This is a genomic window from Comamonas testosteroni (genome assembly GCF_000761245.1).
Lineage (GTDB): Bacteria > Pseudomonadota > Gammaproteobacteria > Burkholderiales > Burkholderiaceae_C > Comamonas > Comamonas testosteroni_C.
The window spans coordinates 172,226-286,128 of record NZ_AWOR01000001.1 but is presented as its reverse complement, the minus strand read 5'-3'; the positions used below and the strand labels follow the sequence as shown (position 1 = coordinate 286,128).

The following is a 113,903-nucleotide window of genomic DNA, read 5'->3' as shown; positions in this document are numbered from 1 at the left end:
GCGCTCTACCAGGTGCACGCCGCCCGGGGCGCTGTCGCGCAGACGCTACGCGTGGGCGAGCGCAATGACTGGCTCGGGCAGCAACTGGGACGGCAGCCCATCCAGGCCGCCTGCTATCTCACGGCCTGCAATCCCTGGGGACAGATCCTGGAGCAGGCCGACAACGCCCGCCGCATGAGCGCCCTGCGCCATGCGCTGGACAGCGCGGGCTGGCAGTATCTGGACGGCTGCGGCCAGGACCCCCAAGGCCAGTGGCCCGCCGAAGACAGCGTGCTGATCTGGGGCATGGATGCCGACACGGCCCTGCAATGGGGCCGGCGCTGGCAGCAGAACGCCGTTCTGTGGAGCGATGCCGACGCCCAGCCCAGGCTGCTGTGGCTGCGCTGACTTTTTTGATAGCGCCTTGCGCTTTGCAGCAATCAAAAACCTAATAAAAACCATCTGAATTACAGTCAAGGCAAGCGCTTGCAGCTATCAAAAACAAAAGGCATTCCGAGGAATGCCTTTTGTGTGATGAGCCGCCGTGAATGATCAGCGAGGCAGTTCGCTGGCGCCCATCAGGAACTCGTCCACGGAACGCGCCGCCTGGCGGCCTTCGCGGATCGCCCACACGACCAGCGACTGGCCGCGGCGGATGTCGCCGGCGGCGAACACCTTGGGCACGCTGGTGGCATAGCCGCCGATGAAGTCGGTGCTGGCCTTGGCGTTGCCGCGTGCATCCTTGTCGACGCCAAAGGCTTCGAGCACAGTGGCCACCGGGTTCACAAAGCCCATGGCCAGCAGCACCAGATCGGCGGGCCAGACCTTTTCCGTGCCGGGCACTTCGCTCAGCTTGCCGTCCTTGAACTCGACCTGCACGGTGGTCAGGCTCTTGACCTTGCCTTTTTCGCCGCCGAACTCCTTGGTGGAGATGGCGAACTCGCGCACCACGCCTTCGTCGTGGCTGGACGAGGTACGCAGCTTGATCGGCCAGTAAGGCCAGACCAGGGGCTTGTTCTCCTGCTCGGGCGGCATGGGCATGACCTCGAACTGGGTCACGCTCTTGGCGCCATGGCGGTTGGAGGTGCCCACGCAGTCGGAGCCGGTGTCGCCACCGCCGATGACGATGACATGCTTGCCGTCGGCACGGATCTGGCCCTTGAGCTTGTCGCCCGCGTTGACCTTGTTCTGCTGGGGCAGGAACTCCATCGCGAAGTGCACGCCTTCCAGATCGCGGCCGGGCACGGGCAGATCACGCGACTGCTCGGAGCCGCCGGTCAGCAGCACGGCGTCGAACTCGGCATTGAGCTGCTCGGGGCTGATGGTTTCCTTGGCCCAGTTGGTGACCTTGGAATCCTTGCCCAGACCGTCCTTGCCGGCAATCAGCACGCCGGTGCGGATCTTCAGGCCTTCGGCCACCATCTGCTCGACACGGCGGTCGATCAGGCCCTTGTCCAGCTTGAAGTCGGGAATGCCGTAGCGCAGCAGGCCGCCCACGCGGTCGTTCTTCTCGAACAGGGTCACGTCATGGCCGGCGCGCACCAGTTGCTGGGCCGCGGCCATGCCTGCAGGGCCGGCACCGACCACCGCCACCTTCTTGCCGGTCTTGTGCTTGGGCAGCAGGGGCTTGACCCAGCCTTCGCTCCAGGCACGGTCGATGATGGAGTGCTCGATGGACTTGATGCCGATGGCATCGCCGTTGATATTGGCCACACAGGCAGCTTCGCAGGGTGCGGGGCAGATGCGGCCCGTGAACTCGGGGAAGTTGTTGGTGCTGTGCAGCGTGGTGATGGCGTTCTTCCAGTCACCCTGGTACACGAGGTCGTTGAAGTCCGGAATGATGTTGTTGACCGGGCAGCCGTTGTTGCAAAACGGCGTGCCGCAGTCCATGCAGCGTGCAGCCTGCACCTTGGCCTGATCGGTGGTCAGGCCGATGACGAATTCCTTGTAGTGCTTGAGACGTTCCGCAACGGGGGCATAGCCCTCTTCGATGCGCTCGTATTCCATGAAGCCGGTGGTCTTTCCCATGATCTTTAATCCTTGAAATCTGTGTTCGCTTGCAGTGCGGTGGCCGCCTGGCCGCCACCGCTTGGAGCCGTGTTTACTTGGCGGCTACTGCTTCTTTCTGAGGAGCTGCTGGCGCTTTCGCAGCTTGCTTTTCCTTCTGTTTGCGTTCAAAGATCTCGCCAAGTGCACGCTGGTACTCGGTCGGGAACACCTTGACAAACTTGGCACGCGCTGCGGCCCAGTTGTCCAGCAGATCACGGGCACGCTTGGAGCCCGTCCAGCGGCTGTGAGCCTCCACCATATTGCGCAGCTGCTGATCGTCGCTCTGGCCGCGGTGCCAGATGCCGGGATCGACACGCGAGACAAACTCGTCGTGCGGCAGCACCTTCTCCAGCTTCACCGAAGCGGTGTTGCAGCGCTCGGCAAACTTGCCGTCCTCGTCATAGACATAGGCCACGCCGCCGCTCATGCCGGCCGCGAAGTTGCGGCCGGTCTTGCCCAGCACGACCACAGTACCGCCGGTCATGTATTCGCAGCCGTGGTCACCCACGCCTTCGACCACAGCCGTGGCGCCGGACAGACGCACGGCAAAGCGCTCGCCGGCCACGCCGCTGAAGAAGGCTTCACCGCTGGTGGCGCCGAACATCACGGTGTTGCCCACGATGGTGTTGGTGGTGGTCGAGCCACGGAACTCATGGCTGGGATGCACCACCACGCGGCCGCCGGACAGACCCTTGCCGGTGTAGTCGTTGGCTTCGCCGCTGAGGTTCAGCGTGATGCCGTTGCACAGGAAAGCACCGAAGGACTGTCCGCCCGTACCTTCGAAGTGGATACGGATGGTGTCGTCTGGCAGGCCTTCGGCGTGATGCTTGGTCACCGCGCCAGAGAGCATGGCACCGACGGAGCGGTTGACGTTGCGCGCCACTTCCATGATGCGCACCTTCTCGCCGTTTTCGATGGCGGGCTTGCAGCGCTCAATGAGCTTGACGTCCAGCGCCTTGTCCAGCAGGTGATCCTGGCTTTCCACGTGATAGCGGGCCACGTCGGCAGGCACTTCGGGCTGGGCGAACAGACGGCTGAAGTCCAGGCCCTGAGCCTTCCAGTGCTCGATGCCCTTGCGGGTGTCGAGCAGGTCGCAGCGGCCGATCAGGTCGTCGAACTTGGCAATGCCCAGCTGGGCCATGATCTGGCGCACTTCTTCAGCGATGAAGAAGAAATAGTTCACCACATGCTCGGGCTTGCCGGTGAACTTGGCACGCAGCACGGGGTCTTGCGTGGCCACGCCCACGGGGCAGGTGTTGAGGTGGCACTTGCGCATCATGATGCAGCCTTCCACCACCAGCGGAGCCGTGGCGAAGCCGAACTCGTCGGCACCCAGCAAAGCGCCGATGACCACGTCGCGGCCGGTCTTCATCTGGCCGTCGGCCTGCACACGCACACGGCCGCGCAGACGGTTCAGCACCAGGGTCTGCTGGGTCTCGGCCAGGCCGATTTCCCAGGGGCCGCCCGCATGCTTGATGGAGGACCAGGGCGAGGCACCGGTGCCGCCGTCGTGCCCTGCGATCACCAGGTGGTCGCTCTTGCACTTGGTCACGCCTGCGGCGATCGTTCCCACGCCGACCTCGGACACCAGCTTGGTGCTGATGCTGGCGTGCGGGGCCACGTTCTTCAGATCGTGGATCAGCTGTGCCAGGTCTTCGATCGAGTAGATGTCATGGTGGGGAGGAGGCGAGATCAGGCCCACACCCGGCACCGAGTGACGCAGTGCGCCGATGTACTCGGAGACCTTGCCGCCGGGCAGCTGACCGCCTTCACCGGGCTTGGCGCCCTGAGCCATCTTGATCTGGATCTGGTCCGAAGAGGCCAGGTATTCGGCAGTCACGCCGAAACGACCGGACGCGACCTGCTTGATCTTGGAGCGCAGCGAGTCGCCGGCCTGCAGTTCGATATCGGACTCGACCTTGTCCTTGCCGATGATGGAAGCCAGGGTTTCGCCCTTGCTGATGGGGATGCCCTTCAACTCGTTGCGATAGCGCTTGGGATCTTCGCCGCCTTCGCCGGTGTTGCTCTTGCCGCCGATGCGGTTCATGGCCACGGCCAGCGTGGCATGGGCTTCGGTGGAGATGGAGCCCAGCGACATGGCACCCGTGGCAAAGCGCTTGACGATTTCCTTGGCCGACTCGACCTGGTCCACGGGAATGGCCTTGGCGGGATCGAACTTGAACTCGAACAGGCCGCGCAGCGTCATGTGGCGCTTGGTCTGGTCGTTGATCAGCTGGGCGTATTCCTTGTAGGTGCTGAAGTTGTTGGCACGCGTGGAGTGCTGCAGCTTGGCGATCACGTCAGGCGTCCACATATGCTCTTCGCCACGGGCACGCCAGGCGTACTCGCCGCCAGCATCCAGCATGGTTTCCAGCACGGGGTCGTCGCTGAAGGCGGCCTCGTGGTTGCGGATGGTTTCCTCGGCGATCTCGAAGACGCCGATACCTTCCACGCGGCTGGCCGTGCCCGTGAAGTACTTGTCCACGGTCTCACTGTTCAGGCCCACGGCTTCGAACAGCTGGGCACCGCAGTAGGACATATAGGTGGACACGCCCATCTTGGACATGATCTTGGACAGGCCCTTGCCGATGGCCTTCACATAGTGATAGATGGCCTTGTCGGCAGTGATGGGCGCACCTTCGCGGCTGAAGATGTCGACCAGGGTCTCCATCGCCAGATAGGGGTGCACGGCTTCGGCGCCGTAGCCGGCCAGCACGGCGAAGTGGTGCACTTCGCGGGCCGTGCCGGTTTCCACCACCAGACCGGCGGTGGTGCGCAGGCCTTCACGCACCAGATGCTGGTGGATGGCGGACAGAGCCAGCAGCGCAGGAATGGCCACCTGCGTGGCGCTCATGTTGCGGTCGCTGATGATCAGGATGTTGGCACCGCCCTTGATCTCGTCCACGGCGTGGGCGCACAGCGAAGCCAGCTTGGCTTCCACACCCTGCTTGCCCCAGGACAGCGGGTAGGTGATGTCGATGGTCGAGCTCTTGAACTTGCCGTTGGTGCGCTTTTCGATATCACGCAGCCTGGCCATGCCTTCGAAGTCGAGCACGGGCTGCTGCAGCTCCAGGCGCATGGGCGGGTTGACCTGGTTGATGTCCAGCAGATTGGGCTTGGGACCCACGAACGACACCAGCGACATCACGATCGCTTCGCGGATCGGGTCGATGGGGGGGTTCGTCACCTGGGCGAACATCTGACGGAAGTAGTTGTACAGCGGCTTGTTCTTGTCGGAGAGCACGGCCAGCGGGCTGTCGTTGCCCATGGAGCCAATGCCTTCCTCGCCCTTTTCAGCCATGGGGGTCAGCAGGAACTTGATGTCTTCCTGCGTGAAGCCGAAGGCTTGCTGGCGGTCCAGCAGGGACAGCTCGGTCTTGGCAGCGGGAGCCTTGAAGTCGGCGGGGATTTCCACCTCGTCGAGCTTGATGCGCAGGTTCTCGATCCACTGCTTGTAGGGCTTGGTGTTGACGACGTTGGCCTTGAGCTCTTCGTCCTCGATCATGCGACCTTGCTCCAGGTCGATCAGCAGCATCTTGCCGGGCTGCAGGCGCCACTTGCGCACGATCTTGCTATCGGGCACGGGCAGCACGCCGGCTTCGGAAGCCAGGATCACCATATCGTCATCGGTGATGCAGTAGCGCGAGGGACGCAGACCGTTGCGGTCCAGCGTGGCGCCGATCTGGCGGCCATCGGTGAACACGATGGAGGCGGGGCCGTCCCAGGGCTCGATCATCGCAGCGTGGTATTCATAGAAGGCGCGGCGGCGCTCGTCCATGGCTTCGTGCTGCTCCCAGGGCTCGGGAATCATCATCATCACGGCCTGGCTGATGGGGTAGCCGGCCATGGTCAGCAGTTCCAGGCAGTTGTCGAAGGTGGCAGTGTCGGACTGGCCGGCAAAGCTGATGGGATAGAGCTTTTGCAGGTCTTCGCCCAGCACGGGAGAGGCCATCACGCCTTCGCGCGCCAGCATCCAGTTGTAGTTGCCGCGCACGGTGTTGATTTCACCGTTGTGGGCCACGTAGCGGTAGGGGTGAGCCAGAGGCCACTCGGGGAAGGTGTTGGTGGAGAAACGCTGGTGCACCAGGCCGATGGCCGAGACGCAGCGCTCGTCGGCCAGGTCACGGTAGTACACGCCCACCTGATCGGCCAGCAGCAGGCCCTTGTAGACCACGGTGCGGCTGCTCATGCTGGGGACGTAGTATTCCTTGCTGTGCTTGAGGCCCAGGTTCTGGATGGCGGCCGAGGCCGTCTTGCGGATCACGTACAGCTTGCGCTCCAGCGCGTCCTGCACGATGACATCGGCGCCACGGCCGATGAAGACCTGGCGCAGGATGGGCTCCTTTTCCTGCACGGTGGGCGACATGGGCATGTCGCGGTTCACCGGCACATCGCGCCAGCCCAGCAGCACCTGGCCTTCGGCCTTGATCGCGCGCTCCATCTCCTGCTGGCAGGCCAGGCGCGAAGCATGTTCCTTGGGCAGGAAGATCATGCCCACGCCATATTCGCCGGCAGGAGGCAGAGCCACGCCCTGCTTGGCCATTTCTTCGCGGTAGAGCTGATCGGGGATCTGGATCAGGATACCGGCGCCGTCGCCCATCAGGGGGTCCGCGCCCACTGCGCCGCGATGGTCGATGTTTTCGAGGATCTTCAGTGCCCCCAGCACGATGTCATGGCGCTTCTGGCCCTTGATATGGGCCACAAAGCCCAGACCGCAGGCATCGTGTTCGTTGCTCTTGGAGTACAGACCGTGGTCCTGGAGATACTTGATCTCGGCAGCAGTCGTCATGGGGAATCCTCTTATATCAATCGCGGGGAACGCAAGATTACGACAGGACATGAAGTTATGCAATAAGTTTTAATTGGGGTCAGATTCCAATTAATTCCCAACTTTTTTTATTTGCATTTAATTAGGGACACATAAAAACAGCGCAAAGCAATCCAATAAAAACAAGGGGTTGAAAGAACCGCCTAGTCCTCGTGCACCGAAGCTGTGCGTGCTGCAGGCCTGCCGGCCTTCTGCCGCTTCACGCGCCGCTCGGTTTTCTGTTGCAAATTTTCAATGAAATCGGGCTCGCCCAAAGCCCAGCCACGCAGTGCGGCATGGCTGATCTGCGCCTGGGTATCGGCATCCAGACCAGCCTCCACGGCCCTTACATATGCCGCATCTCGGGCAAACGGCGTGTTGCCCAGAGCCCAGAAAAGCGCGTGCGGGCTGATGAGTGCATCGCTTTGCAGGCCTGCGTTGTGCGCATAGCTGGACCAGGGCCAGTCCACCGCGCGCTGCACCAGCCCGTCGCGCACGGGGTTGAGATCCATGGAGACCATGGTGGCCATCAGCCACTGCTCGGCCTGCAGCACGGTGCAGCGGTAGCGCCCCTCCCACAGGGTACCGGTACGTCCGTGCCGGTTGTTGAAGTAGCGCACATAGCTGCGTCCCACGGCCTGCATGAACTGGGGCACGCCCTGCTCGGTCCTGGGCGTCAGCAGCAGATGGAAGTGGTTGGGCATGAGCACATAGGCATGCACATCGACCTCGAAGCGCCGCGCCATCTCGCGCAGCAGATCCAGCATGACCAGGCGGTCCTGCGCGTCCACAAAGATCTCGCCGCTGTTGTTGCCACGCTGGATGATGTGGTGCGGCATGTTTGCCAGCGTGAGACGGGGAAGACGGGCCATGGAGCGGACTTGGACAGGGGCGACAGGGAAGGCGTTCGGTCATTATGAAGCGTCGCGCCAGGGCCGACGCGCCCTCAGGCGCCAGACATCACAGATGCATGCGGCCCGAAGCACTCAGCAACTGGCTGATGTGGCGCGTAGCGGCCAGCAGTTGCGGCAGCAACCCCTCGCGCATCATCTGCTCGCTGGTGCGGTTGGCCTGACCGCTGATGTTGAGCGCCGCTACCGTCTGGCCGCGCGCATTGCGTATGGGGGCGGCGATCGAGATCAGGCCCTCCTCCAGCTCCTGGTTGAGCAGGGCCCAGCCCTGCTCGCGCACGCGGGCAATCTCGGCATACAGCTCGTCGTCGCCGGTCAGCGTGTGGCGCGTGAAGGCGCGCTGCTCGCGCCGGGCCATCAGCGCCCGCAGCTCATCGGGGGGCAGCGCCGCCAGCAGCACCCGGCCCATGGATGTCCAGAAAGCGGGCAATCGCGAACCCACGCCCAGATTGGTGCTCATGATCTTGTGCGTATGCACGCGCAGCACATAGACCACATCCAGGCCTTCGAGCACGGCGGCCGAGCATGACTCCTTGACCTCGTCCACCAGCGCCTCCATCGCCGGCTCGGCCAGATTCCACAGCGGCGTGGAGCTCAGATAGGCAAAGCCCAGATCCAGGATGCGCGGCGTGAGTGCGTAGTACTTGCCGTCGCTGCGCACATAGCCCAGCGTCTGCAGCGTCAGAAGGATGCGCCTTGCACCGGCACGCGTCAGGCCCGTGGCGGCAGCCACCTCGCTGAGCGTCTGCTCCGGCGCCCTGGCACTGAACGAACGTATGACTTCCAGCCCCCGGGCAAAGGACTGCACATAGCTGTCACCGGGCTTGAGCGGAGTCGCTTCGGCCCCTCCGGGGGTTTTCCCTGATGTGGTTTTTACAGTCTCCATTTTCTTCATCCTTTCCTACAATTCTTTTAGCGAACAAATGTTCTATATGCGAACATTTTAGCGCCAACGGCGCAAGTCTTTGTATAGAAAATTGGAGACACCCATGATCAACAAGATCGCCGACTCGGTCGCTCAGGCCCTGTCCGGCATTCAAGACGGCTCCACCGTGCTCATCGGCGGCTTCGGCACCTCGGGCATTCCCGGCGAGCTGATCGACGGCCTGATCGCCCAGGGTGCACGCGAGCTCACCGTGGTCAACAACAACGCCGGCAACGGCGACACCGGCCTGGCCGCCCTGCTCAAGACCGGCCAAGTGCGCAAGATCATCTGCAGCTTCCCGCGCCAGGTGGACAGCTGGGTCTTCGACGAGCTGTACCGCAGCGGCAAGATCGAGCTAGAGCTGGTGGCCCAGGGCAACCTGGCCGAGCGCATGCGCGCCGCCGCTGCTGGCATAGGCGCTTTCTTCTGCCCCACGGCCTACGGCACCGAACTCGCAAAAGGCAAGGAAACGCGCGAGATCAACGGCAAGCACTATGTGCTGGAGTACCCCATCCATGGCGATGTGGCCCTGATCAAGGCGGAAAAAGGCGACCGCTGGGGCAATCTGACCTACCGCATGTCGGCGCGCAACTTCGGCCCCGTGATGGCCTCGGCCGCCAAGTTCACCGTGGCCACCGTGCATGACATCGTGGAACTCGGCCAGCTTGACCCCGAATCCGTGGTCACCCCGGGCATCTATGTGAGCCAGGTGGTGAAGATCGAGCGCGTGGCCACCCAGGCCGGCGGCTTCAAGAAGGCGGCCTGAGCCAGCCAAGGTCCAGCAAGGAGATACAAGCGTGAGCTATCAAAAACGAAGCAAGGACGAACTGGCGCTGCGCGTGGCCCAGGACATTCATGACGGTGCCTATGTGAATCTGGGCATAGGCCAGCCCACCCTGGTGGCCAACCACATCCCCGCAGGACGCGAAATCGTGCTGCAAAGCGAGAACGGAATTCTGGGCATGGGCCCGGCACCGGCGGCCGGCTCCGAAGACTACGACCTGACCAATGCCGGCAAGCAGCCCGTGACCCTGCTGCCCGGTGGCAGCTATTTCCATCACGCCGACAGCTTCGCCATGATGCGCGGCGGCCATCTGGACATCTGCGTGCTCGGAGCCTTCCAGGTTTCGGCCACGGGCGACCTGGCCAACTGGAGCACGGGCGAGCCCGGCGCCATCCCCGCCGTGGGCGGAGCCATGGACCTGGCCATTGGCGCCAAGCAGACCTGGGTGATGATGGATTTGCTCACCAAAAAGGGCGAGAGCAAGGTCGTGGCCCAGTGCAGCTACCCGCTGACCGGCCTGGGCTGCGTCAAACGCATCTACACCGATCTGTGCACCCTGGCCTGCACTGCCGAGGGGCTGCGCCTGATCGACAAGGTCGAAGGCCTGGATCACGCCGAGCTCGAAAGCATCGTGGGCCTGCCCATTGCGGCCTGAGCGGCCTGAGCGGCCTGAGCGGCACGCTGACGGCCTTCAGGCCGATCCGGTCTGCACCAGAAGTTCAATTTTCATAACGGAGACATGCCATGAGCAACCAGAACCAAGCCTTTATCTGCGACGCCATCCGCACCCCCTTCGGTCGCTACGGCGGCGCGCTGTCCAGCGTGCGCACCGATGATCTGGGCGCCCTGCCCATCAAGGCGCTGATGCAGCGCAACCCCAATGTGGACTGGACCGCCGTGGCCGATGTGCTCTATGGCTGTGCCAACCAGGCCGGCGAGGACAACCGCAACGTGGCCCGCATGTCGGCGCTGCTGGCTGGCCTGCCCGTCGATGTGCCCGGCGCCACCATCAACCGCCTGTGCGGCTCGGGCCTGGACGCTGTCGGCACGGCCGCGCGTGCCATCAAGTCCGGTGAAGCACGCCTGATGATCGCAGGCGGCGTGGAGAGCATGAGCCGCGCGCCCTTCGTCATGCCCAAGGCCGAGTCCGCCTTCAGCCGAAGCAACGCTGTCTACGACACCACCATCGGCTGGCGCTTTGTCAACAAGCTGATGAAAGCCCAGTATGGCGTGGACTCCATGCCCGAGACCGCCGAAAACGTGGCCGACGACTTCAGGATCGAGCGCGAAGCCCAGGACCGCATGGCCCTGGCCAGCCAGGAAAAGGCAGCGGCCGCGATTGCTGCCGGCCATCTGGCGCGCGAGATCGTGCCCGTGTCCATCGCCCAGAAGAAGGGTGACCCCATCGTCGTGAGCCAGGACGAGCACCCCCGCGCCACCACCATCGAGGCACTGGCCAAGCTCAAGGGCGTGGTACGCCCTGATGGCACGGTCACGGCCGGCAACGCCAGCGGCGTCAACGACGGCGCCTGCGCCCTGCTGCTGGCCAACGAGGAGGCCGCCAGCCAGTACGGCCTGGTGCCGCGCGCCCGTGTGGTCGGCATGGCCGTGGCCGGCGTCGCGCCGCGCATCATGGGCTTCGGCCCCGCTCCCGCCGTGCGCAAGGTGCTGGCCCAGACCGGCCTGACTCTTGAGCAGATGGATGTCATCGAGCTCAACGAAGCCTTTGCCGCACAAGGCCTGGCCGTGCTGCGCGACCTGGGCATTGCCGACGACGACCGCCGCGTCAACCAGTGGGGCGGCGCCATCGCCCTGGGCCACCCCCTGGGCGCATCGGGCGCCCGCCTGGCCACCACGGCCGTGAACCAGCTGCATGCCTTCGGTGGCCGCTACGCGCTGTGCACCATGTGCATCGGCGTGGGCCAGGGCATTGCCGTGGTGCTCGAACGCGTCTGATCCCGACTGCGGCAGGAACCGGCCAAGCCCGGCCTGCTGCCGCACCCCTGCCTCTCACACCAAAACAACGACCGCTGGAGTGCAGCTCTTTTCGGAGCTGCGCCACCGCGGCAGCCCGCGCCCCGGCCACTGGCCGGCGGTGTCTTGCCTTTTCCCGGAGACCTAGATGACCCATTCCCTTTCCCTGTCTCGCCGCCGCAGCCTGCAGACCCTGGCAGCAACCGCCCTGTTCGCTCTGGGCGCTGCTCCCGCCATGGCCCAGACGCCCTATCCCAGCAAGCCCATCACCATGATCGTGCCCTTCTCGGCCGGCGGCACGACCGACATCCTGGCGCGCGTGGTGGGCCAGGCCCTGAGCACCGAACTGGGCCAGAGCATCATCATCGACAACCGCCCCGGCGCGGGCGGCAATATCGGCGGCCAGGCCGCAGCCCGTGCAGCTGGCGACGGCTACACCCTGTTCATGGGCACGGTGGGCACGCACGCCATCAACGAAGCCCTGTACAAGAAGATGCCCTTCGACCCGGTCAAGGACTTCGCTCCGCTGACTCGCGTCGCCAATGTGCCCAATCTGCTGGTCGCCCACCCCAGCCAGCCCTTCAAGACGGTCAAGGAAATGATGGCCTACGCCAAGGCCAATCCCGGCAAGCTGAATTTCGGCTCCTCGGGCTCGGGCAGCTCCATCCATCTGTCGGGCGAGCTGTTCAAGTCCATGACCCGCCTAGACATGGTGCATGTGCCCTACAAGGGCAGCGCGCCGGCCATCACCGACCTGCTGGGCAACCAGATCGCCATCATGTTCGACAACATGCCCTCGGCCATCCAGCATGTGCGCTCGGGCAAGCTGCGCCCCATCGCCGTGACCACAGCCAAGCGCTCGCCCGAGCTGCCCGATGTGCCCACCGTGGCCGAAGCCGGCGTGCCCGGCTACGAGGCAACCTCCTGGTTCGGTCTGTTCGTGCCCGTCAAGACACCTGCCGACATCCAGCAAAAGCTGCATGCCGCCATTGCCAAGGTGCTCAAGGATCCCGCTGTGATCAAGAAGATCAACGACCAGGGCGGTGAAGTCGTGATCGACACCCAGGAAGGCTTTGCCAAGTTCATCGACGCCGAAGCCAAGAAGTGGGGCAAGGTGGTCAAGGACTCCGGCGCCAGCGTCTGAGATCCAACACACCCCCTGAGCCGCTGCGCGGCTTCCCCCTCTCCTTCGAGAGGGGGACGACAGCCTCGCTGCGGGACGGCCCTTGCTCGCTGTCCCTGGCTTGATCCACGCCAGTTTCATGCGCTGCTGCGCGCTCTACTTCACTCATCGCCTGCGAGTCTGTATGACCACCTCCCTGCTCTCCACCGCCACCGGCGATTTCCGCATTGATCTGCAAGGCCCTGACGACGCCCCCGTGCTCGTGCTCTCCAACTCCCTGGGCACAACGCTTCAGATGTGGGATGCACAGGCAGCTGCCCTGCGCAGCGAATTTCGCGTGCTGCGCTACGACACCCGCGGCCATGGCGCCAGCGTATGCAACGACGGCCCCTACAGCTTCGAGCAGCTGGGCCGCGATGTGCTGGCCATCCTCGACGCATTGGAGGTGCAACAGGCGCATTTCTGCGGCATCTCCATGGGCGGCCTGACCGGGCTGTGGCTGGGCGTCAATGCCGGCCAGCGCCTGCGCAGCCTCACCGTGGCCAACAGCGCCGCCAGGATCGGCGTGGAGTCGGCCTGGCTGGAGCGTGCCGCCCAGGTGCGCGCCAGCGGCGCAGCCGGCATGCAGGCCCTGGCCGAATCATCGCCCAGCCGCTGGTTCACGCCAGGCTTTGCGGCTGCCCAGCCCGCCGTGGTGCAGCGCGCCCAGAGCTGGATCGCAGGTATCGCGCCCGAGGGCTATGCCAGCTGCTGCGAAGCCCTGGCCCACGAAGACCTGCGCACTGCGATTGCCGCCATCGCCACCCCCACTCTACTGGTGGCCGGCGCACAGGACCCCGTGACCACGGTGGCCGATGCCCAGGCCATGCAGGCCGCCATCGCCGGCTCGCAGCTGGTCGAGCTGCAGACCTCGCATCTGTCCAACCTGGAGGCACCCCAGGCCTTCGAACAGGCCCTGGCGGGCTTTGCACGCCAGCACTGACCGACGCCGCGACGACCGGCTGCCCGCATCCGGCAGCGGCCGCCACGGCCTGTGATACGGAGATTGCCATGTCCTCTAACTCCCGCCGCTGGAAGCAGCGCCCCGAAGGCTCGACCTGGGGCGATTTCGGTGAAGACGACCAGCTCGGCCGCCTGAATCTGCTGACCCCCGAAAAAGTCCGCCAAGGTGCGGCTGAAGTGCAGACCGGCCATCGCTTTGCACTGAGCCTGCCGCTGGACTACCCGGGCGGCAGCGCCCTCAACCCCAACCGCAAGCCGCCCGTGCTGCGCCCGCTGCAGCGCAAGGGCCGCGTCAACTTCAACTGCCTGCTGCAGGAGCTGGAGCCAGGCCGCACCGACGTGCTCTCGGACGATATGGTCATCCTGTCGCTGCAGTACTCCACGCAGTGGGACGGCCTAGCCCACGTGGGCGCCCTGTTCGATGCCAATGGCGACGGCCTGCCCGAGCCGCTGTACTACAACGGCTTTGCCGCCGGCGTCGACATCGTGGGCCCCGCCGAGCTGAGCGGCACCGGCATCCCCGCGCGCCTGGACGACAGCGCCAGCACCAGCTGCGCCAAGGCCCTGGGCATTGAAGGCATGGCCCGCAACGGCGTGCAGGGCCGCGGTGTGATGGTGGACCTGCGCGCCCACTTCGGCGACGCGCGTACCGTGGTCGGCTACGAGCAGTTGATGCAGGTCATCGCCACCGACGGCGTGCAGATCGAGCCCGGCGACATGCTGTGCCTGCACACGGGTTTTGCCCAGCGCGTGCTGGAGATGCACAAAAACCCCGACCCCGAGGTGCTGGAGCAGGCCTGCGCCGTGCTCGACGGGCGCGATGCACGCCTGCTGCAGTGGATCACCGACAGCCAGATCGCCGTCATCGCCACCGACAACTACGCGGTCGAGGCCTTCCCCGCGCGCCCAGGTGCTGCCTGCTGCGCGGCCCTGCCGCTGCACGAGCACTGCCTGTTCAAGCTGGGCGTGCACCTGGGTGAGCTGTGGCACCTGACGCCGCTGGCGCACTGGCTGCGCGAGCACGGTCGCCACCGTTTCCTGCTCACGGCGCCGCCACTGAACCTGCCGGGTGCCATCGCCTCGCCGGTCACGCCGGTCGCCACGGTCTGAGCCCAACACCGGAGCCTTCATGCCCTTCATCATCGAAACCTTCGACAAGCCCGGCCACCAGGCCGTGCGCCAGGCCCATCGCCCCGCGCACCTGGGCTTTCTGGACACCCACAAGCACCTGCTGCTGGCCTGCGGCGCCAAGCTGGCCGACGACGGCAGCGACCTCGGCGGCGGCCTGTACGTGGTGGAGCTGGACACGCGCGAAGCGGCCCAGTCCTTCATAGAGTCCGATCCTTTCTTCCAGGCCGGCCTGTTCGAGCGGGTGTCCATCACCCGCTGGCGCAAAGCCTATGTCGCCGGCACCAGCCACCTGCCTGCGGCGGCCTAGCTCCAGTCCAGCCCCCCCCTTTCCCAGCATTCCGTCCGAAAGTATTGCCATGTCTTCCCAGAACGCTTCCCTTCCCGTCCCTCCCCGCGTGCTGATCACCGGTGGCGGTGCCGGCATCGGTGCGGCCGCTGCCGAGCGCTGCCGTGCCGACGGCTACGAGCCCATCATCATCGACCGTGTGGTCGATCACGTTCCGGGCGGCATCCAGGCCGACCTCAGCAATGCCGAGGACACGGCCCGCGCGCTGCGCCTGGCCCTGGAAGGCGGCCCCATCACGCGCCTGATCAACAACGTGGGCGTGGTCGTGCCCAATGACGCCGCGTCCCAGACCCTGGCCGAGTTCGACCTGGCCGTCTCGCTGAACCTGCGCTGCGCCTTCCAGTGCATGCAGGCCCTGCTGCCCGGCATGAAGGAGGCGGGCTTCGGGCGCATCGTCAACATGTCCTCGCGCGCCGCTCTGGGCAAGGACCTGCGCACCGCCTACGCGGCCACCAAGGCCGGCCTGATCGGCATGACGCGCGTCTGGGCTCTGGAGCTGGGACAGTGGGGCATCACGGCCAACGCCATAGGCCCCGGCCCCATCCGCACCGAGCTGTTTGACAAGGCCAACCCGCCCGATGCACCGCGCACGCAAAAGATCATCCAGTCCGTGCCCGTCAAGCGCGTGGGCACGCCCGAAGACGTGGCCCATGCCGTGTCCTACATGCTCGACGAGCGCAGCGGCTTTGTGACCGGACAGGTGCTCTATGTCTGCGGCGGCATGACCGTCGGCGTGGCGTCCGTATGAACACCCCCTGAGCCGCGCTGCGACTTGCCCATATGCACGGCGCCCTTTCTCGCTACGCGGTAGTGGGACGACGCCCACGCGGCGGGACGGCCCGGGCTCGGCGTCTCTGACGCAAGCCCTGCCAGCCACTTCCGCAGAGCCACGTTCCAGCCCTGCGCCCCCCGCGGCGCAGGCGCCTTCCTCTCCCCACAAATCATTCCAACCCCGGAGACCGGCACCCATGTCGAAAATCACCGCCTTCTTTACCGAGCTGATGCGCAAGTATCTGCCCGACCCCTTTGTCTTCGCCATCCTGCTGACCCTGTTGACCATGGTCCTGGCCTTTGCCGTGGAAAGCCGGCCCGTCGACCTGGTCGTCGAGGACTGGGGCAAGGGCTTCTGGAGCCTGCTGGCCTTCACCACCCAGATGGCCGTGATCCTGGTCATGGGCTATGTGCTGGCGGCCGCGCCCCTGGTCAACCGCTTCCTGGATCGCATCGCCAGCCACGTGCACACGCCGCGCCAGGCCATCATCGTGGCCACCATCGTGGGCTGCGTGGGCAGCTACCTGAACTGGGGCTTCGGCCTGGTGATCGGCGGCATCATGGCGCGCAAGCTGGCGCTCAAGGTCAAGGGCGTTCACTATCCGCTGATCATCGCCTCGGCCTATACCGGCTTCACCATGTACAGCCTGGGCTTCTCGGCCACGATTCCGGTGTTGATCTCGACCAAGGGCCACACCTTCGAGAGCAGCATGGGCCTGATCCCGCTGACGCAGACCATCTTCTCGGCCCCCATGCTGCTGACCAGTCTGGCCGTGCTCATCGCCCTGCCGCTTCTGAACGCCGCCATGCACCCCAAGGCCGGCGAGAAGATCGTGGAGCTGGACCCCGCCGTGGCAGCCGACGAAGGCAAGGGCGGCGCGGGCCACGACCTGCTGGGCGACCAGAAGACCCTGGCCTACCGCCTGAACAACAGCCGCGCGCTCAATCTGCTGATCGGCCTGTGCGGCATGGCCTATGTCGTGCTGCACTTCGTCAAGGGCGGCAACCTCGACCTGAACATGATCAACTTCTTCATCCTGTTCCTGGGTGTGCTGCTGCTCAAGACGCCCATGCTCTATGTGGAAAAGGTCAATGAGGGCGTCAAGACCATCGGCGGCATCATCCTGCAGTTCCCCTTCTACGCAGGCATCATGGCCATCATGCATGGCTCGGGGCTGGTGGAGTCCATCGCCCACATCTTCGTGAGCATCGCCAGCGAGCACACGCTGCCGCTGTGGGGGCTGGTCAGCTCCTTCGTGATCAACTTCTTCGCACCCTCGGGCGGCGGCCACTGGGTGCTGCAGGGGCCGTTCATGATCGACGCGGCCAAGACCCTGGGCGCCTCTCAGGCCCAGACCGCCATGTCGGTGATGCTGGGCAATGGCTGGAACGACCTGGTCCAGCCTTTCTGGATCCTGCCGGCCCTGGCACTGTCCAAGCTCAAGCTCAAGGACATCATGGGCTATACCGTGGTCTCCATGATGCTGGTCGGCGTCATCTACGCGACCACCATGCTGATCTGGCCTCATCTGTAACAGAGCGCCAGCGTACTTTTTCCGTTCACATCCTCACCTAGGAGAACCCATGCTTTTCATGGTCGAAATGATTGTCCAGATCCCCCACTCGCTGGACCCCGCCCTGGTCGCGCAGATCAAGCAGGACGAGAAGGAATACTCGCAAAAGCTGCAGCGCGAAGGCAAGTGGCGCCATATCTGGCGCGTGGTGGGCGAATACGCCAACGTCAGCATCTTTGATGTAGGCAGCAATGACGAGCTGCACGGCCTTCTCAGCGGCCTGCCGCTGTTCCCCTATATGCAGATCAAGGTCAAGCCCCTGGCCAACCACCCCTCCTCCATCGTGCAGGAGTAAGCACGACAGCGACGGGCAAGCGCCCGCCCGCAACAAAGCCCATGCAGGTTTTGCCCGCATGGGCTTTGTTTTTGATAGCTATCACCGGCTATTCACAAATGATTTCAATATGTTTTGTATCTGAAATCTTTATCAATCAAGCGATAGAAGCTCCTATAAAAAGAGCTTTCGCGTTGTCGCTGCTGCCTGCCCCAGGCCGCGTCTTTGCCGGCCTTCAGGTATAGCGCTTGGCGCGCAGATTGTTCTTCATCTGCTCCAGCGCCGGCTGCAGTGCCGGCCCGATGCGCAGGGCCACGCAGGTCGCCAGCACATCGATGATGAGCAGGTGCAGCAACCGCGAGACCATGGGACTGTAGCGGTCGTAGCCTTCGGGGTGATCGGCAGCCAGATGCACCTGGCAAGCGGAGGCAAGAGGCGAGCCGCTGGCCGTGATGGCGATGGTGGTGGCCCCATTCTTGCGGGCGATATCTGCGGCGTCCATCAGATCCCGCGTGCGCCCGGAGTTCGAAATAATGACCACGCAGTCGCCCGGCCCCAGCAAGGTCGCGCTCATGACCTGCATATGGCCATCGCTGGTGGCCAGACTGGTCACACCAAGGCGGAAAAACTTGTGCTGGGCATCCAGCGCCACGATGCCCGAGTTCCCGGCGCCGTAAAACTCGATGCGCTTGCCCGTCTGCCAGGTCGCTGCAATCGCCTGCGCAGCCTGCTCTATGGCCGCCGTGCTCGCCGCATTGCGGTACTGCAGAAAAGCGGCAACCGCGTTGTCCACCACCTTGACCATGACATCGCTGGTCTTGTCATCGCTGTCCACGCTGCGATGGATGAAGGGCACGCCTTCGCTGACGCTGCCTGCGAGCTTGAGCTTGAAGTCCGCCAGGCCGTCATAACCCATGCTGCGGCAAAAGCGCACCACCGTGGGTTTGCTGACATGCGCCCGCACCGCCAGCTCTCGCACCGGCAGATGCGCGAAGGCCCGCGGATCGGCCAGTACCAAGCGTGCAACACGCTGCTCTGCAGGCGCCAGGGACGGAAGGGAGGCAGTAATCCGATCAAGCATATTGGCGCAGATGAGGTGGAGGCAATGAATGCGTGCAGAAAAAGGCGAGCATAAGACCGAAGCGCCTCACGCCTCGCAAAATGGCCGCAAAACTTGAATATTTCCGCAAATAAATAGGCGAGCGGGCATATTCAGCAGGGTTTGCCTTGATACATCATCAAACGGAGTGTCTGCAGGCTCATTCTCAATAAGGGATTCCCGCTCTACACTTGCTGGTTAGTTTGAAACACAGCAAAGGATGGACATGAATCAGTTGGAGGCGCTCAAGCAATTCACGACCGTGGTCGCGGACACCGGTGATTTTCATCAACTGGCGCAGTTTCAACCGCAAGATGCCACCACCAATCCATCCCTGATTCTCAAAGCGGTTCAAAAGACCGAATATGCGCCGCTGATGCGCGCCACCGTGGCGCAATTCAAAGACAGAGGACTGGACGAAATCATGGACCGGACGCTGGTGCGCTTCGGCTGTGAGATTCTGAGCACCATACCCGGTCGTGTCTCTACCGAGGTCGATGCCCGCCTGTCTTTCGACACCTTGGCCACGGTCACGCGCGCCGAGCGACTGATCGAGCTGTATCAGGCCGCAGGCATCCACACCGAGCGCGTGCTCATCAAGATCGCCGCCACCTGGGAAGGGATTGAGGCGGCCCGCATTCTTGAGCAGCGCGGCATTCACACCAATCTGACGCTGCTGTTCTCCTTCTGTCAGGCCGTTGCCTGCGGCCAGGCCAAGGTTCAGCTGATCTCGCCCTTTGTGGGCCGCATCTATGACTGGTACAAAAAGCAGGCCGGCGCGCAATGGGATGAGGCCGCCATGGCTGGCGCCAATGACCCCGGAGTGCGCTCGGTACAGAAAATTTACGACTACTACAAGCACTTCGATGTTTCCACCGAGGTCATGGGTGCAAGCTTTCGTAATATCGGCCAGATTCTGGCTCTGGCGGGCTGCGATCTGCTTACCATTGCACCTGAGCTGCTGGCTCAACTCCGCGCACAGCAGGACGAGACCACGCCTGTCACCCGCGCCCTGGACCCGGACAAGGCCAGAGCCCAGCCGCAGGAGCGCGTTCTGTATGACCAGGCCTCGTTTCGCTTTGCGCTGAACGAAGATGCCATGGCCACCGAAAAGCTGGCCGAGGGCATTCGCGCTTTCACCGCAGACACACTGAAGCTGGAAGCATTGATGCAGCAAGCGGCTGCATGATTGACTGGAATTTCCTTTGACGCCTCTTTGTCACGAGCTGCCTGCCTGGCAGGCTTTGCAAACCCATTACCGGTCGCAGATCCAGCATCTGGATTTGCGCCAGGCTTTTGCACAAGACCCGCAACGTCTTGACGCCCTGAGCATGCAGGCGCCACATGTCTTCGCCGATCTGTCGAAAAACCTCTGGACTAGCGAAACCGAGGCCCTTCTGAGGCAGCTTGCAGCCGAGAGCCAGCTCGCGAGCAAGCGCGACTCCATGCTGGCCGGCGCCGCCATCAATACCAGCGAGCAGCGCAGCGCGATGCACTGGCTGCTGCGCACTCCTGCAGACGGCGGGCAGCTCGCCCAGTCCCCTGTGCTACGGTCCTGGCCCCAGGACATGCACTCGGCGCTGCGTGAAGTTCACGACACGCTGGATCGAATGCTCGCCCTGGCCGATCAGATCAGGGGCAGCGGGCAGATCACCGATATCGTCAATATCGGCATCGGCGGCTCGCACCTGGGTCCGGAAGTCGTGGTCAATGCCCTTGAGGACTGGATAGACCAGGACAAGAACTTTCACTTTGTATCCAACGTGGATGGCCACGAGCTGGGACATGTGCTGCGCCGGGTCAAACCGGAAAGCACGCTGTTTCTGATTGCCTCCAAATCCTTCACTACGGCCGAGACCATGCTGAATGCTCGCTCGGCCAGGCAGTGGTTTCTGGACCATGGGGGCAGCACAGATCCGCAAGTGCCATGCTCGATTGACCAGCACTTCGTGGCCCTCACCACCAATACACAGGCTGCGGCGGAATTCGGCATACAGCGCACACTGGGTTTCTGGGACTGGGTGGGCGGACGCTTTTCGCTGTGGTCCGCCATCGGCTTGCCTATCGCCATCGCAATAGGTTCGGAGCAGTTCAGGGCTCTGCTGAACGGCGCTCATGCGATGGACGCCCACTTTTTCACTGCGCCCATGCAAAGCAATCTCCCGGTGCGCCTGGGACTGCTGGACGTCTGGTATCGCAATTTCTGCCAGTTTTCCAGCCGCTGCATTGCCCCATACAGCCACGGCCTGCGCCGCCTGACGGCCTATCTGCAGCAGCTGGAGATGGAGAGCAATGGCAAAAGCATCAACAAGAATGGAATACAGCTCTCCGCCCCCACTGCACCGGTGATCTGGGGCGAGCCCGGCACCAATGGGCAGCATGCTTTTTTCCAGATGCTGCACCAGGGGCGCGATGTCATACCGGTCGAATTCATTGCCCTGCGCGACGGGGGCAAATACCTGGGCGAGCACCATCAAAGCCTGGTGGTCAACGCCATTGCCCAGGCCCAGGCGCTGATGGTGGGTCGCTGCGGAGAGGGGCTGGAAAAAGATTGTCCCGGCAATCGCCCCAGCAGCTTCCTGATGCTTGAAAGACTGGACCCCGCCTCTCTGGGCGCCTTGATCGCGCTGTATGAACATCGCATCTTTGTCTCTGGCGCCATCTGGGATATCAACAGCTTCGACCAGTGGGGTGTGGAGCTGGGCAAGAAGCTGGCAAAGCAGCTGCATGCCCGCCAGAGCCACAATGACTGGGCTGGAGTGGACGCATCGACGCAGGAGTTGATGAAGCGCCTGATGCAAAGTCGCTGAGCCCCAAAAGCACAGGCCCGGCAGGGCCATGCTTTAAGCCTGCTCAGACCGCGCTGGCTTGCGGCAAATGGGGATAGCGCACGCCGGCCAGACTTTCCAGCCCAAACTCGGCGAGCAGCTGATGCAGGCGTTGCACCGCACTGCGCTTTTTCTGCCCCGTGTAACGGGCCACGATCAATTCGTTTTTCATGCTGTGCTCCCAGCCCACCAGCTCGGTGACCGTGACCTGGTAGCCGCAAGCCTCCAGATACAGACAGCGCAGCACATTGGTGATCTGACTGCCCATCTCGCGAGTGTGGATCGGGTGACGCCACAACTCGGCCAGCGGAGTGCGCGCCAGACTCATGGCCTTGGTCTGACGCAGGCATGCAGCCACCTCTGCCTGACAGCAAGGCACCAGCACCATGGCCTTGGCCTGCTTTTCCAGCCCGAAGGCTATCGCATCATCAGTCGCCGTATCGCAGGCATGCAGGGCCGTGACCACATCGAACTGCGAAGGCATGAAGTCTGCTCGCGTGGACTCGGCCACCGACATATTGAGAAACTCCATGCGATCGAAGCCAAGTTCAGTCGCCAACTTCTGAGACGCCTCGACCAGCGGCGCACGCGTCTCGATACCGAAAATCCGGCCCTGAGCCAAGGCCTTGAAATACAGGTCGTAAAGAATGAACCCCAGATAGGACTTGCCCGCACCATGGTCAGCCAGTGTCACGGCATGCCCATCCCTGGACAGCTCTGTCAGCAAAGGCTCGATGAACTGATAGAGGTGATAGACCTGCTTGAGCTTGCGGCGCGAATCCTGATTGAGCTTGCCCTCGCGCGTCAGAATATGCAGAGCCTTGAGCAGCTCAAGGCTCTGGCCGGGCTTGAGCCCCAGTTGCTCGGCGATATCAAGTGCCCCTGCTTTGGCGGGCTTTTGCAGGCTCTGCTTTTTATCGTTCTTACCCATCACTTCTCTGCCTTCGTCTGAGCATTGCCCGTCACGGGGCAGCGAGCCCCGACATCCAGGTCCAGCCAGCCCTCGATGCCGATCTTTTCCAGCGTTTCCATGTTGCGCTCGTATATCGTTTCGGCTTCCGGAAACACCTCCACAGCCTTGTCGATGCTGTCTTCGCGCAGCAAGTGCAATATGGGATAGGGAGCACGATTGGTGCAGTTGGTAACGTCGTCCACATCCGTGCCCTCAAACTGAAATTGAGGATGAAACGAGGCGACCTGCAAAATACCCCCCAGATCCAGCTCCTCGATCATGGCATCCGCCACTTCAAGAAAGTCATTGAAGTCCAGAAAATCCTGCAGGGCATGGGGCAGTATCAGCAGTGTGGTGTCGCGTTTTTCTGCGTTGGCTTCGGCCAGGGCCTCAAGCTCGCGATGCAGAGCCTCGGCAACAGCCTCCGCATCGGTCGCATCGCTGACGGCATAGTGGATCTGAGCCTTGACATGCACGCCTTTGGCGAAAGGGCATAGGTTGAGACCTATCACGGCCTTTTCCAGCCAGCGCACGGTATCCGCAATCACAAGCTCTGGCGGGAAAGCCTGATCGGCGATGGTTGAAGTTTCGGTCATGTCAGGGCCCTCCAAAATGCAAACGGGGGCCATCGCCCCCAAAGAATGCGCACTGGGCGGGAAATATTCCGGCTCTAGATACACAGGACCACTATTTTAGCGATCCGGCCTGTGCCATGCTCGCCAATGGCAGCAAGACCGTTGGAGAGCTTCCCTCAGGCCTCGCCCAGCAGCCTAAGCCCGGTAATGCGCTCATGCTCACGCGCTGCATAACGATCCGTCATACCCGCAATAAAGTCTGCCACCACTCGCGCACGTTCATGCAGGGTAGTGACGATATGGGTACGCTGAACAAAGCGCGGCTTCATGCGTTCAGGCTCCACCATATAAGCGGCAAACAGCTCTTTCACAACTTGCTGGGCGCTGTTCATGGTCTGCATGACTTGAGGGTGCCGATAGAGCTGCCTGAATAAGAACTGCTTGAGCACCAGGGACTGCGCTTTCATCTCTTCGCTGAAACCGATCAGCGTCCGGCCATGCTGACGAACCTCCTGCACCGAGCGTACAGCCGCCTGCTCAATACCGGCCTGTGAGTGATGGATGACGTCATAGACCTGGTCACTGAGCATGCGGCGAATGCTCTCATAGAGCAGCTTTCGCTGAGCTCCCGGCAGAGCCAGATCGGGCCAATCCGCCAATGTCGAGGCGTAATAGCGGGCAAACAAAGGCACGGCTTCACGCAACTGGGTCATGGTGATCAAACCTGATCGAACGCCGTCGTCCACATCATGGGCGTTATAGGCAATCGCATCCGCCAGATTGCATAGCTGAGCTTCCAGAGAAGGCTGAGTGCCATCCAGAAAACGCTCAGCCACGCCGCCGGGCTCCCGTGCATGCAGCAATTGCGCATTGCTGAGCGAGCAATGCTTGAGAATTCCCTCGCGCGTTTCAAAAGTCAGGTTCAGACCGTCAAAGGCAGGATAACGCTCCTCCAACCTATCCACTACACGCAGACTTTGCAGATTGTGCTCAAAGCCGCCATGGGGCTTCATGCACTCATTGAGCGCGTCTTGCCCTGCATGTCCAAAAGGTGTGTGACCCAGATCATGCGCCAGACAGATGGCTTCAACCAGGTCTTCATCCAGGCGCAAAGAACGCGCGATGGAGCGCCCCAGTTGCGCCACTTCCAGAGAATGCGTGAGCCGGGTTCGGAACAGATCGCCCTCATGGTTCACAAAAACCTGGGTCTTGTAAACCAACCTCCTGAAAGCCGAGGAGTGAACAATGCGATCCCGATCGCGCTGAAAGTCGCTGCGCGTGGGAGCCGGGGGCTCAGCAAAGCGACGCCCGCGGCTTTGCTGGGGATGGCAGGCGTAGGAAGCCAGAGCGGTCATGCAAATCGCCTCAACAACTCAATGCAATGACTCTAACAGCTATGGGCTTGCGTCCCCCCAGGGTCTGCTCACATAGCTCCATTCATCAAGCGCAGCAACTCTCGATCACTTCACGCACCAGCGCGTCGGGCGCCGACCTCATCACCGCCTTGCCGGGACCATCGATCAGCACAAAGCGGATTTCACCGGCTTCGGATTTCTTGTCGACCCGCATCAGCTCCAGATAGCGACCAGCATTGTCCTGGACATCAATGACCGCTGCGCGCACCGGCAAGCCCGCTCGCTCAATCAGCTTGCGCAGACGCGAGACAAAGCTCGCCTCCACCAGGCCAAGACGCTGGGACAGCTCCGCTGCCATCACCATGCCTGCCGCCACACCCTCACCGTGCAGCCAGTTGCCGTAGCCCATGCCGGCCTCGATCGCATGACCGAAGGTATGGCCAAAATTGAGAATCGCGCGAAGACCCGCTTCCTTCTCGTCTTGCCCCACGACCCAGGCCTTGATCTCCACACTTCGCTTGACGGCATGGGCGAGCAAGTCGCGATCGCGGTGCAGCAGGCCATCCATGTTCCGCTCAAGCCAGTCGAAGAACTGCATATCGGCAATAGGGCCGTATTTGATGATTTCCCCCAGACCTGCGCTCAACTCGCGCTCGGGAAGGGTATCGAGCGTAGCCAGATCGCAGAGCACCAGTTGCGGCTGGTAGAAGGCCCCAATCATGTTCTTGCCCAGCGGGTGGTTGATGGCAGTCTTGCCTCCCACCGAGGAATCGACCTGGGACAGCAGCGTGGTCGGCACCTGTACAAAAGGCACACCACGCATATAGCTGGCAGCAGCAAAGCCCGTCATATCCCCCACCACACCGCCGCCCAGTGCAAACAGCACCGTCTTGCGGTCGCAACCATGCTGCAACAGGGCATCAAAAATCAGGTTCAGAGTCTGCCAGTCCTTATGGGCTTCACCATCGGGCAACACCACCTCGTGAACCTGGGCGTATTGGCCGCTCAAGGCCTGCTTGAGCGCAGACAGATAAAGCGGGGCCACCACATCATTGGTCACGACCAGAGCTGCCGCCGCCTTGGGCAATGCCTGCCAAGTGGAGCTCTGGGCCAGCAAGCCTTCTGCAATCACGATGGGATAGCTGCGCTCTCCCAGATCAATATGCACCGTTTCCACGTTCAACCTCTCTCAAAATACATAGCAGGAACCACACGCAGTGTATTGACCAACAAGCTTTTCAGCGCAATCAGGAATGCTGACCGAGCTCAATCTGCATGGCCACTCGCTGAGCCACCTGCGTGGCGGACAGGCCGCTGCCCGCCACCACAAAATCCGCCACTTCCTTGTAGAGCGGATCTCTGATGGCATGCAAATCCAGCAAGCGCTGCAAAGGATTGTCCACTTGCAGCAAGGGACGCTGCGTATCCCGCTGCAGGCGCTTGGCAATTTCATGCGGTGATGCACTCAGATAGACCACCTGTGCATGCTCGGCCAGCTCTTGCCGGTTTTCAGTCTTCAGCACGGCACCGCCACCTGTGGCAACCACCGTTTTCTCAGGTCGCGCCAGCAGCGCTGCCAGCACCTCCTGCTCTACATCCCTGAATCTGGACTCGCCTTCCTTGGCAAAAAAATCGCGAATCGTGCAGCCGATATGCTCCTCGATGGCCACATCCACATCCACGAAAGGCATGGACCAACGCTTGGCCAAATAGCGTCCGATGGTGGATTTGCCGGAGCCTGGCAAGCCCACAAGGGCAATATGAAATTTTTTTAGAACAGTCATCGCGTTACCGTCATCCGCCAATCTGGCCAGCCCATGATTCTCGCAGCCCGCAGATATTACAAATGAAAAGGCCCGCATCAACTCGTGCGGGCCCTATGTAAAAACTGATAACCGTTATTTGCTGGTGCTGCGCGTCTGGCTCAGCATCTTGGGAGTGATGAAAACCAGCATTTCACGCTTGCTCGAAGCCTTGGTATTACTACGGAACAAATGCCCCAACACAGGCAGATCTCCGAACAGCGGCACCTTGTTGAGCTGGTTGGTCTCCTCCAGTTCAAAGATGCCGCCGATCACCACGGTGCCACCATTTTCGACCAGCACCTGGGTCTTGACATGCTTGGTATCAATGGCGACGCCCTGAGTCGTGGTCTCGCCGCGGCTGTCCTTGTTCACATCCAGATCCAGAATGATGTCGCCTTCAGGGGTGATCTGCGGAGTCACCTCCAGCTTCAGCACCGCCTTCTTGAACGCAATCGTCGTGGCGCCGTTCGGCGCAGTCACGGAATACGGATACTCCGTGCCTTGCTCGATCAAGGCCTTGTTCTGGTCTGCTGTCACCAGACGGGGGTTGGAGATGATCTTGCCGTCACCTTCAGCTTCCAGAGCGGACAGTTCCAGGGACAGGAAACGCGACATCGAGCTATTGAAGACCGAAAATGCGACCTGCCCCACAGTGTTGATTCCCGAAATACTGGCTGGCAAATTGACGAAATTGCCACTGGGGAACTTGGTGCCCGTTCCTGAGCTGCTATCAGGCAGGAACTGGGACGATGTCATGGCGGCGTTGCTGCCGACAGCACCTCCGCCAAACTTCACACCCAGCGAACGGCCAAAGGTATCGCGTGCCTCCACAATGCGGGCTTCGATCATGACCTGGCGTACTGGCACATCCAGCGTTGCCAGCAAAGCCTTCATTTCTTCCAGCTTGGTCGGCGTATCCGTCACAAACAACTGATTGGTGCGTGGCTCGGAAATGGCGGAGCCGCGCGACGACAGAAAGCGCGTGCTGGACCCTGTACCGCCTGCACCACCGCCGCCTGTCGAAGTCGTGATCTGCTGCAGAATGTCCGCCGCCTTCGCATAGTTGAGCTGGAAGCCTTGCGTGCGCAGAGGCTCCAGCTTCTGGATCTCCATGGCCGCTTCGTAGTCACGCTTGGTACGTGCATCAATCTCGTCCTTGGGAGCGATCCAGAGCACGGAGCCGGACTTGCGCATACCCAGCCCCTTGGCATCCATGATGATCTGAAGAGCCTGGTCCCAAGGGACATCCTTCAGACGCAGAGTCAAGGCACCTGTCACCGTATCCGAAGTGACGATATTGAAGTTGGTGAAGTCCGCGATGACCTGCAGCAAAGAACGCACTTCAATGTTCTGGAAATTGAGCGACAGCTTTTCGCCGCTGTAGCCCGGGCCTTGCGTCAACTTGCTGGTGTCGACCTTTTTCTGGCGCACTTCCACCACGAACTGATTGTCGCTCTGGTATGCGCTGTGCTCCCAGTCCCCCACGGGGTCAATGCGCATCCGAACACGATCACCTTGCTGAGTGGTCGAGATCGTTTGCACGGGCGTGCCGAAATCTCCCACATCGAGCTTCTTGCGCAAATTTTCAGGCAGGGCTGTACGCAGGAAGTCCACCGTCAGGCCCTTGCCCTCCTGCCGCAGATCCACCCCAACCTGGCTGCTGCCAAGGCTCACTACAACCCGGCCGGAGCCATCGCTACCACGGCGAAAGTCGATACCGCGAATCGGAGCTGCATCAGAGGCGGCCGTCTTGTTCTCGAACACCGGAGCCATGACAGGAGCCGCAGCTGCTGCGGTTGTCGCCGCACCTGCGGGATCAAGCAAGATCAGCAAAGATTTGCCCTGGCGCTGCAAGCGATAGGTCGTAGCCGTCCTCAGGTTCAATACCAGACGTGAGCGACCCGATGCTTCCACCAGATTGGCCGAGCGCAGATTGCCCTGATTGAATTCAAGCAACGACTTGCCTGAGCCATTGCTCACACCCGGAAAATCCAGAGCGATACGCGCAGGAGACTGAACCACGAATCCGGTCGGGTCTGCAGCCAGCGGTTCGGACAACTCAACACGGACGACCTCGGAGCCTGACTGCAAAGCGCCTGTAACAGCCTCGATGCGGGCTTGCGCCCAAGCTGCCGAAGAAAGCAAAAGGCCGCTCAGGGTCAGACCCCAACGGGCCTTCGCCATAGTGCTGCGATTAATACCCATCATTTGCCAACCTCCTGCAACTCCAAAGTGCTTGTTCTTTCAATCCAGTCACCACCGCCATCCTGGATAATTTCTCTTAGCTGGATGGAGTTTTCCGTAATCTTGGTGATCTTTCCGTAGTTCTGCCCCAGATAGTTGCCGACACGTACCTGATAGAGCAGTCCGCCGACTTTGACCAAGGCCGTGGGCACGTTCTTTTTGTCGAGACTGCCCACCATGGTCATGGTGTCCAGCGGCTCGGCCTCCAGCGGCTCCTTGCGGCGACTCAGCTCTGGCGTGAGCAACGCCGTGCTGATGTTGGATTGCGCAGACTCCTTGCGCAGCACCTGGATCAGCTTGAGCGGATTGAAGGGCTCCATGCCATCAGCCCCTGTATAGGCCTGGGGTTTGAAAGGCTTGGGCTCCTCCAGAGGAGTCACGTGAGGCCTGGCATTGGCACGCTCCTGGGCCATCCACTCACGCAGTTGCTCCTCCTCGGAGGAGGTACAGCCCGCCAGCAAAGCACTGCTCATCAGAACCAGCCAGACAGGGCTCAAGAATGCTCTGCTCATTTCTTCCCCTTGGCTGCGTCGCGCTGCGCCTTGACTTCGTCCGCATCCAGATATCGGAATGTCCGTGCCGTGGCATCCATGGACAGCACATCCGTGTCCTTGCCACCCGGGGTGATGGACAGATTGTTCAAGGTCACGATACGGGACAGGAAAGCGATATCTGAGGCAAAAGCACCGATGTCGTGATAGCGCCCAGTCACCTTCAGGGTGATTGGCAGCTCGGCGTAGTACTCCTTGGTCACCATGGCGCCAGGGCGGAATACTTCAAACTGCAGACTACGTCCCAAGCCCGCCTGGTTGATATCGGAAAGCAGAGCAGCCATCTCCGCCTTGCTGGGTAGTTGCTTTTCCAGCTGCGTCACATACTGCTGCACCTGCTCGCGCTGCTTCTTCAAGCCCTCCAGACTCACCGCCTTGATCATTTTCCTGGAGTAGTCTTCGCGAAGAGTCACCTCGGTCGCACGCTCGGCGTCCAGCTCTGCCTCGTAATCTTTCAGGATGACGAACCACAGCAAGGCAGCGACAGCGACTGCAACAGCAACATACAGCAGTGCCTTGGGCAAGGCAGGCCAGGCCGAAGGATCATTGGGATCCAGATTCCGGAATTGACGCTGAACTCTGTCTTGCAGTGCAGCGAAGTCGATGTCCAGAGATTTCTTCTTTTTTGCCATTACTGCGCCTTCACAGGGGAGGTTGCAGCAAGCAGATTTTTCTCCGCATCGCTGGCCCTGGTCAGATTGAAGCGCAATGTGAATGCAGCTGCACGGCGCTTATCCTTGGCAGTCACATCAACCGTCTTGGCCACAATTTCCATCAGCTCCGGCTTGGAGAACCAGGGCGAGCCATCGGTCAGATTGCGCAGCATCTCGGAAATACGCTCATTCGACTGCGCAGTTCCCTGCATGGTCACAGACAGGCCTTCTTGCTTGATGCTGCTGATGTAGACACCGTCCGGCAGTTGCTTGACCAGCTCATTGAGCATGTACACCGGCAGATTGCGGTCGGACTGCAAATCCTCCACCGCCTTCTGCCGTGCACGCAGGGCGGCAATTTCGGACTCCAGCCCTTCGATTTCCTTGATCTGTGTTTCCAGGACCTTGATTTCGGAGCGCAGCAAATTGTTCTTGTTCTGCTGGCCCTCGATCATCATCTGGAAGTACCAGTAAATCAGTGCTGCGATCAGCAGTCCACCCAGTGCGCCCAGCACCATATTGACCTGAAACGCTTCTTTACGGCGCTTCTTGGCTGCTTCGCGGTGCGGTAAAAGGTTGATCAGTATCACTCTTGAAACCTCCGCATGGCCAAACCGCAAGAGGTCAGATAGGACGGCGCTTCACGCGCCATCCTCTTCAGACGCACGCCGCTGCCAATTTCCATGCCTTCGAAAGGATTGGCAAGACTGCAGGCACATCCAGTCTGCTGGCTGACGGCATCCACCAGCCCCGGCAAGGACGACGACCCACCTGCCAGCAAAACATGATCGACGCGGTTATAGGGAGTACTCGTGAAGAAGAACTGCAACGCTCGCGCCACTTCCTGGGTCAGGCTTTGCACGAAGGGCTTGAGCACACCAGCCGCATAGTCGTCTGGCAATTCGCCGCTGCGCTTCTTGGCTTCTGCCTCTTCCGGAGAAAAACCGTACTGGCGCGCAATCAGCTGGGTAAGCTGTGCACCGCCAAAGGCCTGATCACGCTCATACAGCACCTCGTCATTGCGAAGCACCTGCATGCTGGTAGTCATTGCACCTACCTCGAATAGCGCCACGACAGCGTCACGCCCGGCATTGGGCAAACGCGACACCAGGCGCGTTGCCGCCATTCGGGCGGCGTAGGGCTCGATATCGATCACTATGGGCTTGAGACCGGCTGCCTCGGCCAGGCCCTGGCGGTCCTGCACTTTTTCCTTGCGCGATGCCGCGATCAGCACATCCACATCGCCAGGCGCCACCAGCGACGGGCCTATGACGCAGAAATCCAGGCTCACCTCATCGAGTGAGAACGGAATGTATTGATTGGCTTCGGACTCGACCTGAACTTCCATTTCCAGCTCGGTCAAGCCGGCTGGCAAGGTGATCTTCTTGGTAATCACAGCAGCGGCCGGCAGCGCCATGGCCACTTGCTTTGTACGCGTTCCGCTTTTCTTGACCAGGCGGCGCACAGCCTCCGCCACCTCATCAAATTTCTCAATATTGCCGTCGGTGATCCAGCCTTTTTCAAGAGGCTCAATCGCACAACGCTCCAGTTGCCACTCGCCGGATTTGCTTTTGGCCAGCTCGACCAGCTTCACGCTGGAGGAGCTGACATCAATGCCAAGCAAAGGCGCAGGCTGACGGCTGAATAAAGAACTCAGAGCAATCAACATGCCCCCCCAGATTTGTAAGAATGGAAACAAAAGCCAGCAATACCCCGGGATCCTAGCAGCAAGCTATAGCAGCACATGCTTTGCTGCAGAGCTTTGCACCGTATTTCGTGGTCAAAAAAAGACAAACTTGTGTAACGTCAAACTGCAAGAACCTCAGCCCCTGCGCATACTGGTGCTTACCCTGTGATTTAGGATTCAATCAAAGCGCGGCCCCTACCCTGCCGCCACGATGCTTTTCCGGGCGGCATTTCTATAATGCCCTACCCCTTGCCAATACTGCGAAATGCCGCCATCAGAACATTCTGCTCACCAGGCACCTGCGCCTGGGTCTCAAACTCTCAAAAAACGCATGCACTGGCTGCCGCGTTCCATTTTCTGGCTGATCGGACTTGCCGCCGCCGCTGCCCTGGCCGTTTTGCTGGCCGTGGCCGTGGCGCTGGCCATGGCCTACCCCAATCTTCCAGACGTCTCCGAACTTGCAGACTACCGCCCCAAGCTACCGCTGCGGGTCTACTCCAGCGAAGGCGCTCTGCTGGGCGAATTTGGGGAGGAACGTCGTACCCTGACGCCCATCAACGAGATACCCAAGGTCATGACGGATGCGGTGCTGGCCATCGAAGACACCCGCTTCTTCGAGCATGGCGGCGTGGACTACAAGGGCATGCTGCGTGCTGCGCTGGCCAACCTGGGCAAGGTCAAGAGCCAGGGTGCCTCCACCATCACCATGCAGGTCGCGCGCAATGTCTACCTCTCTTCCGAGAAGACCTATACCCGCAAGATCTACGAAATACTGCTGACCTTCAAGCTTGAGCACTTGCTCACCAAGGAGCAGATCCTCGAGATCTACATGAACCAGATTTTCCTTGGCAACCGTGCCTATGGCTTTGCAGCAGCCTGTGAAGCCTATTTCGGCCATCCGCTCAAGGACATCACGGTGGCCGAAGCCGCCATGCTGGCCGGCCTGCCCAAGGCTCCATCGGCCTACAACCCGATCAGCAACCCCAAGCGCGCTCGCATCCGTCAGCTCTACATCATCGAGCGCATGGAGGAAAACGGTTTCATCACCGCAGAGCAGGCCAAGCAGGCCCGCGAAGAGCCGCTCAAGCTGCGTACGGCTGCCAATTCGACCCGCGTACATGCAGAGTACGTGGCTGAAATGGCCCGTCAACTGATCTTTGCCCAATACGGCAGCGACGCCTATACCCGCGGCCTGAACGTCTACACCACCCTCAATGCCGGTGAACAAGAGGCTGCCTACAAGGCTTTGCGCGAAGGCATCATGAACTACGAACGCCGCCAGAAGTACCGCGGCCCCGAGAAGTTCATCACTTTGCCCAGCAACGCTCAGGAGCTGGAAGACGCCATCGACGATGCGCTGGCCAACCATCCCGACAACGGCGATGTGGTTGCGGCCGTGGTGCTGGAAGCATCGCCGCGCAAGATCGTCGCGGCCCGTGCGGACGGTACCCATTTCGAGATCACGGGTGACAACCTCAAGCCCGCCGAATCCGGCCTCAGCCCCAAGGCACCGCCCAATATCAAGATCCGCCCCGGTGCCGTGATCCGCGCCATCAAGAACGCCAAGGGAGCCTGGGAAATCACCCAGCTGCCCGAAGTGGAAGGCGCTTTTGTGGCCATGTCCACGCAAACCGGCGCCATCCGCGCGCTGATCGGTGGTTTCGACTTCGAAAAGAACAAGTTCAACCACGTGACCCAGGCCTGGCGCCAGCCGGGCTCCAGCTTCAAGCCCTTCATCTACTCGGCGGCGCTGGAGCACGGCTTCTCGCCCTCCACCATGATCAACGACGCACCGATCTTCTTCAGTGCAGCGACCACCGGTGGTCAGCCCTGGGAGCCCAAGAACTACGACGGCCGCTACGACGGCCCCATGACCATGCGCACGGGCTTGAACAAGTCCAAGAACATGATCTCCATCCGATTGCTTCAGGCCATCGGCCCGAAGACCGGACAGGAATGGGCGACGCGCTTTGGCTTTGACGCCGCCAAACAGCCCGCCTACCTGACAATGGCCCTGGGCGCCGGCTCCGTCACGCCGCTGCAGATGGCGGGCGCCTATTCGGTGTTTGCCAACGGCGGCCACCGCATCAATCCCTGGCTGATTGCCCGCGTGACAGACCACAAGGGTCGCATCCTCTCCGAGTTCACCCCACCCGCGGTGAAGGAGCTGCCCCAGGCCATCCCCGAGCGCAATGCCTTCCTCACCGGCACCCTGCTCAATGATGTGGCACGCGTGGGTACGGCTGCACGTGCCCAGGCCACACTCAAGCGCCCCGACCTGTATGGCAAGACCGGCACCACCAATGACTCGGTGGACGCCTGGTTTGCCGGCTACCAGCCCAGCATTTCCGCTGTCTCCTGGATTGGCTACGACACCCCGCGCAATCTGGGCTCGCGTGAGACCGGTGGCGGCCTGAGCCTGCCCATCTGGATCAATTTCATGCAGCACGCACTCAAGGGCGTGCCGGTGGCCGAAGTCCAGACCCCGCCTGGCGTGGTCAATATGGGCGGCGACTGGTATTACGAAGAAAACGCACGCAACGGCGGCGTCTCCAGCCTCGGCATGGAAGGCGTCTCCGATCCTGGCAACGCAGGCCCAGGGGCCACCCAACCGCCGGCCGCAGAGGAGCGCAGCCGCATTCTGGACCTGTTCAGAAACTAAGCCCTCCAACAACAAAAAGCCTGCCTCTCATCGAGGCAGGCTTTTTTATTCCAGCACCCTGAATGTTCAGGCCAGGGCCTTGAACTCCAGAGCCATGCCCGACTGCTCGCTCGCATATTGCGTCAGATTGGCAAAGAACTCGCCAGCACCCTTGGTGTCCAGCCAGACTTTCTTGTCTTCGTCAAAACGATAGTGAAAGCCGCCAGCCTTGGCCGCCAGCCAGATTTCATGTAGGGGCTTTTGCTGGTTGATGACAATCTGGCTGCGATTGGCAAACACCAAAGTCACCATGCCGCCCACGCGCTGGGCATCAAGGTCGGCATCGGTTTCGTCATTGATGCGATCACAGCATTGCTCCACAGCCAGCAGAAGTTGGTCGGCGCGATCCAGATATTCAAGGTCAGTCATTACAATTTGCCCATGTTGAAAGCCAACCAAATTTTAGTCAGGAGCATTGCCCTTGCGGCTTGTGCGGCGTCCCTGGCTGCACTTTCCGCCTGCGGGCAAAAAGGCCCGCTCTATCTGCCTACAGATCCTGCGGCGCAGGGTCGCGCCACGCTGCCCGAAACACTGGGCATTTCCACCAAGCCTTCCAGCGCAGCAACACCCTCAACAAAAGCCACGCCGATAGAGGCTGACGAGATGCCCCGCACCGATGCCAAGCCCTGAGGCTTGATGCACATCAACATGGCGCCCGGACTTACTCTCTAGAGTGATGGCATCTTGTCCTTTGACAAACTGCCATGTCCATTGAGCTCTATCGCGACAAAAACCACGTCTGTCTGATGTTCACCGACCTCATCGAGGAGGACGGTCAGGCCATTCAGGCCAACCAGTTCCTGATTGTGGACAACGGCACGGGCGCCATCATCGATCCCGGTGGCAACCTGGCTTTCAACGAGCTGTTCATGGGCATGTCGCGGCATTTCCCGCCGCAAAAGCTCGCCTATCTGATTGCCTCGCATGCCGACCCGGACATCATTGCCTCGCTGGATCGCTGGATGAGCAGCACCCGCGCACAACTGGTCATCTCGCGCATCTGGGAGCGCTTTGCACCGCACTTCACCAAAGTGGGCAAGACGGAAAACCGCGTCATTGGCGTACCTGACTCAGGCGCGCGCCTGCCTCTGGGCCACAGCGAGCTGGTGCTGCTGCCGGCGCATTTTCTCCATGCCGAGGGGAACTTTCACTTCTACGACCCGATCAGCAAGATTCTGTTCACGGGCGACCTGGGCGTGTCTCTGACCACCGGCGCAGAAGCGCAGAAGCCCGTCACCGACCTCGCGCCCCATATCTCGCGCATGGAAGGCTTTCACCGCCGCTACATGGTCTCCAACAAGATTCTGAGGCTATGGGTGCAGATGGCACGACAGTTGCCCATAGACATGATCGTGCCCCAGCATGGCGCGCCCATCATGGGCAAACAGGCGATTGGCGAGCTGTTCAACTGGCTCGAAGGCCTGCAATGCGGAATCGACCTGTTCGACCAGCGCGCTTACCAGCTGCCTTCAGCAGAGATCGACCCGGTCTCGCGTCAGGTACGTCCGCCCCTGCGCGCTGTCGCCGGTTGATTGCCTCTGAGTGCACGCAGCACTCGCCAGCCAAGCAAGCTACCGAGAATGGCTGCATAAACAGCCACCTCGGCAAAATTGTTCTTGCCGGCACGCATCCAGAAAAAATGCAGCAAGGCCAGTGGCACCGCCACATAGACGGCGCGGTGCAGCCATTGCCAGCGCTTGCCGCCCAGAGCCCTGAGCATGAACTTTGGCGAGGTGGCAGCCAGCACCAGCAGCAGCAGCCAGGTGCTGAAACCAACCAAGATAAAGGGACGCTTGGGGATATCGGCCACGATATCGCCCCAGTCCAGTCCCATGTCGAACCAGGCATAGCAAAGCAGGTGCAGACAGGCGTAGAAGAACACGTACAGGCCCAGCATGCGCCGGTAACGCACCAGCAGATTCCAGCCGCCGACCTGGCGCAGCGGCGTCACCGCCAGCACGATACAGAGAAAGCGCAGGGTCCAGTCGCCCGTGCTGCGCAGCAGGGCTTCGGCCGGATTGGCCCCCAGCCCATCGGTAAACGCCGCATAGAACAGCCATGCGCAAGGCAGCAGGCACAGCGTGAAGACCAGCGGCTTGGCCCAGGGCTTGAGCAACCAGGCCTGCATCAGTAGAACTTCTTCAGGTCCATGCCCGCATACAGCGACGCCACCTGATCGCCATAGCCGTTGAACAGCAAGGTCTTGCGGCGCTTGGCGAACAGCCCGCCTTCGCCGATGCGCCGCTCGGTGGCCTGGCTCCAGCGCGGATGATCGACCTCGGGATTCACATTGGAATAAAAGCCGTATTCGTTGCGTGCCGCCTTGTTCCAGGCGGTGCCGGGCTCCTTGTCGGTCAGGCGGATCGCCACCAGCGACTTGGCACTCTTGAAACCATACTTCCAGGGAACGACCAGGCGCAGCGGCGCACCATTCTGGTTGGGCAGAACCTCGCCATACATGCCGAAGGCCAGCAGCGTCAGCGGGTGCATGGCCTCATCCAGCCGCAAGCCTTCGGTATAGGGCCAGTCCAGCACGCCACTTCTGAGTCCGGGCATCTGGGCCTTGTCGGCCAGGGTGACGAATTCCAAATACTTGGCGCCGGAGAGCGGCTGCACTTTCCTGAGCAGCTCGGACAGCGAATAGCCGACCCAGGGGATGACCATGGACCAGCCCTCCACGCAGCGCAGGCGATAGATGCGTTCTTCCATGGTCGCGAGTTTGAGCAGGCTGTCGATGTCCAGCGTCTGCGGCTTTTGCACCAGGCCTTCTATGCGCACCGTCCAGGGCCGGGTCTTGAGCGTGTGCGCATTGCGCGCGGGCTCGTCCTTGTCCAGACCGAACTCGTAGTAGTTGTTGTAGCTGGTCACGTCCTGGTAGCTGGTGGCAGCCTCCACGGTCATGGCGCCGGCCACCTTGCTGGCCGCTCCCTTCAGGGCAGGCAGATGCGCACGATCGGCCGCAGCCAGCGCGTCACGGCCGGCCCAACCTGCCAGGGTCGCACCCGCAGCGCCCATTGCCAGGGTCTGCAGAAAATCCCGACGCTGCAGGTATTGGGTCCGAGGCGTGATCTCGCTGCTCAGCGGATGTTCAAAGCCTTGGTTGCGGTGACGTATCAGCATAGGAATGCTCCCAAACGACGATCAAGAGTAGTGCGATTTGGAAGCCCCCTGCGTCAGCAAAGTTCCTCCGAACTTCTCAATAAAAAAGGAGCTGCTTGCGCTTGATGATCAATGATTTCAGACTGTTTTTAACCTGAAATCCTTATTCAATCAGCGCAAGCAGCTCCTGTTTTTTGGAGTGCCTGGTGCGAGGCCTACAGCTCGCCGTAGCTATGCAAGCCCGACAGAAACATGTTCACGCCCAGGAAGGCAAAGGTCGTGACGGCCAGACCCGCCAGCGCCCACCAGGCGGACACCGTGCCGCGCAGGCCCTTCATCAGGCGCATATGCAGCCAGGCCGCATAGTTGAGCCAGACGATCAGCGCCCAGGTCTCCTTGGGGTCCCAGCTCCAGTAACCGCCCCAGGCCTCGGCCGCCCACAGAGCGCCGAGCACGGTGGCGATGGTGAAGAAGGCAAAGCCCACGGCGATGGCCTTGTACATCACGTCGTCCAGAATCTCGAACGAGGGCAGGCGTGCGGCGATGCGCTTGCGCGAGAGCAGGATGCCGGCCACGATCAGGGCCGAGATGCCGAAGTACACCATCCAGTAGCTGCCGCCGTTCTCGGTCGCGCCCTTGCGAAAGACGATGGGCTCGAAGCACAGCACCACGCCCAGCAGCCACAGCGGCGCAAGCTTATACCACTTGGTCTCGGTGGCCTGCTGCTTGATCAGATAGGCAAACGCCACCATGGCCGACAGTGCAAACGTGCCGTAGCCGATGAAGTTGGCGGGCACATGCAGCTTCATCCACCAGCTCTTGAGGGCAGGCACCAGAGGTTGAATCTCATGGGCCTGGCGCACCAGCGTGTACCAGAGCAGAAAGCCCACCGCCGCGCTGACCACCAGCATCACAAAGCCGCCCAGGGCACGCGTGTCGTAATGCTGCTCGTAGTACAGATAGAAGGTGGCCGTCATCCAGCAGAACATGACGAACACTTCGTAGAGATTGCTGACAGGGATATGGCCGATGTCAGGGCCCAGCAGATAGCTCTCGTACCAGCGCACCATGGTGCCGATCAGCGCCATGGTGACGGCCAGCCACGCCAGACGCGAGCCCAGCAGCGACATGACCGAGCGCTCGCCCTTGGCAAACACTCCGATCCAGTAGAAGGCCGTGCTGATGAAGAACACCATGCTCATCCACAGGATGGCGGACTGGCTGGAGAGGAAGTACTTCAGGCCGAAGACGGTCTCCGATCGTGCCAGTTCGCCACCATCCCCTCCCTGGTACAGGCCGATGGCCATCAGCGAGAAGCCGGCCACGGTCAGCATCAGCACCGCCAGCGGGCGCCAGAACCAGCCCAGCCAGATCATGGCCGGGATAGTCGCCAGCAAAATGCCCTTCTCATACACATCCATATAGGCGGCGTAGCGCTGCAGCGCATAGCCCAGGCCCACGGCCACCACGACCGCGAACAACCAGTCAAACCAGTTGCGGCGGGCGAAATAGCCTTCGTTCAGAGTCAATGTCGTGGTTGCGGTGTTCATACAGAACCTCCGGGAGTCTTCTTTTGTAAGGGCTTGGCCCCGATCAGCTTGTCGGCCAGCATGACGAACTCGCGGTCGCCATCCATGGTCTTGCGGTTGGTGGACAAGGCCATGTTCGCATGGCTGGCGCCATTCGCAGGGGTCAGCCAGATCCAGATGCGGCGGTCACGCACGTACAGCATGGCAAAAACGCCGATGATCAGGAAGAGGCAACCCAGGTAAACAATGTTCTTACCGGGAGCTCGCGCCACCTGGAACACGCTGGCCTGCACCTGCTTGAAGTCCTGCAGCATGAAGACCACGGGCGCCGGGTAGAACTGCGCGTCGCTGAGCGAGAACACCGATTGCGTCATGAAGGCCTGGGTCTTCTCGTCGTTCTCGAAAGGCTTGAGTCCCGCCTGCTGGCGCACCTGTTGGGCCAGCTCGAACAGAACGCCGTTGAGAATCCGCACCAGCACCTCGCCGGCGCGCTCGCGCTCGGCCTCAGGCACATTGCTGTCCATGAAGTCCGATATCGCTTGCAGGCCACCGAGCTGGCGGCCGTCAGGGCCCTTGAGCTTGCTGTCCTGGCCGGCAAACAGCTCCAGCGCCTTGAGAGCGGACTGCGTCAACGGCTCGGCCAGCTCGGGCCTGGAGGCATCGACTGCCCGCTGCACATAGGCACGCGCCGCCTTTTCGGCCAGGGCCTTGCTCTGCATGGCCTGGCGCAGCTGCATGAAGGTGTTCATCGTGCCCTCGGGGTCGGCAGGCACGCGCAGATAACGCATCTGGTCGGCCTGGTTCTCACGCACGCCGAGCAGGAATACGGGCTGGCCCTCGCCCGTGTCCACAGGCAGCATGTAGTTCTGGAACTCGCGCGCCTGACCCGAGGCATCGCGCAACTTGTAGCCCACACTGGGTCCGATATTGCGCAAATCCTTTTTGTCCGTGGTCTTGTGGGCTGCACCAAGGCGCTCGTCGATGGCCTGCTTCAGGTTGACCTTGCGCACATCAGTGCCGACGCCGCCCTTGTCCTGGCCACCAAAGTTCTCCACGTTGATGGTGCGCAGTGCCGTGTACTCCAGCGTCACCTTGTCCTGTTGGCCATCGGCCAGCTTGCGCACGAACTCAGTGGAGTTGCCGATCACGCCCTCCACATCGAAGGGCTGGGAGACGCCATCCATGGGCACGGCATGCAGCTTGACGCTGGAGCCGCCGTCATCGAAGCTGCTCTGATAGATCTCGATGCCCTTGTAGCTGGCCGGATGGTTCACTTCCACGCGCTTTTCCAGCTTCTCGCCCGTGGCGCGGTCGTGGATGACGATATCGCTGGCAAACAGCTTGGGCATGCCGGTGGAGTAGTACTCCACGATAAATTTTTTGAGTTCCACCGAAAATGGCAGATCTTGCAGCAAGATGCCATCCGATTGATTCAGGATGGCTGTGCCGGACTGCGTACCCTCGGACACCATGAGGTTGCCTCGGAAGGTCGGATTCTTGATGGACAGACGGTGCTCGGGCGCCACATCCGAGATCATGCCGCCGCCGGTATAAGGCGTTTTGCCGCCCAGCAGCATCTGGGCCCGCACGATGAGATCGCCGTCAAACAGCCCGCCAATGCAGATCAGCACGATCGCACAGTGCGCGGCGATATAGCCCAGCTTGTTGGCCGCACCGGCCTTGGCTGCCAGCATCCAGCCGGTGCCGGGTCCGGCCGCCGTGTCGCGCTGCTGCAGCTTGACCTTCCAGCCGCCAGATGTCAGTTGCTGGCCGATGCGCTGGGCCGCCTCTTCGGTGCTGCCCGCCACATCGGCCTCGGCGCGATGGTGGAAAGCCTTGAGGCTTTGTTCGCGCAGGTTTTCCTTGTAGTTGCGGATATCGGCCAGATATTTGGGGGCATGGCGGCTCACGCACAGCGAGGTGCTGATGACCAGGAACGCCAGAATCAGCAAAAACCACCAAGCGCTGTAGACCGCATTGAGCTTGAGTGCCAGAAACAGCTGCGCCCAAAAGGGACCGAACTGGTTGACATAGTTGACCAGCGGTTCATGTTGCTTGAGCACCGTGCCGATGACCGATGCGATGCAGATAACCGTGAGCAGTGAAATCGCAAAGCGCATGGAGGCCAGCAACTCCAGAGTCGCGCGCACTGCCTGTGAGCGAGAGGAGTCACGATCGCGAAGTGGAAGGTCTGACATGAGGATGAGATAGAGCCGAACGCAAAAAGGCGGGCCATCTGCTGAAATAGCCGATGGGCCCGCCTGACTTGGGGGGTGCCAGATGCCTGAAAGTTCCCGAAGTCACCCGCGCATCTGGTGAAAAGGATTTTTAACGCAAGCCAGCTATATAGTCTGCCACGGCCTTGATTTCGCGATCATTAAGCTTGGCAGCAACCTGGGCCATAGGAATGCTATTGCTGCGCTTGCCGTCGCGGAAGTCCGTCAACGACTTCACGGTGTAATCCGCATGCTGACCCGACAGACGCGGGTACTGGGCCGGAATGCCGGAGCCGTTGGGGCTGTGGCAGCCCGCGCAGGCGGCAATCTGGCGCTCCTGAATGCCGCCGCGGTAAATGCGCTCACCCAGGGCGATGGAGTCCTTGTCCTTGGAGAAACCGTTCTTGGGCGCCTGGGTATGCAGCCAGACCGCGATATTTTGCATGTCGCCATCGCTGAGCGTGGAGGCAAAACCCTTCATCACCGGGTCGTTGCGCTTGCCGTCCTTGAACTCGCGCAGCTGCTTGACCAGATACTCGGGGTGCTGGCCTGCCAGCTTGGGCTGCAGGGGAATGGTGGAATTGCCGTCTGCGGCATGACAGGCGGCGCAGACCGCCCCATAACTGGCTTGCCCTTTGGCAGCATCCGCCTTCACAGGTGTTTCTCCCGCCGAAAATGCGGGGAAGGCAGGTGCTGCGAAAATGGCAGCAGTCAGCAAAGAGGCAAGCAACTTCATATCAAGGGGCTGGGTCTATTGTTGAGAGCTCGAATCCGTCAAATTCTACAATGGGCCTCCCTGAAATAGTTACCGTCATGACCCATGCTTCCCCGGATACCACTGCCGGAAAAACACTTTCTTTGATCGACAGCAAGCTTGCGATGGGCTGGATGCACACCGCACGCTTTTTCACGACCGCGGCCCAGCTCAACCAGCTGCCCAAGGTCGACGTTCCCGAGATTGCCTTCGTCGGCCGCTCCAACGCCGGCAAGTCCACCGCCATCAATACGCTGACCCAGCAAAAGCAGCTGGCTTTCGCTTCCAAGAAGCCCGGCCGCACCCAGCACATCAATCTGTTTGCACTGGGCAAGCAGGGCGTGACCGATGCGGTGCTGGCCGACTTGCCCGGCTATGGCTACGCTGCCGTCTCCCGCACCGACAAGGAGCGCTGGCAGCGCGTCATGCTCAACTATCTGATGAGCCGCGAAAGCCTGTCCGCCGTGGTGCTGCTGTGCGACCCGCGTCTGGGCCTGACCGAGCTCGACGAAGCCCTGCTGGATGCCATCCGCCCACGCGTGGAGCAAGGCCTGAAGTTTCTCATCGTGCTGACCAAGGCCGACAAGCTGACCCGCGCCGAGCAAGCCAAGATTCTGTCCATCACCAAGCTCAATGCTGGCGGTGGTGAGGTGCGTCTGTTCTCGGCCCTCAAAAAGCAGGGCGTGGACGATGTGGCCCAGCTGCTGTGGCACTGGTGCCACCCCGAGGGATTGCCCCAAGCTGCTCCCGTCACCCAAGCGACGCCCGCGGACGAGACTCCTGAGCAAAATCAGCCATAGGCGCTTATCTTGCAAGCGCCAGAAGCTACTAAAAGGAGAGCTTCATGGTCGCGACTTGCATGCATACCCTGTCCACAGGGGTTGAACTGGAATGCCGCACCAGCGGCGAGCCGGGTCAGCCCTTGCTGCTATTTCTTCACGGCTTTCCCGAAGGGGCCTTCATCTGGGATGGGCTGCTTGCGCAGTTTGGCAGCCGCTACCGCTGCGTGGCGCCCAATCTGCGCGGCTATGGCCGCTCCAGCCAGCCCACGGCCATCAGCGACTACCGAGCCAAGTACCTGGTAGAGGATCTTGCCGCCCTGATTGCGCTGGAGAGCCGTGACCAGCGCGCTGCCTGCGTGATTGCCCATGACTGGGGTGGCGCCGTGGCCTGGGGCCTGGCCAACCGCTATCCCCAGCACCTTGAGCGGCTGCTCATACTCAACTCCCCGCATCCCGGCAGCTTCTTGCGCGAACTTCAGTCCAACCCTGTTCAGCAGTCCGCCAGCCAGTACATGCATTTTCTGCGCCGGCCCGATGCACCCGAGCTGCTGGCCGAAAACGGCTGGCAGCGCATGCTCAGGTTTTTTCAGAACCCCGACGGCAGCATGCCCGCATGGCTGACTCCCGAGCGCCAGCAGCAATACCGCGAGCATTGGGACCTGGGCGTGCACGGCGCCTGCATGTTCTATGCAGCCAGCCCGCTGGTGCCGCCCCGTCCGGGCGGCAGCGCCGATGAGCTGCAGGACATTCGCGAGCTCAGCCTGCCCGATGAAATGCTCCATATCCCTGTGCCGGTGCGCATTCTCTGGGGGGACAGCGACCTGGCACTACAGCCCGCTTTGCTGCATGGACTGGAGCAATGGGTGCCGCAGCTGGAGATAGAACATCTCCAGGGCTGCAGCCACTGGGTGGTCCATGAGAGGCCCGAGGCCGTGCAGCGCGCTCTGGCCGAGTTTCTTCTGGTGCCAGGTCACTCCTGAAAAAGGAAGCAGCCGGCTTCTTTCCACCTGGGCCTTCAAGCCGCTTTGATGCTTACTCTTTGGAATACAGCGATGGCTCGCCATCCGGGCGGGTCTTGAAGCGCTTGTGCACCCAGTAATACTGCGGAACCATGGTCATGATGGCGGCCTGCAGCTCGCGGTTCATGCGGGCGGTGTCGGCCACATGGTCGTCCGTCGGGAAGCTCTCCCAGGCCGGCGTCAGCTCGGCCACATAGCCTTCAGGCGTCATGCGGTTGTAGAGCGCCACCACCTTGGCCTTGCCCAGGCGCGCAAAGCGCGAAAGCGAGGGAATCGTGGCCGTGTTTTCCACCGCAAAAAAGGGCACGAACACCGAATCGTTCTTGCCATAGTCCATATCGGGCAGCAGATACAGCAGCCCGCCCTTGCGCAGGCACTGGATGATGGGTTTGACGCCATCGGCGCGGTTGAGCATCTTCACATTGCCGAAGCGCTGACGGCCATTCATGAACCAGGCATCCAGGTCCGGATCGGGATTTGTGGCAAAGATGGAGGTGAACTCGCGCTCGGTATTGAGCGGCAGGGCCAGGCCACCGGCATCCATGCTGTAGAAATGCGGCGCGAAGACGATGGTGGGCGTATCGCCCTCCAGCTCATGCGTGGCCCCGACCAATTTGACACGGCTGCGCACCAGCTCCTCGGAGCCGAACCACAGCCAGCTTCTGTCGAGAAAAGTCTGGCAAAAGACTTCAAAGGACTCTTTCGCCCAAGCTTTGCGCTGCACCTCAGGCACATCTGGAAAGCACAGCTCGAAGTTGCGCAGCGCGATGCGCCGGCGCTGGCCCGCCACCACAAACAGCACACGCCCCACAAACTTGCCCAGGCCACGCAGCACGGGCAGCGGCAGCTTGGCCAGCACATGCATGCCGGCAATGGCGATCTTGCTGGCGCTCATGCCTTCTCCCCCGAGAGTTGCTTGTCTTCACGTGGCTGCTTGTAGCGGCCATAGCCCCACAGATATTGCTGCGGAGACTGGCGAATGGTGGTTTCCATGGCGCGATTGATAAGCGCCACGGTGGCTTCCAGCGATTGAGATTCGGGCACAGGCAATTCCTCTAGATACAGCGTGTAGCCCCGCCCCCAGGACTTGCGCTCGCACCGGGCCACGATCACCGTGGCCCCGGTTTGCAACACCAGGCGTGCTGCCAATGTCATCGTATACGCATCGCGACCGAAAAAAGGCGACCAGATGCCCAGACCATTGGGCGGCACCTGATCAGGCAGCAGACCCACGGCCGCGCCCTGACGCAGCGCCTTGATCATCTGACGCACGCCCGCCAGGGTGGTGGGAACGGCCTGAACGCCAGGACGATTGCGCGCGGTTTCCAGAATTTCGGCCAGCCAACCCTGGCGTGCGGGGCGGTAGAGCACGGTGATTGCGCCATGCCGATCCGACCAGCGCCGCGCTGCGGCCTGCACGGACATCTCGAAGCAGCCCAGATGTGGCGTAAGAAACACAATGCCCTTGCCACGTGCATAGGCCTGCTCGGCCACGGCTCCATTGACGATGTCGCAGTCCGGCAACTGGCCCAGCCAGATGCGCGGCATCTCGAACACCATGCGCCCCGCATGCCCCACCGCAGCCCTGACCTGGGCAAAGCCATATCCGGCCTGCGCGGCATTGGCTGCAAATCGGCGCCGATAGGTGGGAGATAGCGCCCAGGTCATCCAACCCATGGCAGCGCCAAGGCCATGCAATAGCCATAAAGGCAGTGCAGCAAACAGTCGAAACAGGGAAGGCATTAGAATAGCGGGGTCGCTGAGTTAAAGAGCAACTTGCAGGGCGACGTAAAAACAAAACTGCTAAAGCGTTCGCCAGACTTCGAAGCTCAGGCAACGCAATTGCCCAAGCTACAAGGAGTTATATCAATGGCGAACAGCGATTTTCTGTTTACCTCGGAATCGGTTTCTGAAGGCCACCCCGACAAGGTTGCCGACCAGATCTCTGACGCGATTCTGGACGCTATTTTCACCCAAGACCCGCACAGCCGCGTGGCTGCCGAGACACTGACCAACACCGGTCTGGTGGTATTGGCCGGTGAAATCACCACCGGTGCGAATGTGGACTACATCCAGGTCGCACGCGACACCATCAAGCGCATCGGCTACGACAACACCGAATACGGCATCGACTACAAGGGTTGCTCGGTACTCGTCGCCTACGACAAGCAAAGCCAGGACATCGCCCAGGGCGTGGACAAGGCCAGCGATGACGAACTGAACACCGGCGCTGGCGACCAGGGCCTGATGTTCGGCTACGCCTGCGACGAAACGCCCGAGCTGATGCCCGCGCCCATCTACTACGCACACCGTCTGATGGAACGTCAGGCCCAGTTGCGCAAGGATGGCCGTCTGCCTTTCCTGCGCCCAGACGCCAAGAGCCAGGTGACCCTGCGCTATGTGGACGGCAAGCCCCACAGCATCGACACCGTGGTGCTGTCCACCCAGCACAGCCCCGATCAGTCGGAAACGGCAACCAAGATGAAGGCTTCGTTCACCGAAGCCATCATCGAAGAGATCATCAAGCCCGTGCTGCCCTCCGAGTGGCTGCAGGACACCAAGTACCTGATCAACCCCACGGGCCGCTTCGTCGTGGGTGGTCCTCAGGGCGACTGCGGCCTGACCGGCCGCAAGATCATTGTGGACACCTACGGCGGTGCCTGCCCCCATGGTGGCGGTGCGTTCTCCGGCAAGGATCCAACCAAGGTGGACCGCTCGGCCGCCTACGCCGCGCGCTATGTGGCCAAGAACGTGGTGGCCGCCGGTCTGGCGCGCCAGTGCCAGGTGCAGGTTGCTTACGCCATCGGCGTCGCCCGCCCCATGAACATCACCGTGTACACCGAAGGCACGGGCGTGATTCCCGATGCGGAAATCGCCAAGCTGGTGGCCGCGCATTTCGACCTGCGCCCCAAGGGCATCATCCAGATGCTGGATCTGCTGCGCCCCATCTACAGCAAGACTGCGGCTTACGGTCACTTCGGCCGCGAAGAGCCCGAGTTCACCTGGGAACGCACCGACAAGGCGGCTTTACTGCGCGCCGCTGCCGGTCTGAAGTGATTCGGACACCCTCAAAACGGGCCTGAGGATCTGAGGGCTTGAGCCCTCAAGCCTCGCCAAGAAGCCATCGCAACACATTGCGGTGGCTTTTTTGTTGTCGGATCAAGCCGACAAGGATTTCCCCCAAATGAGCACCGCAAGCCTGCGCCCGGCGGCTTAGGCTTGAAACATCGCTTCAGACAAAGGAGTTCCGATGCTCAAGTGGGCCATTATTTTTGCCATCATTTCCCTGGTTGCCGGTGTTTTCGGCTTCACCGGCGTAGCTGCAGGCGCAGCCGGCATAGCCAAGATCCTGTTCTTTATCTTCATTGCCGTTGCCGTGATCTTTGTGGTTCTGGCGCTGCTGGGCATAGGGGCTGTCAGCTAGCCGCCCTCCGCTGCACACCCGCCCAAATGCCTGCCTTGTGCAGGCATTTTTCATGCAGGCCGGCCTCAAAGCCCCCGGGCAGTCAGCGCCAGCGTCTGGCTGAAGCCGGGCTTGGCGCGGTAAAGCTGGGCGGGCCGATGCGCCCCGCCACCCAGCATGGCCCCAGGCACGGCCTCCAGCCAGTCCATCTCGTCCATCTTGCGCCTGAAGCTGACCTTGTTCAGCGGCTCACCCAGAATGTTTTCATAGACCTGCTGCAACTGCGGCAGCGTAAAGGTTTCGCCACACAGGTGCACGGGCAAGGAGGAATACAGGCTTTTGCTGCGCACGCGCTCCAAGGCGGCGTCCAGGATGGCACGGTGATCGAACGGCAGCTGCGGCAGGGCCGAGAGCGGCACCACGCTAATGTCGGAGCGATTCGGCGGCAGGTTCTGCACGGGCAGCAAAGCGCAATAGGCGATCGCCACCGACCAGCCGCGCGGATCGCGTGCCGGGCCGCTGAAAGTGGCCAGCTGCTCAAGATACGCACCTTCTATACCCACCTTGGTTCTGAGCACGCGCGCCGCACTGGCCTTTGCGTCCGCATCCTCCTCGGTATGAATAAAGCCGCCGGGCAAAGCCCATACCCCGGCAAAAGGCGCAGCCTGACGACGCAGCAGCACGGCATGCAACTGCTGCTCCACCAGGGTCAACAGCACCACATCCACACTCACCTGCACCGTTTCTCTGCGCTCATTACTTTGATTCATTTTTTTACCAACTTCGTTTTTCTTTCCTAATTATTTCACATCAATTCAAAATACTTAGTTGCAAAAATATTTTAAGTAACTTAGACTGCAAACATTGCATCTCGCATGAAAGCTGAACACCATGAGTCATACACAAACCCAGCTGCTCATCATTGACCCGCAAAACGACTTCTGCGACCTGCCCGCCGACTGGTGCCCCCACTCGCCTGGTACTCATCAGGCGATAGCACCCAGCCTTCCGGTAACGGGCGCTCATGCCGATATGCAGCGCCTGAGCAGCTGGATGGCAGCCCAGGGAGACAAGCTGGACCAGGTCACCATCACTCTGGACTCGCACCAGGCTTATGACATTGCTCATCCCGCCTTCTGGCAGCAGCGCGATGGCCGTGACGTCCTGCCATTCACCCCGATCACGGCAGCGCAGGTCCGTGCCGGCGACTATGCGCCGCGCAACGCAGCCGAGCGCGAGCGCACTGTGCAATACCTGGATCAGCTGGAGGCTCAGGGCAGCTACACCCTCATGGTCTGGCCGCTGCACTGCGAGATCGGCAGCTGGGGCCATGGCATCCATGCCGGCGTGCTCGCGGCCTGCCGCCAGTGGCAGGAGTTGCAGCACCGTGCCACCCGCCATGTCTTCAAGGGCATGAACCCCTGGACCGAGCATTACAGCGCCATTCGCGCCGAAGTACCCGACCCGCAGGACCCCGAAACCGGCCTGAACACCGCCCTGCTGGCCCAGTTACGCCAGAGCAGCTGCCTGGTGATTGCGGGCGAGGCCAGCAGCCACTGCGTGCGCGCCACCACCGAGCACATCGTGGAGCACTGGGAAAGCGATGATTTCTCGCGCATCGTGCTGCTGACTGACTGCATGAGTCCGGTCGCCGGATTCGAGACCGCGCACCACGACTTCCTGCAACGCATGCGGTCAACCGGTGTACGCTGCGAAACCAGCGCCAGCTTCGGCTTATGAGACAAATCAGCCTCTAGCACTTCTGGACCAAGCGCTAGCAGCTCATATTTTTGAAAAGAAGAACGGCATGAAGCCCATCATCACCAGCCTGCTGGACACCGACCTCTACAAGTTCACCATGTGGCAGGCCATGCTGCACCGCCACCCCCAGACCGAGGCCGAGTACGAATTTGTCTGCCGCACGCCCACGGCCTTCCCGCTGGCCGAGCTGCTGCCCGAGGTGGAGCGCGAGCTGGACGCCCTGTGCAGTCTGCGTTTCGACAAGGGCGAGCTGGACTATCTGGCCGGTCTGCGCTTCATGAAGAGCGACTTCATCGACTTTCTGCGCATCTTCCAGTTCCAGCGCGCCTTCATCCGCGCCTGGGCCGAAGGCGACCGGCTCCATATCGTGGCCAAGGGCCCGCAAGTCCATGTGATGGGCTTCGAGATCTATGTGCTGGCCATCGTCAACGAGCTGTATTTCCGCCGCTTCGATGCCGAGGCCGCCCTTGTCGAAGGCCGCAAACGCCTGCAGGTCAAGCTGGCCCAGCTCAAGCACCTGGCAGTCGAGGCCAGGCTGCGCAACCCCTTCGAGCTGTTTGACTTCGGCGTGCGCCGCCGCTTCTCGGGAGCCTGGCAACACGAGGTGGTGCAGGCTTTTGCCCAGGAAACCGCGCAGTGGTTCAAGGGCACGTCCAATGTGCTGCTGGCACGCGATCTGAATCTGGTTCCCATAGGCACCATGGCCCATGAGTATCTGCAGACCTATCAAGCCCTGGGCGTGCGTCTGCGCGACTTCCAGGTAGCCGCCCTCGAGGACTGGGTGCAGGAATACCGCGGCGACCTGGGTATCGCCCTGACCGATACCGTGGGCATGGACGCCTTTCTGGCCGACTTCGACATGTACTTTGCCAAGCTGTTCGACGGCCTGCGTCATGACTCCGGCGATCCCTTCGAGTGGGGCGAGAAGGCCATTGCCCACTATGACAAGCTGCGCATTGCCCCGCAGAGCAAGCGTCTGGTGTTCTCGGACGGACTGGATCTGGACACGGCACTGTCCCTCTACCACCGCTTTGCCGATCGCATCCAGTGCGGCTTCGGCATAGGCACGCGATTGACCAATGACATGGGATTGACCACGATCAATATCGTGATGAAGCTGACCCATGCCAACGGCCAGCCCGTGGCCAAGATTTCGGACTCGCCCGGCAAGACGCTGTGCAACGACGAGACCTATCTGGCCTATCTGCGCCAGGTCTTCAACATCCCTGAGCCTGCTGCCAAGGCAGCCTGATTTTCCGGAGGAAACCATGCTGAAAGTCACCCTCGCCCAGCTCAACTACATGGTGGGCGACATCAGCGGCAATATCCGCCGCATGCGAGAAGCCGCAACCAGGGCCGCGGCCGAACAGGCCGATCTGGTGGTGTTTTCCGAACTGTCGCTGTGCGGCTACTACCCCGGCGACCTGCTGGACGAGCCCAGCTTTCTGCAAAGACTGGATGCAGGTCTGCAGGAGCTGCTGCAGGCCACGCGCCAGCTCCCCGATCTGCATTGGGTCGTGGGCGCGCCCACCCGGCACAATGGCCCCGGCAAACCGCTGCACAACAGCCTGCTGGTGCTCAAGAACGGACAGATCCGCCTGCAGTACGACAAGCAATTGCTGCCCACCTACAACATCTTTGACGAGCGCCGCCACTTCGAGCCCGGGGCCGACACGGCCAAGGTGCTGCGCGTGGGCAACTGCCAGGTGGGCTTTCTGGTCTGCGAGGACGGCTGGAACGACCAGGGCGCCGACTACGCCACCAACCCCTTTGTACGCATGGGCGATGCGGCGCCAGACCTAGTCATCAGCATCAACGCCAGCCCCAGCCATCTGGGCAAGCGCGAGCAGCGCCACGAGGTCTTCACCCAGGCTGCGGCGCGCCACAAGCTGGCCATCCTCTACATCAACCAGATCGGCGGCCAGGACCAGATAGTGTTTGACGGCGCATCGTTTGCCGTCGAGCCCGAGGCGGGACTGGTTTTTGAAGCCAGGCGCTTCGAAGAAGATGTCTGCACACTGGAGCTGAATGCACAAGGCCGGTTTCAGGCTTTGGGCAGCCAGGCCCTGAGCAGCGTGCCGGCCCAGGGCCTGCCCACCATGGAGTTCTACCGCCAGCAGATCGTGCTGGGCCTGCGCGACTATGCGCGCCGCTGCGGCTTCAAGCAGGTGGTGGTGGGCAGCTCCGGCGGCATCGATTCGGCACTGACGCTGGCCCTGGCCGTCGATGCCCTGGGAGCGGAGAATGTGGTCGGCATCACCATGCCGTCCAGCTATTCCTCGGCAGGCTCGGTCGACGACTCCGTGTTGCTGTGCCGCAATCTGGGCGTCAAGCTGTACGAGCATCCGATCAAGGAGCTGGTCACCACCTATGCACGCCAGTTCGAGGCCAGCTTTGGCGAGCCGCTCAAGGGCCTGGCGCTGGAAAACCTGCAGGCCCGCGCACGCGGCACCACGCTGATGGAGTTCTCCAATGCCTTCGGCCATCTTCTGCTAACCACGGGCAACAAGTCCGAAGTCTCGGTGGGCTACTGCACCCTGTATGGCGACACCAACGGCGGTCTGGGCCTGCTCGGCGATCTGTACAAGACCGAAGTCTTCGAGCTCTCGCGCCATATCAACCGCCATGCGGGGCGCGAGCTGATTCCGCAGGCCATCATCGACAAGCCGCCCTCGGCCGAACTGGCTCCCGGCCAGAAGGACGAGGACAGCCTGCCGCCCTATGCCGTGCTCGACGAGATTCTCAAATGGCATATCGAGGGCCAGCATCTGTCCAACAAGGAATATGCGCAGGCCGCCGCCTTTGTGGCCAGGCTGCGCACCGAAGCAGGCGGGCCCGAGACCATTGCCCGCGTGCAGAAGCTGGTGTTCCGCAGCGAATACAAGCGCCGCCAGGCTCCGCCCATGCTCAGAGTACGCCCACGGGCCTTTGGCACGGGCCGGCAGATGCCGATTGCGGCACACTACGAGTAGCAATGCCCAACACCCGCTTGAGACATAGTGGCAAAGCCTGGCCGCCGCGCTGGTGCAGCCAGGGCCTTCGCCGCACCGACTTCACTGTGCCAGGACGGGTTATCCATTCAAAAAAGTGAGCTTCATGCACTTACCTGGTAAGCGCTCAGCCCAGTTTTCACCAATATTTGCCCTTGCGGGCGCCGATTTCTGTACGGGTTTCGCTCTCATGCCTCAAGCCAGTCCCAACACCTCCAGCAAGCGTGTCATCGCCGCCTCACCCGAGACTCTGCCCACCTCCGTGCCCCTGCATACCGCCGTGCTGATTGGCCGCTTTCAGCCACTGCACAACGGCCACATGGCCTTGCTGCATGCCGCACTGGAGCGGGCTCGCCAGGTCGTGGTGGTACTGGGCAGCGCCTGGCAGGCTCCCAATCCCAAAAACCCGTTCAGCTGGCACGAGCGCGCACAGATGCTGCGCGATGCGCTATCGAAAGAGGATGCCGGGCGCGTGCGCTGTGTGCCCGTGCGCGACTATTACAACGAGCCGCTGTGGGTGCATGCCGTGCGCGAAGCCGTGCATGCCCATGTGCCCGAAGGCGCGAGCGTGGCCCTGGTCGGGCATTTCAAGGACTCCAGCAGCAGCTATCTGGCCCGCTTTCCGGGCTGGGAACTGATCAGCCTGCCGCGCCTGGGTCAGTTCGACGCCACTCCGCTGCGCGAAATCTTCTTTGGCGAAGGCGGCGCCTCGTCCGAAGCCATGGATGCCGCCCTGGCCAGGCTTTCCTCCCAGATGCCCGAGAGCACGCTGGAGTTTTTGCGCCGCTGGGCGCAGACCCCGCTGTATCTGCGCCTGCAAAAAGAGTGGCATATGCTGCAGGACTACAAGCGGGCCTGGGCCAAGGCGCCTTATGCACCGGTGTTCGTCACCGTGGATGCGCTGCTGCGCTGCCGCGCCAAGGGCCAGGACCAGGTGCTGCTGATTCAGCGCGGCCATGCGCCGGGCCAGGGCCTGTGGGCGCTGCCCGGCGGCTTTCTCGAGCAGCGTGACAGCCTCTGGCAATCCTGCATGCGCGAGTTGCGTGAAGAGACCTGCTCCTCCATCAGCGAGGCCGATCTGCTGGCGGCCCTGCAAGCCGTGCAGGTCTTCGATCACCCGGACCGCAGCCTGCGCGGGCGTACCATCACCCATGTGCACTATCTGGATCTGGGCGTGCAGCCCAGCCTGCCTCCGGTGCAAGGTGCGGACGACGCCGCCCTGGCCCGCTGGGTGCCGATTGCCGATCTGCCCCGCATGGAGGCCGAGTTCTTCGAGGACCATTTCCAGATCCTGTGCCAGTTCCTGCCCGTGACTCTGGCTCAGAGCGAGCCCGAACTCCAGGTCGCCTGATACATCAAAACCATAGCTGCAAGCGCTTGACCATCAAGCGCTGGAGCTACTTTTTCCTGCAATTCCATGAGCCAGCTCCATATCCGCCCTGCCACCGAGCAAGACATCGACCTGATCCTGCACTTTGTGCGTGAACTCGCCATCTATGAAAAGGCCGAGCATGAGGTCAAGGCCACGCCCGACCATGTGCGTCGCACGCTGTTCTGCGCCAACCCTGCTGTCTTCGGCCTGATCTGCGAGATCGAGGGCAAGGCCGTGGGCTTTGCCGTGTATTTCTTCAACTATTCCACCTGGCAGGGCCAGCACGGCCTGTACCTGGAAGACCTGTACATCACTCCCGACGCACGCGGCCACGGCGCCGGCAAGGCCCTGCTCCAGCATCTGGCCCGGATTGCAATGGAGAAGGACTGCGGCCGCTTTGAATGGAGCTGCCTGGACTGGAACACCCCCTCCATCAAGTTCTATGACAGCCTGGGCGCCCTGCCGCAGACCGAGTGGATCCGCTATCGCATGACGGGTTCGGCCCTGCAGGCCATGGCCACAGGTGAAAAACAGGCTTGAGCCGCAAAACGGATCATCCAGAGTGATGTTTGCAGCCCTTCGAAGTGATGTGCGCCCCTTTACAGATTGAGTGTACGCAACATCAACAATGCGGCGCGTTCGCGCTTGCGCCAAAATGAATGGTTTTGCAAAACAATAACAAAGGCGGCAATCAGTGCTGACCTTTCACACTATCTCTGGAATCCAGAATGCCAAGCTATCAAGAACTCATCGCTCAGAAAAATGCGCTGGACAAGCGCATCGAAGAAGCGCGCAGCACCGAAGCCAAGGACGCCCTGGCCACCGTCAAGCAACTGATCGCCACTTTCGGCTTCACCTCTCAGCAAGTCTTTCCCTGGAGGCCTGAGGAGAAGAAGAAGGTCGAGGCCAGGTACTACGACCCCGAAAGCGGTGCGACCTGGACCGGCCGCGGCAAGCCCCCGAAGTGGATAGAAGGCAAGGACCGCAGCCAGTACGAGATAAAGACCACGCCCAGCGTGGACTTCAGCGCGCCGCGCGACGAGAAAAACCCGTTCCCGGTTCAGTAAGCGGCCGGGCCGCTCAGCCGCCAGCGCCCTGCTCCGCCGGCAGTGGCGCCTTGAGCATGCGCACCAGGGCCGCCACGTTCAGGCACTGGATCAGCAGATCTCCTTCATTGGCCCGGATCAAGCGGTCCACCAGCTGATCCGCCGCACCCGCCATTGCAGGAGCCAGTCGCAACTGCCCGCTCTCGAAGCGCACCACCCCTTCGAGATCGCTGACCAGCACGCCCAGCTTGAGCCCCAGGTGCTCCAGCACGATCACCTGGCTTTGCGCCGTCCTGGTCACGGGCTTGCCAAAGAGCAGCGCCCCCAGATCGAAGACCCATACATAGCCGGCCACAGCCCCCTGGCTGCGCCGCGCCAGCGTACCCACACAGTGCGGCAAGCGTCCGGCCGAAACGGGAGCGATAGCCGAGGCACTCTGGGCCTCGAGCACACAGGCCGCGTCCACGGCGAGCACGCTGCGCCCCACAAAAAAGGTCGCCATCTCCATACCGGCGGCACTGCCCTGGCTGGCCGCCGCCAGGCTTTGCACCCTGGTGTTGCGGCGTGAGACTGCAGCCAGCGCATCGTCCTGCACGGCGCCAAACGCCTGCACGGACAAAGCCAGCACCTCTTCACGATAGCCATCGCTGCGCTTGAACTCCCGGTAGCCGCTGCCCGCCGTGATCGCCACCACGCAATACTGGCCCTGATACACCATGGCACGGGCCATGCTCTGTCCGGGTGCCAGGGCCAGCATGACGGGCGGCAGTTCCAGCTGCACTCCCGGCTGCAGCTGTACATCCGAAGAAGACATGACCATGCCCGAGCGGCTCAGGTAGGCCACCCGCCTGCTGCCTGCGCCTCCTGCCTGAACGCCGGTCACGCCCTCCAGCATGGCTTTGAATTCACGCTGCGCATGAAACACCAGGCCGATTCCGCCCAGCACCATGCCATCGGAGTTGCGTATGGCCGCGTGATAGACATAGGTCGGTCCTTCATCCTCGTGCTGCACACAGGGGCGCCATGGGGACACGTGATAGGCCTGGGTGCCTGCCAGCGCCAGAACCTGGTGCAGGCTGTCCGCCTCTATATAAGTGCCCAGCAGCTCGCTGCCCCCCGCATCCAGGCGGCCTCGCTGACTGATGGCCACGACCTTGCCGCGAATGTCATAGACCATGATTTGCTGGTAGACCGTATACAGGTCGTGAATGGCGGTGAGCAGCTCGCACGCCTCGCTCACCTGATCCCCAGCCCTCTCCCCCAAGGCCAGAACCTCCAGCAATTCGGACAGCTGCGGCGTCAGCGCCCACCAGCGGCAGTCGTTGGCACGCTCATAGAGATTGCGATCAAGCAGATCCACCAGCAGACTGGTCAACAGGCTGTTGTCCCGCAGTGCAGTATTGAGTACCGTGCCATAGAGCGCATCAATGGATTGAGAGAAAACCTCGTTGGTCCGCGCCCCCGTCTCGCCAATCTGCTCCAGCACGGCCTGCAGCCGCGTGTTGTCCATCTGCTTGCCTGCCGTCATCACCCGCCCGTTCCAGACCACACGGCGTATGGTGTCCGCTGCGCTGTGGATGGCGTGCAGGGGCGGGCAGAAACGGTGTGCATGTGTCAGCAGGCCCTGGGCCACCGCGGCATCCAGCCCTTCCAGACCCGCTTGCGATTGAAGACCGAAGGCCAGCTCCAGCGGCGTCATGATCTGCGCCCGCCAGCCCTGAGGACCCATATAGCCTTGATAGCCTGCCGATGCCGCAGACTGCACCAAATAGGTGCGTCCCCCATGCACATGCAGCACGCTCGCACCATCACGGTGAGGCCGCACATTCGCGCCCACACCAATCCAGTGCAGATCGCTGCTGGCCAGCACCTGGCCCTGCTCATCCAGCAGCAGGGCGATGCTGGTCTGAGCTTCGGGCGCGCCGCTACCGTCTGTACGGTCTCGCCCGCTCCAGATGCCTTGCATCTCACCGTCGAAGTCGAAGCACAGGCACAGCACGCCCACGGCTTGCTGGTTGATCGGGTGAAGCATGCGATGCGCATAGATCAGGCCGCTGTCATGGCCCGGCAGCAGGTCAGTGATACCGAAGCCCTGCACAAAGCCCTGGCTTTGCAGGGCACGGGCAATCAACGCATCCCGGCATGGCTGACCTGTGGCCTGACTCCTCTCGCTTGCACTCGCTCGCACCTGGCCTTCGGCATCCAGCAGCAAAATGTCCGCGTAGACCGTGTACTTGCTGCGGTAGGCACGCAGACGCTGGGTGATGGCAGCCTCGTCGCCATCAGCTCCGGCCATGAACTGGCACAGCATGGCGTCGGTCGCCAAAAACCCCACGTCGGCCGTGCGCTCGTAGAGATTGCGCACCAGGGTATCGATCAGATGCTGTGCCTGACTGGCCAGCCCCGCCGTCACCCCCGTCACAGCCTGCATCACCATGGACTGCACCAGGTCCTGCTCCAGCCGCTCGAAGCCGCCACGCGTGGCGGCCATCATGGGCAGCAAGGCCTGTGCTTCCTGCGGGCAATTCATCTTGGCGGAGGACTCTATGAGCCGCCACATCAGATTCAGCTCCCTGAGCGAGCTCTCGCAGCGCCCGACCTGGCGCATATGGGGAATGAAGACGTCTGTCTGCAGCAGATCCTGGGCGCGCTGCGCCGGGGCAGTCATGGTTTCTAGAGGCATGTTCTGCCAGAGCAAAAGCCAGGCCTATTTGTAAAAACACGTTACACATGACTAAGAACAAACCCTGTTTCCTGACAGATTTGCCCTCTGATCGGCTGGGGGGAGGTCTTGAAAGCTCAGGAAATTGCCTTATTATTAGCACTCAATGGGGTTGAGTGCTAACAGCTTGACCCTAGATATTCCGAATGTCGGCCAGGATGGCTGGCAAGTCTTGTTTCAACTTTGTTGATGTATTTAGGAGTTGGTATGAACCTGCGTCCCCTGCACGATCGCGTGATCGTCAAGCGCCTCGAAAACGAAACCAAGACAGCCTCGGGCATCGTGCTCCCTGATGCTGCCACCGAGAAGCCTGACCAAGGCGAAGTGCTGGCTGTGGGTCCCGGCAAGCGCAATGACAAGGGCGAACTGATCGCTCTGAACGTGAAGGTCGGCGACCGCGTTCTGTTCGGCAAGTACTCTGGCCAGACCGTGAAGATCCACGGCGACGAGCTGCTGGTCATGAAGGAAGACGACCTGTTTGCAGTCGTCGAGAAGTAATCCTTCCCGAACACATCCCCCTCTTCATGGCTGTCGGCGATTGATTGACAAGCGCAGGCAGCCCAATTGAACCCCATTCTTTAGGAGCCAAAAATGGCAGCAAAAGACGTAGTTTTCGGCGGTGAAGCACGTGCACGCATGGTTGAAGGCGTGAACATCCTGGCTAACGCAGTCAAGGTTACCCTGGGCCCCAAGGGTCGCAACGTGGTTCTGGAGCGCTCCTTCGGCGCCCCCACCGTGACCAAGGACGGCGTGTCCGTGGCCAAGGAAATCGAGCTCAAGGACAAGCTGCAGAACATGGGCGCACAGCTCGTGAAGGAAGTGGCCTCCAAGACCAACGACATCGCTGGTGACGGCACCACCACCGCTACCGTGCTGGCTCAAGCCATCGTGCGCGAAGGCTCCAAGTACGTTGCCGCTGGCCTGAACCCCATGGATCTGAAGCGCGGCATCGACAAGGCTGTCGCCGCCCTGGTGGATGAGCTGAAGAAGCAATCCAAGGCCACCACCACTTCCAAGGAAATCGCTCAAGTTGGCTCCATCTCCGCCAACTCCGACGAATCCATCGGCCAGATCATCGCTGATGCGATGGACAAGGTCGGCAAGGAAGGCGTGATCACCGTGGAAGAAGGCAAGTCGCTGGACAACGAACTCGACGTCGTTGAAGGCATGCAGTTCGACCGTGGCTACCTGTCACCCTACTTCATCAACAATCCTGAAAAGCAATCCGCTGTTCTGGACAACCCCTTCGTGCTGCTGTTCGACAAGAAGATCAGCAACATCCGTGACCTGCTGCCTACCCTGGAAGCTGTGGCCAAGGCCGGCCGTCCTCTGCTGATCATTGCCGAAGACGTCGAAGGCGAAGCCCTGGCAACCCTGGTGGTCAACACCATCCGCGGCATCCTGAAGGTGGTGGCTGTGAAGGCTCCTGGCTTCGGCGACCGTCGCAAGGCCATGCTGGAAGACATCGCCATCCTGACTGGCGGCAAGGTCATCGCTGAAGAAGTTGGCCTGTCGCTGGACAAGGTGACTCTGGAAGACCTGGGCCAGGCTCAGCGCGTCGAAATCGGCAAGGAAAACACCACCATCATCGACGGTGCTGGCCAAGCTGCTGAAATCGAAGCCCGCGTGAAGCAAATCCGCGCTCAGATCGAAGAAGCCACTTCCGACTACGACCGTGAAAAGCTGCAAGAGCGCGTGGCCAAGCTGGCCGGCGGTGTTGCCGTGATCAAGGTGGGTGCTGCCACCGAAGTCGAAATGAAGGAAAAGAAGGCCCGCGTGGAAGACGCCCTGCACGCTACCCGCGCTGCTGTGGAAGAAGGCATCGTGGCCGGCGGTGGCGTGGCCCTGCTGCGCGCCAAGCAAGCCGTTGGCGCCCTGGCTACCGGCAATGCCGAACAAGACGCCGGCATCAAGCTGGTTCTGAAGGCTATCGAAGCCCCTCTGCGCGAAATCGTGGCCAACGCCGGTGGCGAGCCTTCGGTGGTCGTGAACGCCGTGCTGAACGGCTCCGGCAACTACGGCTTCAATGCTGCCAACGACACCTACGGCGACATGCTGGAAATGGGCATTCTGGACCCCACCAAGGTGACTCGCACTGCTCTGCAAAACGCCGCTTCCGTGGCTTCCCTGCTGCTGACCACCGAGTGCATGATCGCCGAAGCCCCCAAGGCTGACGCAGCTCCTGCCATGCCCGACATGGGTGGCATGGGTGGCATGGGCGGCATGGGCATGTAATTGCTCTGCTGCTACCGGGTGGTCTGCACCATCCGGTTCTGCACAAAAGAAAAGGCCGCATCTGCGGCCTTTTCTTTTTGCGTCGCGCTTCAGGAGCGGCTCGACTCCGAGAACAAAAAAGCCAGCCGATATCGGCTGGCTTTTTTACCCAAGGATTTGCCTCAGAAGCGATGTCGCAGACCGATGGTGATACCGGTACGCTTTTTCGCGCCATTGGCGTCAAGCATCACGCCCGCACCGCCCTTGGTCTTGGTGTGGTCCACCGCGAAATAGGCATCCGTGCGCTTGGAGAAGGCATAGTCGGCCACGGCAACGATAAAGTCAGCCTTGCCGTTGAAGGCACCAGTCGCCGATCCCGATTGCTTGGCATGGTAGTAGTGCATGCCGGCATTGAGCTGCGGCGTGACCTGGTAGCCAAAGCCCACCTTGAACATCTCACGCTTGTTGGCAAAATTGCCAGGGGCATTGCCCGCGATAAAGCCACCATTGGACGAACCTGTCCAATATGCGTTGAGCAAGCCAGCATCAAAAGCAGCACCTGCGCCCGCAGCCGCCAGACTATCCTTGACCTTGTTCTGGCCATAACCAGCCATCAAATAAAGAGGCCCGGTGCGATAGGAGCCGCCCAATGTCCAGGCATCCACATCGGTGCCGGCCGGCAAGGTCGAGCGCTGGAAAGCGCCACCCACAGAAATGCCGTTGGCAGAATAGCGCAGATACCCGCCCGCGGTCTTCAATGCCAGACCGCCGGGAGTCATATCCACTCCAGCCCCTTTCTTCGCAAAGGTATTGCTCTCGTCAAACGAGTACTGCAAGCCCGCACGAACAGGGCCGAACTCGGCCACGTACTTGAGCATATTGTTTGCACGCGCGCCCAGAGACATGCCGATTTCAGGCTTGTAGGCATCCATATAAGGGGAATATGGGAACGATGCGTAGGTAGAAGTCACCAGATCAAACAGCACGTTGTATTGGCGCCCCATGGTCACCTGACCAAAGCTGGTGCTGCGCAAGCCCACCCAGGACTGGGCGAAATAAGGCTGTGCGGTGCTTGGAGTGCCGGAATCCGTCCAGAAACGATTTTCCAGATTGGCAATCGCCGACAGGCCGCCCCCCAGATCTTCCTTGATATTGATACCCCAGCGGCTCTCGGACATGCCGCCGCCAATCATTTTGGTCAGACCGCTTTTATTCGCTCCCTCATTATTCGTATGGCGAATTGCCGCATCCACAATGCCATATAGCTGAACGCTGCTTTGTGCATATGCCAGAGTTCCCATGGTTCCCAGCACAGCCAAGGCCAATGTTTTTTTCACAAATGAAGCTGCCATTGTGTTGCCTCTCTTAATTCAATTCGCAAACAGTTGGTGGAAAATTCATTCTAGAAATGCTTTCCTCAACCGCGCGCGCATTGGCACAAGCGCAACACAGGCCTTTCCCTCTGGGGGCAAACCTCTCAGCAATCACCCTTTAAGGTTTAACCCCAGAAATAAAAAAGGCCTGTCTTTCGACAGGCCTTTTAGCTTTTAAGCAATTACTGGCTTATGCCAGCAATTGATTAGAAAGCGTGGCGGATACCAACTTGCACGCCAGCTTGGTTGCGGCCGGAACCGTCAGCCTTCAGGCCCACGGTGTCGCTCACACCCTTAGCAGCCAGAGCGATAGCGGAACCGTCTTGGTTCTTCAGGTAAGCAACAGTGCCGTACAGAGCAGTGCGCTTGGACAGGTTGTGCACATAGCCCAGCGACAGTTGGTGAGCCTTAGCAGGACCTTGTTGGTCGTAGTAAGCGTACTGAGCCTTCACTTCGCCCACGCCACCCACGGGAGCGGACACGCCCAGCAGGTAGTTACGGAACTTGGCGCTGGAACCAGCATCGGGCTTGTACTTGATTTGCTGAACGTTACCCACAACCTTGGCCACGCCGAAGTTGTAGGAAGCGCCGATGGACATTTCGTCACGGTCGCCAGTGCCGCCGTTCAGAGTGCCGTAAGCAGCAGTCACGCTCAGGGGGCCGTTGTCGTAGCCAACGTTACCACCAGCATAACGGCCGGTCTTGCCCACGCCTTGCTTCTCGTCGAAAGCGTAGCTCACGTTAGCGGTGAAGCCGCTGAAGTTAGGCGAAGAGTACGACACCATGTTGTTAGCACGGATGGTGTTGGCGTCAGCACCGAAAGCACCGCCAGCAGTCGACCAGGCCTTGAAGCCCAGGTTTTGGCCGATACCGGTAGCGCCGAACAGGTCATACTTCAGACCAGCACGGAAAGTGGGGGTGGTTTCACGACCCAGGCGAACTTCACCGAAGTTGCCAGACAGACGCACTGTGGATTCGCGCTTGAAGTTGAAGCCCGAAGCATTGCCGTCGTCACCAAAGATTTCGCCTTCCAGCCAGAAGCCAGCCTTCAGACCGCCACCCAGGTCTTCAGTACCGCGCAGGCCCAGACGGCTGGTCGCGTTACCGCTGGTGTGCACGCCGTACTTGGCGTCGTTACCGGAAGCGTTGTCCACGTAGGAAACGCCAGTGTCAACGATACCGAACAGAGTCACGGAAGATTGAGCCATTGCGGCGCCGGAAGCGGCCAGCACTGCCAGGGCGATCAGAGATTTTTTCATTACGAGTTACTCCAAGGTTTAGAAGGGCGCCGGTTCTATGGGAGAGAGACTTGAGCCTCGAGCTCCACCGGTTTCCCGCGCCAACCTCCTGGTGGGGAAGTTGGGTCTATTGCACCAGACCCCCGAGCCCAGCGCAAAGGAATTCACCCAAAACTGCTCGATTCGGCGCGTTTTCGTTGCACCACCGCAACAAACACCAAGCCGCACTAACGGGCACACCCTTAAGGGTTTCGACCTAGCATTGCCCCAGCGCAAGTTGCGGATGAACCACTCTGGTGTACCTTATGTGCATTGACGCCAGACAGGCGCCGCACTGAGTTCTTTTTAGCCATGGACAAGTTTCTGACCGCTGCCGATGCAGCTCTTCGCACTCTGTTTGCCGACCCGGTGGCTGCAGAGCGCTCGCCTGCAGCAGGGATCGCCGAAGCCGATCTGAGCGATGAACAGCGCAAGCTCTCCGCAGCCTTGATGCGCGTCAATCATGTCGGTGAGGTCTGCGCTCAGGCGCTGTACAACGCCCAGGCCATGGTGACCAAGGACATGGAGTTGCGCGAGCATCTGCTGCATGCCGCTCGCGAGGAAATGGACCACCTGGCCTGGACCCGCGAGCGCCTGCATGCTCTGGGTGACAGACCTTCGTTGCTGAACCCGCTGTGGTTTGCCGGCGCTTTTGCGATTGGCACGATTGCCGCCAAATTCAGCGATGCCGCCAGCCTGGGCTTTGTGGTTGAGACAGAAAACCAGGTCTCCGCTCACCTGGCAAGCCATCTGGGCCGCCTGCCCGAGGAGGACGAGGCTTCGCGTGCCGTGGTCGAGCGCATGAAGGACGACGAAGAACGTCATGCCGCAGCAGCGATCGACGAAGGTGCGATGCAACTGCCCCCGATTGCCCAGGGGCTGATGCGTGTGGCGGCCAAAGTCATGACGATTACAGCGCATCGCATCTGATTGGCGCCTGTTCAACAAAAACGGGCCGTTGAGGCCCGTTTTTCGATCGCACGTCCAGCTCAGGCTTCGACGATGTCGAAACCCGTAGTGATTTCGGCCGTTTTGCCCAGCATGATGGTGGCCGAGCAGTATTTGTCGTGGCTCATGGCGATGGCCCGCTCGACGGCACCGGCGGGCAGATTCTTGCCACTGACCGTGAACTGCATGTGGATCTTGGTGAACACCTTGGGGTCGGCATCGGCGCGCTCGGAGCTCAGCTGCACGCTGCAACCCTTCACATCGTGGCGACCACGCTTGAGGATGAGCACCACGTCATAGGCCGTGCAGCCGCCGGCACCAGCCAGCAGCATCTCCATGGGGCGCGGTGCCTGGTTGCGACCGCCGTTGGCCGGGTTCTTCTCGTCCGGCGCGCCATCCATATTGACCACATGGCCGCTGCCGGTCTCTGCCACAAAACCCATGCCCGAGCGCGTTCCGGTGGCCGCGCCTGTCCAACTAACCGTGCATTCCATTGTTTTTCCTCTCGAAACTGTTGCAATTTTGCATCAAATACATAAAAACCCGAATCTTTTGATGCACAGAAACACAAGCCTCATACAATACAACTCAAGCGTTACCTGTGAGGTCAAACCCGCAGGCAGACTGCAGATTACTGGTTAACACCGATCTGTATCGCACCATTTGTCTCCTCCACCTCCTCTAATGGTGGATTCAGCCCCTAGCTCTTGAGCTAGGGGCTTTTTTTCGTGCCTGCTCATCGTGCTTCTCAGAGCAGCAGCATGCACCTCTTGAGCGAGTACTGCAGCGCAGCAAGCAAGCGCCTATCATGATCGGCTTCCATGCACCCGGCAGGCTGATTGCCCTGGCTCTGGTGCTCTGCTTTCGATTTGCACCATGACTCAAGCCCTGACCCCTGCCGATTATCTGACTCGCATCCTCAATGCACGCGTCTATGACGTGGCCGTAGAGTCGGATCTGGACATTGCCAAGAACCTCAGCCGTCGCCTGCACAACAAAGTGCTTCTGAAGCGCGAGGACCAGCAGCCCGTGTTCAGCTTCAAGTTGCGCGGCGCCTATAACAAGATGGCCAATCTGACGGCCGAGCAGCTTCAAAAGGGCGTGATCTGCGCCAGCGCGGGCAACCACGCCCAGGGCACGGCCATGAGTGCCAAGAAGCTGGGCTGCCGCGCCGTGATCGTGATGCCCACGACCACGCCCCAGGTGAAGATCGATGCCGTGATCGCCCTGGGCGGCGAGGCGGTGCTGGCCGGAGAGAGTTACTCGGACGCCTACAAGCACGCCGTCAAGCTGCAAAAGTCCGAGGGCCTGACCTTTGTCCACCCCTTTGACGACCCCGATGTGATTGCCGGCCAGGGCACCATCGCCATGGAGCTGCTGCGCCAGCTGCAAAAACTGGGCAGCCAGCGTCTGGATGCCATCTTCGTGCCCATCGGCGGCGGCGGCCTGATTGCCGGCATTGCCAACTACATCAAGGCCGTGCGCCCCGAGGTGAAGGTGATCGGCGTGCACACCAAGGACTCCAACGCCATGATGCAGTCCGTGCAGGCGGGCGAGCGCGTGGAGCTGGCCGATGTGGGCCTGTTCGCCGACGGCACGGCCGTGAAGCTGGTGGGGGCGGAAACCTTCCGCATCACTCAGGGCCTGGTGGATGACTATGTGACCGTGGACACCGATGCCGTCTGCGCCGCCATCAAGGACATCTTCACCGACACCCGCTCCATCGTCGAGCCCTCGGGCGCCCTGGGCGTGGCCGCCATCAAGCAGTACGTGGCCAGGCACAAGACCAAGGGCGAGACCTACGCCGCCATACTGAGCGGCGCCAATATGAACTTCGACCGCCTGCGCTTTGTGGCCGAGCGCGCCGAAGTCGGCGAGGAGCGCGAAGCCCTGTTCGCCGTCACCATCCCCGAGGAACGCGGCAGCTTCAAGCATTTTTGCGAGGTGGTGGGCAAGCTGCCCGGCGGCCCGCGCAGCGTGACCGAGTTCAACTACCGCATCAGCCACGACAGCAAGGCCCATGTGTTCGTGGGCCTGACCACGCCGACCAAGGGCGAGTCCGAGAAGATCTGCAAGAACTTCCAGAAAAACGGCTTTGAGGCACTGGACCTGACCTTTGACGAGATGGCCAAGGAGCATCTGCGTCATATGGTGGGCGGCCACTCGCCGCTGGCCCAGGACGAGCGCCTGCTGCGCTTTGTCTTCCCCGAGCGTCCCGGTGCGCTGTTCAAGTTCCTGAGCCTGATGGCGCCGACCTGGAATATCTCGCTGTTCCACTACCGCAACCAGGGCGCCGACTACGGCCGCATCCTGGTCGGCATGCAGGTGCCTGCCAAGGACCACAAGAAGTTCGACAGTTTCCTCAAGAACCTCGGCTATCCCTGGGTGGAGGAAACCAGCAATCCGGCCTATCAACTGTTCTTGAAGTAGAAAAAAACAGGAGCTTCCACCGCCCTTCCTGTATTGATTTCAGATAGAAAAGCCCCTGAAATCCAGGAGCATCAAGCGAAATAAGCTCCTTTTTTTATTCGCAATACCATGCAAGCCCTGCGCCACTATCTGTTGGCCGTCCAGTTCTTCAGCCGCATCCCCGTGGCCGGGCGACTGGCGGCCTGGGTAGGCTGGAGTCCCGAGATGCAGCGTGCCAGCGCCGCGCACCTGCCGGGCGTGGGCTGGCTGGTGGGCCTGTGGGCCGCGCTGCTGCTGGCAGCCCTGCTCTGGCTGCTGCCGGCAAACCCCTGGTCGCCGCTGGCAGCCGCGCTCATCAGCACCGCCGGTACCTTGTGGCTGACCGGCGGTTTTCATGAGGACGGCCTGGCCGATGTCGCCGACGGGCTGGGCGGCCTGGTTCCGCCCGAGCGTGCGCTGGAGATCATGAAGGATTCGCGCATCGGCGCCTATGGCGTGATGGCGCTGCTCATGGCCCTGCTCACCAAGGTCGTGCTGATCGCCCTGCTGCTGTCTGTGATGCAGCCGCTCTGGGGGCCGGCTCCGGCGCTCATCCTCGTGTGCTGCATTCATGTGCTGTCGCGCTTTGCGCCGCTGGTGCTGATGCGCAGCCTGCCTCATGTCGGCCTGGCCGCGAGCAGCAAGACCCTGCATATCGCGGGCCGGCAACTGGGCTGGCAAGGCCTGCTGACCGGCGGCCTCTGGTGCCTGCCGGCACTGGGCCTGCTGGGCTGGCTTGGCGTCTGGAGCTTTGTGCCCAGCCTGCTGGCGGCCATGCTGGTCACCACCTGGCTGCTGCGGCGCTGGCTGCGTAAGCGTCTGGGCGGCATGACGGGCGACTGCCTGGGCGCCTGCCAGCAACTCAATGAACTGGCGCTGCTGCTGGCCAGCTGCATCTATCTGCGCCAGTTGCTCTAAACGGCCATGAAGACCTTATGGCTGGTGCGCCACGCACGTCCCTTGATCGATACAGAGCGCTGTTACGGCCGCCTCGATATCGCCGCCGATGCAGAGGCCACCCGGCAAGCCGCTCAGGCCTTGCAGCAATCTTTGCAGCCCCTGCATGGCAAGCTGCAGATCCGGCATTCGCCGCTGCAACGCTGCAGGCAGCTGGCGTCGGATCTGCAGGCACTGGAGCCCGATTTCGTCTCCATCCCCGACGGCAGATTGCTGGAGATGGATTTCGGCCACTGGGAAGGCCTGCGCTGGAACGACATCGGCGAAGCTGCCATCGGCGCCTGGGCGCACGATCTGGCGCTGCACGCGCCCGGCGACGGCGAATCCCTGGCACAGATGCTGCAGCGCGTCCATGAGGCGCTGCAGGACGCGCTCAGCAGCAACAGCGAGCATATGGTGTGGATCTGCCACGCAGGCGTGGCGCGCTGCGCGCAGTGGCTGCTGCAGCATGGCCACCGGTTGCCGCAAAGCCATGAGTGGACCTTGCCGGCGCCCGCCTATGGACAGTGGCTGCAGCTCCAACTCAGTTGAAGCTGGCCATGGGCGGCCTGGGCAATTGCAGCACCGTGCTGGTCGGCCCGTTGGCAGGGCCCAGTCGCGCTTCGCGCGCCGCCAGCGATTGCAAAATCACGCCCTCCTCCACGGCCTCGCCCACACGCACGGCCTTGCTGCCCTTGCCTTCCACGGCAATCACGGCAGCACCGCCACCTGTTTCGTGCCCTGCCAGCACCCCCAGCAACGCATAGCGGCTGGCCACTGGCGCGGCCACGGCGGCGACAGGCGCTGCGACCGCCCCCAAAGCCTTGGCCATGGCCTGGGCATTGGCCTGTACCGGCTGAGCAGGTACGACCGAAGGTAACTGCTCACTGGCACTGCCGACGAACCGGAGTATCCAGAACACCACCACCGCAGCGGCAATCGCCCACAGCAGCAGGGTCGTGAGTTTGACCGGCATGGAAAGGCCCTGACCGGTATTGAAAGATTGCAGTCGCATTCGACGATTATGATGGTGCAATACTGCATTTTTCCTACAGTTTCCAATGAGCACCAACTGCCGTCATCCGATGTCTGCTATTCGCCACGCCGCATCACGCGGCTTTACCCTGATCGAATTGATGGTGGTGCTGGTCATCATTGGCGTGCTGGCAGCGCTTATCGTGCCCAATGTGCTGGACCGCGCCGACGATGCGCGCGTGACCGCAGCCAAGACCGATATCGCCAATATCAACCAGGCGCTCAAGCTCTACCGCCTCGACAACCAGCGCTATCCAACGGCCGAACAGGGCCTGCAGGCGCTGGTAGCCAAACCGACCACCGGCCCCGCTCCGCAGAACTGGAAGCCCTACCTGGAAAAGCTGCCCAATGACCCCTGGGGCAATCCTTATCAATACCTGAACCCAGGCGTGAAGGGCCCCATCGACATCATGTCCTTGGGCGCTGACGGCAAGGCCGGCGGCGAAGGCAAGGATGCGGATATTGGCTCCTGGCAATAGCAATGAGCCCCCACGAGAGCATCGACCCCACGCTCCCTCACTGCGTGTGGTCGCTGCCCCCAAGGGGCCCTGACCGGCTAAAGCCGAGTTTCGCCTTGGGGCTGCCCAGCGGCGAAACGTCCTCCGTCTAACCCGCTTCACATCAGCAATTCGGCCGCTCACTCCTTCATGGCTCAACTCAAACACGCCGGATTTACCTTGCTGGAGTTACTGGTGGTGATTTCCATCATGGCGCTGGCAACGGCCGGCGTGAGCCTGGCCATCCGCGACAGCGGAGAGCAGCAGCTCGAGCGCGAAGCCCAGCGTCTGGCCACTTTGCTCGAATCGGCCCGCGCACAGGCCCGCACCAATGGCGCCCTGGTTATCTGGCGTCCCTTGCCGCAAGGCTTTCGCTTCGAAGGCCTGCCTGCCAACGTCAAGATGCCCACGCAATGGCTGCAGACTCCAGTGCTGGTGCAGCCCAGTACGCCTGTGGTGCTGGGGCCGGAGCCGCTGATTCCAAGGCAGAGCATCACGCTGTCGCTGCCCGGCAGCAACTCGGCACCGCTGCAACTGGTCACCGACGGGCTGCGTCCGTTCCGCATTCAAAACCTGCAGGTGACGCCATGAAGCCCGCCCTGCTGCAGCGCGGCTTCACGCTGATCGAGGTACTGGTCGCGGTAGGTATCGTCGGCGTCACCCTGCTGGCTGGACTTCAGGCCAGCAGCGCCCTGACGCGCAACGCCCAGCGCCAGTCCGACGTCATCCTGGCCCAGCTCTGCGCGCAGAACGAACTGGTGCGACTGCGCCTGTTCAATCAGATGCCTGCCGTCGGCGACACCACCATCCAGTGCCAGCAGGCCGGCAGGCAGATGCAGGTACAGCTCAGCGTGCGCCCTACGCCCAACCCCAGCTTCAGACGCGTGGATGCCCAGGTGTTTTCCGAAGCGGCTGCGGTGCTGCGCGTCTCCACCATCGTCGGCCGCTACTGAGTCATGAGTAGCATGCGCAACAAAAACAATGGCTTCACGCTGATCGAGCTGCTGGTGGCCCTGGCCGCAATGGCATTGCTGTCCATCATGAGCTGGCGCGGCATCGACGGCATGCTGCGCGCGCAGGAGGTGACACGCGAGCAGGGCGAGCAGCACGCCGTCATGCAGACCGTGCTGGCTCAGTGGAATGCCGACCTCAACGCGCTGATGCCGCTGCAGGGCCGCCAGGTGCTGGACTGGGACGGTCAGGTGCTGCGCCTGACGCGCAAGACCAGTGCCGCCGTCGACAACGGGGCGCTCATCGTGGCCTGGAGCCGTCGCAATGTGGATGGCAGGCTGCAATGGGTGCGCTGGCAATCACTGCCCGCACGCACGGTCAGCGAATGGAACGATGCCTGGAACCAGGCGGCCCAATGGGGCCGCAATCCCTCCAGCGACCAGATGCGCCGTGAAACCGTGCTGATACCTCTGGACCTATGGCGTGTCTACTACTACCGCAGCAACGCCTGGACCAACCCGCAGTCCAGCGATCAGGGCAACGATGACGGCAGCAGCGTCGGCAGCGATGGCAATCCCGTGCTGCCCAACGTGCCCGACGGCATACGCATCGAACTGACACTGCCCCCCGGCCGTGCGCTCAACGGCGTGATGACGGTGGACTGGGTCAACCCGCTGCGCTCGAACTCCAGATCATGAAATCCCCCTTGAGTCGCTTCGCGCCTTCCCCCCTGGGGGACAACCCCATCGCTGCGGGGCGGCCCTTGCTCGGGGCTTCCGGCTTTGGGCGCGCCGGTTTCAGACGCACGCGCCAGCACGGTGCAGCGCTGCTGGCGGCCATGCTGACGGTGGTGCTGGTTGCCACCCTGGCCTCGGCCGCGCTCTGGCAGCAATGGCGCGATGTGGAGATCGAGACCGCCGAACGCAATCGCGTGCAGGCCAACTGGTTGCTGCTGGGCGCGCTGGACTGGTCGCGCGTGGTGCTGCAAGAGGACTCGCGCGCCAACCGCAGCAACCCCGTCGACCATCTGGGCGAGCCCTGGGCGGTGCCGCTGCAGGAGGCTCGCCTGTCCACATTCCTGGCCGCCAAGAACAATGTCAGCCAGGTCGATGACGGCCTTGCCGACATGCAGGACGCTTTTCTCTCGGGCGAGATCGTGGATCTGCAGTCACGCCTGAATCTGCGCAATCTTCTCAACGGGGTCGATTCGAGCGTGAAGGAGGAAGACCTTAGGCCTTTTCAGCGTCTGTTCGAGCGCCTGGGCCTGCCCGGCAGCTCCGTCATGCAGATCGCCACGGCCTTGCAGCAAGCCATGCGCGGCAAGAGCCAGACTGCGGCGCTGATGCCTCGCACCGTCGGGCAACTGGGCTGGCTGGGCGTCGATCCTCGCCTCATCGCGCGCATCGAACCCTATGTCTCGCTGCTGCCCGAGCGCACCACGGTCAATCTCAACACGGCCAGCGCCGAGGTCATCTGGGCCAGCACCGATGATCTGGACTGGGCTCGCGCCAACCAGCTGGTGCAACTGCGTGATGCCTCGCCTTTCAAGTCCCTTAATGCAGCGGCTGCGGCCATAGGTCTGAGCGGCGTCTTCAACAGTGCCACGCACTCCGTGACCACCAGCTATTTCGAAGCCCGCGGTCGCCTGCGCCTCGGGGACAACGTCTTGAGCCAGCGCTCATTGATTCAGCGCAAGAACATGAGCGTGACCACCCTGTGGCAGGAGCATGCCGACTGGGGTATGCCCGCAGTTGCCAGACCCTGACACCCTGATGTCACATTGCCCCCATAGAATGCTGCATCTTCCCTCATGAGCACATTGCTAATACAGCTGTCGGCGAAGCCCGCCAACTCCGCCACGGAATACTTCTACGTCCTCAGCGACGATGGCCAAAGCATTCAGCGCAGCGGCCAGGCTGCGGCGTCCCTGCTGCCGGCCACGGGCCGCACGACCCAGGTCACAGCCGTCATCCCTGCAGCTCAGCTGTCCTGGCATGCCGTCACCCTGCCTTTGGGACTGAATGTGCAAAGCCGGCGCCAGCAGCGCCTGCGCGCCGTGCTCGATGGTTTGCTGGAAGAAAAGCTGCTCGATGAGCCAGCCAGCATGCATCTGGCGCTGGACGCAGGCTCGGCAGCAGGCCAGACCTGCTGGGTAGCGGCCTGTGACAAGAGCTGGCTGCAATCCCATCTGCAGGCACTGGAGCAGCATGGTCATGCCGCCAGCCGCCTGCTGCCCGAGCAATGGCCCAGCAGCAAGGCCCAGCTGCTTCTGTCAGGCGACAGCACCCAACCCCAGCTGAGCGCCACCGGACTGGATGCACAGGCCTGCCTCGTCGTCCTGCCCCAAAATGCGGATGCCAGCCTGCTGCAGCCACTGCTGGCGCGCCTGCCCGAGGATCTGCCGGTGCTGGCCGAACCCCATCTGGCAGGCAGCGCGGAAGCGCTGCAGCGCCCGGTCACCATCTTCACGGCTGCCCAGCGGCTGCTGCAAAGCCATGGCTACGCAGGCGACCTGGCCCAGTTCGATCTGGACCTGGGCGGCAGCACCCGCGCCAGGCGCCGCCTGCTCGATGCCTGGCATGGTTTTGCCAAGGCCCCGCAATGGCGTGCTGCGCGCTGGGCGGCAGGCATTGCCGTCGTTGCCCAGCTGGCCGGACTCAACGCCTGGGCCTTCAGGGAAAACCGTGCCATCGAACTGCGCCAGCAGCAGGCCAAGCAGGTACTTCAGACCACCTTCCCACACGTGCCCGTCATCATCGATGCTCCGGTACAGATGCAACGCGAACTGGACCTGCTGCGCAGCAACTCCGGCGCCCTGTCCGCCAGCGACCTCGAGGCCCTGCTGGCCGCCAGTGCCGGCATTCAGGGCGTGCAAAATGCCAAGAGCCTGCAATACCAGGACAAGCAACTGCGCATCTCGGGCCTGGACCTGAGCCCCGAAGCACTGGGCGACGCACAGCAAAGTCTGCAGGCCAACGGCTATCTGCTGCAGCGCGATGGAACAGAATTGGTGCTGAGTGCAAAGGCTAGGCCATGAAGCAGAAAAACGCCTTGAAAACCGCACTGGCTCCGCTGGGCCAGCGCTGGAGCGCCCTGGCCCAGCGCGAACAGAATCTGTTGCTGCTCGCCGCCAGCGTCGTGCTGCTGGCCCTGCTCTGGTGGCTGGCGCTGGCGCCGGCCGTGCACAGCCTGCGCACGGCCCCCGCGCGCCATGCGGCTGCGGAGCTCGAGCTGCAGAACATGCTGCAGATGCAGGCCCAGGCCGAGTTGCTGCGGCAGAAGCCGCAGGGCAATAGCGCCGATGCACGCATGCAGCTGGAGCAGTCGCTCAAGACCGAACTCGGCAGCAGCGCCCAGCTGCAGTGGCTGGGCAACCGCGCCCAGATCAGCCTGACCCAGACCGCCGCGCCGGCACTGGCCCGCTGGCTGGCTCAGGTGCGCGACAACAGCCACGCCTCGGTGGCCGAGATGAAGCTCAACCGCATCCTCGGCGAAGCCGCCGATGGCGCCGCCATCACCCGCTGGAGCGGCAATCTGCTGCTCGAGCTGCCCGGCAACGCGGGCGCACCGAACTGAGCCCAGGCCATGAACCTGTCCCGGTCACGCCCCGCCAGCCCAGCCTTGCGCAGACCGCGCGAGGCGGGCGATCCTCGTTCGCCTCGCCGCTGGGCTGTGGGCGGCGCCTTGCTGGGCGCTGTGCTGACGGTGATGGTCCAGGCTCCTGCGGCCTGGCTGGCGGCCGGCGTGCAATCGGTCAGCGCCAACCAGGTACTGCTGCAGGAGCCGCGCGGCACACTCTGGCGTGGCTCGGCTAGGCTGGTGCTCACGGGCGGCAAGGACAGCCAGGACCAGAGCAGCTTGCCCACGCGTCTGAACTGGACACTGCGCCCCAGCCTGAGCGGCGCCAGCATCAGCCTGCAAAGCGATTGCTGCACCAGCACCCCGATGCTGGCGCAGTTGCAGCCGGGCTGGAACGCCATGACGGTACGCTTCAAGGACAGCGTGCTGCAACTGCCCGCCGACATGCTGGCCGGCCTTGGCACGCCCTGGAACACCGTGGCCCTGCAGGGCCAGTTGCGCCTGTCCACGGTCGGGCTGACACTGCAGTATCGCGCCGGCCGGGCCACCAGCCAGGGCCTGACGCGGCTGGAAGCATTGGCCGTATCGTCAAGGCTGTCGTCGCTCAAGCCCCTGGGCAGCTACCGCCTCGATATACAGGGCGGAGACAATGCCCAACTGAATCTGACCACGCTGGGCGGCGACCTGCAGCTCAGCGGCCAGGGCCAATGGGTGGGCTCGCGCCTGCACTTCAGGGGCGAAGCCTCTGCCAGCCCCGAGCGCGAAGCCGCTCTGTCGAATTTGCTCAATATCTTGGGGCGCCGCCAGGGTGCGCGCTCCATCATCACCTTTGGTTGACCCATGACTCAGCATTCACGCACCGCCTGGCAAAACACACTGCATTCGATAGCTGTTGCCTCGCTTGCCGTCTGCATTTCAGCACCCATTCATGCTCAAACCCAGAGCGGACAAGCGAATGCCACTCCTAGTTTGCGACCCGGCGAGCCGGTCACGCTGAACTTCACCAATGCCGATATCGAGGCTGTGTCGCGCGCCATGGCCGCCATCACCAATCGCAACGTGGTGGTGGATCCGCGCGTCAAGGGCCAGATCACGCTGCTGACCGACAAGGCCGTCTCACCGGCCACGGCCTACCAGCAATATCTGGCGGCGCTGCGCATGCAGGGCTTCACGGTGACGGAGTCGGCAGGCCTGTTCAAGGTGATTCCAGAAGCCGATGCCAAGCTGCAGTCCAGCGAGGTCTCCGTGGGACAGGGCGGACGCGCCAGCCAGGGCGGCGGACAGATCGTCACGCAGATCTTCAAGCTCAACTACGAGAACGCCAATAATCTGGTGCCCGTGCTGCGGCCGCTGATCAGCCCCAACAACACCATCAACGTCAACCCCGGCAACAACTCGCTGATCATCACCGACTACGCCGACAATCTGCAGCGCATCTCGCGCATCATCGCCAGCACCGATGTCTCCAACGCCACCGATGTGGAAGTCATCTCGCTGCGCCATGCCGTGGCCGCCGATATGGTGGCCCTGGTCAATCGCCTGATGGAAGGTGGCTCGGCCACCGCCGGCGGCGTGATCCAGGCAGGAGCGGGTGCCGCCACAGGCCAGGCGGATACCAGTTTCCGCACCTCCATACTGGCCGAGCCGCGCAGCAACTCGGTGCTGATCCGCGCCGCCAACCCCGCCAAGCTGTCGCTGATCCGCTCGCTGATCGCGCGTCTGGACCAGCCGGCCATGACGGGCAATGGTGACGACGGCAACATCCATGTGGTGTATCTCAAGAACGCCGATGCGGTGTCCCTGGCCGCCACGCTGCGTGCCGCCATCAACGCCCAGACCAGCGCCAGCACCGCCCTGGGCGGCCAGCCGGGCATGACGGCAGCGGCCGGCTCGAGCACCAATGCAGCAAGCTCCCAGCCCATGATCTCGCGCGGCACGGACGGCAGCGCCACCGTGGGCCTGGGCGGCGGCAACAGCGGCCCCAGCTCCCGCTTCGGCACCGCCCAGCAGCCCTCCACGGGCGGCATGATCCAGGCCGATCCCACGACCAACTCGCTGATCATCACGGCCCCCGGCCCGCTGTACCGTCAGTTGCGCACCGTCATCGACAAGCTCGACGGCCGCCGCGCCCAGGTGCTGATCGAAGCCCTGATCGTCGAAGTCTCCGCCGACAAGGCTGCCCAGCTGGGCGTGCAGTGGAGCTCGGTGATCCGCAACAACGGCCGCGTGCTGGGCGTGCTCGGCAACGGCACCTCCATCAGCGGCATCTCCAACATCTTCGGCCTGTCGGGTGCCGTGGGCAATCTGGTCAACGGCACGCCCCTGACCGACAGCCAGGCCTCGGCCATCGGCAGCATGAAGGGCATGAACCTGGGCTTCACCCAGAGCGTCAACGGCAACACCAGCCTGGGTGCCCTCGTCAACCTGATGCAGGGCGACGGCGACACGAACATTCTGTCCACTCCCAATCTGATGACGCTGGACAACGAGGAAGCCAGCATCATGGTGGGCGAGAACGTGCCCTTCCCCACGGGCTCCTACACCAACACCGCAGGCACCTCGGGCTCGGTCAATCCCTTCACCACCTACGAGCGCAAGGACGTGGGCACGCTGCTCAAGATCCGTCCGCAGATCAACGAGAACGGCACCATCAAGATGGCCGTCTACCAGGAAAACTCGGCAGTCAAGCAGGGAACGGCGAATGCACAGTCCGGCGCCACCACCACCAAGCGCTCCATCGAGTCGAATGTGCTGGTCGAGGACGGCGCCATCGTGGTGCTGGGTGGCCTGATTGCCGACGAATACAGCCAGAGCCAGGAGCGCGTGCCTCTGCTGGGCGACATTCCCCTGCTGGGCAATCTGTTCCGCAACACCAGCCGTGCGCGCAAGAAGACCAATCTCATGGTGTTTCTGCGTCCCACCGTGCTGCGCGATGCCAACTCCACCAGCCAGCTCTCGCAGGACCGCTATGAGTCCATTCGCGGCATGCAGCAGACCGTGCAGCCCGACCCCAATTTGCTGATGCGCAACGTCAATGCCGCGCCCCTGCTGCCCGCCTCCAGCGGCGCAGCGCCGGCACGCGCGGCCAATGTGGTCATCGTGCCTGGCGCCAAGCCCGAGATCGTGGATTTCACGCGCCCCGGCCAGCCCACGGTGGACGGCCAGCCCGTGACCGTGACGCCTGCGACGCCCGCCACCCTGCCTGCGGGCACCCTGTAAGCGAAGGCCACGCATGCGCTATCCACTGCCCTATGGCTTTGCCCGCAGCAGCCAGCTGCTGATCGAGGATGACGGCCAGGAGCCCGTGCTCTGGCACGGTCCGCAGCCCGACTGGGCGGCCATCTCCGAAGTGCAGCGCAAGCACGCGGTGCAGCGCTGGCAGTTGCTGGACAGCGGCGCGCTGGCCCACCGCATCAGCGCGGCCTACGCGCAAAGCGATTCCAGCGCGGCCATGGTGGTCAGCGAGGTCGAGTCCGATGCCGATCTGACGCGCATGATGCAGGAGCTGCCAGCCGTGGAGGACTTGCTGGAGACTGCCGACGACGCCCCCATCATCCGCATGCTCAACGCCCTGCTCACGCAGGCAGCACGCGACGGCGCATCGGACATCCACATCGAGCCCTACGAGCGCCATTCCAGCGTGCGCTTTCGCGTGGACGGCGACCTGCGCGAAGTGGTGCAGCCCAACCGCGCCCTGCACGCCGCCCTGATCAGCCGCCTGAAGATCATGGCCGACCTGGACATTGCCGAGAAACGTCTGCCCCAGGACGGGCGCATCAGCCTGCGCCTGGGCACGCGAGCGATTGACGTGCGCGTCTCCACCCTGCCCAGTGCCCACGGCGAGCGCGCCGTGCTGCGTCTGCTGGACAAGAGCGAGAGCAAGCTCAGCCTGGAAGCCGTGGGCATGGGCGGCGAGACGCTCAGACGCTTCACCCATCTGACGGCGCAGCCGCATGGCATCGTGCTGGTCACCGGCCCCACGGGCTCGGGCAAGACCACCACGCTCTATGCCGCGCTGCAGCGCATGGATGCCAGCCACAGCAACATCATGACGGTGGAAGACCCCATCGAATATGAGCTGGCCGGCGTGGGCCAGACCCAGGTCAACGCCAAGATCGAGCTGACCTTTGCCAAGGCCTTGCGCGCCTTGTTGCGCCAGGATCCGGACGTGATCATGATCGGCGAAATCCGCGACTTCGAAACCGCTCAGATCGCCATCCAGGCTTCGCTCACAGGCCACCTGGTGCTGGCCACGCTGCACACCAACGACGCACCCAGCGCCGTCACGCGTCTGATCGATATGGGGGTCGAGCCCTTTTTGCTGTCCTCCTCGCTGCTGGGAGTGCTGGCACAGCGCCTGGTACGCAAGGTCGACCAAAGCGAGCCCAGCGGCTACCGGGGCCGTACCGGCATCTTCGAGCTGCTGGCGGTGGACGATGCCATTCGCGCCCAGATCCATCGCGGCGCCAGCGAGGCAGAGATTCGCGAGACCGCCATGGCGGCAGGCATGCAGCTCATGCGCGAGGATGGCGAGCGTCTGGTGCGAGAAGGCATCACCACGCAAGCGGAGGTGGTGCGCGTCACACGCGACTGAGAGGCCAGGGACTCATTCGCGCCAGCGCTGCATGGCAGGGCCTGTGAGCAGCACGCGCACGAAATCGGCATGCCGCCCCACACCGACCTTGACCGCCGCCGACTTGAATTGCGAACGCGCGGTATGGATGCACAGACCTTGTCTTTCGGCGAACTCCTGCAGCGAGGGAATGCTCAGCACCGGATCGCTGAAGTGGTGGCGAGCAGCGCGCACGCCTTTATGAATGCGAGGGCGATATGAGCACCTTGCCCAGCAACCGGCCCCTGTTCATCAACGGTGTGTCCACCTGCAAGACGATCCTGCTCAGCAACTACAGCATCGTCACGCAGGCAGGTGCCAAGGTGCAGCGCTTCACGCAGGAGCCCACCCAGCTCAATGTCAGCAACTTCCTGAACTACCGCCTGCTCGGGCATCACCTATGCAGGCTATCGGGACAAGCAGATGGTCAGCAATCAGCAGCGGCTCAATGGCACGGCCGCCGATGCGCTGCTTGCCGCTCTCGGCCTGAACTGACTGCCCGCCTTGCAGCCAAGCCCACCTCACGGTGGGCTTTTTCATGCATGGCCTCAGTCAGCAGCGGTCATTGAGCCTTTGCCAGAATCGTTGCCATGCTTGAAAACCTTCGCACTTCCGTCCAGCCCTATGGCGGCGATCTGTTTCTGCTGCTGATCGCCCTGGCTGTCATCAGCCTTGCCGTGCTGTTCAACCTCAAAGGCCGTCTCCCGGTGGATCAGCTGCGCCGCATGATCCGCATGGCGGCGCTGGTGGCCTTGCTGGGCTCGGTATTCGCCATGCAGGCCGGCAGCACCTACTACGCCATGGCCGCCGTGCTGCTGGTCTGGGGCGTGCTGGTCGGCATTGTTTTTGGTCGTGAAATAGGCCGCAAGCGCTGATTCAAAAAAGCGCTGAAAGCCATCAAAACCATATGGATCAATCGCCATGAAATCCCTGAACAACGTCAAGCTGTCCATGCTGGACCTGGTCGCCGTGCGCGAAGGCGCAACGGTGGCCGACGCTCTGCAGATTGCCGTGCGCACCGCGCAGCAGGCCGAGAAGCTGGGCTTCACCCGCTACTGGCTGGCCGAGCACCACAATATGCCGGGCATTGCGAGTTCGGCCACGGCCGTGCTGATCGGCCACATCGCAGGCGCCACGCAGAAGATTCGGGTGGGCTCGGGCGGCATCATGCTGCCCAACCATGCACCGCTGGTGGTGGCCGAGGCCTTCGGCACGCTGGCCGAGCTCTACCCGGGCCGCATCGACCTGGGCTTGGGCCGCGCACCGGGCACCGATGGAGCGACCATGCGCGCCCTGCGCCGCGACCGCGTGGAGACCGAGGAGGACTTCCCGCGCGACGTGCAAGAGCTGCAGCGTCTGCTGGGCGATCACCAGGATGGAGCCCGCATCATCGCCATGCCGGGCGCGGGCACGCATGTCCCGATCTGGCTGCTGGGCTCCAGTCTGTTCTCGGCCCAGCTGGCTGCACACATGGGCCTGCCCTATGCCTTTGCCTCGCACTTTGCCCCGCGCATGCTGCACCAGGCCCTGGCCCTGTACCGCCAGATGTTCAAGCCCAGTGCCACACTGGCCAAGCCTTACGCGATTGTCGGCGTGCCCGTGATTGCAGCCCCCAGCGATGAAGAGGCCCGGTTTCTGGCCAGCAGCACCTATCAGCGCGTGCTCGGCATCCTGACCGGCAACCGCACCCGGCTCATGCCCCCGATACCGGACTTCTGGGAGCAGCTGGATGGGCGCGCCCAGGCGGCGATTGCCGATTTTCTGGCCGTGGGCGTCATCGGCGGCCCCGATACCGTGCGCCAGGGCCTGCAAAAGCTCGCCGATGAGACCCAGGCCGATGAATTCATGATCGTCAGCGATGTCTATGACGCCGAGCTGCGCCTGCGCAGCCTGGAGATCACGGCTGACGCAATGAACTGCGCCTGAGCGGTCCTGGCAGCTTCCTCCTCTCCTGCTGTGCGGCAGGAGGAAGCTCAGGGATAACGACAGGCCGGCGTCCCGGCATGAGAGCATGCCAAACTCCTGCGTCGTTCACCTCTCAGATTTCGCCCATGAGCCGTTCCGCCCGTCTGCTGCAATTGCTGGATACGCTGCGCCGCGCCCGTCTGCCGCAGACCGGGCCGGAGCTGGCCCAGGCGCTGGGCGTCAGCCTGCGCACGCTGTACCGCGACATTGCCACCTTGCGCACTCAGGGCGCCGACATTCTGGGCGACCCCGGCATCGGCTTCGAGATGCGGCCCGGCTTTTTGCTGCCGCCCCTGATGTTCAACGCCGACGAGCTGGAGGCGCTGCTGCTGGGCGCGCGCTGGGCCAGCCTGCAGGCCGATCCGCAATTGGCCCAGGCCGCCACCGCCGCCATGGACCGCATACGCTCGGCACTGCCGCTGGAGTTGCGCATCGCGGTCGACACCAGCGGCCTGCTGGTTCCCAACATGCAGACAGCCCCTCCGGCCGAGCCCTGGCAGGCCGCGCTGCGCCGCGCCATCCGTGCCGAACACAAGGTCGTGCTGCACTACCGGGACCAGCATGGCGTGCCGAGCCAGCGCCGGGTCTGGCCGTTTGCCATGGCCTACTTCGAGCGCAGCCGCGTGGTATCGGCCTGGTGCGAGTTGCGCCAGGCCTTTCGTCACTTTCGCGCCGACCGCGTGGATGCGCTGGAGGATCTGGGCGAACGCTATCCACAAAGGCGCCAGGCGCTGATACAGCGCTGGCTGGACGAGACCGGCTACACGCTGGATTGAACGGTGCTGCTGACAGAAACTGTCAGCCCCCGCTCCTACATTGGCTGCATGGCGTTTTTGCCATGTCACAACAGCCCGCCAAGGAGAACCGCAATGTCCACACCTCACCAGCCCAAGCTGCGCTTTTTCAGCAACCCCAGATCACGCGCCCGCATGGTGCGCTGGATGCTGGAGGAATGCGGTGCCGACTATGAAACCATTGAGCTGGAATTCGGACCCGAGATGAAGTCGCCCGAGTACCTGTCCATCAACCCCATGGGCAAGGTCCCGGCGCTGCAGCATGGCGATGCCGTGGTCACCGAAACCGGAGCCATCCTCGCCTATCTGGCCGAGCTTTTCCCCGAGAAACGACTGGCCCCAGCGATGGGCAGCCCGGAGCGCGCCGGCTACCTTCGCTGGCTGTTCTTTGTCGCCGGGCCGGTGGAGGCCGTCACAACCGCCCGCAACGAAGGCTGGCTGCAATCGCAAACTCATCAGCAGGCCATGAGCGCGGGCTTTGGCCGCTTTGACGATGTGCTGAACACGTTGCTGCATGCGGTGGCCGGCAAACGCTATGTCTGCGGCGATCACTTCACGGCCGCCGATCTGTATCTGGCCAGCTATATCGGCTGGAGCATGATGGACGGCAGCTTGCCCAGGCGGCCCGAATTCGAGGCCTATGCCACGCCGCTGCTGCAGCGTGCAGCCTCGGTGCGCGCAGACGAGATCGACGGCGATATGCAAGCCGCCGCCATGGCGCCAGTCGTTTAAGGTTTTGGCCCGCAGCGCCTGCCAGTCAAGCGCAGGGCCATCAAAACCTATAGCAAACCTACAGCAAACCGCTGCAAACCACTCAGCGCGCCAAGTAACCGCCGTCGACCGGGTAATAAGCGCCCGTCACAAACGACGCGCGGTCACTGGCCAGCCAGGCCACCAGCTCGGCAATCTCCTCGGGCTGGCCCAGGCGTCCCATGGGGTGGGCCGCCACCAGCGCCGCATGCGTGCTCGGGTCCTGCTCCAGACCACTGATCATGGGAGTGTGGATAAAGCCCGGCCCCACGGCATTGACGCGCACGCCCCTGGCCGAATATTCGAGCGCCGCCGCCTTGGTCAGGCCCAGCACGCCATGCTTGGCGGCCGTATAGGCCGCAGAGTTGGCAAAGCCCACGGCACCGAGAATGGACGCCATATTGATGATGGAGCCGCCGCCGCCCTGCAGCATGGCGGCGATCTGGTATTTGCAGGCATAGAACACGCCAGAGAGATTGACGCGCAGCACCTGCTCCCAGGCATCCAGTGGATAGTCGGCCGTGGGCGCACTGACACCGCCGATGCCGGCGTTGTTGCAGGCCGCATCCAGACGGCCGAAGTGGCGCATGGTCAAGGCCACCAGCGCTTCATGATCCGCCGCGCTGCCGGCGTCGGCGCGCAGATACAGTGCCTCGGCACCGAGCTCGCGCACCAGGGCTGCGCTCTCCTGGCCCTGCTCCTCGTTGAGGTCGGCCAGCACCACCCGCGCGCCTTCCCTGGCCCATGTCAGCGCCACACAGCGGCCTATGCCGGACGCTGCCCCCGTCACCAATGCAACCTTGTCCTTGAGCATCGAAACCTCGCATTCTTGAATCGACAGACCATTGTGCCGACCTCGCCCGCGGCCGTCATGACCTGCCTCAAGTCTGCTGCATGCTCTCCAATGCCGATGTGCTGACATCATTAGTCGCTACCATCCCAAGAACGTAAACACGTTCTAACCCGTCACCCGTCAGATCGATTCGCGCATGCCCGCCTTTATCTTTGAAGCCCTGGATGCCCAGGGCCAGACCCGCAAGGGCACCCTGGAAGCCGACAACGCCCGTGCCGCGCGCAGCCAGCTGCGCAGCCAGGCCCTGGTGCCGCTGCAGGTCGAACCCGTTGCCGCAGGCCAGGGCCGGGGCCGGACAGGTGCATCCGGATGGCTCACGCGCCCGGCCTTCAACTCCACGAGTCTGGCAGTCTGGACCCGCCAGCTCTCGGGGCTGGTCAGCTCCGGCCTGCCCATAGAGCGCGCACTGGCCGCGCTGGCCGAGGAAGCCGAGGACGAACGCCAGCATCAGCTGGTCGCCGCGCTGAGGGCCGAGGTCAATGCCGGCTCCAGCTTTGCCAGGGCGCTGGAGCAGCATCCACGCGAGTTTTCCGACATCTTCTGCGCCGTGATCGGCGCCGGCGAATCCAGCGGCAGCCTGGGCCCGGTGCTGGAGAACCTGGCCGACGACCTGGAGGCGCGTCAGGCACTGCAGTCCAAGCTCATCGGCGCCTCGCTGTATCCGGCCATCGTGACGCTGGTGGCCATCGTCATCGTGATCTTTCTGGTCAGCTATGTGGTGCCGCAGGTGGCCGGCGTGTTTGCCGGCACTAAGCGTGCGCTGCCGTTTCTCACCGTGGTCATGCTCGGCATCAGCAGCTTTGTGCGCAGCTATGGCTGGTTCATGCTGGCCGTGCTGCTGCTGGTTGCTACGGGTTTTCGGCTGGCGCTCAGGAACGAGGCGTTTCGCGAGCGCTTCGATGCCCAGTGGCTGCATCTGCCACTCATAGGCCGGCTCTCGCGCAGCTATAACGCGGCGCGCTTTGCCGGCACCCTGGCCATGCTGGCCGCAGCGGGCGTGCCCATTCTCAAGGCCTTGCAGGCCGCCGCGCAGACGCTGAACAACCGTGCCCTGCGCGCCGATGCCATGGATGCGCTGGTGCTGGTGCGCGAAGGCGCGCCACTGGCCTCGGCCCTGGCACAGAAGAAACGCTTTCCGGGCCTGGTCGCCATGTTCGCCCGACTGGGCGAGCAGACGGGCCAGCTGCCGCTGATGCTGCAGCGTGCCGCAACCCAGCTGTCCACCGAAGTCCAGCGCCGTGCCATGCACCTGGCCACGATTTTGGAGCCCCTGCTCATCGTCGTCATGGGGCTGGTGGTCATGCTCATCGTGCTGGCCGTGCTCATGCCCATCATCCAGCTCAACCAGTTCGTCAAATAGGCCAGCCGCGCCTCTAACGGTGCGGAAGCGCCCACTCCAGCTTGGCGCAATTCTTGCTTTCTTTTAGTGCATTGCGGGTTTTTCCCGCAATTTCGCACCAATAAATAGCAAATTTCAGCTGGAGCGTTTTCATGCAAGCACTAAAACAGGGCGCGGATGCCCTGTTCATTTTGATGGGCGCCGTCATGGTCCTGGCCATGCACGCCGGTTTCGCCTTTCTGGAGCTGGGCACCGTGCGCCGCAAGAACCAGGTCAATGCCCTGGTCAAGATCCTGGTCGACTTCTCGGTCTCCACCGTGGTTTATTTCGCGCTCGGCTATGGCGTGGCCTACGGCACGCACTTTTTCGTGGGCGCCGAGCAGCTGGCGGCACTCAACGGCTATGGCCTGGTCAAGTTCTTCTTTCTGCTGACCTTCGCCGCCGCCATTCCCGCCATCATCTCGGGCGGCATTGCCGAACGCGCCAAGTTCTGGCCTCAGTTGATCGCCACGGCCGTGATCGTGGGCCTGATCTACCCCTTCTTCGAGGGCATTGCCTGGAACCAGCATTTCGGCGTGCAGGCCTGGATCAAGGCACTGACCGGCGCCGAGTTCCACGACTTTGCCGGCAGCGTGGTGGTCCACGCCGTAGGCGGCTGGATCGCTCTGGGCGCCGTGCTGCTGCTGGGCCCGCGCAGCAATCGCTACCGCCAGGGCGGAGCGATTGCCGCCACACCGCCCTCCAGCATTCCCTTTCTGGCTCTGGGTGCCTGGATTCTGATCGTGGGCTGGTTCGGCTTCAATGTGATGAGTGCTCAGAACCTGGACAAGATCTCCGGCCTGGTCGCCGTGAACTCGCTGATGGCCATGGTGGGCGGCACGCTGGCCGCCCTGGCGGTGGGCAAAAACGACCCGGGCTTTGTGCACAACGGCCCGCTGGCCGGCCTGGTTGCCGTCTGCGCGGGCTCGGATCTGATGCACCCCCTGGGGGCGCTGGTCGTGGGGGCGGCCGCCGGCGCCATCTTTGTATTCATGTTCACGCTGACCCAGAACAAGTGGAAGATCGACGATGTGCTGGGCGTGTGGCCGCTGCACGGTCTGTGCGGCGCCTGGGGCGGTATCGCGGCCGGCATCTTCGGCACGCAGGCGCTGGGCGGGCTTGGTGGCGTGCACCCTCTGGCCCAGCTCATAGGCACGCTGATGGGTGTGGCCTGGGCAGCGCTCGGTGGCCTGCTGGTCTACGGCCTGCTCAAGAAAACCCTGGGACTGCGCCTGAGCCAGGAGCAGGAGTTCGACGGCGCCGATCTATCCATCCACCACATCAGTGCCACGCCCGAGCGCGAAGCCAACTGGTGAGGGCCAGGCGGCCTGCGTATCATCGGAGCTTGTCTGCACATCCGCTTCAAGCCGTACCGCCATGGCCATGACCCTGAACGACAAGCTCGTCGTCGCCATCTCCTCGCGAGCCCTTTTCGATTTCGAGGAGGAAAACCGCCTCTTCGAGGACAGCGATCCGGCCAGCTACCTGCGCCTGCAGCGCGAGCGGCTGAACGTGCCTGCCGCGCCGGGCGTGGCCTTCTCGCTGGTCAAGAAGCTGCTGGCCTTCAATACCGAGGGACAGCAGCATGTGGAGGTGGTGCTGCTCTCGCGCAACGACCCCGTCAGCGGCATGCGCGTCTTCCGCTCGGCCCAGGCCCATGGCCTGCAGTCCATACAGCGCGGCGTATTCACCCAGGGGCGCGACCCATTCGGCTATCTGCGCCCGCTGGGAGCCCAGCTGTTTCTGTCGGCGAATGCCGAGGACGTGACCCAGGCTCTGCAGCTGGGCTACCCGGCAGCCCATGTGTTCACCGACTCCATGCGCGCCAGCAGCAGCCATCCGCGCGAAGTGCGCATCGCTTTCGACGGCGATGCCGTGCTGTTTTCCGATGAGGCCGAGCGCATCTTCCAGGCCCAGGGCCTGGAGGCTTTCCAGCAGCACGAGCTGGAGAAGGCCGCCCAGCCGCTGCCCGAAGGCCCGTTCAAGCCCCTGCTGGCCGCCCTGCACCGGCTGCAGCAGGCCGATGTGGCCGGCATGCGCGTGCGCACGGCCCTGGTCACGGCGCGCAGCGCCCCGGCCCATGAACGCGCGCTCAATACGCTGATGGACTGGAAGATCGATGTCGATGAGGCCATGTTCCTCGGCGGACTGGCCAAGGGCGGGTTTCTGCGCGAGTTCGAGCCCGACTTCTTCTTCGACGACCAGACCGGCCATGTGCGCAATGCGGCCGGGCATGTTCCCTCGGGCCATGTACGCAGCGGCATTGCCCATGACAAGGCGGCGCTGCCTACGTAAAGCTTGGCAAAGTCCGGCAAGCGAATGCAAAACTTTGAAAGTGCGGCGGGCACAAGGTTGAGAATGCCGTCATGGCCCTCATCTGGACTGCTATGTCAAAAGCCAAGAACCACCCCATCGTCGCGCGCAGCAGCTCGGTCATGAAGACCGCCATGGGCGTGCTGCTGACCAGCGCCGTGCTGCTGCTGCCCACGGTGCGCGCCGAGGAAACCTCCGGCGACAAGATGGGGGAAAGACAGGGAACCCAGCTCTCCAAGGGCGAGATCAAGGCCCAGCAGCAGTTCAAGATGCTGGACTTCAATCAGGATGGCAAGCTCAGCCGCAAGGAAGTGGCCATCATCCCCAAGCTGGCCGCCGCCTTTGATGAAACCGACACCAACAAGGACGGCTTCGTCACCTATGAGGAAGTGCGCGCCTTTGCCGTCAAATACCGTGCAGCGCGTGAAAAGGCCAAGGCCGCCGAAGCCATCGCCACGGCCCCCGTAGCCAGGGACGGCGCTCACAAATCAGAAGCTGATAGCGCTGAGCCTGAAAGCAAATAAGCTATAAAGATAGCTGAAACGCTTGAATATCAAGCGCAATAAGCTCTCAAAATAGAAGCAACCGCCTTACTTGGCGTTGCCGCTGCGCTTGACCCTGGGCTCGGAATAAGTCAGCGGCTCATTGCGCGCCGTCTGCTTGTTCTGCAGCAGATCTTCCGACTTGCTGGTTTCCTGCGCCTGCTCCACCGCCTGGGCACTTGCGCGCCACATGGACTGGATGAACTCGATCAGCTGCTTGGAGATGGGCTCCTTGGGCGGCTCCTCGACCTCCTCCTTTTGCTTGACCTCCTCGGCCAGCGTCCAGTCGCGGTTCTCGGTATCAGGTGCCGAGGGCTTCTCGGGTTCGCGCACCGTGCGGCCCTCGCCGATCTTGTCAACCGACTCTGGGGCATTCACCGCATTCACGGGACGCACCGGCGCGGCGCCAGAGGCACCTGTGGAATACAAATCCGCACCCTGGGTACGCCAGGGCGTCTGTGTCCGGTCTAGAGGTGGAATTTGCATGGCTTGGCCCTCGGCAGTAAAAAGGTGCAGGCGGAAAATCAGCTATCTCGCCCTGTTATCGGCCACGCTTGAGAAAACTGTAGGATTATTTTCAATCCTATTTTGATAGCTATTAGTCTATATATATCAAGCGCCGCTGCGCAATTTGATACAAAAAAGGGCCTCGCGATGAGGCGAGGCCCTTGAAATAGTCGCACTGCGCGGCTTACAGAAAGCGCTCCAGCAGCTTGCGCGAGTGCCGGTCCAGCTTGCTGCTGTCGGGAATCCGGTATTGCACGCCATCCTGGCCCGTGATCTGCAGCCGGGTGCGACCGGCCAGCTTGCGGATGTCCTCTTCGGCCTTGAGCACCATCTGCGTCGTACCGCGATCCGTCTGCAGCTCCCAGGTGCTGGGGGTGGAAAAGCTGGAGACGTTGAGGATGCGCTCTATGGTCGGCACAAACTCCCGCACTGCCAGGTCCTGCTCGATCAGCTGGCGATGCTCGGGCTGCAGGTCGGCCATGCGGGCCACCCACAGCGCCTCCTTGCCATCGGCAGCAATCAGCGACAGCCCTTCGGTGGGAGCCGCGATGGGGAATGCGCGCACGGGAACGACTGATTCGTAGACCAGGCCATTGCCCAGGGTCAGCACCAGACGGCCGTGGGCATTGCGCACCAGTTGCATGCCGCTCAGATTGGATTGGGGAGCTTCGATCATTGGGGTTCCTTGGTCTGCAGCTTGAGGCCGGCCGCTTGCGCATCCTCTTCGGCACGGCGCGCCTGCGCGTCGTACAGACGGAAGTAATGGCCCTTGAGGTCCATCAACTCGTCGTGCGGGCCCACTTCGACGATCTCGCCACGATCCATGACCACCAGACGGTCGGCCTTGCGCAAGGTGGACAGACGGTGGGCAATGGCGATCGTGGTGCGCCCCTGCACCAGATTGTCCAGTGCCTTCTGGATTTCCTTTTCGGTTTCGGTATCCACGGCCGAGGTGGCTTCGTCGAGGATCAGGATGCGCGGATCGATCAGCAGCGCACGCGCGATGGAGATGCGCTGGCGCTCGCCACCGGACAGGCCCTGGCCGCGCTCGCCGACCAGGGAGTCATAGCCGTGGGGCAGGCGCAGGATGAACTCGTGGGCATGGGCGGCACGCGCCGCGGCCACGATTTCCTCGCGCGTGGCGTCGGGCTTGCCGTAGGCAATGTTCTCGGCAATCGTGCCGAAGAACAGGAAGGGCTCCTGCAGCACCAGGCCGATATTGCTGCGGTAGTCGGACACGGACATGCGGCGCACGTCCACGCCGTCGAGCTGGATGGAGCCCTCGGAGACGTCGTAGAAGCGGCAGATCAGATTGACCAGGGTGCTCTTGCCCGAGCCGCTGTGGCCGACCAGTCCGATCATCTCGCCGGGCTTGATCTCCAGGTTCAGATGCTTGATGACGGCGCGGCTGCCGTAGCGAAAGCCCACATCCTCCATGGTGATGGCGCCCTTGGCCTTGCCGGGCAGCTTCACGGGGTTGCTGGGCTCGGGCACATTGCTGACATGGTCGAGGATGTCGAAGATACGCTTGGCACCGGCAGCAGCCTTCTGCGTGACCGAGACAATGCGGCTCATCGAATCCAGGCGGGTATAGAAGCGGCCGATATAGGCGATGAAGGCCGTCAGCACACCGACGGTGATGGAGCCGCCGGCCACCAGATAGATGCCGAAGCCCCAGACCACGAGAATGCCGACCTCGGTCAGCAGCGTCACCGTGGGAGTGAACAGCGACCAGGTCTTGTTGACCTTGTCGTTGGCCTGCAGATTGATCAGGTTGGCGTCGGCAAAGCGGTCGGCTTCACGCTTTTCCTGGGCAAAGGCCTTGACCACGCGAATGCCGGGAATGGTGTCGGCCAGCACATTGGTCACCTCGGACCAGACACGGTCGATCTTCTCGAAGCCGGTGCGCAGGCGGTCGCGCACGGTATGAATCATCCAGGCGATGAAGGGCAGCGGCACCAGCGTGACCAGTGCCAGCCAGGGGTTGATGGAGAACAGGATGGCCGATGTCATCACGATCATCAGCACATCGGTCGCAAAATCAAGTGCGTTGAGCGACAGAAACAGATTGATGCGATCGGTTTCGGCACCGATACGCGCCATCAGATCCCCCGTGCGCTTGCTGCCGTAGTAATCCACCGACAAGTTCAGTAAGTGGTTGTAAGTGGTGGTGCGCAGATTGGAGCCTATGCGCTCGGACACCTTGGCCAGCACGAAAGTACGCCCCCAGCCCAATGCCCAGGCCAGCAGCGCCGACAGCAGCAGCATGCCCAGATAGAAGAAAACCAGATCCCGGTCGATTTTTTCACCGTTCTGGAACGGAATCAGGATCTTGTCCATCAGCGGGATGGTCAGATAAGGTGCCACCAACTGGGCCGCCGTGGTGGCCAGGGTCAGCAAGAAGCCCAGCAGCAGCTGGCCCTGATAGGGTTTGGCAAAGCGCCACAGGCGCAGCAGCACCCAGGTCGAGGTCTGAGGCGCCTGCTGGCGTGCGCAGGCCGGGCATTCTTCGGTATCGGGCGGCAGCACCGAGTGGCAGACCGGGCAATGCGCCACATTCTCTTCGCTGACCGCGCTGTAGGCCTCCTGACGGGCGATGCGCTCGCGCTGGCGGTCGAACTGCTGCATCAGCTGCAGCATGGCCGTCTGGTGCTTCAGGGTGATGAGCCAGTGCGCCAGACGCTCGCGAGGGTCATGCAGTTCCAGATTTCCCACACCGCCATGATCCTGCAGGCGCAGGCTTTGATCTACCGCCAGAGCCCATTCACGCCACTGCTGGGTCTTGGGATCGCAGGCCAGCAGACGCTCCTGGGTCAGGGCCAGCAGGCCGCTGCCGAACTGCAAATCCGCACTCAGGTCAACCGGGACGACGGCTAATACGTTTTCATGTTCAGCGAGTCTGGCTCGCAGCTCGCCCCCCAGGGGGCCGGCAAAGACTGCCGAGGCGTCCACAGTATGGTGATGTTGCATGTTGAGTTATTTTTCTCCGCCGATGGCGGCTCCAAGAGTCATGCGGGCAACCGCATCGGCATGGTGAATATGGCTGCGCCTGACGTCCGATACACCCTGGTTAACGCGCGAACCTGCATTTAGGCTGACAAGCTTCACAATGCAGATTCTGGGCGCACAATGCCAACCTATCAGGGGCAGGAGTTTAAGAAAACCTGCTCTCCTCATTCCTATCCGCTGATCAACATGGCGAAATTCAACGACATCCAACTCTTGCGCACAACTTTCCTGCGTGGCCCCAGTGTCTGGACCTACCGCCCGGTACTGGAGGTCTGGCTGGATCTGGGAGAGCTGGAAGACTATCCGTCCAACAAGATTCCCGGCCTCAACGAGCGCCTGACCAGTTGGCTGCCCGACCTGATCGAGCACACCTGCGGCGTCGGCGAGCGCGGTGGCTTCATCCAGCGCCTGGAAGGCGGCACCTGGATGGGTCATGTGTTGGAGCATGTAATCATCGAGCTGCTGAACCTGGCCGGCATGCCCGCCGAGTTCGGTCAGACCCGCGAAATTTCCAGGCGCGGCGTGTACCGCATGGTGTTCCGCTGCCCCGAAGAGGCAGTGGCCCGCGTGGCGCTGGAATACGGGCACAAGCTGCTGATGGCGGCCATCAATGACGAGCCGTTCGACCTCAAGCCCGCCGTGCATGCCATCAAGACGGCCATCAACGACCGCTACCTGGGCCCCTCGACCGGCTGCATCGTCGATGCCGCCAGCGAGCGCCGCATCCCCCATATCCGCCTGAACGACGGCAATCTGGTGCAGCTCGGTTATGGCGCGGCGCAGCGCCGCATCTGGACGGCAGAGTCCGACCAGACCAGCGCCATCGCCGAAGGCATTGCCCAGGACAAGGACTTCACCAAGCGCCTGCTGGCCGCCTGCGGCGTGCCCGTGCCCGAAGGCCAGATCGTGGAATCGCCCGAAGAGGCCTGGGAAGTGGCGCAGGACATCGGCTTTCCCGTGACCGTCAAGCCCTCGGACGGCAACCATGCCCGTGGCGTGACCCTGGAGCTGTCCAAGGAAGCGGACATCAAGGCCGCGTTTGCACTGGCGCAGCCCGAAGGCTCGGACGTGATCGTCGAAAAATTCATCGACGGCGTGGAACACCGCCTGCTGGTCGTGGGCGGCAAGGTGGTGGCAGCGACCAAGGGCGAGACGGTTTCCGTCTACGGCAACGGCAATGCCACGCTTCGCGAGCTGGTGGAAGTGCTCAACCAGGACCCGCGCCGCGGTCCCGAGCAGGAATACCCGCTGGACTGGATCAATCTGGAAGCCGGTGCCGTCAAACTGGAACTCAATCGCCAGCATGTGACGCCTGACAGCGTGATTCCCCAGGGCCAGAGCGTGCTGCTGCAGCGCAACGGCAATATGGCCATCGACTGCCTGGACGACGTGCACCCCGACGTGGCTTACTACGCCGTGCTGGCCGCCAAGATCGTCGGCCTGGACATTGCCGGCATGGACATGATCCTCAAGGATGTCTCCAAGCCCATGCAGGGCCAGGGAGCGATTCTGGAAGTCAACGCCGGCCCCGGCCTGCTGATGCACCTCAAGCCCACCAGCGGCGCACCGCGCCCCGTGGGCATGGCCATTGCCGACCACCTCTTCCCCCGCGAAGACGGTGCCGGCGCCGGTCGCATCCCCGTGGTCGGCATTGTGGGCACACGCAACAACGCCTTCATCTCGCGCCTGGTCGGCTGGCTGCTGCAGCTGTCGGGCAAGCTGACCGGCGTGGCCAGCGGCGAAGGCATGTTCCTCGCCAATCGCCAGACACAAAAGACCAATACTGCCAATTGGGCCGGCGCCCATCGTCTGCTGACCAACCGTCTGGCCGAAGCCGCCGTCATCCAGACCACGGCCCGCTCCATTTTGGAAGAAGGTCTGGCCTATGACCGCTGCCTGGTCGGCGTGGTCACCGACATGGACGGCTACGAGCAACTGGCCGATCACGATGTGCTGGAGCCCGGCCAGATGCGCCGCGTGATGCGCACCCAGATCGACGTGGTGCTGGACGAAGGTGCGGGCGTGCTCAACGCCGACCTGCCCGAAGTGGCTGATCTGGCCGAGCTCTGCGACGGCGAAGTCATTCTCTACGCCACTGGCGCCGACAATGAATTTGTCGCCGCCCACCGCGCCAACACCGAAGCCCGTCACGAAGGCGGCCGTGCCGTCTTCATCAAGGGCAGCAACGTGGTGCTGGCCACCGGCACCCAGGAACGCGTGCTGGGCACGCTGGAGGCGCTGTCCCTGGCCGGCAGCAAGCGCCCCGACACCAGCGCTCTGCTGGCTGCGATTGCCACCGCCTGGGCCCTGGACATCACGCCCGAGCTGATCGGTGCCGGCATCAAGACCTTTGAATACCAGGCCTGATCGCCTCATAAACGCTTCAAAAGATATAGCTGCTGACGCTTACCAGGCTTATCAGATAGGCGTCAGACCAAGAAATAGCTTGAAATCCAGCTGAAAGAAACACTATGCAGATCACTCGCACCCGAGCCTTGCGCGGCCCCAACCTCTGGACCCGCAGCACCGCCATCGAAGCCATCGTGCACTGCGAAGACAGCGAGCTGCTGTACACCGCCATGCCCGGCTTTGAGGAAAAGCTGCGTGCGCGTTTCCCCACCATCGGCACGCTGCAGCCGCATGGCGCAGACCAGCGCCTGTCGCTGGCCCATGTGCTGGAAGTTGCCGCCCTGTCGCTGCAGGCCCAGGCAGGCTGCCCCGTCACCTTCAGCCGCACCCATGAGACCGTGGACCACGGCACTTTCCAGGTGGTGGTCGAGTACACCGAGGAATCCGTGGGCAAGCTGGCCATGGAGCGCGCCGAAGCCCTGATTCAGGCCGCACTGAAGGACACCGCCTTCGATGCCGACGCAACGATTGCCGAGCTGCGCGAGCTGGACGAGGACGACCGTATCGGCCCCTCGACCGGCGCCATCGTCGATGCCGCCGTAGCGCGCGGCATTCCCTTCCGTCGCCTGACCACCGGCTCGCTGGTACAGCTGGGCTGGGGCTCGCGCGCCCGCCGTTTTCAGGCCGCCGAGCTGGACTCCACCAGCGCCGTGGCCGAATCCATTGCGCAGGACAAGGATCTGACCAAGCGCCTGCTGCATGCAGCCGGTGTGCCCGTGCCAATGGGCCGCCCCGTCACCGACGTGGAAGACGCCTGGGCCGTGGCCCAGGAAGTGGGACTGCCGGTGGTGGTCAAACCCCAGGACGGCAACCAGGGCAAGGGCGTGGTGGTGAACATCACCACCCGCGAAGGTCTGGAAGCCGCCTTCAAGACCGCCAGCGAATTTGGCGACGAGATCCTCGTCGAGCGCTTTTTGCCCGGCCATGACTTCCGCATGCTGGTCGTCGGCGGCCAGTTGGTGGCAGCCGCCCGCCGCGAGCCGCCCCAGGTGCTGGGCGACGGCCAGCACACCATCCGCGAGCTGGTGAACATCGTCAACCAGGACCCCCGCCGCGGCTCCGGCCACGGCACGGCATTGACCAAGGTGCGCCTGGACGATATCGCCATCGCCCGCATTGCCAGCGAAGGCCTGACCCCCGACAGCGTGCCCGCCCAGGGTCAGCGCGTGGTGCTGCGCAACAACGCCAATCTGTCCACCGGCGGCAGCGCCACCGACGTGACCGATGATGTGCACCCCGAAATCGCCGCCCGCGCCATCGAGGCCGCACAGACCATCGGTCTGCATATCTGCGGTGTGGACGTGGTCTGCGAAACCATGCTCAAGCCCCTGGAAGAGCAAAGTGGCGGCATTGTCGAAGTCAACGCCGCTCCCGGCCTGCGCATGCACCTGGCGCCCTCCTTCGGCCGTCCCCGCAATGTGGGCGTGCCCATGGTGGACGAGCTGTTCGCACCCGGCGACGACGGCCGCATCCCCCTGGTCGCCGTCACCGGCACCAACGGCAAGACCACGACCACGCGCGTGATCGCCCATCTGTTCACCTCGCATGGCTGGCGCACCGCCATGACCAACACCGATGGCGTGTATGTCAACGGTCGCCAGATCGACAGCGGCGACTGCTCCGGCCCCAAGAGTGCGCGCAACGCCCTGGCCCACCCCGAGACCGATGCGGCCGTGCTGGAATGCGCACGCGGCGGCATCTTGCGTGAAGGCCTGGGCTTTGACCGCTGCCAGGTCGCCGTGGTCACCAATGTGGGCGAAGGCGACCACCTGGGCCTGAACTTCATCACCACCAAGGAAGATGTCGGCGTTCTCAAGCGCGTCATCGTGCAGAACGTGGCTCCCACGGGCTATGCCGTGCTCAATGCTGCCGATCCGTTGGTCGCGGCCATGGCCCATGTCTGCCCCGGCAAGGTCATCTTCTTTGCCGCCGACCGCCATCACCCCGTCATGGCCACACACCGTGCCCAGGGCAGCCGCGTGGTCTATGTCGATGGCGACGCCATCGTGGCTGCGGAAGGCTCCTGGCGCGAGAGCATCGCGCTGCGCGACATTCCGCTGACCCGCAACGGCACCATCACCTTCCAGGTGGAAAACGTCATGGCATCCATCGGCGCCGCATGGGCCGCAGGCCTGCCCTGGCAGACCATCCGCCGCGGTCTGGCGGGCTTTCTCAACGACAGCGACAACGCCCCTGCCCGCTTCAATGTGATGGATTACAAGGGCGCCACCATCATTGCCGACTACGGCCACAACCCCGACGCCATTCGCGCGCTGTCCCAGGCCGTGGAAGCCATGCCCGCCAAGCGCCGCAGCGTGGTGATCTCGGGCGCCGGCGACCGCCGCGACCAGGACATCACCGAGCAGACCCAGATTCTGGGCAAGGTGTTCGACGATGTGGTGCTCTATCAGGACGCCTGCCAACGTGGCCGCGTGGATGGCGAAGTGCTGGCCCTGCTGAAAAAGGGCCTGGAAGGCGCGCCGCGCACCAGCTACAGCACAGAGATCCATGGCGAGTTCCTGGCCATCGACCACGCACTGGAGCGCCTGCAGCCCGGCGACCTGTGCCTGGTGCTGGTGGACCAGGTGGAGGAAGCTCTGGAGCACCTGCGCAAACACGTTGCAGGGCAGTAACCCCTTAGCGGCCCCCTGAGGCGCTGACGCGCCTTCCCCCTCACGAGGGGGACGACAGCCTCGCTGGGGCAGCCCTCGCTGGGGCAGCCCTTGCTGCGCGGCGGTGCTTGCTTGCTGTCTCTCACATAGGACGTGACAGTTTTTCGGACCCGGCCTTGCGCCGGGTTTTGTATTTGAAGTCACAGCACTTTGCACCTGCGCCAGGGCTTGTGCGGCGGTTTTCACGCATGGTCTGAGACAGCAGACGACGTATGATGCGGACGCATATTCGCACCGCCCGACTCATGACCTTGCAACAGCTTCGCCGCATTGCCACCTGCCTGCTGGGCCGGTGCGTGCTGGCATGGCTGGCACTGTCCATGGGAGTGGCGGCTGCCGCGCCGCTGATCCAGTCGCAGGGGTTTGAGCTGATCTGCACCAGCACCGGCGCGGTCAAGCTGATCGTCAAGGGCGAAGACGGCGGCAGCGTTCTGGGTGCGGGTCACCTCGATTGCCCCATGTGCCTGCCCCATGCAGCACCGCCTCCGCCCGCGCTGCAACTGCCGCCTCCTACCGAGTCTCCGCTGTGGCATGCGCTGCAGCCCGTGCAGCGCGCACGCATCGCCTCCCTCACCGCCGCGCCCCTGCCGGCACGCGGGCCGCCTCCCGCTTACCTCTGAACCATTTCGGGCTCCAGCGCAGCTCCGATCTGCGCTGGCCGCTATCAGATTCATAGGGACGACTACGTCCCAAGGTAAGCATTCATGAAACAGATTTTTCTGCCACTGGTGGTCAGTGGTATCGCATGGCCGTGCCTGGCACAGACTTCAACCGACTCCGCCGACCTGCCTGAGCGCTCCAAGACCCTGGGCGTGGTCACCGTCAACGGCGGCCAGCCCAGCTCGCTGCCCACGCAGATTCCGACCACCATCGAAGGCATCACGCGCGAGGAGATAGAGGCCCGCATCAACGCCACCGACAGCGAGGACGCGCTCAAATATCTGCCCAGTCTGCTGGTGCGCAAGCGCTATATCGGCGACTACAACCACGCCATACTCTCCACGCGGGCTTCGGGCACGGGCAATAGCGCGCGCTCGGCCGTCTATGCCGACGGCATTCTGCTGTCCAACTATCTGGGCAATGGCATTGCCAACGGCAGCAACTATGCGCCGCGCTGGGGCCTGGTGACGCCCGAGGAGATCGAACGCGTCGATGTCATGTACGGCCCGTTCTCGGCTGCCTACCCCGGCAACTCCGCCGGTGCCGTGGTGGACTATGTGACGCGCATGCCCGACAAGCTCGAAGCCCATGTGGCCGCCGGCTATGCCCACCAGAGTGCCGACGTGCTGGGCAGCAGCGGCAATTACCGCAGCTGGAATACCAGCGCTTCCATCGGCAGCAAAAGCGCAGGCTGGTCGTACTGGATCAACCTCAGCCGCAGCGACAGCCAGGGCCAGCCCATGACCTTCCCCACCGTGCTGCAGTCCGCCGGCGTGGCGGGCGGCGGCGGCACGCCCGTGACCGGGGCGATTGCCGGAGTCAACACCACCAATCAGCCCTGGTACATCCTGGGCGCGGGCACGCAGTACCGCACCCGGCAGGATCACGCCAAGATCAAGCTGGCCTATGACATCACGCCCACGCTGCGCGCCAGCTACACGCTGGGCTGGTGGCAGAACAGCGCCAGAGGAAGCTCCGAGACCTATCTGCGCGGGCCGGACGGCCAGCCGGTCTACAGCGGCAACATCCATATCGACGGCAAGACCTACAAGCTGGCCGACACCGCCTTCGGACTGAGCCAGGACCAGCAGACCCACACCATGCATGGCGTCTCGCTCAAAAGCCGTGCCCAGGGCGAGTTTGACTGGGAGCTCAGCGCCAGCCTCTATGACTACGGCAAGGATCAGCAGCGCGTGCCCACCATTGCCCAGCCGGCCGCCAACCTGGGCGGCAAGGGCACGCTGCAGGATCAGGACGGCACGGGCTGGAACACGCTGGCCGCCAAGGGCACATGGCGACAGAACGACATACTGGGCCTGCAGGGCACACATATCGTGGACTTCGGCCTGGGCCGCGATGCCTACAAGCTCAACATCAGCAAATACAACGTGGTTGGCGACTGGCAGTCCGGCGGAGCCAACGAGCAGTCCATCGTCAGCCAGGTCGGCGGCAGGGCCGAGACCCGCTATGCCTGGGCACAGGACAGCTGGCAGCTGGCCAGGGACTGGAAGGCCGTGCTGGGTCTGCGCTGGGAGGACTGGACGGCCACCCAAGGCCATACCGCCACGGCCAGCAGCCAGCTGAGTTACGCCCAGCGCAGCGAATCGCATTTTTCGCCCAAGGCCGCGCTGGCCTACCAACTGGCCCGCAGCACCACGCTCAAGGCATCGCTGGGCCGGGCCGTGCGCTTTCCCACCGTGGGCGAGCTGTATGGCGCGACCTCTGGCGGGGCGCTGTCCTTCATCAATGACCCGAATCTGAAACCCGAAAAATCCTGGACGGGCGAGCTGACGGCCGAGCAAGACCTGGGTAACGGCCTACTGCGCGCCACCTGGTTCCACGAGCGCACACGCGATGCGCTCTACAGCCAGCTGATTGCCGGCACCACCATCTCTGCGGTGCAGAACGTGGATCAGGTCAGGACCTCGGGGCTGGAGCTGGCTTACTCGGCGCAGTCGGTGTGGATTCGCGGGCTGGATCTGGGCGGCAGCCTGACCTGGGCCAATTCGCGCATCACGGCCAATGCCGTCAACCCGGCCAGCGTCGGCAAATGGCAGCCGCGCGTGCCGCGCTGGCGCGCCACGGCCTGGGCCACCTACAAGCCCGATGAACGCTGGGCCTTGACCGTGGCGGCGCGCTACAGCGGGCGCCAGTACTCGAATCTGGACAACAGCGATGTGCATGCCGACACCTATATGGGTGCCAGCCAGTATTTCAGCGTCGATCTGCGGGCCCGCTATCAGATCGACAAGCAGTTGTCAGCGGCCTTCGGCATAGACAACGCCAACAATGCCAAGTACTGGAACTTCCATCCCTATCCGCAGAGAACTTTTAGCGCCACCCTGCGCTGGGATCTCTGAACGCCGGCGGCTCTAGGCCAGTCTGGCCACCAGGCCATGGGTCTTGCGCATCCTGAAAGTGCCCAGACACGCCAGCAGCGCCAGGGCCAGGCCCAGCACGCAGGCACCTTGCCAGCCGTCAATGCGCCAGGCGAGAGTCCCCAGCGCCGAGCCCGCCGCCGCGCCCGTGAAATAGCCCGTCATATAGACGGCATTCATGCGCCCGCGCGCTGCGGGCAGCAACTGGGCCACCGTGGCCTGGTTGGTGATGTTCAGGCATTGCAGGCCCAGATCGATCACCACCATGCCCAGCACGAACCAGCCCAGATGCGCTCCGCCCACCCACAGCAGGGGCCAGGACAGCAGCAGGGCCAGCGCCCCGATGGCGCAGCTCACGCGGCCAAGGCCCTTGTCCACCAGCCGCCCCGCCTGAGTGGCCACCAGGGCTCCCGCCGCGCCGGCCAGACCGATCAAGCCGATCTGCCCGTCATCCAGGCCCAGGGGGCCGCTGGACAACTGCAGCGCCATGGTCGAGAACAGCACGCTGACCGAGGCGAACGCCAGCGCGCTGACCAGCGTACGCTGGCGCAGACCCGGCTGGCTGCGCAGCAGATGCCACATGCTTCTGAGCACCTGTGGATAACTGACAGGACTGGGGTTGCGCGATGCCGGCAGCGCCTTCCACAGCCACAGCGCCACCACGGCCATCACCAGCGCAGCGCCCTGGTAGACGGCCTGCCAGCCCCAGGCCTCCGAGACCATGCCGGCCACGCTGCGCGCCAGCAAGATGCCCAGCAGCAGACCGCTCATGACCCAGCCCACGGCCCGCCCGCTTTGCCCTGGCTGGGCCAGGGCCGCCGCCATGGGCACCAGCACCTGGGCTGCAACCGAGAACAGACCGGCCATCAGCGTGCCCAGCAGGAACAGATCGAACTGGCCCGCCAGGCCGCACAGCGCCTGCCCCAGGGCAGCCAGCAGCATCAGGCTCACGGCCAGGCCGCGGCGCTGCAGCTTGTCGCCCAGCGGCGCCAGCAGCAAAAGGCCTGCCGCATAGGCCACCTGGGCCAGCGTCACACTCGTCGCGGCCGCCGACTCGCTGACCGAGAAATGACCGGCAATCGAGTGCAGCAGCGGCTGATTGAAATAGTTGCCGCCCGCGCACAGGCCACAGGCCAGTGCCATCAACAACAGGGAGGAAGCGCTCAGACCGGGCGCGGAAACGTTCACCGACATAGATAACGGCCACATCCGGCGGATGCGGCACTTGCATGGAGCCACCGCCCGAGGGGCCGTCGCAGATCAAAGAGGGAGTTCGGAAGTCCGGCGTGCGTTGTGTCATGCCTGTGGCGGCGTCTCAGCGGCCGGTGCCCGCCAGCAGGCCGGGGCAAACCGTGATGCAATACAGAAAGTTCTGCAGCAGCAGGTATTGTCCTAAGGCCGGCTGCCAATCCCTTGCCCGGGACTCAATGCCCTGTTAAAAGCCAAGGGTTAACCCTTAACTCACCGTATGCGCACCACCATGAAATTGCTCTCTGCCGCTCTGGCCGTTGCGGCCGCCACCGTAGGAACCATGGCCTTTGTCGGCATGAGCCATGCCGAACAGATCGGAGCCGTGGACACCGTCTTCAAGTGGATTGGCCCGGATCACAAGATCGTGGTCGATGCCTATGACGACCCCAAGGTGCCGGGTGTGACCTGCTATGTCTCGCGTGCCAAGACCGGCGGCATCAAGGGCGGCCTGGGTCTGGCCGAGGATCGCTCGGAGGCGTCGATTGCCTGCCAGGCCACGGGCAATATCCAGTTCCCCGCGCCGCTCAGGCAGCAGGAAGAAGTGTTCACCGAGCGCACCTCGCTGCTGTTCAAGCGCCTGCGTGTGGTGCGCATGGTGGATGCCAAGCGCAATGCCCTGATCTATATGACCTACTCGGACCGGGTGATCGAGGGCTCGCCCCAGAACAGCGTCACCGCCGTGGCCGTGCCGCAGGGAACGGCTATCCCGCTGAAATGAAAATCAGAGCAGGCTGTGCTTGTGCAGCCTGCGTTTGAGGCAGTTTTTACTGAGCGCCAGGCCCCGCAACCTACTGACTGAAAGTCAGGCCGCCCGCGTCCAGCGCCGGCGGACGCAGCAGATCCTCGTTCACGCCCATGGCCTGGCTGGCGCGCTCCACGGCCTGCCAGAGTCCGGCAGGCATCTGCAAAATGGCCTCGGGGGACTGCGCATCGTCGATCCAGTGGCTGATCTGCAGATGCTGTTCGTGAGTGAGCAGGTCCAGGTGCAGCATTTCATCGATGGTTTTCATGGTGTTCCTCCCTGCTTGTGAAAGCCGGTGTCGCGCAGCGCGCGCCCGACTTGTCTACCCAATATAGGGGCAAAAACCGGTGTCGCAAGCAAATCATTGTTAAGAAAACCATAGCTGCCGACGTCTGTCATTCAGGCGCTACAGCGTGTTTGACATTGGAGGGATCCGAGAGCTCGCTCAGCGCCGGCTCGCTGGCCTTGCAGGCATCGACAAAGGCCTGCAGTGCGGGCGAGCGGCGCTTTCCGGCGCGCTGCACCAGAGAGAAGTTGCGCCACATGCGCGGCAAGGTGGTGGGCAGAATTTCCAGCGCCCGGGCCTGCAACTGTGACTGCACCAGCACGCGCGACAGACAGCTGATGCCCAGCCCCTGCTCGACACAGCGCGCAATCGCCTCGGAGCTGCCCAGCGTGGCGGTTGCAGGCAGCTGGTGCAGATGCGGCAGCAGCGCATGCTCGACCATCTCGCGCGTGCCCGAGCCCGCCTCGCGCAGCAGCCATGCCGCCTTGCGCAGCGCTGCCACGCCCAGCGGCTTGCTGCGCGCCAGCTCGGCCAGCGGATCCTGCGGCGATGCCACGATGACCAATTCATCGCGCAGCCAGGGCTCGACCTCCAGCCCCTGCCAGTGGCTGCTGCCCTCGATCAGGCCCATGTCGACCTCCATGGCCTGCACGGCTTCGCCCACTTCCTGGGTATTGGCGATCTGCAGGTCCACGCGCACCAGCGGATGCGAGCGTGCCAGCCGCGCCAGCACTTCGGGCAGCGCATAGGTGCCGATGGTGGTACTGGCCGCCACGCGCAGGCGCACCGGCATATTGGCCGCACGCGCGGAAAACGTCTGCTCTATGCCTCTGGCCTGCTCCAGCACGCTCAGGGCCTGGGGCAGCAGCGCACGGCCTGCATCGTTGAGCACCAGACGCTTGCCCACGCGCTCGAACAACTGCACGCCCAGGCCTTGCTCCAGTTGCTGCAGCGCGGCACTGGTGGCCGACTGCGAAAGCGCTACGGCCTCTGCGGCAGCCACCGTGGTCCCGCTTTGGGCCACGGCGCAGAAGATCTCGAACTGACGCAAGGTGAGGTGCAGCATGACGATGATTCTTGTATTCGTATCGATGACAACAGGCTCGCCAGGAGCCCCTGCCTACCATTCAAAACGGGCATCCCGGCTTCGCCAGCATCGGCTCATCCAGTCAATGATTGAGTCGAATCGCAGGAGTCAGAAAGCTCAATCTACCTGTTTTATAGGTTGATCTTACAAAAACTATTAGTTATACAAATATAACCAAGAAATCTAAAGTGACCTCCATGCCGGCAATCAGACCTGTTGTCTTGCCTGCTGCGAAAGGTCACGATGAACACTACAACACTGAAAAACTCCGCACCCTCGCAAGGCTGGATGCACAAGACCGGCGGGATGATTCCCGGCCTGCTGCTGGCGGGCGCCATCGCTGCCGCGGCCACCTGGGCCGCGCAGTTTCCGGCCATCAAGAACAACGGCCTAAGCGCGCTGACGCTGGCCATCATCATCGGTCTGCTGATCGGCAACACCGTCTATCCCGCCATCGCCAGCCAGTGTGCCAGCGGCATCGCCTTCACCAAGGCCCGCCTGCTGCGCACCGGCATCGTGCTCTACGGTCTGCGCCTGACCTTCCAGGACATCGGCCAGGTTGGCATGGCCGGCGTGGTGATCGATGCGCTGGTGCTGTCCAGCACCTTTTTGCTGGCGCAGTGGATAGGCCAGAAGCTGCTGGGCATGGACAAGCGCACCACCATGCTGGTGGGGGCCGGCGCCTCCATCTGCGGTGCCGCCGCCGTGCTGGCCACCGAACCCGTGGTCAAGGGCCGCGCAGAAGACGTGGCCGTGGCCGTGGCCACCGTGGTGGTGTTCGGCACCATCGGCACCTTTCTCTACCCGGCGCTGTTCCACTGGAATGCCGAGTACGGCTGGATAGACACCAGCATGCAGCAGTACGGCGTTTTCGTCGGCTCCACCGTGCATGAGGTGGCCCAGGTCGTGGCCGCCGGCGAAGCCATAGGCAGCCAGGCCGCAGACACGGCCGTGATCGCCAAGATGGTGCGCGTGATGATGCTGGCGCCCTTCCTGCTGGTGTTGTCCATGTGGCTGACACGCAGCGAACGAGCTCTGGGTGTGAACAACGGCCAGCCCGCCAACCGGATCACCATTCCCTGGTTTGCCGTGGGCTTCGTGGCCATGGCCGGCGTCAACTCCCTGGGCGTGCTGCCCAAAGAGGTGGTGAGCGTCGGCATTCAACTCGACAACGCGCTGCTGGCCCTGGCCATGGCCGCTCTGGGCCTGACCACCCATATCCGCGCCGTGCGCGCTGCCGGCACCAAGCCGCTGATTCTGGCCCTGGCTCTGTTCGCCTGGCTGCTGGTCGCCGGCCTGGTACTGAATCTCTGGATTCCAACACTGTTTTGATAGCGGCTTGCGCTTGACTGGATTAGAAATAGAACATTTACAGGTCTGAAACCCTTTGAAAGAGAGCGCTTTGCGCTCTCTTTTTTTATGCAGAACAAGCACAGGGGAATACCCTATATATCAATGCAGACTCAATTAGTTTGAATTGCAAATTAATTGTAGAAGCATCAAAATCCGGCCATGTCTTTTGCCGATGCTCCCTCCCGCGACCGCCTGGGCTTTCTCATGGTCACCCTTACCCGCCAATGGCGGCGCTTTGTCGAAGAACAGCTGGCCGCCAGCGGCCTGACCGATGCCACCTGGACGCCGCTTCTGCATCTGCGCGCCTGGGGTGACGGCGTGACGCAAAAGGAACTGGCCGAGCGCGTGGGCCTCGATGGCTCCAGCCTGGTTCGCCTGCTGGACATTCTCGAAGGCAAGGGCTGGGTGGAGCGCCGCGCAGATGCGGCCGACCGCCGCAGCAAGCGCATCTTTCTCACGGCCGAAGGCAATAGCGCCGTGGACAGCATCCGCGCCACCATGCTCGAGGCCGAGCTCAGTCTGCTGCAGGACCTGGAGGACCCCGAGGTCGAGGCCATGCTGGACGGCGTCAACAAGATTCGCGCCCGTATCGAGCAGATGCACGAGCAGCGCTCAGCCCAGGCCCACCCCGGCACCGAGGAGCGCGCATGAGCGTGGCTGCCTACGACCGCCTGCTGGAGGGCGCCACACGATGGGGCTTTGACAGCGCCCGCCTGCGCCAGCATCTGCGCACGGCTTTTGCGGCCTGTATTGCCGTGTTCGCTGCCTGGGCCCTGGGGCTGGAGCACCCGCAATGGGCGGGCATGACAGTCTGGGCCGCCTCCCAGCCGCTGCGCGGCCAGTTGCTGGAGAAAAGCTTTTTCCGTACCACGGGCACGCTGGTCGGCACGGCCGCCGGCGTGGTGCTGGTACTGGTGGCCGATGGCGATCTGCTGTGGCTGGTCACGGGACTGGCGGTGTGGATCGGCATTTGCGCGGGCCTGGGCAATCTGCAGCGCAGCTTTGCCTCCTACGGCACCATGCTGGCCGGCTATTCGGCCTCCATGGTGGCCTTGCTGGACAACGGCAACCCTGCCCATGTCTACGCGCTGGGCTGGGATCGCCTGTTTACCGCGCTGACCGGCGTGGCCGCCGCCCTTGTCGTGGGCTGGCTGTTCACGCCCGTGGGCGCCGAAATCCCCGGCGACGGCAGGGTACGACGGCTCTGCGCCCGTCTGCTGCGCGACATCGCCGACGCCGCCCAGGCCACGGCCAGCGGCCATAGCGCCCTCAGCCCCAGGGACCTGGCCGAGCGACTGGCCGTGATGGCAGCCATCGAGGAAGGGCTGGATCCGCATGCCGCGGGCTCACAGCGTTCGCGCCGCGCCGTGCGGGCGCTGCGCCGCCTGATCAATACCCAGATCTCGGCCCTGCTCTGGCTGCGCGACAGCACGGGCAAGACCATTACCCCTGCATTCACGCCTGCGCAGGCCCAGGCCATGACGGCCGCGCTGGAGCAGGCCGCCATGCTGCTCGAAACCCAGCCCGCACCGCTGGCCGCCATCGACGCCATTGCCACGGCCCGCAGCGCCGCCGCCGGCTGGGGCCATGCCGAGGAAATCCTGGGCAATATCGGCCTGGCCCTGCAGGCCCACTTTGTGGCTGCCAGCGACCTGACTCTGCCAGCCCACCATCGCGCACGCCAGTTGCCCGTGGTTCTGCACAGCGACTGGGTGGGCGCGCGCCGGGCCATGCTGCGCGCCTTCAGCTCCATTTTTCTGGTCGGCCTGATCTGGGTGGTCACCGGCTGGCATGGCGGCGCCTATATGTTGCTGGGCCTGTCGGTGATGATCACCGTGTTCTCCTCGTTCGAGAACCCGGCCTTCACCATGCGCTTTGTGATTCTGGGCCAGGCCATGGGCGCGGGCGTGGCGCTGGTCTGCCAATGGTTTGCCTGGCCGTTTGCCAACAGCCAATTGCAGATGGTGCTGATGATGCTGCCCTTCATCTTCCTTGGCGCCCTGCTGCTCAGCCACCGCCGCACCACGCTGTACGGCTTTGACTGCAATATGGTGATCCTGCTGGCGCTGTCGCCGCATTTCCCCTACCAGCTCGATGTGGGCCACTCGCTGTCCATGGCGTTTGCCATCGTCACCGGCCCGCTGGCCGGCTGGGCCGCCTATCGCTTCATCCTTCCCGTCACCGCGCAAGGCAGGCTCAACGGCCTGCGGGCCATGATGGTTCACGAGCTGCAGGACATGGCCTCGGCCCCGGCACATGCCAGAGACGTGCGCGTGTGGCGCGCCCGCCTCTACCACCGCCTGCTGCGCCTGGTGCGCGCCTCCGAAAAAGTCAGCGCCCCCGCCGTGCAGGACGCGGCCGACTGCGGTCTGGCCGCGCTGCGGGTGGGCAAGGCCGTGCTGATCCTGCACCAGCTGCAAGCGGATGTACTCCTGTCCGAAAGCACCTTGCGCGGTGTGCGCAGCGCGCTGCAGAGACTGCAGCAATTGCCCAGCGCTCCCGCCAGGGCCGCGCCGCTGCTGCAAGGCCTGGCCCGGCGCATACAGCAGCGCCAGCCCGAGCAGGCGCTGCAACTGCGACTGGCTGCCCAGGACATCCGCGAGCATCCGGCCTTCTTTGCCTCCAGCGCCGCGTTGCGCTGAGCGCTTCAGCGGCCGCCTGAAAGATGTGCGGCAATCGCCGCCTCGCTGATGCCATAGAGCTCAGCCAGCGCTGCGGGCGTGGCCACGGCGCGCGGCTCGCCCACACCCAGCAGCCGCCCATGGCCCAGCAGAGCGATCCGGCTGGCCACACGCAAGCCGTGCTCGGGCTGGTGGGTGGACAACAGCATGGCCATGCCCTGGGCGCTCAGCGCCTCGATCTGCTCCAGCACGCGAATCTGGTTGCCGAAATCCAGGCTGGCCGTGGGCTCGTCCATGACCAGCAGTGCCGGCTCCTGCGCCAGCGCGCGTGCAATCAGCACCAGTTGCCGTTCGCCGCCGCTGAGCTCCGTGTAGCGACGTGCGGCCAGATGTGCGATCTGCAGCCGCTGCATGCAGGCCAGTGCCATGGCACGGTCCGCGCCGGAGGGCCTGGCCAGCAGCGGCAGGCGCGCAGCGCGGCCCATGAGCACCATGTCCAGCGCCTCGAAGGCAAACACCCCGGCCTGGGCCTGGGGCACATAGCCGACGCGGCGCGCGAACTCCGCACGCGGCCAGTGCTGCACCGGCTGGCCCTGCACCAGCACCCGCCCCGCCAGCGGCGGCAACAGGCCCAGCACGGTGCGAAACAGCGTGGTCTTGCCGCAGCCGTTGGGGCCCAGCAGACACAGCACCTCGCCGGCGACAATGGACAGGTCCACCGATTCGCTGACCACGCGGCGGCCGTGGCCGGTGCGCAGTCCTTGCAACTCCAGCACCGCCATCAGGCCTCTCCTTCGCGGCGCCCCGTGCGGGCCAGCAGATACAGAAAGAATGGCGCGCCAACCAGGGCCGTCAGAATGCCCAGCGGCAGCTCGATGCGCGCCATGGTGCGGGCCAGCGTATCGGCTGCCACCACAAAGCCCGCGCCCAGCAGGGCCGAGGCCGGCAGCAGCCGAACGAAATCGGGGCCGACCAGCAGGCGCGCCACATGCGGCACCACCAACCCGACCCAGCCTATGATGCCGGCCAGCGACACGGCCGCCGCCGTGCCCAGCGTGGCGCAAACCACCAGCACCAGGCGCAGCCGCCCGACAGGCACGCCCAGAGCCCGAGCCTCCTCATCGGGCAGAGCCAGCAGATTGATGCGCCAGCGCAGCAGCAGCAGGGGCAGCAGGGCTGCCAGCATCACGGGTGCCGTGGCGGCCACTTCCTGCAGCGTCACGGCCGACAGGCCGCCCATGAGCCAGAAGGTGATGGACGGCAGCTGGGTGTTCGGGTCGGCCAGGGTCTTGATCAGGGCAATGCCGGCCCCCAGCAAGGCGCCCAGTGCAATACCGGCCAGCACCAACACCAGCACCGGGTCGTGCCTGCGCACGCAGGCGCTGACGGCCACCACAACAGCCACGGCGACCAGCCCGCCGCCAAAGGCCAGCCACTGCACGGCAAACATCGACAGGCCCAGATAGATGGCGACGACGGCGCCCAGGCCTGCGCCGGCCGAAACGCCCAGGATGTCGGGCGAGACCAGCGGGTTGCGAAACATGCCCTGGTAGGCCGCGCCTGCCGCAGCCAACATCGCACCGACCGCCATGCCGGCTGCGATGCGCGGCAGCCTGATGTTCCAGAGCACGGTTTCGGCCGCTGGCGCCAGCGGCGACGCCGCCCCCGTGGCTCGTGCCCATAGCGCTTCGGCCAACTGTGCCGGCGCGAGCGCAAACTGGCCCGAGCCCAGCGCCCACAGCAGCACCAGAGCCAGCAAGGCCAGGGCCAGCCACCAACCCATGCCCGCACGCAGAGGGCCGCGCTGGCGACTATGCCCGACGGCATTGCCCGATGCCGCGCTTTGCGGACTTGCCGCATCCTTCGACCTTTGGGCACCTTCCCTGATACCGGATGACTTCATGCCAGCCCCATGCATTCAGCGCGCCACCTGCAGCAGCGCATGCAGCTGAGCCGACGACAGCTGCACACCATAGAACAGCGCATAAAACTCGCTCACCGCCTGCTCCAGGGCTTTGACATCTTGCTGGGCGAAGCGGCCCGGATGCAGCTTCTCGAGCAGCCAGCGCACGCCGATCAGCCGGTTCACGCTGGGAGGGCCGTCCAGCCAGCCAAAGGGCAGCACGGGCGCGCAGTGCACACGGCCGCTGCGCACGGCGCTGACGCCGCGCCACAAGGGGTCCTGGCGCACGCGCTCGGCAAAGCCCGCCTCCTGGGTCAGTATGACTTCGGGGTCCCAGGCCAGGATCTGCTCCATGGAGACGCGCGTGAGTCCACCCCTGCCGGCCTGAGCCGCCACATTGCGACCGCCCGCATACTCGATCACCTCGACATTGATGGAGCCGGCCAGCCCGGTTTCCAGACCGTTGGCGCCGCGCCCCAGATAGACACGCGGCCGGGCCTGCTCACCGAGGCCGGCAGTCACTGCGCGCACCAGAGCCGCGACCTCGTCCGCATGGCGGGCCAGGGTCCGGCCGCGCTCGGCCGCACCCAGCAGGGCGCCGACCTCGCGCAACTGGCGCGCATGGTCGGGCAGGCTGCCTTGCACCAGCACGCAGGCCAGGCCCGTCTGGCGCGCCAGGCGTTCGGCGGCAGAGACATGGGTGGCGTCGGAGGTTCCGGAGTCCAGCACCAGATCGGGTTGCAGCGCCAGCAGCTTTTCGAGCGGCAGCGTGCTGCCGCGCCCAGACAGGCGCCCGAGATAGGGCAAAGCCTGCAGTGGAGCCCCCAGATGGGCGCGCGCCGCATCGCTGAGCTGCATGGGCCAGCCCAGCAGCTGCTGCGGCGCCAGCGCGGCCAGCAGAACGCCTGCCGGCGGCCCCGAAGCGAACACGCGGCCAGGCCGTGCCGGCAGCGAACCAAAGCGGGCTGCAATGACTGAGCCGCCATCCTGCGCCCAGGCCCCGCTCTGATGCAGGCCCGAAGCCAGCGTCGCAGCACCGGTCTGCAGCCATTGGCGCCGCGTCAGCATGACCGGTCTCCCTGGTCTTCGCGCTGCAGCTGCTGGTGGCACCAGTGCAGCAGTGCCTGTTCGTCAACCGGCAGGCGCACGAAGGCGCCGCCGGTAAAGCTCTGCCAGCCGGCCTCGTGGCGGGCCGCCACGGCCGTGATCACGGGAATACCTGCCTCGACAAAAGCGGCGATCTCCTGGACAAAGCCGCCGCCGGCGGCTTCGAGCTGGCCGAAGCAGTTGACGACGGCCAGCTCCACACCATCGGCCAGCGCCTGGCGCAGCACCACGCTGGCCCGGGCCAGGGCCTGAGGATTGAGGCTGCAGGCCCGCGAAGCCGCGCCCAGATCCTCGGTCATCTCGAACTGCTGGCCGCTGCGCAGATCCACGAGACGCATGCACTTGTTGCCATTGGCATAGCAGCTTTGCCGATGCACCAGCCCGCCCACGCAGCGGCCCGACTGCTGCAGCCGCCGCACCACGCCTTCGAGCAAGTCCTCGATATCGTGCCGCTCATCGGGGTAAATCAATGCCGCCAGCGGCGGCGTCATAGCGGTGCTCATGCAGCTCCTTCGCTCAAGTCTGTCCATCGGCGCCAGCGCTCATGCCGGCAGGCACGCTATCGCGCGCAAAAACCCAGGGACCGTTCACACCGCTGGCCGCTTGCAGCGCATGCTGGCCGGGTGCAGACAGCAGGTACTCGGCCAGCAGGCCAGCCGCCTGGCGCTGCTGCGCCGTGGCCGGATGGCGTGGGCCGGGTGTGAGCAGCACATAAGGTCTGCGCATCAGCGGATCGCCGTGCAGCAGAAGTTCTATGCCGGGGGCACCCATCTTGCCGAAAGCCAGGGGAATATGGCCGACCACGGCGTAGGCCTGCTCGCGCGCCGCCAGCTCCAGCACGGCCTGTGGTCGCGGGCCGGTGTCGGCGCGCAGCCAGCGCGCATCGGGACGTATGCCACCGCGCCGCCACAGACGCTGCACCACGGTATAGCTGCCGGGATCGCGCAGCGCGATAAAGGGGGCGCCGGTCTCGGCAATGCGCCGCAGCGCCTGCGTGCCGTCAGCAGCCGAACGCACGCTGGCGGGGTCATGAGCGGGGCCGGCAATGACATGCTCGTTCCAGCCCCAGACGCGCGCAGAGCCAGCCATGCCGCTGGCCTCCAGCGCCATGGCTTCGTCGCTGGCGTGGATCAGCAGCATCTGCGCCTCGCCGCGCACAAAGGCGGGCACCACGCCCTCCTTGGGTGCGGCCGCCACGGTGGTGACCGGCATGGTCAGGGCGTGGCTGGCCTGCTCGGCCACGCGCGGCCACACGCCGCACAGCACGAGTCCGCCCACGGCCGCCACCTGCACCCCAGTGCCCGAAGCGGGTTGTGCTCCCGCCGCCAGCGCCGGGCCACCGGCCATGCCCAGGGCTGCCAGAGCGCGCAGCCAGTCACGCCTTGCCAGCGATGTCAGAAGCAGGTTTTGCATGACCGTCAGAACCGGTAGCCCAGATTCACATACCAGCTACGCCCCGGCATGGGCAGACCGTCGGCCAGCTGATACCACTTGTCGCCCAGATTGGCCACGCCGAAGTCCAGCGTGGTGTCCGGACGCGGCAGATAGCGCGCCCGCAGATTGGCCACGCCGTAGCCGGCCATCTGATAGACCTGTGCCTGGCCGCTGGCCGACAGCGGCACCTTGCGGCCCTGTTCTGCCTCCAGCTCGGCGCGCAGCTGCCACTGGGCCTGCGGATTCCATTGCAGGGCCGCCGTCAGACGCTGACGCGGAGTGTCCGTCAGCGTGATGCTGCGGTCGCTGAGATTGGTGCGGCTCAGATAGGTGTAGCCCGCATGCAGAGCCCACTGTGCCGACAGTTGCTGTGCCAGCGACAGCTCAAGACCGACATTGCGCGTGCGTCCCACGTTCTGCGCCTGGTTGCAGGTCTTACCACCGCAGGCCGTGGAGTCCACGACCATGGTCTGGATCTGGTCGCGCACCCGGCTGTAGAACACGGCCGCCTGCCCCTTGCCGCCCTGCCAGGGCTTGCCGCTCAGGCCCAGCTCCAGATGGTTGGCCACTTCGGGCTTGAGGTCGGGGTTGGCCAGGGCCGTTCCCATACGTGCCGAATAGCGGTCCTTGATGGTCGCAAAGCGGCTCTTGTGCGAGGCGATCAGATAAAGCTCGTCGCCCTGGGCCGTGAGCGCATAGCTCAGGCGTGCCAGGCCGTTGGTGGCGCTGGTGGAGCCCGTGGGCCACTGGTAGACCTGCTTGGCATCGCGCTGGTCGTGGCTCAGGCCCAGCGTCAGGCGCCAGCGCTCGGCAAGGGCGATGTGATCCTCGAGCACCAGCGAGGTGGTCACATCGCGGTAGTGCTTCTGCGGGTCCTTGCCCGAAGCCGCGTCGGTGTGCTCGTCCTGCTTGTAGTGAAAGGCCGCATGCAGCTCATGTCCTGAGAAGGCGTAGTTGACCCACTCCACGCTGGCACCCTTGCTCACGTCCTTGTAGCTGCTGGTGGGATCGTGGGCCGTGTAGCTGGCATCCTTGTACATGTCGAGACCGTTTTTGTAGGTGTCGTGGTAGAGGCGCGTCTTGAGCACATTGCTGCTGTTCAGACGGGTGGTGCTCAGGAAATACAGGCTGTCCTTGTCCCAGTAGGGCCAGCGCCAGTAACGCACGGCGTTCTTCTGCGTGGACTGGCCCGTGTAGACGGGATTGCCCTTCTCGCCTTCCTGGCGCACATAGCCGATGGCGTATTCGTCCGTGGCATTGGGCGTGAGTCCGAGCTTGAAGGACAGGCGCTTGTCGGTGCGGTCCGCGTTCTCGCGCTTGCTGCCGGTATCGGTGGGCTGCTTCTTGTAATCCCTGAAGCCCCGGGGCAGTGGAAAGCTGTCAGCCTCGAGGTAGGAGGCGCCCAGTTGGTAGTACCAGTTGCCCTGGTTTCCACCCAGGTTGAAGCTCGCCCTGCGCTCGCCACCGCTGCCCACACCGAGGCGCACGTCGCCCTCGAAGGGCTTGACCGGTTTGCGCGTGACCAGATTGACGGCGCCGCCCAGCGTATTGGGGCCGTACAGCAGCGAGGCGCCGGCCTTGGCCACGTTGATCTCGGCTAGGTCGAAGGTGGTGAAACGGCCCAGATCCACATAACCGTCATAGGGCACGTACAGCGGCACGCCGTCCACAAAGATGGGCACCTGGCGCGAATCGAAGCCGCGCAGATTGATCATTTCCTCGTTGCGGCTGTTGCGCGACAGGCTCACGCCGGGAAGATTGCGCACGGCATCGGCCACGGTGCTGGCGTTGCTGCGCTCCATCTCGGCACTGGATACACGCTGCATGTCGCCGGCCCCGAGCTCCTCGGCCTCGCGCCGCGCGCTGACTTCCACCGTACCCAGCGTGAAGGTCTGGCTCGCGGCTTCGGCTGCGCCCGCAGCGGCCACCTGGGCCCAGGCCGTACCCATGGGCACGATGGCCAGCGCGCCCCACAGCCAGCGGCGGCGAAGAACAAAACTCGGTGGGTGGAGAGAGGAAACCGTGGAGTGCAATGACATGGGGTGGGCTGGAATTTGTTGTCGAATGTAAAAAACCGTCGATTCTAGCCACCGCTATTCATTTTTGGAATAACGATCAACAAACAGTCTTCATAAGCCGCACGACATACACATCCCATGAAAAAGGCCACCCGAGGGTGGCCTTGCATCAGATACCTTGCAGATTCAAACGCAGCTGATTGCCACGGCCTTGGCCACCAGATAGGCCTCCAACGCTTCCGGGCCGCCTTCGGAGCCGTAGCCCGAATCCTTGATGCCGCCAAAGGGCAGCTCGGCCGATGGCAGTGCCGGCTGGTTGATCCACAGCATGCCGGCTTCCACATCCTGAGACAGCTGGTGCGTCGTCTTGAGCGAGCGCGTGAAGGCATAGGCCGCCAGACCATAGGACAGGCGATTGGCCTCCTGAATCGCGTCTTCGATCCTGTCGAAGCCGCGAATCGCAGCCACGGGACCGAAGGGCTCCTGGTTGAAGATATCGGCCGTCAACGGCACGTCGGCCAGCACCGTGGGGGCAAAGAAGTTACCGGCAGAGCCAAAGGATTCGCCGCCCGTCATCAGCTTGGCACCGCTTTGCTCGGCGTTCTGGATCAGCTGGGTCAATGCCGTCACGCGGCGCGGATTGGCCAGCGGGCCCATCTGCGTGCCCTGCTCCAGGCCGTTGCCGACCTTCAATGCCTCGGCATGTGCCACCATGGCGCGCGTGAACTCCTCGCGCACGCTGTTGTGCACCAGAAAGCGCGTGGGCGAGATGCAGACCTGGCCCGCATTGCGGAACTTGGCCGCACCCGCGGCCTTGACGGCCAGTTGCACATCGGCATCCTCGGCCACGATCACGGGGGCATGGCCGCCGAGCTCCATGGTGGAGCGCTTCATGTGCAGGCCGGCAAGCGCTGCCAGCTGCTTGCCCACGGCCGTGGAGCCCGTGAAGGTCACCTTGCGGATCACGGGGTGAGCAATCAGATATTCGGAAATCTGCGCAGGGTTGCCATAGACCAGGCCCACGACACCGGCAGGAATGCCGGCATCGACGAAACACTTGAGCAGGGCGGCAGGGGAAGCCGGAGTCTCCTCGGGGGCCTTGACCAGGAAGGAGCAGCCCGAAGCCAGGGCCGCACCGATCTTGCGCACGATCTGGTTGACGGGGAAGTTCCAGGGCGTGAAGGCAGCGACCGGACCCACGGGCTCCTTGATCACCAGTTGCTGCTGCTCGGGGCGACGCGAAGGCACAATACGGCCATAGACACGCAAAGCCTCGTCGGCAAACCATTCGATGATGCCGGCGCCGGCAATGATTTCCACCTTGGCCTCGGCCAGCGGCTTGCCCTGCTCCTGCGTCAGCAGCGCGGCAATCTCGTCGGCGCGTTCCTTGAGCAGGGCTGCGGCACGGCGCATGATGGCACCGCGCTCGTGGGCAGACACCTTGCGCCAGACCTGAAAGCCCTTGTCGGCCGCCGCCAGGGCGCGATCCAGATCGGCAATATCGGCATGGGCCACGCGGCCAATCACCTCGCCCGTGGCAGGGTTGCGCACATCAATTTTCTTGCCGCTGGCAGCGTCCTGCCACTGACCGTCGATCAAAAGCTGGGTATCAGGATATGCAGTGCTCATCGCATGACTCATAGGTGTCGGCCGCCGCTATCCCCCTGCAGACTGGCGCGGCCGGGTGTGACAAATGTTCAGGGGTTACCGAACAAATTCTAGTCATGCAGGCCAGGCACTCAGACAAAAGGGGGACAGCTGTCAGCAATCGGCCTCATGCGCCCACGGCCCGGCGCAGCTGCACCTGCTCCATCAGCCCGCCCAGGCTCTCGCCGTAGGATGCGGCCAGACTGACCACATCGCCCACCACGAACACGCAGGGACTGCCCAGCCCGCTGGCTGCCAGCGCCTGCGTCATCTGCCCCAGATCGGTCAGGATCTGCTGCTGTGCAGGCAGGCTGGCATTCTGGACCAGAGCCACTGGAGTAGAAGCCGGCAGTCCGCCGGCCAGCAACTGCTGCTGGATGACGGCGGCAGTGGCGACACCCATGTAGATCACCAGTGTCAGCTCCAGCATCCGGGCCGTGCTGGCCAGCAACTGCCAGTCATGACCAGCACTGCCTGGCTTGGCGTGACCGGTGATGAACACCACGCCATGGGCATGGTCGCGATGGGTCAGCGGCACGCCGAGGCTGGTGGCGGCGGCCAGTCCGGCGGTGATGCCGTTGACCACCTCGACGGCAATTCCGGCCCGGCTCAGATGCTCGACCTCTTCGCCGCCACGGCCAAAGATGAAGGGATCTCCGCCCTTGAGGCGCACCACCAGCTCACCCTGGCGGGCCGCCATGATCATGAGCTTTTCGATGAATTCCTGCGAGGTGCTCTCGCGCCCGCCGCGCTTGCCCACATGAACGATGCGGGCGCTTGTGCTGGCAAGCTTCACGATATCGGCAGACACCAGATCGTCTGCCAGCAGCAGCGTGGCGGACTGGATCAGTCTCAGCGCCTTGAGCGTGAGCAGCTCCGGATCACCGGGGCCCGCGCCGACCAGGTAGCAGCGGCCCACGGGCGGCAGGGAAGTGGCATGGCTGTTTGTCATGGCTGGCCTTTCATATGCATTGCCGGACATCGGAATCTAGGCGGCAACCGGCAGGGCTGCCGACTGCGGCGCAGGCGTCGCATGCACCAGTTGTTTGATCCTGGGAATGCAGGAGCCGCAGCGCGTGCCGCAACCCAGGGAAGACTTGAGCTGCGCGAGTCGCTCGTCGGCGGAGCCCTGGCACGCGGTCAGTGCCGAGCTGATGCTGACCTCATCCACATTCATGCAGGCACAGATCTGTGGTGACCGGGCCGGCAGGGCGGCGGGCGGCCTGGCCCCCGAGGACAGCAGCAGACGCCCATAGCTTTGCACCGATTGCTCGTCGCGCAGTACCGGCCCCAGCCAGCGGCCGGCACTGGCGTCACCGCAGAGCAAAAAGGCATCGAGCCTGGGCTCCTCGCTCTGCCGGCCTATCGCCATGGCCCGGCTGCACTGGCGACGCGCGTCGGCATAGCGCATGGCCTGCGGGCCATCGAGCTGCAGCAGGCTGTGCAGCCGCGCCAGCACCTGGGCGCCGGGCTGCGCATAGGCCGCCGCGCGAAACTGCACGCCGGTGCGGCCCTGATCCGCTTGCTCCAGCGGCACGGCGCGTCCAAACAGCACGCAGCT

Annotated in this window: 105 protein-coding genes (2 of these 105 running past the window's edge); 59 read left to right on the top strand and 46 right to left on the bottom strand. The window is 63.1% G+C overall.

Annotation, left to right across the window (positions count from 1 at the left end):
• Positions 1-387 carry the 3' portion of a DUF3293 domain-containing protein gene (locus P353_RS01220; RefSeq protein ID WP_034365388.1) on the top strand. 63 nt of this gene lie to the left of the window's left edge, so 387 of the gene's 450 nt are visible here — the last part of the coding sequence; the start codon falls outside the window, past its left edge; the stop codon is at positions 385-387.
• A 144-nt stretch (positions 388-531) separates the two neighbouring features.
• Here the strand turns inward: P353_RS01220 and P353_RS01215 are convergent, their stop codons facing one another.
• The 4 genes from P353_RS01215 to P353_RS01200 form a co-directional block, all read right to left on the bottom strand.
• Positions 532-2,007, bottom strand: a complete 1,476-nt coding sequence (locus tag P353_RS01215; RefSeq protein WP_034364409.1) for a glutamate synthase subunit beta — start codon at positions 2,005-2,007, stop codon at positions 532-534.
• A 73-nt stretch (positions 2,008-2,080) separates the two neighbouring features.
• Positions 2,081-6,817: a glutamate synthase-related protein gene (locus P353_RS01210; RefSeq protein WP_034364406.1), complete on the bottom strand. Its 4,737-nt coding sequence runs from the start codon at positions 6,815-6,817 to the stop codon at positions 2,081-2,083.
• Between the two features lie 182 nt (positions 6,818-6,999).
• Positions 7,000-7,707 carry a transposase gene (locus P353_RS01205; RefSeq protein ID WP_034364404.1) on the bottom strand — a complete coding sequence of 236 codons (708 nt, stop codon included), beginning with the start codon at positions 7,705-7,707 and terminating at the stop codon, positions 7,000-7,002.
• An 88-nt stretch (positions 7,708-7,795) separates the two neighbouring features.
• The gene (locus tag P353_RS01200) at positions 7,796-8,632 is read right to left on the bottom strand and encodes an IclR family transcriptional regulator domain-containing protein (protein WP_034365386.1); all 837 of its coding nucleotides are present in this window, start codon (positions 8,630-8,632) and stop codon (positions 7,796-7,798) included.
• A gap of 103 nt (positions 8,633-8,735) precedes the next feature.
• Between P353_RS01200 and P353_RS01195 the strand changes: the two genes are divergently transcribed.
• The 10 genes from P353_RS01195 (at position 8,736) to catC (ending at position 17,671) form a co-directional block, all read left to right on the top strand.
• The gene (locus P353_RS01195; RefSeq protein WP_003058692.1) at positions 8,736-9,437 is read left to right on the top strand and encodes a 3-oxoacid CoA-transferase subunit A; all 702 of its coding nucleotides are present in this window, start codon (positions 8,736-8,738) and stop codon (positions 9,435-9,437) included.
• A 31-nt stretch (positions 9,438-9,468) separates the two neighbouring features.
• Positions 9,469-10,110 (top strand): 3-oxoacid CoA-transferase subunit B, encoded by a 642-nt coding sequence (locus P353_RS01190; RefSeq protein ID WP_034364402.1) that lies wholly within the window; start codon positions 9,469-9,471, stop codon positions 10,108-10,110.
• Positions 10,111-10,199: 89 nt separating this feature from the next.
• A complete protein-coding gene (pcaF, locus tag P353_RS01185; RefSeq protein WP_034364400.1) occupies positions 10,200-11,411 on the top strand; it encodes a 3-oxoadipyl-CoA thiolase in 1,212 nt (403 codons plus the stop codon).
• A gap of 166 nt (positions 11,412-11,577) precedes the next feature.
• Positions 11,578-12,573, top strand: a complete 996-nt coding sequence (locus P353_RS01180) for a Bug family tripartite tricarboxylate transporter substrate binding protein (protein ID WP_034364399.1) — start codon at positions 11,578-11,580, stop codon at positions 12,571-12,573.
• A 163-nt stretch (positions 12,574-12,736) separates the two neighbouring features.
• Positions 12,737-13,534, top strand: coding sequence for a 3-oxoadipate enol-lactonase (gene pcaD, locus P353_RS01175; RefSeq protein ID WP_034364398.1), 798 nt, complete (start codon positions 12,737-12,739; stop codon positions 13,532-13,534).
• Between the two features lie 68 nt (positions 13,535-13,602).
• Complete coding sequence (locus tag P353_RS01170) at positions 13,603-14,664, top strand: cyclase family protein (protein ID WP_034364396.1); 1,062 nt, start codon at positions 13,603-13,605, stop codon at positions 14,662-14,664.
• Positions 14,665-14,683: 19 nt separating this feature from the next.
• Complete coding sequence (locus tag P353_RS01165; RefSeq protein WP_034364394.1) at positions 14,684-14,992, top strand: YciI family protein; 309 nt, start codon at positions 14,684-14,686, stop codon at positions 14,990-14,992.
• Between the two features lie 49 nt (positions 14,993-15,041).
• Positions 15,042-15,779 carry an SDR family oxidoreductase gene (locus P353_RS01160; RefSeq protein WP_034364392.1) on the top strand — a complete coding sequence of 246 codons (738 nt, stop codon included), beginning with the start codon at positions 15,042-15,044 and terminating at the stop codon, positions 15,777-15,779.
• A 220-nt stretch (positions 15,780-15,999) separates the two neighbouring features.
• The gene (locus tag P353_RS01155; RefSeq protein ID WP_034364390.1) at positions 16,000-17,337 is read left to right on the top strand and encodes a short-chain fatty acid transporter; all 1,338 of its coding nucleotides are present in this window, start codon (positions 16,000-16,002) and stop codon (positions 17,335-17,337) included.
• 49 nt (positions 17,338-17,386) lie between these two features.
• Complete coding sequence (gene catC / locus P353_RS01150) at positions 17,387-17,671, top strand: muconolactone Delta-isomerase (protein WP_034364388.1); 285 nt, start codon at positions 17,387-17,389, stop codon at positions 17,669-17,671.
• Positions 17,672-17,885: 214 nt separating this feature from the next.
• Here catC and P353_RS01145 read toward each other — a convergent pair whose 3' ends face one another.
• On the bottom strand, positions 17,886-18,731 hold the full coding sequence (locus P353_RS01145; protein WP_003058703.1) for an SIS domain-containing protein: 846 nt from the start codon (positions 18,729-18,731) through the stop codon (positions 17,886-17,888).
• A 244-nt stretch (positions 18,732-18,975) separates the two neighbouring features.
• Between P353_RS01145 and tal the strand changes: the two genes are divergently transcribed.
• Both tal and pgi read left to right on the top strand, forming a co-directional pair.
• Positions 18,976-19,938 carry a transaldolase gene (gene tal / locus P353_RS01140; protein ID WP_034365384.1) on the top strand — a complete coding sequence of 321 codons (963 nt, stop codon included), beginning with the start codon at positions 18,976-18,978 and terminating at the stop codon, positions 19,936-19,938.
• Between the two features lie 16 nt (positions 19,939-19,954).
• Positions 19,955-21,559, top strand: a complete 1,605-nt coding sequence (gene pgi / locus P353_RS01135) for a glucose-6-phosphate isomerase (RefSeq protein WP_034364386.1) — start codon at positions 19,955-19,957, stop codon at positions 21,557-21,559.
• 43 nt (positions 21,560-21,602) lie between these two features.
• Here the strand turns inward: pgi and P353_RS01130 are convergent, their stop codons facing one another.
• The 10 genes from P353_RS01130 to P353_RS01085 all read right to left on the bottom strand — a co-directional run bounded on the left by P353_RS01130 (position 21,603) and on the right by P353_RS01085 (position 31,381).
• Positions 21,603-22,508 carry a class I SAM-dependent methyltransferase gene (locus tag P353_RS01130; protein WP_034364384.1) on the bottom strand — a complete coding sequence of 302 codons (906 nt, stop codon included), beginning with the start codon at positions 22,506-22,508 and terminating at the stop codon, positions 21,603-21,605.
• Entirely contained in the window at positions 22,508-23,125 is a 618-nt protein-coding gene (locus P353_RS01125) for a DUF1415 domain-containing protein (protein ID WP_034364381.1), read from the bottom strand. The genes P353_RS01130 and P353_RS01125 overlap by 1 nt, the downstream gene beginning before the upstream one ends.
• 155 nt (positions 23,126-23,280) lie before the next feature.
• Positions 23,281-24,459, bottom strand: a complete 1,179-nt coding sequence (locus P353_RS01120; RefSeq protein ID WP_034364379.1) for a deoxyguanosinetriphosphate triphosphohydrolase — start codon at positions 24,457-24,459, stop codon at positions 23,281-23,283.
• Between the two features lie 85 nt (positions 24,460-24,544).
• Positions 24,545-25,642 carry a 3-dehydroquinate synthase gene (gene aroB / locus P353_RS01115; protein WP_034364378.1) on the bottom strand — a complete coding sequence of 366 codons (1,098 nt, stop codon included), beginning with the start codon at positions 25,640-25,642 and terminating at the stop codon, positions 24,545-24,547.
• Positions 25,643-25,706: 64 nt separating this feature from the next.
• A complete protein-coding gene (locus P353_RS01110; protein ID WP_034364376.1) occupies positions 25,707-26,243 on the bottom strand; it encodes a shikimate kinase in 537 nt (178 codons plus the stop codon).
• Positions 26,244-26,357: 114 nt separating this feature from the next.
• On the bottom strand, positions 26,358-28,472 hold the full coding sequence (gene pilQ, locus P353_RS01105; protein WP_034364374.1) for a type IV pilus secretin PilQ: 2,115 nt from the start codon (positions 28,470-28,472) through the stop codon (positions 26,358-26,360).
• Positions 28,469-29,020 (bottom strand): pilus assembly protein PilP, encoded by a 552-nt coding sequence (locus tag P353_RS01100; RefSeq protein ID WP_034364372.1) that lies wholly within the window; start codon positions 29,018-29,020, stop codon positions 28,469-28,471. Before P353_RS01100 ends, pilQ begins: the two co-directional genes overlap by 4 nt.
• Complete coding sequence (locus P353_RS01095; RefSeq protein ID WP_034364370.1) at positions 29,017-29,691, bottom strand: type 4a pilus biogenesis protein PilO; 675 nt, start codon at positions 29,689-29,691, stop codon at positions 29,017-29,019. The genes P353_RS01100 and P353_RS01095 overlap by 4 nt, the downstream gene beginning before the upstream one ends.
• Positions 29,691-30,302: a PilN domain-containing protein gene (locus P353_RS01090; protein ID WP_034364367.1), complete on the bottom strand. Its 612-nt coding sequence runs from the start codon at positions 30,300-30,302 to the stop codon at positions 29,691-29,693. The genes P353_RS01095 and P353_RS01090 overlap by 1 nt, the downstream gene beginning before the upstream one ends.
• Complete coding sequence (locus tag P353_RS01085; RefSeq protein ID WP_419186636.1) at positions 30,299-31,381, bottom strand: pilus assembly protein PilM; 1,083 nt, start codon at positions 31,379-31,381, stop codon at positions 30,299-30,301. The genes P353_RS01090 and P353_RS01085 overlap by 4 nt, the downstream gene beginning before the upstream one ends.
• A gap of 349 nt (positions 31,382-31,730) precedes the next feature.
• Between P353_RS01085 and P353_RS01080 the strand changes: the two genes are divergently transcribed.
• Positions 31,731-34,061, top strand: coding sequence for a penicillin-binding protein 1A (locus P353_RS01080; protein ID WP_034364365.1), 2,331 nt, complete (start codon positions 31,731-31,733; stop codon positions 34,059-34,061).
• 66 nt (positions 34,062-34,127) lie between these two features.
• Here the strand turns inward: P353_RS01080 and cyaY are convergent, their stop codons facing one another.
• Positions 34,128-34,469 carry an iron donor protein CyaY gene (cyaY, locus tag P353_RS01075; protein WP_003061987.1) on the bottom strand — a complete coding sequence of 114 codons (342 nt, stop codon included), beginning with the start codon at positions 34,467-34,469 and terminating at the stop codon, positions 34,128-34,130.
• Positions 34,470-34,481: 12 nt separating this feature from the next.
• Here cyaY and lptM point away from each other — a divergent pair, with 12 nt between their 5' ends.
• On the top strand, positions 34,482-34,730 hold the full coding sequence (gene lptM, locus P353_RS01070) for an LPS translocon maturation chaperone LptM (RefSeq protein WP_034364363.1): 249 nt from the start codon (positions 34,482-34,484) through the stop codon (positions 34,728-34,730).
• Between the two features lie 74 nt (positions 34,731-34,804).
• Positions 34,805-35,632 carry an MBL fold metallo-hydrolase gene (locus P353_RS01065; protein ID WP_034364361.1) on the top strand — a complete coding sequence of 276 codons (828 nt, stop codon included), beginning with the start codon at positions 34,805-34,807 and terminating at the stop codon, positions 35,630-35,632.
• On the opposite strand, the gene P353_RS01060 is transcribed toward P353_RS01065, so the two are convergent.
• From P353_RS01060 to P353_RS01040, 5 genes are all read right to left on the bottom strand, one after another.
• Positions 35,596-36,228 carry a sulfite oxidase heme-binding subunit YedZ gene (locus tag P353_RS01060; RefSeq protein WP_034364359.1) on the bottom strand — a complete coding sequence of 211 codons (633 nt, stop codon included), beginning with the start codon at positions 36,226-36,228 and terminating at the stop codon, positions 35,596-35,598. The two genes, P353_RS01065 and P353_RS01060, sit on opposite strands and share 37 nt — an antisense overlap.
• Positions 36,228-37,220 (bottom strand): protein-methionine-sulfoxide reductase catalytic subunit MsrP, encoded by a 993-nt coding sequence (gene msrP, locus P353_RS01055; RefSeq protein ID WP_034364357.1) that lies wholly within the window; start codon positions 37,218-37,220, stop codon positions 36,228-36,230. Before msrP ends, P353_RS01060 begins: the two co-directional genes overlap by 1 nt.
• A 194-nt stretch (positions 37,221-37,414) precedes the next feature.
• Complete coding sequence (ccsB, locus tag P353_RS01050; protein ID WP_034364355.1) at positions 37,415-38,749, bottom strand: c-type cytochrome biogenesis protein CcsB; 1,335 nt, start codon at positions 38,747-38,749, stop codon at positions 37,415-37,417.
• Positions 38,746-40,926, bottom strand: coding sequence for a cytochrome c biogenesis protein ResB (locus P353_RS01045; protein ID WP_034364353.1), 2,181 nt, complete (start codon positions 40,924-40,926; stop codon positions 38,746-38,748). Before P353_RS01045 ends, ccsB begins: the two co-directional genes overlap by 4 nt.
• 130 nt (positions 40,927-41,056) lie before the next feature.
• Positions 41,057-41,680: a c-type cytochrome gene (locus P353_RS01040; protein ID WP_034364352.1), complete on the bottom strand. Its 624-nt coding sequence runs from the start codon at positions 41,678-41,680 to the stop codon at positions 41,057-41,059.
• A 77-nt stretch (positions 41,681-41,757) separates the two neighbouring features.
• On the opposite strand from P353_RS01040, the gene yihA reads away from it, so the two are divergent.
• Together yihA and P353_RS01030 are read left to right on the top strand one after the other, a co-directional pair.
• Positions 41,758-42,498: a ribosome biogenesis GTP-binding protein YihA/YsxC gene (yihA, locus tag P353_RS01035; protein WP_034364350.1), complete on the top strand. Its 741-nt coding sequence runs from the start codon at positions 41,758-41,760 to the stop codon at positions 42,496-42,498.
• Positions 42,499-42,542: 44 nt separating this feature from the next.
• Positions 42,543-43,460 (top strand): alpha/beta fold hydrolase, encoded by a 918-nt coding sequence (locus tag P353_RS01030; protein WP_034364348.1) that lies wholly within the window; start codon positions 42,543-42,545, stop codon positions 43,458-43,460.
• 52 nt (positions 43,461-43,512) lie between these two features.
• Here P353_RS01030 and P353_RS01025 read toward each other — a convergent pair whose 3' ends face one another.
• Positions 43,513-44,394, bottom strand: a complete 882-nt coding sequence (locus P353_RS01025) for a lysophospholipid acyltransferase family protein (RefSeq protein ID WP_034364347.1) — start codon at positions 44,392-44,394, stop codon at positions 43,513-43,515.
• Positions 44,391-45,242, bottom strand: coding sequence for a lysophospholipid acyltransferase family protein (locus P353_RS01020; RefSeq protein ID WP_034364345.1), 852 nt, complete (start codon positions 45,240-45,242; stop codon positions 44,391-44,393). The genes P353_RS01025 and P353_RS01020 overlap by 4 nt, the downstream gene beginning before the upstream one ends.
• Before the next feature lie 126 nt (positions 45,243-45,368).
• Between P353_RS01020 and metK the strand changes: the two genes are divergently transcribed.
• Together metK and P353_RS27705 are read left to right on the top strand one after the other, a co-directional pair.
• Positions 45,369-46,556, top strand: coding sequence for a methionine adenosyltransferase (gene metK, locus P353_RS01015; RefSeq protein WP_003058753.1), 1,188 nt, complete (start codon positions 45,369-45,371; stop codon positions 46,554-46,556).
• A gap of 193 nt (positions 46,557-46,749) precedes the next feature.
• On the top strand, positions 46,750-46,923 hold the full coding sequence (locus tag P353_RS27705; RefSeq protein ID WP_003058756.1) for a DUF1328 domain-containing protein: 174 nt from the start codon (positions 46,750-46,752) through the stop codon (positions 46,921-46,923).
• A gap of 65 nt (positions 46,924-46,988) precedes the next feature.
• Here P353_RS27705 and P353_RS01005 read toward each other — a convergent pair whose 3' ends face one another.
• On the bottom strand, positions 46,989-47,672 hold the full coding sequence (locus P353_RS01005; RefSeq protein ID WP_034364344.1) for an NUDIX hydrolase: 684 nt from the start codon (positions 47,670-47,672) through the stop codon (positions 46,989-46,991).
• A gap of 121 nt (positions 47,673-47,793) precedes the next feature.
• Here P353_RS01005 and P353_RS01000 point away from each other — a divergent pair, with 121 nt between their 5' ends.
• The 6 genes from P353_RS01000 to P353_RS00975 all read left to right on the top strand — a co-directional run bounded on the left by P353_RS01000 (position 47,794) and on the right by P353_RS00975 (position 54,092).
• A complete protein-coding gene (locus P353_RS01000) occupies positions 47,794-48,642 on the top strand; it encodes a cysteine hydrolase (protein ID WP_034364342.1) in 849 nt (282 codons plus the stop codon).
• A 67-nt stretch (positions 48,643-48,709) separates the two neighbouring features.
• Positions 48,710-49,915 carry a nicotinate phosphoribosyltransferase gene (pncB, locus tag P353_RS00995; protein ID WP_034364340.1) on the top strand — a complete coding sequence of 402 codons (1,206 nt, stop codon included), beginning with the start codon at positions 48,710-48,712 and terminating at the stop codon, positions 49,913-49,915.
• A gap of 16 nt (positions 49,916-49,931) precedes the next feature.
• Positions 49,932-51,635, top strand: coding sequence for an NAD+ synthase (locus tag P353_RS00990; protein ID WP_034364338.1), 1,704 nt, complete (start codon positions 49,932-49,934; stop codon positions 51,633-51,635).
• A 208-nt stretch (positions 51,636-51,843) separates the two neighbouring features.
• Entirely contained in the window at positions 51,844-53,004 is a 1,161-nt protein-coding gene (locus P353_RS00985) for a bifunctional nicotinamide-nucleotide adenylyltransferase/Nudix hydroxylase (RefSeq protein WP_052084628.1), read from the top strand.
• 66 nt (positions 53,005-53,070) lie between these two features.
• A complete protein-coding gene (locus tag P353_RS00980) occupies positions 53,071-53,565 on the top strand; it encodes a GNAT family N-acetyltransferase (RefSeq protein ID WP_034364336.1) in 495 nt (164 codons plus the stop codon).
• 188 nt (positions 53,566-53,753) lie between these two features.
• Positions 53,754-54,092, top strand: coding sequence for an H-NS family nucleoid-associated regulatory protein (locus tag P353_RS00975; protein ID WP_034364335.1), 339 nt, complete (start codon positions 53,754-53,756; stop codon positions 54,090-54,092).
• Positions 54,093-54,105: 13 nt separating this feature from the next.
• Here the strand turns inward: P353_RS00975 and P353_RS00970 are convergent, their stop codons facing one another.
• Positions 54,106-56,754, bottom strand: a complete 2,649-nt coding sequence (locus P353_RS00970) for a chemotaxis protein CheW (protein WP_232776188.1) — start codon at positions 56,752-56,754, stop codon at positions 54,106-54,108.
• A gap of 246 nt (positions 56,755-57,000) precedes the next feature.
• On the opposite strand from P353_RS00970, the gene groES reads away from it, so the two are divergent.
• Together groES and groL are read left to right on the top strand one after the other, a co-directional pair.
• Entirely contained in the window at positions 57,001-57,291 is a 291-nt protein-coding gene (groES, locus tag P353_RS00965; RefSeq protein WP_003058782.1) for a co-chaperone GroES, read from the top strand.
• A gap of 93 nt (positions 57,292-57,384) precedes the next feature.
• The gene (gene groL, locus P353_RS00960; RefSeq protein ID WP_034364333.1) at positions 57,385-59,028 is read left to right on the top strand and encodes a chaperonin GroEL; all 1,644 of its coding nucleotides are present in this window, start codon (positions 57,385-57,387) and stop codon (positions 59,026-59,028) included.
• A 161-nt stretch (positions 59,029-59,189) separates the two neighbouring features.
• Here the strand turns inward: groL and P353_RS00955 are convergent, their stop codons facing one another.
• Positions 59,190-60,359 carry a porin gene (locus tag P353_RS00955; protein ID WP_034364332.1) on the bottom strand — a complete coding sequence of 390 codons (1,170 nt, stop codon included), beginning with the start codon at positions 60,357-60,359 and terminating at the stop codon, positions 59,190-59,192.
• 227 nt (positions 60,360-60,586) lie between these two features.
• On the bottom strand, positions 60,587-61,639 hold the full coding sequence (locus tag P353_RS00950) for a porin (RefSeq protein ID WP_034364330.1): 1,053 nt from the start codon (positions 61,637-61,639) through the stop codon (positions 60,587-60,589).
• Between the two features lie 330 nt (positions 61,640-61,969).
• Here P353_RS00950 and coq7 point away from each other — a divergent pair, with 330 nt between their 5' ends.
• On the top strand, positions 61,970-62,587 hold the full coding sequence (gene coq7, locus P353_RS00945; RefSeq protein ID WP_003061949.1) for a 2-polyprenyl-3-methyl-6-methoxy-1,4-benzoquinone monooxygenase: 618 nt from the start codon (positions 61,970-61,972) through the stop codon (positions 62,585-62,587).
• A gap of 59 nt (positions 62,588-62,646) precedes the next feature.
• Here coq7 and P353_RS00940 read toward each other — a convergent pair whose 3' ends face one another.
• Positions 62,647-63,099 (bottom strand): OsmC family protein, encoded by a 453-nt coding sequence (locus P353_RS00940; protein ID WP_034364328.1) that lies wholly within the window; start codon positions 63,097-63,099, stop codon positions 62,647-62,649.
• Positions 63,100-63,481: 382 nt separating this feature from the next.
• Here P353_RS00940 and ilvA point away from each other — a divergent pair, with 382 nt between their 5' ends.
• The 3 genes from ilvA to P353_RS00925 all read left to right on the top strand — a co-directional run bounded on the left by ilvA (position 63,482) and on the right by P353_RS00925 (position 66,541).
• The gene (gene ilvA, locus P353_RS00935; RefSeq protein WP_034364326.1) at positions 63,482-65,035 is read left to right on the top strand and encodes a threonine ammonia-lyase, biosynthetic; all 1,554 of its coding nucleotides are present in this window, start codon (positions 63,482-63,484) and stop codon (positions 65,033-65,035) included.
• A gap of 108 nt (positions 65,036-65,143) precedes the next feature.
• On the top strand, positions 65,144-65,971 hold the full coding sequence (locus P353_RS00930) for an adenosylcobinamide-GDP ribazoletransferase (RefSeq protein WP_034364324.1): 828 nt from the start codon (positions 65,144-65,146) through the stop codon (positions 65,969-65,971).
• 6 nt (positions 65,972-65,977) lie between these two features.
• On the top strand, positions 65,978-66,541 hold the full coding sequence (locus P353_RS00925; RefSeq protein WP_034364322.1) for a histidine phosphatase family protein: 564 nt from the start codon (positions 65,978-65,980) through the stop codon (positions 66,539-66,541).
• Here the strand turns inward: P353_RS00925 and P353_RS00920 are convergent.
• Entirely contained in the window at positions 66,534-67,004 is a 471-nt protein-coding gene (locus P353_RS00920) for a general secretion pathway protein GspC (RefSeq protein WP_034364320.1), read from the bottom strand. The two genes, P353_RS00925 and P353_RS00920, sit on opposite strands and share 8 nt — an antisense overlap.
• 70 nt (positions 67,005-67,074) lie before the next feature.
• On the opposite strand from P353_RS00920, the gene gspG reads away from it, so the two are divergent.
• From gspG to P353_RS00870, 10 genes are all read left to right on the top strand, one after another.
• Positions 67,075-67,503: a type II secretion system major pseudopilin GspG gene (gene gspG, locus P353_RS00915; RefSeq protein ID WP_003058806.1), complete on the top strand. Its 429-nt coding sequence runs from the start codon at positions 67,075-67,077 to the stop codon at positions 67,501-67,503.
• Between the two features lie 168 nt (positions 67,504-67,671).
• On the top strand, positions 67,672-68,112 hold the full coding sequence (locus tag P353_RS00910) for a prepilin-type N-terminal cleavage/methylation domain-containing protein (RefSeq protein WP_034364319.1): 441 nt from the start codon (positions 67,672-67,674) through the stop codon (positions 68,110-68,112).
• A complete protein-coding gene (gene gspI / locus P353_RS00905; protein ID WP_034357356.1) occupies positions 68,109-68,474 on the top strand; it encodes a type II secretion system minor pseudopilin GspI in 366 nt (121 codons plus the stop codon). The genes P353_RS00910 and gspI overlap by 4 nt, the downstream gene beginning before the upstream one ends.
• A 3-nt stretch (positions 68,475-68,477) precedes the next feature.
• Positions 68,478-69,170 (top strand): prepilin-type N-terminal cleavage/methylation domain-containing protein, encoded by a 693-nt coding sequence (locus tag P353_RS00900; RefSeq protein WP_080750398.1) that lies wholly within the window; start codon positions 68,478-68,480, stop codon positions 69,168-69,170.
• On the top strand, positions 69,167-70,237 hold the full coding sequence (gspK, locus tag P353_RS00895; protein WP_232776187.1) for a type II secretion system minor pseudopilin GspK: 1,071 nt from the start codon (positions 69,167-69,169) through the stop codon (positions 70,235-70,237). The genes P353_RS00900 and gspK overlap by 4 nt, the downstream gene beginning before the upstream one ends.
• Positions 70,238-70,282: 45 nt before the next feature.
• The gene (gene gspL / locus P353_RS00890) at positions 70,283-71,509 is read left to right on the top strand and encodes a type II secretion system protein GspL (protein ID WP_034364315.1); all 1,227 of its coding nucleotides are present in this window, start codon (positions 70,283-70,285) and stop codon (positions 71,507-71,509) included.
• Positions 71,506-72,048, top strand: a complete 543-nt coding sequence (gene gspM / locus P353_RS00885; protein WP_034364313.1) for a type II secretion system protein GspM — start codon at positions 71,506-71,508, stop codon at positions 72,046-72,048. The genes gspL and gspM overlap by 4 nt, the downstream gene beginning before the upstream one ends.
• Before the next feature lie 9 nt (positions 72,049-72,057).
• On the top strand, positions 72,058-72,888 hold the full coding sequence (gspN, locus tag P353_RS00880; protein ID WP_052084626.1) for a type II secretion system protein N: 831 nt from the start codon (positions 72,058-72,060) through the stop codon (positions 72,886-72,888).
• A gap of 3 nt (positions 72,889-72,891) precedes the next feature.
• Positions 72,892-75,270 carry a type II secretion system secretin GspD gene (gspD, locus tag P353_RS00875; protein ID WP_034364311.1) on the top strand — a complete coding sequence of 793 codons (2,379 nt, stop codon included), beginning with the start codon at positions 72,892-72,894 and terminating at the stop codon, positions 75,268-75,270.
• Between the two features lie 13 nt (positions 75,271-75,283).
• Complete coding sequence (locus P353_RS00870; RefSeq protein WP_034364308.1) at positions 75,284-76,645, top strand: GspE/PulE family protein; 1,362 nt, start codon at positions 75,284-75,286, stop codon at positions 76,643-76,645.
• A 12-nt stretch (positions 76,646-76,657) separates the two neighbouring features.
• On the opposite strand, the gene P353_RS00865 is transcribed toward P353_RS00870, so the two are convergent.
• A complete protein-coding gene (locus P353_RS00865) occupies positions 76,658-76,858 on the bottom strand; it encodes a hypothetical protein (RefSeq protein ID WP_034364306.1) in 201 nt (66 codons plus the stop codon).
• 23 nt (positions 76,859-76,881) lie between these two features.
• Here P353_RS00865 and P353_RS00860 point away from each other — a divergent pair, with 23 nt between their 5' ends.
• The 5 genes from P353_RS00860 to P353_RS00840 all read left to right on the top strand — a co-directional run bounded on the left by P353_RS00860 (position 76,882) and on the right by P353_RS00840 (position 80,154).
• A complete protein-coding gene (locus tag P353_RS00860; protein WP_034364304.1) occupies positions 76,882-77,232 on the top strand; it encodes a hypothetical protein in 351 nt (116 codons plus the stop codon).
• A 21-nt stretch (positions 77,233-77,253) separates the two neighbouring features.
• Complete coding sequence (locus P353_RS00855; protein WP_034364302.1) at positions 77,254-77,538, top strand: hypothetical protein; 285 nt, start codon at positions 77,254-77,256, stop codon at positions 77,536-77,538.
• 46 nt (positions 77,539-77,584) lie between these two features.
• Complete coding sequence (locus P353_RS00850; RefSeq protein ID WP_034364300.1) at positions 77,585-78,589, top strand: LLM class flavin-dependent oxidoreductase; 1,005 nt, start codon at positions 77,585-77,587, stop codon at positions 78,587-78,589.
• Between the two features lie 125 nt (positions 78,590-78,714).
• The gene (locus P353_RS00845; protein ID WP_034364298.1) at positions 78,715-79,404 is read left to right on the top strand and encodes a helix-turn-helix transcriptional regulator; all 690 of its coding nucleotides are present in this window, start codon (positions 78,715-78,717) and stop codon (positions 79,402-79,404) included.
• 93 nt (positions 79,405-79,497) lie between these two features.
• Positions 79,498-80,154, top strand: a complete 657-nt coding sequence (locus P353_RS00840) for a glutathione S-transferase family protein (RefSeq protein ID WP_034364297.1) — start codon at positions 79,498-79,500, stop codon at positions 80,152-80,154.
• Positions 80,155-80,236: 82 nt separating this feature from the next.
• Here the strand turns inward: P353_RS00840 and P353_RS00835 are convergent, their stop codons facing one another.
• Complete coding sequence (locus tag P353_RS00835; protein ID WP_034364295.1) at positions 80,237-80,986, bottom strand: SDR family NAD(P)-dependent oxidoreductase; 750 nt, start codon at positions 80,984-80,986, stop codon at positions 80,237-80,239.
• Positions 80,987-81,161: 175 nt separating this feature from the next.
• Here P353_RS00835 and gspF point away from each other — a divergent pair, with 175 nt between their 5' ends.
• From gspF to P353_RS00815, 4 genes are all read left to right on the top strand, one after another.
• Positions 81,162-82,385 (top strand): type II secretion system inner membrane protein GspF, encoded by a 1,224-nt coding sequence (gspF, locus tag P353_RS00830; protein WP_034364293.1) that lies wholly within the window; start codon positions 81,162-81,164, stop codon positions 82,383-82,385.
• 131 nt (positions 82,386-82,516) lie between these two features.
• Positions 82,517-83,719 carry an ammonium transporter gene (locus tag P353_RS00825; protein ID WP_034364290.1) on the top strand — a complete coding sequence of 401 codons (1,203 nt, stop codon included), beginning with the start codon at positions 82,517-82,519 and terminating at the stop codon, positions 83,717-83,719.
• 61 nt (positions 83,720-83,780) lie between these two features.
• Complete coding sequence (locus tag P353_RS00820) at positions 83,781-84,698, top strand: 5'-nucleotidase (RefSeq protein ID WP_034364288.1); 918 nt, start codon at positions 83,781-83,783, stop codon at positions 84,696-84,698.
• A 71-nt stretch (positions 84,699-84,769) separates the two neighbouring features.
• Positions 84,770-85,240 carry an EF-hand domain-containing protein gene (locus P353_RS00815; protein ID WP_052084624.1) on the top strand — a complete coding sequence of 157 codons (471 nt, stop codon included), beginning with the start codon at positions 84,770-84,772 and terminating at the stop codon, positions 85,238-85,240.
• 66 nt (positions 85,241-85,306) lie between these two features.
• Here P353_RS00815 and P353_RS00810 read toward each other — a convergent pair whose 3' ends face one another.
• The 3 genes from P353_RS00810 to P353_RS00800 all read right to left on the bottom strand — a co-directional run bounded on the left by P353_RS00810 (position 85,307) and on the right by P353_RS00800 (position 88,735).
• Positions 85,307-85,744 (bottom strand): hypothetical protein, encoded by a 438-nt coding sequence (locus tag P353_RS00810; RefSeq protein WP_003058834.1) that lies wholly within the window; start codon positions 85,742-85,744, stop codon positions 85,307-85,309.
• A gap of 205 nt (positions 85,745-85,949) precedes the next feature.
• Positions 85,950-86,441: a DUF1854 domain-containing protein gene (locus P353_RS00805; protein ID WP_034364286.1), complete on the bottom strand. Its 492-nt coding sequence runs from the start codon at positions 86,439-86,441 to the stop codon at positions 85,950-85,952.
• A complete protein-coding gene (locus P353_RS00800) occupies positions 86,438-88,735 on the bottom strand; it encodes an ABC transporter ATP-binding protein (RefSeq protein WP_034364284.1) in 2,298 nt (765 codons plus the stop codon). Before P353_RS00800 ends, P353_RS00805 begins: the two co-directional genes overlap by 4 nt.
• A 225-nt stretch (positions 88,736-88,960) precedes the next feature.
• Here P353_RS00800 and cphA (P353_RS00795) point away from each other — a divergent pair, with 225 nt between their 5' ends.
• The 4 genes from cphA (P353_RS00795) (at position 88,961) to P353_RS00780 (ending at position 96,875) form a co-directional block, all read left to right on the top strand.
• Positions 88,961-91,141: a cyanophycin synthetase gene (gene cphA / locus P353_RS00795; RefSeq protein WP_034365367.1), complete on the top strand. Its 2,181-nt coding sequence runs from the start codon at positions 88,961-88,963 to the stop codon at positions 91,139-91,141.
• A 104-nt stretch (positions 91,142-91,245) separates the two neighbouring features.
• A complete protein-coding gene (cphA, locus tag P353_RS00790; RefSeq protein ID WP_034364282.1) occupies positions 91,246-93,816 on the top strand; it encodes a cyanophycin synthetase in 2,571 nt (856 codons plus the stop codon).
• 284 nt (positions 93,817-94,100) lie between these two features.
• Positions 94,101-94,475: a DUF2946 family protein gene (locus tag P353_RS00785; protein WP_034364280.1), complete on the top strand. Its 375-nt coding sequence runs from the start codon at positions 94,101-94,103 to the stop codon at positions 94,473-94,475.
• Positions 94,476-94,559: 84 nt separating this feature from the next.
• Positions 94,560-96,875: a TonB-dependent receptor gene (locus P353_RS00780; protein WP_034364278.1), complete on the top strand. Its 2,316-nt coding sequence runs from the start codon at positions 94,560-94,562 to the stop codon at positions 96,873-96,875.
• Between the two features lie 12 nt (positions 96,876-96,887).
• On the opposite strand, the gene P353_RS00775 is transcribed toward P353_RS00780, so the two are convergent.
• Positions 96,888-98,087, bottom strand: a complete 1,200-nt coding sequence (locus P353_RS00775) for an MFS transporter (RefSeq protein ID WP_034364277.1) — start codon at positions 98,085-98,087, stop codon at positions 96,888-96,890.
• A 274-nt stretch (positions 98,088-98,361) separates the two neighbouring features.
• Here P353_RS00775 and P353_RS00770 point away from each other — a divergent pair, with 274 nt between their 5' ends.
• Positions 98,362-98,862 carry a CreA family protein gene (locus P353_RS00770; protein ID WP_034357315.1) on the top strand — a complete coding sequence of 167 codons (501 nt, stop codon included), beginning with the start codon at positions 98,362-98,364 and terminating at the stop codon, positions 98,860-98,862.
• Positions 98,863-98,932: 70 nt separating this feature from the next.
• Here the strand turns inward: P353_RS00770 and P353_RS00765 are convergent, their stop codons facing one another.
• On the bottom strand, positions 98,933-99,154 hold the full coding sequence (locus P353_RS00765; protein ID WP_003058848.1) for a hypothetical protein: 222 nt from the start codon (positions 99,152-99,154) through the stop codon (positions 98,933-98,935).
• Positions 99,155-99,281: 127 nt separating this feature from the next.
• The gene (locus P353_RS00760; protein ID WP_034364275.1) at positions 99,282-100,238 is read right to left on the bottom strand and encodes a LysR family transcriptional regulator; all 957 of its coding nucleotides are present in this window, start codon (positions 100,236-100,238) and stop codon (positions 99,282-99,284) included.
• 264 nt (positions 100,239-100,502) lie between these two features.
• Between P353_RS00760 and P353_RS00755 the strand changes: the two genes are divergently transcribed.
• From P353_RS00755 to P353_RS00745, 3 genes are all read left to right on the top strand, one after another.
• A complete protein-coding gene (locus P353_RS00755; protein WP_034364273.1) occupies positions 100,503-101,591 on the top strand; it encodes a YeiH family protein in 1,089 nt (362 codons plus the stop codon).
• A gap of 180 nt (positions 101,592-101,771) precedes the next feature.
• Positions 101,772-102,263, top strand: a complete 492-nt coding sequence (locus P353_RS00750) for a MarR family winged helix-turn-helix transcriptional regulator (RefSeq protein WP_034364271.1) — start codon at positions 101,772-101,774, stop codon at positions 102,261-102,263.
• Complete coding sequence (locus P353_RS00745) at positions 102,260-104,254, top strand: FUSC family protein (protein ID WP_034364269.1); 1,995 nt, start codon at positions 102,260-102,262, stop codon at positions 104,252-104,254. Before P353_RS00750 ends, P353_RS00745 begins: the two co-directional genes overlap by 4 nt.
• Positions 104,255-104,259: 5 nt before the next feature.
• Here the strand turns inward: P353_RS00745 and P353_RS00740 are convergent, their stop codons facing one another.
• The 9 genes from P353_RS00740 to P353_RS00700 form a co-directional block, all read right to left on the bottom strand.
• The gene (locus P353_RS00740) at positions 104,260-105,015 is read right to left on the bottom strand and encodes an ABC transporter ATP-binding protein (RefSeq protein ID WP_034364267.1); all 756 of its coding nucleotides are present in this window, start codon (positions 105,013-105,015) and stop codon (positions 104,260-104,262) included.
• Positions 105,015-106,016, bottom strand: a complete 1,002-nt coding sequence (locus tag P353_RS00735) for a FecCD family ABC transporter permease (RefSeq protein WP_034365364.1) — start codon at positions 106,014-106,016, stop codon at positions 105,015-105,017. Before P353_RS00735 ends, P353_RS00740 begins: the two co-directional genes overlap by 1 nt.
• Before the next feature lie 135 nt (positions 106,017-106,151).
• Positions 106,152-107,204 (bottom strand): iron ABC transporter substrate-binding protein, encoded by a 1,053-nt coding sequence (locus P353_RS00730; protein ID WP_034364265.1) that lies wholly within the window; start codon positions 107,202-107,204, stop codon positions 106,152-106,154.
• Positions 107,198-107,734: a DUF2478 domain-containing protein gene (locus P353_RS00725; RefSeq protein WP_080750395.1), complete on the bottom strand. Its 537-nt coding sequence runs from the start codon at positions 107,732-107,734 to the stop codon at positions 107,198-107,200. The genes P353_RS00730 and P353_RS00725 overlap by 7 nt, the downstream gene beginning before the upstream one ends.
• Before the next feature lie 25 nt (positions 107,735-107,759).
• Entirely contained in the window at positions 107,760-108,656 is an 897-nt protein-coding gene (locus tag P353_RS00720; RefSeq protein WP_034364262.1) for a substrate-binding domain-containing protein, read from the bottom strand.
• 5 nt (positions 108,657-108,661) lie between these two features.
• Complete coding sequence (locus tag P353_RS00715; RefSeq protein WP_052084622.1) at positions 108,662-110,626, bottom strand: TonB-dependent receptor plug domain-containing protein; 1,965 nt, start codon at positions 110,624-110,626, stop codon at positions 108,662-108,664.
• A 255-nt stretch (positions 110,627-110,881) separates the two neighbouring features.
• Positions 110,882-112,324: an NAD-dependent succinate-semialdehyde dehydrogenase gene (locus P353_RS00710; RefSeq protein WP_034364259.1), complete on the bottom strand. Its 1,443-nt coding sequence runs from the start codon at positions 112,322-112,324 to the stop codon at positions 110,882-110,884.
• A gap of 145 nt (positions 112,325-112,469) precedes the next feature.
• Positions 112,470-113,294, bottom strand: coding sequence for a uroporphyrinogen-III C-methyltransferase (gene cobA / locus P353_RS00705; protein ID WP_034364257.1), 825 nt, complete (start codon positions 113,292-113,294; stop codon positions 112,470-112,472).
• A gap of 36 nt (positions 113,295-113,330) precedes the next feature.
• Positions 113,331-113,903, bottom strand: the final stretch of a protein-coding gene (locus tag P353_RS00700) for a nitrate reductase (protein ID WP_034364255.1). It continues 2,289 nt past the right edge of the window; only the last 573 of its 2,862 coding nucleotides appear in the window; the start codon falls outside the window, past its right edge; the stop codon is at positions 113,331-113,333.

Coding starts and splice junctions, on each gene's coding strand:
- P353_RS01215 (WP_034364409.1), bottom strand. CDS start 2,007: ATGGGAAAGACCACCGGCTTCATGGAATACGAGCGCATCGAAGAGGGC.
- P353_RS01210 (WP_034364406.1), bottom strand. CDS start 6,817: ATGACGACTGCTGCCGAGATCAAGTATCTCCAGGACCACGGTCTGTAC.
- P353_RS01205 (WP_034364404.1), bottom strand. CDS start 7,707: ATGGCCCGTCTTCCCCGTCTCACGCTGGCAAACATGCCGCACCACATC.
- P353_RS01200 (WP_034365386.1), bottom strand. CDS start 8,632: ATGGAGACTGTAAAAACCACATCAGGGAAAACCCCCGGAGGGGCCGAA.
- P353_RS01195 (WP_003058692.1), top strand. CDS start 8,736: ATGATCAACAAGATCGCCGACTCGGTCGCTCAGGCCCTGTCCGGCATT.
- pcaF (WP_034364400.1), top strand. CDS start 10,200: ATGAGCAACCAGAACCAAGCCTTTATCTGCGACGCCATCCGCACCCCC.
- P353_RS01180 (WP_034364399.1), top strand. CDS start 11,578: ATGACCCATTCCCTTTCCCTGTCTCGCCGCCGCAGCCTGCAGACCCTG.
- pcaD (WP_034364398.1), top strand. CDS start 12,737: ATGACCACCTCCCTGCTCTCCACCGCCACCGGCGATTTCCGCATTGAT.
- P353_RS01170 (WP_034364396.1), top strand. CDS start 13,603: ATGTCCTCTAACTCCCGCCGCTGGAAGCAGCGCCCCGAAGGCTCGACC.
- P353_RS01165 (WP_034364394.1), top strand. CDS start 14,684: ATGCCCTTCATCATCGAAACCTTCGACAAGCCCGGCCACCAGGCCGTG.
- P353_RS01160 (WP_034364392.1), top strand. CDS start 15,042: ATGTCTTCCCAGAACGCTTCCCTTCCCGTCCCTCCCCGCGTGCTGATC.
- P353_RS01155 (WP_034364390.1), top strand. CDS start 16,000: ATGTCGAAAATCACCGCCTTCTTTACCGAGCTGATGCGCAAGTATCTG.
- catC (WP_034364388.1), top strand. CDS start 17,387: ATGCTTTTCATGGTCGAAATGATTGTCCAGATCCCCCACTCGCTGGAC.
- P353_RS01145 (WP_003058703.1), bottom strand. CDS start 18,731: ATGCTTGATCGGATTACTGCCTCCCTTCCGTCCCTGGCGCCTGCAGAG.
- tal (WP_034365384.1), top strand. CDS start 18,976: ATGAATCAGTTGGAGGCGCTCAAGCAATTCACGACCGTGGTCGCGGAC.
- P353_RS01130 (WP_034364384.1), bottom strand. CDS start 22,508: ATGGGTAAGAACGATAAAAAGCAGAGCCTGCAAAAGCCCGCCAAAGCA.
- P353_RS01125 (WP_034364381.1), bottom strand. CDS start 23,125: ATGACCGAAACTTCAACCATCGCCGATCAGGCTTTCCCGCCAGAGCTT.
- P353_RS01120 (WP_034364379.1), bottom strand. CDS start 24,459: ATGACCGCTCTGGCTTCCTACGCCTGCCATCCCCAGCAAAGCCGCGGG.
- P353_RS01110 (WP_034364376.1), bottom strand. CDS start 26,243: ATGACTGTTCTAAAAAAATTTCATATTGCCCTTGTGGGCTTGCCAGGC.
- pilQ (WP_034364374.1), bottom strand. CDS start 28,472: ATGATGGGTATTAATCGCAGCACTATGGCGAAGGCCCGTTGGGGTCTG.
- P353_RS01100 (WP_034364372.1), bottom strand. CDS start 29,020: ATGAGCAGAGCATTCTTGAGCCCTGTCTGGCTGGTTCTGATGAGCAGT.
- P353_RS01095 (WP_034364370.1), bottom strand. CDS start 29,691: ATGGCAAAAAAGAAGAAATCTCTGGACATCGACTTCGCTGCACTGCAA.
- P353_RS01085 (WP_419186636.1), bottom strand. CDS start 31,381: ATGTTGATTGCTCTGAGTTCTTTATTCAGCCGTCAGCCTGCGCCTTTG.
- P353_RS01080 (WP_034364365.1), top strand. CDS start 31,731: ATGCACTGGCTGCCGCGTTCCATTTTCTGGCTGATCGGACTTGCCGCC.
- cyaY (WP_003061987.1), bottom strand. CDS start 34,469: ATGACTGACCTTGAATATCTGGATCGCGCCGACCAACTTCTGCTGGCT.
- lptM (WP_034364363.1), top strand. CDS start 34,482: ATGTTGAAAGCCAACCAAATTTTAGTCAGGAGCATTGCCCTTGCGGCT.
- P353_RS01065 (WP_034364361.1), top strand. CDS start 34,805: ATGTCCATTGAGCTCTATCGCGACAAAAACCACGTCTGTCTGATGTTC.
- P353_RS01060 (WP_034364359.1), bottom strand. CDS start 36,228: ATGCAGGCCTGGTTGCTCAAGCCCTGGGCCAAGCCGCTGGTCTTCACG.
- msrP (WP_034364357.1), bottom strand. CDS start 37,220: ATGCTGATACGTCACCGCAACCAAGGCTTTGAACATCCGCTGAGCAGC.
- ccsB (WP_034364355.1), bottom strand. CDS start 38,749: ATGAACACCGCAACCACGACATTGACTCTGAACGAAGGCTATTTCGCC.
- P353_RS01045 (WP_034364353.1), bottom strand. CDS start 40,926: ATGTCAGACCTTCCACTTCGCGATCGTGACTCCTCTCGCTCACAGGCA.
- P353_RS01040 (WP_034364352.1), bottom strand. CDS start 41,680: ATGAAGTTGCTTGCCTCTTTGCTGACTGCTGCCATTTTCGCAGCACCT.
- yihA (WP_034364350.1), top strand. CDS start 41,758: ATGACCCATGCTTCCCCGGATACCACTGCCGGAAAAACACTTTCTTTG.
- P353_RS01030 (WP_034364348.1), top strand. CDS start 42,543: ATGGTCGCGACTTGCATGCATACCCTGTCCACAGGGGTTGAACTGGAA.
- P353_RS01025 (WP_034364347.1), bottom strand. CDS start 44,394: ATGAGCGCCAGCAAGATCGCCATTGCCGGCATGCATGTGCTGGCCAAG.
- P353_RS01020 (WP_034364345.1), bottom strand. CDS start 45,242: ATGCCTTCCCTGTTTCGACTGTTTGCTGCACTGCCTTTATGGCTATTG.
- metK (WP_003058753.1), top strand. CDS start 45,369: ATGGCGAACAGCGATTTTCTGTTTACCTCGGAATCGGTTTCTGAAGGC.
- P353_RS27705 (WP_003058756.1), top strand. CDS start 46,750: ATGCTCAAGTGGGCCATTATTTTTGCCATCATTTCCCTGGTTGCCGGT.
- P353_RS01005 (WP_034364344.1), bottom strand. CDS start 47,672: ATGAATCAAAGTAATGAGCGCAGAGAAACGGTGCAGGTGAGTGTGGAT.
- P353_RS01000 (WP_034364342.1), top strand. CDS start 47,794: ATGAGTCATACACAAACCCAGCTGCTCATCATTGACCCGCAAAACGAC.
- pncB (WP_034364340.1), top strand. CDS start 48,710: ATGAAGCCCATCATCACCAGCCTGCTGGACACCGACCTCTACAAGTTC.
- P353_RS00990 (WP_034364338.1), top strand. CDS start 49,932: ATGCTGAAAGTCACCCTCGCCCAGCTCAACTACATGGTGGGCGACATC.
- P353_RS00985 (WP_052084628.1), top strand. CDS start 51,844: ATGCCTCAAGCCAGTCCCAACACCTCCAGCAAGCGTGTCATCGCCGCC.
- P353_RS00980 (WP_034364336.1), top strand. CDS start 53,071: ATGAGCCAGCTCCATATCCGCCCTGCCACCGAGCAAGACATCGACCTG.
- P353_RS00975 (WP_034364335.1), top strand. CDS start 53,754: ATGCCAAGCTATCAAGAACTCATCGCTCAGAAAAATGCGCTGGACAAG.
- P353_RS00970 (WP_232776188.1), bottom strand. CDS start 56,754: ATGCCTCTAGAAACCATGACTGCCCCGGCGCAGCGCGCCCAGGATCTG.
- groES (WP_003058782.1), top strand. CDS start 57,001: ATGAACCTGCGTCCCCTGCACGATCGCGTGATCGTCAAGCGCCTCGAA.
- groL (WP_034364333.1), top strand. CDS start 57,385: ATGGCAGCAAAAGACGTAGTTTTCGGCGGTGAAGCACGTGCACGCATG.
- P353_RS00955 (WP_034364332.1), bottom strand. CDS start 60,359: ATGGCAGCTTCATTTGTGAAAAAAACATTGGCCTTGGCTGTGCTGGGA.
- P353_RS00950 (WP_034364330.1), bottom strand. CDS start 61,639: ATGAAAAAATCTCTGATCGCCCTGGCAGTGCTGGCCGCTTCCGGCGCC.
- coq7 (WP_003061949.1), top strand. CDS start 61,970: ATGGACAAGTTTCTGACCGCTGCCGATGCAGCTCTTCGCACTCTGTTT.
- P353_RS00940 (WP_034364328.1), bottom strand. CDS start 63,099: ATGGAATGCACGGTTAGTTGGACAGGCGCGGCCACCGGAACGCGCTCG.
- ilvA (WP_034364326.1), top strand. CDS start 63,482: ATGACTCAAGCCCTGACCCCTGCCGATTATCTGACTCGCATCCTCAAT.
- P353_RS00930 (WP_034364324.1), top strand. CDS start 65,144: ATGCAAGCCCTGCGCCACTATCTGTTGGCCGTCCAGTTCTTCAGCCGC.
- P353_RS00925 (WP_034364322.1), top strand. CDS start 65,978: ATGAAGACCTTATGGCTGGTGCGCCACGCACGTCCCTTGATCGATACA.
- P353_RS00920 (WP_034364320.1), bottom strand. CDS start 67,004: ATGCGACTGCAATCTTTCAATACCGGTCAGGGCCTTTCCATGCCGGTC.
- gspG (WP_003058806.1), top strand. CDS start 67,075: ATGTCTGCTATTCGCCACGCCGCATCACGCGGCTTTACCCTGATCGAA.
- P353_RS00910 (WP_034364319.1), top strand. CDS start 67,672: ATGGCTCAACTCAAACACGCCGGATTTACCTTGCTGGAGTTACTGGTG.
- gspI (WP_034357356.1), top strand. CDS start 68,109: ATGAAGCCCGCCCTGCTGCAGCGCGGCTTCACGCTGATCGAGGTACTG.
- P353_RS00900 (WP_080750398.1), top strand. CDS start 68,478: ATGAGTAGCATGCGCAACAAAAACAATGGCTTCACGCTGATCGAGCTG.
- gspK (WP_232776187.1), top strand. CDS start 69,167: ATGAAATCCCCCTTGAGTCGCTTCGCGCCTTCCCCCCTGGGGGACAAC.
- gspL (WP_034364315.1), top strand. CDS start 70,283: ATGAGCACATTGCTAATACAGCTGTCGGCGAAGCCCGCCAACTCCGCC.
- gspM (WP_034364313.1), top strand. CDS start 71,506: ATGAAGCAGAAAAACGCCTTGAAAACCGCACTGGCTCCGCTGGGCCAG.
- gspN (WP_052084626.1), top strand. CDS start 72,058: ATGAACCTGTCCCGGTCACGCCCCGCCAGCCCAGCCTTGCGCAGACCG.
- gspD (WP_034364311.1), top strand. CDS start 72,892: ATGACTCAGCATTCACGCACCGCCTGGCAAAACACACTGCATTCGATA.
- P353_RS00870 (WP_034364308.1), top strand. CDS start 75,284: ATGCGCTATCCACTGCCCTATGGCTTTGCCCGCAGCAGCCAGCTGCTG.
- P353_RS00860 (WP_034364304.1), top strand. CDS start 76,882: ATGAGCACCTTGCCCAGCAACCGGCCCCTGTTCATCAACGGTGTGTCC.
- P353_RS00855 (WP_034364302.1), top strand. CDS start 77,254: ATGCTTGAAAACCTTCGCACTTCCGTCCAGCCCTATGGCGGCGATCTG.
- P353_RS00850 (WP_034364300.1), top strand. CDS start 77,585: ATGAAATCCCTGAACAACGTCAAGCTGTCCATGCTGGACCTGGTCGCC.
- P353_RS00845 (WP_034364298.1), top strand. CDS start 78,715: ATGAGCCGTTCCGCCCGTCTGCTGCAATTGCTGGATACGCTGCGCCGC.
- P353_RS00840 (WP_034364297.1), top strand. CDS start 79,498: ATGTCCACACCTCACCAGCCCAAGCTGCGCTTTTTCAGCAACCCCAGA.
- P353_RS00835 (WP_034364295.1), bottom strand. CDS start 80,986: ATGCTCAAGGACAAGGTTGCATTGGTGACGGGGGCAGCGTCCGGCATA.
- gspF (WP_034364293.1), top strand. CDS start 81,162: ATGCCCGCCTTTATCTTTGAAGCCCTGGATGCCCAGGGCCAGACCCGC.
- P353_RS00825 (WP_034364290.1), top strand. CDS start 82,517: ATGCAAGCACTAAAACAGGGCGCGGATGCCCTGTTCATTTTGATGGGC.
- P353_RS00820 (WP_034364288.1), top strand. CDS start 83,781: ATGGCCATGACCCTGAACGACAAGCTCGTCGTCGCCATCTCCTCGCGA.
- P353_RS00815 (WP_052084624.1), top strand. CDS start 84,770: ATGGCCCTCATCTGGACTGCTATGTCAAAAGCCAAGAACCACCCCATC.
- P353_RS00810 (WP_003058834.1), bottom strand. CDS start 85,744: ATGCAAATTCCACCTCTAGACCGGACACAGACGCCCTGGCGTACCCAG.
- P353_RS00805 (WP_034364286.1), bottom strand. CDS start 86,441: ATGATCGAAGCTCCCCAATCCAATCTGAGCGGCATGCAACTGGTGCGC.
- P353_RS00800 (WP_034364284.1), bottom strand. CDS start 88,735: ATGCAACATCACCATACTGTGGACGCCTCGGCAGTCTTTGCCGGCCCC.
- cphA (WP_034365367.1), top strand. CDS start 88,961: ATGGCGAAATTCAACGACATCCAACTCTTGCGCACAACTTTCCTGCGT.
- cphA (WP_034364282.1), top strand. CDS start 91,246: ATGCAGATCACTCGCACCCGAGCCTTGCGCGGCCCCAACCTCTGGACC.
- P353_RS00785 (WP_034364280.1), top strand. CDS start 94,101: ATGACCTTGCAACAGCTTCGCCGCATTGCCACCTGCCTGCTGGGCCGG.
- P353_RS00780 (WP_034364278.1), top strand. CDS start 94,560: ATGAAACAGATTTTTCTGCCACTGGTGGTCAGTGGTATCGCATGGCCG.
- P353_RS00775 (WP_034364277.1), bottom strand. CDS start 98,087: ATGTCGGTGAACGTTTCCGCGCCCGGTCTGAGCGCTTCCTCCCTGTTG.
- P353_RS00770 (WP_034357315.1), top strand. CDS start 98,362: ATGCGCACCACCATGAAATTGCTCTCTGCCGCTCTGGCCGTTGCGGCC.
- P353_RS00765 (WP_003058848.1), bottom strand. CDS start 99,154: ATGAAAACCATCGATGAAATGCTGCACCTGGACCTGCTCACTCACGAA.
- P353_RS00760 (WP_034364275.1), bottom strand. CDS start 100,238: ATGCTGCACCTCACCTTGCGTCAGTTCGAGATCTTCTGCGCCGTGGCC.
- P353_RS00755 (WP_034364273.1), top strand. CDS start 100,503: ATGAACACTACAACACTGAAAAACTCCGCACCCTCGCAAGGCTGGATG.
- P353_RS00750 (WP_034364271.1), top strand. CDS start 101,772: ATGTCTTTTGCCGATGCTCCCTCCCGCGACCGCCTGGGCTTTCTCATG.
- P353_RS00745 (WP_034364269.1), top strand. CDS start 102,260: ATGAGCGTGGCTGCCTACGACCGCCTGCTGGAGGGCGCCACACGATGG.
- P353_RS00740 (WP_034364267.1), bottom strand. CDS start 105,015: ATGGCGGTGCTGGAGTTGCAAGGACTGCGCACCGGCCACGGCCGCCGC.
- P353_RS00735 (WP_034365364.1), bottom strand. CDS start 106,016: ATGGGTTGGTGGCTGGCCCTGGCCTTGCTGGCTCTGGTGCTGCTGTGG.
- P353_RS00730 (WP_034364265.1), bottom strand. CDS start 107,204: ATGCTGACGCGGCGCCAATGGCTGCAGACCGGTGCTGCGACGCTGGCT.
- P353_RS00725 (WP_080750395.1), bottom strand. CDS start 107,734: ATGACGCCGCCGCTGGCGGCATTGATTTACCCCGATGAGCGGCACGAT.
- P353_RS00720 (WP_034364262.1), bottom strand. CDS start 108,656: ATGCAAAACCTGCTTCTGACATCGCTGGCAAGGCGTGACTGGCTGCGC.
- P353_RS00715 (WP_052084622.1), bottom strand. CDS start 110,626: ATGGGTACGGCCTGGGCCCAGGTGGCCGCTGCGGGCGCAGCCGAAGCC.
- P353_RS00710 (WP_034364259.1), bottom strand. CDS start 112,324: ATGAGCACTGCATATCCTGATACCCAGCTTTTGATCGACGGTCAGTGG.
- cobA (WP_034364257.1), bottom strand. CDS start 113,294: ATGACAAACAGCCATGCCACTTCCCTGCCGCCCGTGGGCCGCTGCTAC.